Consider the following 81082-nt stretch of genomic DNA (forward strand, 5'->3'; position numbering starts at 1 on the left):
AGTGGGGATAAAAACCGTCAGGCAGGATCCGCTAATCTTATGGACTAAAATGCTGTGGCATCAGAAAGTGTGACGCCGTGCAAATATTCAATGTGGACATTTCTGCCGTACTTATAGACACTTTTGTTAGCCGTTTTTGTCGTTGGCATCGTACAGGTTTTTAACAAAGTGCTTTTCACAAGCGGGGTTGATGGTGCATTGCTGACGTCATAGCGACTTGCAGGGACGGCGGTGATGAAGTCTTACACAATATGGACAAATTGTTTCTTATCAGAACAGAGGGAGTATTGAAATTATGGCTGAACCGCAAAACGATCCCCTGCTGCCTGGGTATTCGTTTAATGCGCATTTGGTGGCGGGTTTAACCCCCATTGAGGCGAACGGATATCTGGATTTTTTTATCGACAGGCCGTTGGGTATGAAAGGTTATATCCTGAACCTCACCATCCGAGGTGAAGGGGTCATCAATAATCAGGGTAAGCAGTTTGTCTGTCGACCTGGTGATATTTTGCTGTTCCCACCCGGCGAAATTCACCATTACGGACGCCATCCTGATGCCAGCGAGTGGTATCACCAGTGGGTCTACTTCCGACCGCGTGCCTATTGGCAGGAGTGGCTGGCCTGGCCGGCAATCTTTGCCCAGACCGGTTTTTTCCGCCCGGACGAAGCGCACCAGCCGCATTTTAACGAACTGTTTGGACAGATCATTCATGCCGGACAGGGGGAAGGGCGCTATTCCGAACTGCTGGCGATAAACCTGCTGGAGCAATTATTGCTCAGACGCATGGACGCGATTAACGAATCGCTGCATCCGCCGATGGATAACCGCGTGCGCGATGCCTGCCAGTACATCAGCGATCATCTGGCGGACAGTAATTTTGATATTGCCAGCGTTGCGCAGCATGTCTGCCTGTCACCGTCCCGGCTGTCACATCTGTTCCGTCAGCAATTGGGCATCAGCGTATTAAGCTGGCGCGAGGATCAGCGTATCAGCCAGGCCAAGTTACTGCTGAGTACCACACGTATGCCTATTGCCACGGTGGGTCGCAATGTTGGCTTTGACGACCAACTTTATTTCTCCCGCGTTTTCAAAAAATGCACCGGTGCCAGTCCGAGCGAGTTTCGCGCTGGATGTGAATAAAAAGTGAATGATGTGTCCTGAAAGTTGTCATAACTCGCAATCTATTCAGACAATTGATGGCTTGACGAAGTTGAGAAGGGTTAGCAGAATCCCTGCTTCGTAAATCTGACGGACACATTATGCAAGCATTGCTGGAACACTTTATTCTCCAGTCCGCCATGTACTCTTTGATAGCTGTGCTTCTGGTGGCTTTTTTAGAGTCTCTGGCGCTGGTTGGCCTGATTCTACCTGGCACCGTGATGATGGCGGGGTTGGGCGCCTTAATTGGCAGTGGTGAACTGAATTTCTGGCATGCCTGGCTTGCGGGCATCGTCGGTTGCTTGTTGGGGGACTGGATCTCTTTCTGGCTGGGCTGGCGCTTTAAAAAACCGTTGCACCGTTGGTCCTTCATGAAAAAGAATAAAGCGTTGCTGGACAAGACCGAACACGCGCTACATCAGCACAGCATGTTTACTATTTTGGTAGGGCGTTTTGTTGGCCCGACACGTCCACTGGTACCGATGGTGGCGGGAATGCTGGATCTGCCCGTCGCCAAATTCATCGTTCCCAATATCATCGGCTGTGTGCTGTGGCCACCGTTCTATTTCCTGCCGGGTATTCTGGCGGGCGCGGCAATTGATATTCCTTCCGATATGCAGAGCGGAGATTTCAAATGGCTGTTGCTGGCGACTGCATTGCTGCTGTGGGTGGGGGGCTGGCTGTGCTGGCGACTGTGGCGCAGTGGCAAAGCCGCTGTCGATCGTTTAACCGCATATTTGCCGCGTGGCCGCCTGCTGTATCTGGCGCCGCTGACGCTTGGGATTGGCGTCGTCGCGCTGGTGGCGTTATTGCGTCATCCACTGATGCCGGTGTATCTCGATATTTTGCGCAAAGTGGTGGGGTACTGACGATTCCTTTGCCGGATGGCGGCTTCGCCTTATCCGGCCCACATAATGTGCGACCTGTAGGCCGGATAAGGCGTTCACGCCGTCATCCGGCAACGCATTATGCTTTAATGCCCAATAGGGCCGAGGCGCTGGCGTTGCCGCTTAACAGATCGTCCGTTTTGCCTTGCCATGCAATGCGCCCATCAGCGACCACAATTGAACGTGGCGCAATGCGTGCCGCATCTTCAACGCTATGGGAGACCATCAGCATCGTCAGTTGTTTGTCACGACAGACCTCGGCAACCAGCGATAACATCTCCTGGCGCAATGCCGGATCGAGTGCAGAAAACGGCTCATCAAGCAGTAATACGGGTTGTTCGCGAACCAGACAACGTGCCAGTGCTACACGTTGCCTTTGTCCGCCGGAAAGCTCGCCGGGGAGCCTGTCCAGCAGGTTATCAAGACCCATTTGTTGGGCGATGTGCTGTAGTTTCTCACGCTGAGACGCGTTCAGTTTTAATCCCGGATTCAGACCCAGGCCGATGTTTTGCTGTACGTTCAGATGGCTGAACAGGTTGTTTTCCTGAAACAGCATGGAAACAGGACGACGAGAGGGCGGTGTGGCGGTGTGATCTTCGCCTTCAATCATCATTATGCCGCTGGCAGGCGTCAGAAATCCGGCAATCAGATTCAATAGCGTGCTTTTCCCGGCGCCGCTTGGCCCGAGCACCGCGACTTGCTCACCGCGCGCTACCGATAATGTGAAACGCATGGGTAAGTGGTGATAAAGCCATGTAATATCAATCAGTTTTAACATTTCGTCCCGGCAATTTCTCAATAACGGTAAACAGCGTAAAACACAGGATCAGCAGCAATAACGCCGTAACCGCGCCATCCTGACTGCGGTAAGATCCAATCTGTTGATACAAATAAAACGGCAGGGTGCGGAAATCTTCATTGCCGAACAGAGCGACTACGCCAAAATCACCAATCGACAGGACACAAGCAAAGGCCATCGCCTGCGCCAGCGGGCGCTTCAGGGCGCGTAGTTCAACCACTTTCAGCCGTGACCATCCTTCAATACCCAAAGACTGACACAACATACTGTAGCGTGCGGTTACATCGCGCATCGGGTTTTCCAGCACCTTCAGTGCGTAAGGGATCGCCATTAGTGCATTGGTGAAAATCACGATGGCGTCAGCCGATTCCGGTAACCCAATGCTGTTATTGAGCAACAAAAAGAACCCGGTAGCCAGTACGATACCCGGCATGGCGAGTATCATCATGCCGCTCAGTTCCAGCGCCTGACCTGCCAATACCTGCTGCCGGGCGCGCAGTTCGCGGCTACTCCACAGCAGCATCATCGTCAGAATGACGCACAATATGCCTGCCGCCAGCGCGATACGCAGTGACGTCTCCAGTGCTTGCCACAGCACTGGTTGCGTAAGCACATCCAGTACATTGCGGTTTAAGCCATCGACAATCACCGCCAGCAACGGTGGAAGCAACAGTAACAGCGCGAGAGCAATCAGAATTATGTCAGCCAGTCGGCTGTGTAGACGATCGTCGGGATCGCGCCAGCCTTGTACTAGCGTCGTGCCGGGTGCGATGGCGCGACTCAGCCGTTGGCTGAGCAGTACCAGCGCTAAACAGCAAACCATCTGGATCAGGGCCAGCATAGCCGCCCGCGCGGGATCGTAATCAAAGCTCAGTGCCTGATAGATAGCCAGCTCAATAGTGGTTGCCTGCGGTCCGCCGCCGAGCGACAGCACGGTGGCGAAGCTGGCGAAACACAGCATAAAGATAAGTGCTGCTACGGGGAGGATCTGACGACGCAGCCACGGCCATTCAACAAAACGGAAGAAATGCCAGCCGCGCATCCCTAACTGCGCCGCGAGCTGGCGTTGCTCGCCGGGGATGTTCTCCAGCGATTGCAGCAGCAAACGACTCGCCATCGGCAGGTTGAAAAAGACATGCGCCAGCAGAATACCCTGTAAGCCGTATGGCGAAAACGTCCACTCCAGCCCGAATGTGTGCCAGAGCGAGGCCAGCCAGCCCTGACGACCATATACGCTAAGGATGCCGAATACGGCGACCAGCACCGGCAAGATCAGCGTCATCGCGCACAGGCGCAGCAGCGCCAGACGTCCTGGAAAACGACGACGATAGAGCGCTCTGGCAAGGAAAATCGCCGGGACAACCGACAGCACAGCGGATAAAAAAGCCTGCCAGAAAGAAAAACGCACCACGTGCCACAGGTAGTCATCTTGCCACAGCGAGAGCCACTCTCCCTGCGGGGCGTTAAACCACAGTGCCAGAAATGCGGCCAGGGCAACGGCCACCATCAGCGTGGCGGCGGTAAGCCCTGGAACCAGCCAGCCGGGGATTAACGGCTGACGGCGCGTTGCCATTCGCTAATCCATGCCTGACGTTGAGCCGCAACCTGCTGCGGCGTAAATTCCAGTGCGTTGACCGGTTTTTCCAGTTGCTCAAATCCTGGCGGCAGGGTGACCTGCGTCACCGGATACATCCAGTTGCCCGTTGGGATCGCATTCTGGAATGCCGGAGATACCATAAATTTCAGGAATTTTTCCGCCAACTCCGGTTGCTTGCTGGCTGCGGTACGTGCGGCAACTTCCACCTGCAGATAGTGACCTTCGCTAAAGTTAGCGGCGGCGTAGTTACCCTTTTTCTCTTCGATGATGTGATAGGCCGGAGAGGTGGTGTAGCTCAACACCAGGTCGCTTTCACCCTTCAGGAACAGGCCGTAGGCTTCACTCCAGCCTTTGGTGACGGTGACGGTTTTGGCTGCCAGTTTCTGCCATGCCTCCGGCGCTTTATCACCATAGACTTTTTGCATCCACAGCAGCAGCCCCAGCCCCGGCGTGCTGGTACGCGGATCCTGGTAGATTACGCGCCATTTCTGATCGCTTTCGACCAGTTCTTTCAGGCTCTTTGGCGGATTCTTCAGCTTGTTTTTGTCATACACGAAGGCGAAGTAGCCGTAATCAAACGGGACAAATGTGTCGTTTTTCCAGCCACCAGGCACGCTGACTGCATTCTCCGGCACGTTGCTTTTAGCGAACAGCCCGGTTTGCGTAGCGGCTGCCAGAAGGTTGTTGTCCAGTCCCAGTACGACGTCAGCTTTGCTGTTTTTTCCTTCCATACGCAGGCGGTTCAGCAGCGATACGCCATCCTCTAACGCGACCAGTTTCAGCTCGCAGTTGCAGTCGGCTTCGAAGGCTTTTTTGATTGTCGGGCCGGGGCCCCAGTCAGCCGCGAACGAGTCGTAGGTATACACGGTCAGCACAGGTTTGGCGAAGGCAGGCGCTGCGCACAGCAGTAAAAGCGGAAGATATTTTTTAAACACTTTGCACCTCATAAAGTAAAACTCTAAATAATTCGAGTTGCAGGAAGGCGGCGACGCAGCACATCCCCAGGAGCGTACAGGTAGTACGTGACTGGGGTGAGCGACAAACCTGCCGGGAGCAGATTTGAACGCTGCTTGCAGCGGCCCTGAAAGGGCGAGGCCCATGGATGGGCCGAGTAATAAAGCCAACGCATCTGCAACTTGAAGTATGACGAGTTAGGTGGCAAAGGACTTGAGCTACAGCCTCAAATCCCTTCGCCGGCATTATCCGGATCAGGTTCGACGGGTATCTCTCAGCCCATACACAGAACGAATGATTTTGTGTATGTTTTTATTTAGCACCCCGTTGAGAACGGCGTTAGTGTAGTTATTTTGTTGCCTGGCAGCAATCAAGAGCTGGCTCTTACGGATCCGGTGGTGCAAACCACGCCGATTTAAAATCAAACCAGCCGAGGGTATTCATGCGCAACCCGCGCATACTGCGCTGTCCCTGAATGATCAACCAGTGGTGGATCAATGGCACAATGGCTTTAGTGGCGAGTAGCTGTTGGCACCACGCAGCCAGACTCATTTCACCGGTTCGCCAGCGGGCCGCATCGTTTTCCCAGTCACGCGAGATACAGTTTTGCAGCAGCGGGACTTCGCAGAGGTGCGCGAATAAGGAGAAGTCCAGTGGGAGGGTAAAGTTGGCGCTGTTAAGCCAGATATCACTGACTATTTCGCCTGCATGCCATTGATCGTAGTCGATCTCCTGAATATTCAGTTGCACCTGATGCTGCGCCAGCAACGTTTTCATGATCTGCGCGATAATCCGGTGTTCGATATGATCGCGATAGTAAGTGAGCGTCAGGGTTTCCAGCCCGGCTGGCTTTTCACCATGGCCGGGTTTGGCGTGGTGCCAGCGGGGGAGTAAACCATAGGCGGGGAACCACAGTCGCTGATACTGTTCGTCGGCGTGACAGATTAAATGGGTTGGCGAGAGTACGCGGCTAGCCCACTCGCGGACCTCCTGATTAGCGCCGCGGCGGGTACGCGTATCAAACAGCAGGTAGTAGCAGCCTTCTTCGAGGCGGCTCTCGATCGCCTTTTCATCCTCCGTGGGACCTTTTAGCGTCAACCCGCCGCCAGGTTCTTCACCGATGTCAGGTAACACCCAAACATTCACTTCGTCGATCAGCGCCCGGTAGCCAAAATAGTCATCAAATGCGTGAATCTTCAGTTGGTTATTGGTATTACGTATCACCGCATACGGGCCAGTCCCAATCGGGTGACTGGAGAAATTGTTTAGCGTTTCCCATTCTCGCGGCAGGATCATGGCGGGGACCTGCCCCAATAGCCAGGGAAGCCAGCGGTCGGGCTGGGACAGATGGATATCCAGCGTCCAGGCCGTGGGAGAGACGATCTGGGTAATATGTGAGTACAGCGGCAACGTATTAATGCGGGTCAGTGAGGCGATCACATCGTCCATTTCCAGCTCACGACCGTGGTGAAAATGAATCCCCGGGCGTAGAAAGAATCGCCAGTGTAAAGGTGATATCTGCTGCCAGTGATGGGCAATATCCGCTTCCAGTTCCCCATTTTCCTCATTTACACGGGTTAAGGCGCTGAAGATTTGCCGGGCGATATGGGTTTCGGAACGACGTAATGCCGTACCGGGCAGCAGGTTGCGCATCGGTCGATAATACAGGACGCGCATGATGTGCCGCCCCTGGCGAAAGCTGCGGCCAAGGTGGGAGACCAGCATTTGTCTGACGGCGGTTTTGTCACCGACCAGCTGTACCAACTGATCGATGCGATCCTGTTCCAGCAGGTCTTCTGCCCGCTGCTGCTGGAGTGCCAGCCCGGTATAGAGAAATGTCAGGCGAGAGCGTTTACCCCGACCGACCTCCGCTTCCCAGGTTAACCAGCCACGTTCCTGCATGGTATTAAGCAGGGTTCGCATATGGCGGCGCGAGCAGCTAAGCAGCTCCGCCAGTTCGTTCAGTGTCGTGTCTTGCGTTTTGCCATCACAGCATTGCCACAGACGGATGAACTGTTGTTGCAAACGACCTGAAGACATAAAAGGGGAACTCCTGCAAAAAACTCAGCAATTTTATTATCCCTATATTAGGCCAATAATAGATTTCGATGAAGCGATGAGACAACGAAGGGGTCATCTATGCGTCAGTTCTATATGAAGTACTTTACCGCGACAGAGAAATCGTCCTGGTTGGCTTGCCTGAGCGCACCGCAGCGCTTAAAGATGCTCGAAGATCTGATGCAGTGGGAGGTGACAGCCTGACTCCTGAATTGGGAATTGCAGACATCATGTGTGACTGAGTATTGGTGTTAATCGCCGCGCCAGCAGGTATTATCTGCTGGCTTTTTTCGTATCAGCCCAGCCAATAGGGATAACAATGCTCTGGATTCTGACCATGGGACGGCGCCTCAACGGCGTTTACGCGGCATTTATGCTGGTCGCTTTTATGATGGGGGTCGCGGGTGCATTACAGGCACCCACGCTGAGCCTGTTCCTGAGCCGTGAAGTCGGGGCGCAGCCATTCTGGGTCGGGTTGTTTTATACCGTCAATGCGATTGCCGGGATCGTGGTTAGCCTCGGGCTTGCAAAACGTTCCGACAGCCAGGGCGATCGGCGCAAACTGATCATGTTTTGCTGCTTGATGGCAATTGGCAATGCGCTGCTGTTTGCCTTTAATCGTCACTATCTCACGTTGATCACCTGCGGTGTGTTGCTGGCCTCGCTGGCCAATACTGCGATGCCGCAGTTGTTTGCGCTGGCGCGGGAGTATGCGGATAACTCAGCGCGTGAAGTGGTGATGTTTAGCTCAGTGATGCGCGCACAGCTTTCGTTGGCGTGGGTGATTGGGCCACCGTTGGCCTTCATGCTGGCACTGAATTACGGTTTCACGGTGATGTTCTCTATTGCGGCTGGCATTTTTGCGATAAGCCTGGTGCTGATTGCGCTGATCCTGCCCTCTGTCGCCCGGGTGGAACAACCTGTTGATCTACCGCTTGAACAAACGGGGGGCTGGCAGGATAAAAATGTGCGCATGCTGTTTATTGCCTCCACGTTAATGTGGACCTGCAACACGATGTACATCATCGATATGCCGCTGTGGATAAGCCTTGAACTGGGCTTACCCGACAAGCTTGCCGGGATTCTGATGGGGACGGCTGCCGGGCTGGAAATTCCGGCGATGATTCTGGCGGGCTATTATGTGAAGCGCTTTGGTAAACGACGAATGATGATTACTGCCGTGGCGGCCGGCGTGCTGTTTTACCTTGGTCTTATTTTCTTTCACAGCCATACGGCGCTGCTTATTTTGCAGCTGTTTAACGCCGTATTCGTCGGTATTGTCGCTGGGATAGGGATGCTGTGGTTTCAGGATCTGATGCCGGGACGCGCGGGTTCTGCAACCACATTATTCACCAACAGCATTTCCACGGGTGTCATTTTGGCAGGGGTGATTCAGGGGGCTGTCGCGCAAAGCTACGGACATTTTGCCGTTTACTGGGTAATCGCGGCGATTTCTGTGGTTACGCTGGTGATGACCGGGCGGGTGAAAGACGTTTAATGATGTTGCCGGATGCGCTGCGCTTATCCGGCCTACAGTTAGAATGCGTTTGTAGGCCGGATAAGCGCAGCGCATCCGGCGTCACAATGACTAGCGCATAAACGCTGGTTGCTTGTGTTCGTACTCGGTAATCGCCGCTTCATGTTGCAGCGTCAGTCCGATGCTGTCGAGACCGTTCAGCATGCAGTGGCGACGGAAAGCGTCAATGTCAAATGGATACGCTTTGTCTCCGGCTTTCACCTCCTGCGCTTCCAGATCAACCTCAAAACGGATGCCCGGATTTGCCTGTACCAGTTTGAACAGCTCATCGACTTCTTCATCGCTTAATTTCACCGGCAGCAGCTGGTTGTTGAAGCTGTTGCCGTAGAAGATGTCGGCGAAGCTCGGCGCAATGACCACTTTGAAACCATAATCGGTCAACGCCCAGGGCGCATGCTCACGTGAAGAGCCGCAGCCAAAGTTTTCCCGCGCCAGCAGAATTGACGCACCTTTATATTCCGGGAAGTTCAACACGAACTCCGGATTAGGCTGTTGCCCCTTTTCGTCCAGGAAACGCCAGTCGTTAAACAGATGAGCGCCAAACCCGGTGCGAGTTACTTTCTGCAAAAACTGTTTGGGAATAATGGCATCGGTATCGACGTTGGCGGCATCCAATGGGACAACCAGGCCGGTATGCTGGGTAAATTTCTCTGCCATGGTAGTTTCCTTATTTGATGCTGCGAATGTCGGCAAAATGACCGGTAACGGCGGCAGCGGCGGCCATTGCCGGGCTGACTAAGTGTGTGCGTCCACCGCGGCCCTGACGACCTTCAAAGTTACGGTTGCTGGTGGATGCGCAACGCTCGCCAGGGTTCAGACGATCGTTGTTCATGGCCAGACACATGGAACAACCGGGTAAACGCCATTCAAAACCGGCTTCAATGAAAATCTTATCCAGACCTTCTGCTTCCGCTTGCGCTTTTACCGGACCTGAACCTGGAACAACCAGCGCCTGAACGCCCGGGGCGACTTTACGGCCTTTGGCAATTTCTGCCGCGGCGCGTAAATCTTCAATACGTGAGTTGGTGCAGGAGCCGATGAACACTTTATCGATAGCGACTTCGGTTAACGGAATACCTGGCTTCAGCCCCATATAAGCCAGTGCTTTTTCTGCTGAAGCGCGTTCCACGGGATCGGTAAATGATGCCGGGTCGGGGATATTATCGTTCACTGAAATGACCTGACCTGGGTTCGTTCCCCATGTCACCTGCGGTGCGATCTCTTCTGCCTGCAAGGTGACGACGGTATCAAACGTTGCGCCATCGTCGGTTTTCAGCGTTTTCCAGTACTCAACCGCATTGGCAAAGTCGTCACCTTTCGGGGCGTGCAAACGGCCCTGCACATAGTTGAACGTGGTTTCATCCGGTGCAACCAGGCCCGCTTTGGCACCCATTTCAATGGCCATGTTGCACAGCGTCATACGGCCTTCCATGCTCAGTGCACGAATGGCTTCGCCGCAAAACTCAACGACATGTCCGGTGCCGCCTGCGCTACCGGTTTTACCGATAATGGCCAGTACGATATCTTTGGCTGTGATGCCGGGAGCGGCTTTACCATTAACTTCGATCTTCATGGTTTTCGCGCGACCCTGTTTCAGGGTCTGAGTGGCCAGGACGTGCTCAACCTCGGAGGTCCCGATTCCAAACGCCAGCGCGCCGAACGCACCGTGGGTGGCGGTATGCGAGTCACCGCAGACGATGGTCATGCCCGGTAAAGTTACGCCTTGTTCTGGCCCCATCACGTGGACGATGCCTTGATATGGGTGGTTCAGATCGTACAGTTCCACGCCAAATTCATTGCAGTTTTTGATCAGCTCCTGCATCTGAATACGCGCCATTTCGCCCGAGGCGTTAATGTCTTTCGTTTGCGTCGAAACGTTGTGGTCCATAGTGGCAAAGGTTTTACCCGGCTGGCGAACCTGGCGGCCATGCGCACGCAAACCATCAAATGCCTGCGGAGAGGTCACCTCATGCACCAGATGTCTGTCGATATATAACAGTGGGGTTTCGTTTTGCGCCTCAAAGACAACGTGCGCATTAAACAATTTTTCGTATAACGTCTTAGCCATGATTACACCCCTTCAGCGACGTAGCGAGCGATGATATCGCCCATCTCATCGGTACTGACTGCGGCAGCGCCACGGGCTAAGTCACCGGTGCGAATACCTTCTTCTAATGCGCGGTTGATGGCGCTCTCAATTGCGGTTGCCGCATCATTGGCATCCAGGCTGTAACGCAACAGCAGGGCCAGTGACAGAATTTGGGCGATCGGGTTTGCAATATTCTTCCCTGCGATATCGGGTGCAGAACCGCCAGCCGGCTCGTACAGGCCAAAGCCCTGCTCATTCAGGCTGGCAGACGGTAACATGCCCATTGAGCCCGTGATCATGGCGCACTCATCAGACAGAATGTCACCAAACAAATTTGAACACAGCAGTACGTCGAACTGGGACGGGTCTTTGATTAATTGCATTGTCGCGTTGTCGATATACATATGCGCCAGTTCAACGTCCGGATATTCATTCGCAATTTCATTGACGATTTCGCGCCACAAGATGGAGGTTTGCAGCACGTTGGCTTTATCAATCGACGTGACTTTACGACGACGCTGGCGCGCAGACTCAAACGCGATACGGGCAATTCGCTCGATCTCGAAACGGTGATAAACCTCAGTATCAAAGGCTTTTTCATGTTGACCGCTGCCTTCGCGACCTTTTGGCTGACCGAAGTAGATCCCGCCGGTCAGTTCACGCACGCACAGGATGTCGAAACCGTTAGCTGCAATGTCGGCGCGCAGCGGGCAAAAGGCTTCCAGCCCCTGGTACAACTTCGCCGGACGCAGGTTACTGAATAATTTGAAGTGCTTACGCAACGGCAGCAGCGCACCACGCTCGGGTTGCTGGTTAGGCGGCAGATGTTCCCATTTCGGACCGCCAACGGAGCCAAACAGAATGGCGTCGGCTTGCTCACAGCCTTCAACCGTCGCTGGCGGCAGCGGTTGACCGTGGTTATCGATAGCGGCACCGCCCACGTCATAGTGGCTGGTGGTAATGCGCATGCCAAAACGGTTGCGAATTGCGTCCAATACTTTCAATGCTTGCGCCATCACTTCCGGGCCAATACCGTCACCCGGCAAAACAGCAATATGATAATTCTTCGACATCACACGGTTTCCTTGTTGTTCTCGTTGTTCTGAGCTTTGCGTTGCAATTCTTTTTCGACTTCTTCAGCACGCCAGATGTTGTTCAGCACATGTACCATCGCTTTGGCGGAAGACTCGACGATATCTGTTGCCAGACCAACGCCGTGGAAGCGGCGACCATTATAGTTGGCGACGATATCCACCTGACCCAGCGCATCTTTACCGTGGCCTTTAGCGGTCAGGCTATATTTGACCAGTTCGACGTTGTATTCCGTCACGCGGTTAATGGCCTGATAAATAGCATCGACCGGGCCGTTACCGTTAGCCGCTTCGGCTTTGACTTCTTCGCCACAGGCCAACTTGACGGAGGCGGTAGCAATGTCATTAGAACCAGACTGCACACTGAAATAGTCCAGACGGAAGTGTTCTGGTTCTTCCTGCTGTTTGTTAATAAAGGCCAGCGCTTCCAGGTCGTAGTCGAACACTTGACCTTTTTTATCTGCCAGCTTCAGGAATGCGTCATACAGATTGTCCAGGCTGTATTCGCTTTCTTTATAGCCCATCTCATCCATACGATGTTTCACCGCAGCGCGTCCTGAACGGGAGGTCAGGTTCAACTGTACCTGGTTCAGGCCGATGGATTCAGGCGTCATGATTTCGTAGTTTTCACGGTTTTTCAGCACGCCGTCCTGATGGATACCGGAGGAGTGAGCAAACGCACCACTACCGACAATCGCTTTGTTGGCCGGAATTGGCATGTTGCAGATTTGGCTGACTAACTGGCTGGTACGCCAGATTTCCTGGTGATTAATACGGGTTTGCACGTTCAGGATATCTTTGCGCACTTTGATCGCCATGATCACTTCTTCCAGCGAGCAGTTACCCGCACGTTCGCCGATACCGTTCATCGCGCCTTCCACCTGACGGGCGCCCGCATGAACAGCCGCCAGTGCGTTACCGACGCCCAGGCCTAAGTCATCATGGGTGTGTACGGAGATGATGGCTTTATCGATATTCGGTACGCGTTCATACAGACCAGAAATGATTGCGCCAAATTCGAAAGGCATGGTGTAACCGACGGTATCGGGAATGTTGATGGTTCTGGCACCGGCATTAATGGCCGCTTCTACCACACGAGCCAGATCGGCGATTGGGGTACGACCTGCGTCTTCGCATGAGAACTCCACGTCATCGGTATAATTACGCGCTCGCTTAACCATGTAGACCGCACGTTCAATCACCTCATCCAACGTACTGCGCAATTTTGTCGCGATGTGCATCGGTGACGTGGCAATGAATGTGTGAATGCGGAAAGCTTCAGCCACTTTCAGAGATTCAGCAGCCACATCGATATCTTTTTCCACACAGCGAGCTAACGCACAAACACGGCTGTTTTTGACCTGACGGGCAATGGTCTGTACTGATTCAAAGTCACCCGGTGAAGAAACAGGAAAACCCACTTCCATCACGTCAACGCCCATACGCTCGAGGGCCAGAGCTATCTGCAGTTTTTCTTTCACACTCAGGCTTGCCTGTAACGCCTGTTCACCATCGCGTAAGGTGGTATCGAAAATAATGACTTGCTGGCTCATGGTTTAGGTCCTTGGTGTTTAGGGCGCCTTGCTTCGAGCATAAAAAAACCCGCGCAATGGCGCGGGTTTTTGTCTTAACTGGAGCTGACTTAATGCTGAATATCGTCCACCAGTCTACCGCGCAATGAGAATGCGTTTAGTAGTAGTAGACCGTTAAAACGAGCAATGTAAGTCATCAATTAAGCTCCAGGCGAATGCGATATGCTTTTAGTGGTACTGGATATGAAGATTGATGTCAACCCCATCCCCCACAAATGCCCCCAGTCGGCGGAAAAAATCTCCTGAACTTTGAGCGAATTGTGCTGAATTTTTATGGTTGTATAAAATAAATCAGCGTGTGGATTACATACTTTTCACGATTTGACATATTTGAGCATATTTGTTTTCAGCTATTGTAACGGCATATTGAAGGGATAACTTGTGTATGGATTTTTTATCTTTATGATTTATCGGTTTTTTATACTAACTTTGAATGGGTTTGAGGTGCCGTGGGAAAAATGATTGATAAATAAATGTTAAGCATCACGGTGTTAATGATATAAAAATTTAATTAAAACTTAAATATACATTCACTTAGTGCATGATTGTATATTCGCCATGGTTATGGTTATATTGTTTTCGACATTTAAACGTATGAATCATCGTGCAGTGACCTCTGCCACACTGCGCTCGTATTGGTTTTTGTTAATTCAGGTCAGGGCCTTTATGTTTTCCTAATTTTAATGCTTTCCCTTTTTCTTATTTTATATGCATGGTAAATCATATTAGCGGAGGTTATTTCTGAGCTCCGTCTGGGAAAAGGGAGTTTAGAGTGACAGTGGAGTTAAATATGCCAGAAGTAAAAATAATAGATAAACCTAATCTTTTAGAGATGGGGAAGCCGCAGCTGCGCATGGTTGACCTTAATTTATTAACCGTTTTTGACGCGGTGATGCAAGAACAGAATATTACTCGCGCAGCGCATTCTCTGGGCATGTCGCAGCCTGCAGTCAGCAACGCAGTCGCACGTCTGAAGGTTATGTTTAATGATGAGCTCTTTGTGCGCTATGGCCGAGGCATCCAGCCAACAGCACGGGCTTTTCAGCTATTTGGCTCTGTTCGTCAGGCACTGCAATTGGTGCAGAATGAACTGCCAGGGTCCGGTTTTGAACCTGCCAGCAGCTCACGAGTATTTAATCTCTGCGTCTGTAGCCCATTGGATAATATCCTCACGTCCTTGATTTACAATCGCGTTGAGCAAGTTGCACCTAATATTCATGTCGTATTTAAATCATCGCTCAACCAAAATACAGAACATCAATTGCGATATCAGGAAACAGAATTCGTTATTAGTTATGAAGAATTCCGCCGTCCTGAATTCACCAGTATTCCGTTATTCAATGATGAGATGGTGTTAGTCGCAAGTAAAAAACACCCGCGCATTAGCGGTCCATTGCTGGAAAGTGATGTCTATAATGAACAGCATGCCGTAGTTTCTCTCGATCGCTTTGCGTCATTCAGTCAGCCCTGGTATGACACTCAGGATAAACAAACCTGCGTTGCTTATCAGGGAATGGCATTAATCAGTGTGCTGAATATTGTATCTCAAACTCATTTGGTTTCTATTGCGCCACGCTGGTTAGCTGAAGAGTTCTCCGAGGCTTTAGAACTGCAAATATTACCGCTACCTTTAAAATTGAATAGCCGGACTTGCTATCTTTCCTGGCATGAAGCCGCTGGTCGGGATAAAGGGCATCAATGGATGGAAGAGCTGTTAGTCTCCATCTGTAAGCAGTGACCTATGGCAGAGTAAATCCGATGAAACATCTGGTTTATTCTGCTTTTTTATTTTTATTTAAAATTTTATGCTGAAATCTGCTTTTGATTTTTTCCTGTGAGGGTGAAAAATTAGAGTAATCGCTGTAAGTGTCCATTTTTAAGCGATTATTTGTCATTTCATTTGCTTATACTGGTTTAATTCTCCGTTTATTCGATTCTTTCCTCCGTTTTATTCTTATCCGCGGTTACACCACCACTTCGGTGTCAATTGCCATGCCTTATCGTCAGCGGTTAATGTGTTGTTAAACCGTTATTCATTATAAGAGTGGAGGCAAGCCATGGAGATGTTGTCTGGAGCCGAGATGGTCGTCCGATCGCTCATCGATCAGGGTGTGAAGCAGGTATTCGGGTATCCCGGGGGCGCAGTCCTCGATATTTATGATGCTTTGCATACGGTCGGTGGTATTGATCATGTGCTGGTCCGCCATGAGCAAGCCGCGGTCCATATGGCCGATGGTCTGGCACGTGCCACGGGGGAAGTGGGCGTTGTGTTGGTCACCTCAGGGCCGGGTGCAACCAATGCGATCACGGGGATCGCAACGGCGTACATGGACTCCATCCCGCTGGTGATCCTCTCCGGGCAGGTGGCTACCTCTCTGATTGGCTACGATGCCTTTCAGGAGTGCGATATGGTGGGGATATCCCGTCCGGTGGTGAAGCACAGCTTTCTGGTCAAGCAAACGGAAGATATACCTCAGGTGCTGAAGAAAGCCTTTTGGCTGGCCGCAAGCGGTCGCCCCGGTCCTGTAGTTGTGGATTTGCCGAAAGATATCCTGAATCCTGCGAAGAAATTGCCTTATAGCTGGCCTGAATCAGTAAGTATGCGCTCGTATAATCCGACGACGACAGGGCACAAGGGACAGATCAAACGGGCGCTGCAAACGCTGGTGGCGGCTAAAAAACCGGTGGTTTATGTTGGTGGTGGTGCAGTGAATGCGGCCTGCCACGAGCAACTGGGCCAGATTGCACAAGCCCTGAACCTACCTGTCGTTTCCTCGTTGATGGGGTTAGGCGCATTTCCGGCAACGCATCGTCAGGCGCTGGGCATGTTGGGCATGCACGGTACTTATGAAGCGAATATGACTATGCATCATTCGGATGTGATATTTGCGGTCGGCGTTCGCTTTGACGATCGTACGACCAATAATCTGGCAAAGTATTGCCCGAATGCGACCGTGTTACATATCGATATCGACCCCACCTCTATTTCAAAAACCGTCACTGCGGATATTCCAATCGTTGGCGATGCTCGCCTGGTGCTTGAGCAGATGTTAGAGCTGCTGGAGCAGGAGAAATCACAGCAACCGCTGGATGATAACCGTGACTGGTGGCAACAGATTGAGCACTGGCGTGCCCGCCAGTGCCTGAAATATGACACCCAAAGTGAGAGCATTAAACCGCAGGCTGTCATTGAAACCATCTGGCGCCTGACGAAAGGCGATGCGTATGTCACTTCGGATGTGGGCCAACATCAGATGTTTGCTGCACTTTACTATCCGTTTGATAAACCTCGTCGTTGGATTAACTCAGGCGGCCTTGGCACCATGGGATTCGGTTTACCTGCCGCGTTAGGGGTGAAGATGGCACTGCCGAATGAAACGGTAGTCTGCGTTACCGGTGATGGCAGTATTCAGATGAATATCCAGGAGCTGTCGACGGCGCTGCAATATGAGCTGCCGGTGCTGGTACTCAACCTTAACAACCGCTATCTCGGTATGGTGAAACAGTGGCAGGACATGATCTATTCCGGGCGTCATTCGCAGTCTTATATGCAGTCGCTACCCGATTTTGTCCGTCTTGCTGAAGCATATGGGCATATTGGTATCCAGATAAATCATCCGGATGAGCTGGAAAGCAAACTGGGTGAAGCACTGGAACATGTGCGCAACCACCGGCTGGTGTTTGTTGATGTCACCGTCGATGGCAGTGAGCATGTCTACCCGATGCAAATTCGGGGTGGTGGTATGGATGAGATGTGGTTAAGCAAAACGGAGAGGACCTGATTATGCGCCGGATATTATCAGTATTACTGGAAAATGAGTCTGGGGCATTATCGCGCGTGATAGGCCTCTTTGCCCAGCGCGGTTACAACATTGAAAGCCTGACCGTCGCGCCGACTGACGATCCGACCTTATCGCGGATGACGATTCAGACCGTGGGCGATGAAAAGGTCCTTGAGCAAATTGAAAAGCAACTGCACAAGCTGGTGGATGTCCTGCGGGTGAGTGAGTTAGGGCAGGGTGCTCACGTTGAACGAGAAATCATGCTGGTGAAGATTCAGGCCAGTGGATATGGCCGGGAAGAGGTGAAACGAAACACGGAAATTTTCCGTGGACAGATTATCGATGTCACGCCGTCTATTTACACGGTGCAGTTGGCGGGAACCAGTGACAAACTGGACGCTTTCCTGGCAACACTGCGTGAAGTCGCCAAGATTGTAGAGGTGGCCCGTTCCGGTGTGGTGGGACTCTCCCGAGGTGATAAAATCATGCGTTAATAGTCGACGGTAGGCCTGATAAGCACAGCGCCATCAGGCATCCTCGTGGAGGTCATGCCGGATGGCGGCGTAAACGCCTTATCCGGCCTACAGGTAACGTACCCGTTTTCGCTGATGCTACCTGTTGCGCTTTTTTTTGCGAAATCAGCAGTAACCAGAGACAAAAGCGGTTGCCGCAGTCATTATTCTGCGCTTAGATGTTAATAAATTTAACCCATGCCATCTTAAAGGTTATGGTTTGTACATTTTACGCAAGGGGCAATTGTGAAACTGGATGAAATCGCTCGGTTGGCCGGCGTTTCGCGAACGACTGCAAGCTACGTTATTAATGGCAAAGCAAAGCAATACCGCGTAAGCGACAAAACGGTCGAAAAAGTCATGGCGGTGGTGCGTGAACATAATTACCACCCCAATGCTGTGGCGGCCGGGCTCCGTGCTGGACGCACACGTTCTATCGGGTTGGTAATCCCGGACCTGGAGAATACGAGTTATACCCGCATTGCAAACTACCTGGAACGTCAGGCGCGTCAGCGTGGGTATCAACTGCTGATTGCCTGCTCTGAAGATCAGCCAGATAACGAAATGCGCTGTATTGAGCATCTTTTACAGCGTCAGGTTGACGCTATTATTGTGTCTACCTCATTACCGCCAGAACATCCGTTCTATCAGCGTTGGGCGAACAGTTCATTCCCGATTGTGGCGCTGGATCGTGCGCTGGATCGTGAACACTTCACCAGTGTTGTCGGCGCAGATCAGGATGATGCCCAAATGCTGGCGGAGGAATTGCGTAAATTCCCTGCTGAAACTGTGCTCTACCTGGGGGCGCTCCCTGAATTATCGGTCAGTTTCCTGCGTGAACAGGGTTTCCGTACTGCGTGGAAAGACGATCCGCGTGAAGTGCACTTCCTGTATGCCAATAGCTATGAACGGGAGGCAGCAGCACAGCTGTTTGATAAATGGCTGGAAACGCATCCGATGCCTCAGGCGCTGTTCACCACCTCATTTGCGCTATTGCAAGGGGTGATGGATGTGACTTTGCGTCGTGATGGGCAACTGCCGTCTGATTTAGCCATTGCGACCTTTGGCGATCATGAACTGCTCGACTTCCTGCAATGCCCGGTGTTGGCAGTAGCACAGCGCCACCGTGATGTGGCTGAACGTGTGTTGGAGATCGTCCTTGCAAGCCTTGATGAACCGCGTAAACCAAAACCAGGATTAACGCGTATCCGGCGTAATCTGTACCGCCGCGGTATCCTTAGCCGTAACTAAGTGGTTGCTATTGATGGCATTGGGGAGAATGCTTCGATGCCATCAAATATTTAATTCTCAGAAATAACCTTATTATATTTAAGAATATTCTTTAGAATTATCTGAAATTCATTCTTTAATTATCCTAATTTAAAAACGCAACTATCCTTTTTTGGGTTATTGATACGTAACGATGCGTTACGTTTGTATTATTTTGTTACATGCTTGTGTGGATTTGCCGAATTAACAAACACTTTGCCGCCGAATTGCGGCAATCTCTCACCTTCCTTGGCCGTACGGGCCGTACAGACCGATGAACTGGTACTGTTATCTCGCCGCATATTGTCCTAAAATGCCGCTCGCGTCGCAAACTGACACTTTATATTTTCCTCGGTTGATATTGAGTTGTTTTAAACAATGATGAGTTGTTGGATTTTTTTCTTACAAATATTCATGACGTTAATTTGCTTCGTTTGCTGTACGGAATTTGCTCAACACTGATATTAGCCGTAAACATTGGGTTTTTTGCTCCGCTGAGCGCCGTGACTTGCTTGACAAGGTTTTCCTCCGCTCCGTAAACTCCTTTAAGTGGGATTTTGTGGGATAAAGTGGTAATTGGGGGTGAGACTGGCATGTTCCGGGGAGCAACGTTAGTTAATCTCGACAGTAAAGGGCGCTTATCGGTGCCTACCCGTTATCGGGATCAACTGCTTGAGAGCGCTACCGGTCAAATGGTTTGTACCATTGACATCCATCACCCGTGCCTGCTGCTGTACCCCCTGCCTGAATGGGAAGTTATCGAGCAGAAGCTATCTCGCCTGTCGAGCATGAATCCAGCTGAGCGTCGCGTACAACGCTTATTGTTGGGGCATGCCAGCGAATGTCAGATGGATAACGCCGGTCGCTTATTGATTGCGCCCATTCTGCGACAACACGCGGGACTGACAAAAGAAGTGATGCTGGTTGGGCAGTTCAATAAGTTTGAGCTGTGGGATGAAACGACCTGGTATCAACAGGTCAAGGAAGATATCGACGCTGAGCAGTCTGTGACCGGCGCGCTGTCGGAACGATTGCAGGACTTGTCTCTATAAGATGATGGAAAATTATAAACACACCACGGTGTTGCTGGATGAAGCTGTAAATGGCCTGAATATTCGTCCAGACGGCATCTACATTGACGGGACATTTGGTCGCGGTGGTCATTCACGTCTGATCCTCTCACAGCTTGGTGAAGAGGGACGTTTACTGGCAATCGATCGCGATCCGCAGGCTATTGCCGTTGCCCAGACGATTACCGATCCCCGTTTCTCCATCATTCATGGACCTTTTTCTGCGCTGGCTGAGTATGTAGCCGAGCGTGGACTTACCGGCAAGATCGATGGAATCCTCCTTGATCTTGGCGTGTCTTCTCCGCAGCTTGATGATGCCGAACGTGGCTTTTCATTCATGCGTGACGGTCCGCTAGATATGCGTATGGACCCTACGCGCGGTCAGTCTGCCGCTGAATGGCTGCAAACCGCCGATGAAGCTGATATCGCTTGGGTGATTAAAACCTTTGGCGAGGAGCGCTTCGGCAAACGTATTGCCCGCGCCATCGTGGAGCGCAACCGCATAGAACCGATGACCCGTACCAAAGAACTGGCGGAAGTCATTGCAGCAGCAATGCCGGTAAAAGACAAATTCAAACATCCCGCGACCCGTACCTTCCAGGCGGTGCGCATTTGGGTAAACAGTGAACTGGAGGAGATAGAGCAGGCGCTAAAAAGCTCGCTCAGCGTGCTGGCACCAGGTGGTCGCCTTTCGATCATTAGTTTCCATTCACTCGAAGATCGCATTGTGAAGCGCTTTATGCGTGAACAAAGCCGCGGTCCTCAGGTTCCGGCTGGAATACCGATGACAGAAGCGCAGATCAAAAAACTGGGCGGTCGTGAGTTGAGAGCACTAGGCAAGTTGATGCCGGGTGAAGAAGAGGTAGCTGAAAATCCTCGTGCCCGTAGTTCAGTTCTGCGTATTGCAGAGAGGACGAACGCATGATCAGCAGAGTGACAGAAGCCCTCAGCAAAGTTAAAGGATCGATAGGAAGCAACGAGCGCCATGCTTTGCCTGGCGTGATCGGTGACGATCTTTTGCGGTTTGGGAAGCTGCCACTCTGCCTGTTCATTTGCATTATTTTGACGGCGGTTACTGTCGTGACAACCGCACACCATACACGGTTACTGACCGCGCAGCGTGAGCAGTTGGTTCTGGAACGAGATGCGCTGGATATCGAATGGCGTAACTTGATCCTTGAGGAGAACGCGCTCGGTGATCATAGCCGTGTTGAACGGATCGCAACGGAAAAGCTGCAAATGCAGCATGTTGATCCCTCACAAGAAAATATCGTAGTACAAAAATAAGGATAAACGCGACGCATGAAAGCAGCGGCAAAAACGCACAAACCAAAACGTCAGGAAGAACAAGCCAACTTTGTCAGTTGGCGTTTTGCGTTACTGTGCGGCTGTATTTTGCTGGCGCTGGGTTTCTTGCTGGGGCGTGTTGCCTGGCTGCAAATCATCGCGCCAGACATGCTGGTGCGCCAGGGCGATATGCGTTCCCTGCGCGTACAGGAAGTTGCCACATCGCGCGGTATGATAACCGATCGTTTAGGTCGTCCGCTGGCGGTGAGTGTTCCCGTTAAGGCGATTTGGGCTGACCCAAAAGAAGTTCATGACGCAGGCGGTGTGAGCGTTGGCGAGCGCTGGAGAGCACTTTCAACCGCGTTGAACCTGCCACTTGACCAGTTGGCCAGCAGAATTAATGCCAACCCGAAAGGGCGCTTTATTTATCTTGCGCGTCAGGTAAACCCTGACATGGCCGACTACATCAAGAAACTGAAGCTGCCAGGTATTCATCTGCGCGAAGAATCCCGCCGTTACTATCCTTCCGGAGAAGTGACCGCTCACCTCATTGGTTTTACCAACGTTGACAGCCAGGGGATTGAAGGCGTTGAAAAAAGCTTCGACAAGTGGCTCACCGGACAACCGGGCGAACGTATTGTACGTAAAGACCGCTATGGCCGCGTCATTGAGGATATTTCCTCTACCGACAGCCAGGCGGCGCATAACCTTGCGCTGAGTATTGATGAGCGTTTACAGGCGCTGGTCTACCGTGAACTGAACAACGCCGTAGCGTTTAACAAGGCGGAGTCAGGTAGTGCGGTTCTGGTGGATGTTAATACCGGTGAAGTGCTGGCGATGGCGAACAGCCCGTCTTACAACCCTAATAATCTTACCGGTACGCCGAAAGACGCAATGCGTAACCGTACCATTACCGACGTCTTCGAGCCGGGTTCTACCGTTAAACCGATGGTGGTGATGACCGCGCTGCAGCGTGGCGTGGTACGTGAAAATACCGTACTTAACACCATTCCTTACCGAATTAATGGTCACGAAATTAAAGACGTGGCGCGTTATAGCGAATTGACCCTTACCGGGGTTTTGCAGAAGTCGAGTAACGTCGGTGTTTCCAAACTGGCGTTAGCGATGCCGTCCTCAGCGTTAGTAGATACTTACTCACGTTTTGGGCTGGGAAAAGCGACCAATTTGGGGTTGGTCGGAGAACGCAGTGGCTTATATCCTCAAAAACAACGGTGGTCTGACATAGAGAGGGCCACCTTCTCTTTCGGCTATGGGCTAATGGTAACCCCGTTACAGTTAGCGCGAGTCTACGCAACTATCGGCAGCTATGGCGTTTATCGCCCACTGTCGATTACTAAAGTTGACCCTCCTGTTCCGGGAGAGCGTATCTTCCCGGAGTCGACCGTACGCACTGTGGTGCACATGATGGAAAGCGTGGCGCTGCCGGGCGGTGGCGGCGTGAAGGCGGCGATTAAAGGCTATCGCATCGCGATTAAAACCGGTACGGCGAAAAAAGTCGGGCCAGATGGCCGCTATATCAATAAATACATTGCTTATACCGCAGGCGTTGCGCCTGCGAGTCAGCCGCGCTTCGCGCTGGTTGTTGTTATCAACGATCCGCAGGCGGGTAAATATTACGGTGGCGCCGTTTCCGCGCCGGTCTTCGGTGCCATCATGGGCGGCGTACTGCGCACCATGAACATCGAGCCGGATGCGCTGACAACGGGCGATAAAAATGAATTTGTGAATAATCAAGGCGAGGCAACAGGTGGCAGATCGTAATTTGCGCGACCTTCTTGCTCCATGGGTGCCGGGTGCACCGGAGCGAGCACTGCGAGAGATGACACTCGACAGCCGTGTGGCTGCATCGGGCGATCTCTTTGTCGCAGTAGTGGGTCATCAGGCGGACGGGCGTCGATATATCCCGCAGGCGATAGCGCAAGGTGTGGCTGCCATTATTGCAGAGGCAAAAGATGAGGCCGCAGACGGCGAAATCCGTGAAATGCACGGCGTTCCGGTCATCTATCTCAGCCAGCTTAACGAGCGCTTATCTGCACTGGCAGGCCGCTTTTACCACGAGCCATCTGAAAATATGCGTCTGGTCGGTGTGACCGGAACGAACGGTAAAACCACCACCACCCAATTGCTTGCACAGTGGAGCCAACTGCTTGGCGAAACCAGTGCGGTAATGGGAACGGTAGGTAATGGCCTGCTGGGTAAAGTGATCCCGACGGAAAATACCACTGGGTCCGCCGTTGACGTTCAGCATGTGCTGGCGGGACTGGTTGAACAGGGCGCGACCTTTGGCGCGATGGAGGTTTCATCGCATGGCCTGGTTCAGCACCGCGTGGCGGCGCTGAAATTTGCGGCCTCAGTATTTACCAACTTAAGCCGTGACCATCTCGATTATCACGGCGATATGGAACACTACGAAGCCGCGAAGTGGTTGCTGTATTCCACGCACCACTGTGGGCAGGCTATCGTCAATGCGGATGACGAAGTGGGTCGCCGCTGGCTGGCGAAGCTGCCGGATGCGGTAGCTGTCTCGATGGAAAACCATATCAATCCCAACTGCCACGGTCGTTGGCTGAAAGCCGTTGAGGTGAACTATCACGATAGCGGCGCAACGATTCGCTTTGCCTCCACCTGGGGAGAAGGGGAAATTGAAAGCCGCCTAATGGGGGCGTTTAACGTCAGCAATTTGCTGCTGGCGCTGGCCACACTGCTGGCGTTGGGGTATCCGTTAACTGATTTACTGAAAACGGCGGCACAGCTGCAGCCGGTCTGCGGGCGCATGGAAGTGTTTAGCGCGCCGGGCAAAACCACCGTTGTGGTTGATTATGCTCATACGCCGGATGCGCTGGAAAAAGCGCTGCAGGCGGCCCGTCTGCATTGCACCGGCAAGCTGTGGTGCGTCTTTGGCTGCGGCGGCGATCGCGACAAAGGCAAACGTCCGTTGATGGGCGCCATTGCGGAGCAGTTTGCCGATGTCGTTGTGGTTACGGATGACAACCCACGCACCGAAGAGCCTCGCGCCATTATCAATGACATTCTGGCGGGTATGCTGGATGCCGGGCAGGCAAAAGTAATGGAAGGCCGTGCTGAAGCGGTCACTAGCGCCATCATGCAGGCAAAAGAAAATGACGTGGTGCTGGTCGCTGGCAAAGGCCATGAAGATTATCAGATTGTCGGCGCCCAGCGTCTCGACTACTCCGATCGCGTGACGGCAGCGCGTCTGCTGGGGGTTATTGCATGATTAGCGTAACGCTCAGTCAACTGGCGGAAATCCTCGGCGGCGAACTGAAAGGGGGCGATCTGACCCTTGATGCGGTCACGACCGATACGCGTAAAGTCACGCCAGGCTGTTTATTTGTGGCATTGAAAGGTGAACGCTTTGATGCCCACGATTTTGCCGATACGGCAAAAGAAAATGGCGCGGGCGCGCTGCTGGTCGGCCGTCTGTTGGACACCGATCTGCCCCAGTTGATCGTTAAAGATACGCGTCAGGCGTTTGGCGAGCTGGCGGCGTGGGTTCGCGCTCAGGTTCCTGCTCGTGTGGTGGCGCTTACCGGCTCGTCCGGTAAAACGTCCGTCAAAGAGATGACGGCATCCATTCTGAGCCAGTGTGGTAACACCCTGTATACCGCGGGCAACCTGAATAACGACATCGGCGTCCCGATGACGCTGCTGCGGTTAAACAACGATTATGACTATGCCGTTATTGAACTTGGCGCGAATCATCAGGGCGAAATCGCCTGGACCGTTGGCCTGACGCGCCCGGAAGCGGCGCTGGTGAACAACCTGGCCGCCGCGCATCTGGAAGGCTTCGGCTCTCTGGCAGGTGTGGCGAAGGCAAAAGGTGAGATTTTTACCGGCCTGTCAGCGAACGGTGTCGCCATTATGAATGCCGACAACAACGACTGGTTGAACTGGCAGAGCATCATCGGCGATCGCAAAGTCTGGCGCTTCTCGCCGAATGCGGCTAACAGCGACTTTTCGGCGGCTAACGTTCATGTGACCTCACACGGCACAGAGTTTTCGCTGCAAACGCCAACCGGAAGCATTGATGTTCTGCTGCCCCTGCCGGGTCGTCACAATATTGCTAACGCCCTGGCGGCGGCAGCGCTATCTATGGCGGTAGGCGCAACGCCAGATGCCGTGAAAGCGGGTCTGAAGGATCTGCAAGCGGTGCCGGGGCGTCTGTTCCCGGTTCAACTGGCAGAAAATCAGCTGCTGCTGGACGACTCCTACAACGCTAACGTCGGCTCAATGACCGCAGCGGTACAGGTGCTGTCCGAAATGCCCGGCTACCGCGTGCTGGTGGTTGGCGATATGGCAGAGCTTGGCGCGGAAAGCGAAGCCTGTCATGTACAGGTGGGTATGGCAGCGAAAGCTGCGGGCATCGACCGTGTGCTGAGTACAGGGAAACTGAGTCAGGCGATCAGCGACACCAGCGGCGTTGGCGAACATTTTGCGGATAAAACCGCGTTGGCCGCGCATCTTAAGACACTGATTGCAGAACATCAGATTATGACGATTTTAGTGAAGGGTTCACGTAGTGCCGCCATGGAAGAGGTAGTACGCGCATTACAGGAGAATGGAACATGTTAGTTTGGCTGGCCGAACATTTGGTCAAATATTATTCCGGCTTCAACGTCTTTTCCTATCTGACGTTTCGCGCCATCGTCAGCCTGCTGACCGCGCTGTTCATCTCTTTGTGGATGGGCCCGCGTATGATCGCCCGCTTGCAAAAAATGTCCTTTGGCCAGGTCGTACGTAACGACGGCCCGGAATCACACTTTAGTAAACGCGGTACGCCGACCATGGGCGGCATCATGATCCTCACTGCGATTGTTATCTCCGTACTGCTGTGGGCCTACCCATCCAACCCGTACGTGTGGTGCGTGCTGGTGGTGCTGGTTGGCTACGGTATTATCGGTTTTGTCGATGACTACCGCAAAGTGGTGCGCAAAGACACCAAGGGCCTGATCGCGCGCTGGAAGTATTTCTGGATGTCGGTCATTGCATTAGGGGTCGCGTTTGCGCTGTATCTGGCAGGAAAAGACACCCCGGCAACTGAACTGGTGGTGCCATTCTTTAAAGATGTCATGCCGCAACTGGGGCTGTTCTACATCCTGCTGGCGTACTTCGTGATTGTCGGCACCGGCAACGCGGTCAACCTGACCGACGGCCTCGATGGCCTGGCGATTATGCCAACCGTGTTTGTGGCCGCCGGTTTTGCACTGGTTGCATGGGCGACCGGTAACATGAACTTCGCCAACTACCTGCACATTCCTTATCTGCGCCACGCCGGCGAACTGGTTATCGTCTGTACGGCGATTGTCGGCGCAGGTTTGGGCTTCCTGTGGTTTAACACTTATCCGGCACAGGTCTTTATGGGCGACGTCGGTTCACTGGCTCTGGGTGGCGCACTGGGCATTATTGCCGTGCTGTTGCGTCAGGAATTCCTGCTGGTGATCATGGGCGGCGTATTTGTGGTGGAAACCCTGTCGGTCATTCTGCAGGTGGGTTCCTTTAAGCTGCGCGGACAGCGTATTTTCCGTATGGCGCCTATTCATCACCACTATGAACTGAAAGGTTGGCCGGAACCGCGTGTGATTGTGCGTTTCTGGATTATTTCGCTGATGCTGGTCCTGATTGGCCTGGCAACGCTGAAGGTACGTTAATCATGGCTGATTACCAGGGTAAAAAAGTCGTCATTATCGGTCTGGGTTTGACCGGATTGTCCTGCGTGGATTTCTTTCTGGCACGTGGCGTCACGCCGCGCGTCATGGATACCCGCGCGACGCCGCCAGGCCTGGATAAATTACCGGAAGCGGTTGAGCATCATGTTGGCAGCCTGAATGATGACTGGCTGTTGGCCGCTGATTTAATCGTCGCCAGCCCTGGTATTGCCCTGGCGCACCCTTCGCTGAGCGCTGCCGCAGATGCAGGAATTGAGATTGTCGGTGACATCGAACTGTTTTGCCGCGAAGCACAGGCCCCCATTGTCGCGATCACCGGTTCAAACGGTAAAAGTACCGTCACGACGCTGGTTGGTGAAATGGCGAAAGCGGCCGGAGTAAACGTCGGTGTAGGCGGTAACATCGGCCTGCCTGCACTGATGTTGCTGGACGCTGAGCGCGAGTTGTATGTTCTGGAATTGTCCAGCTTCCAACTGGAGACGACCTCCAGCTTACGGGCTGTCGCGGCAACCATTTTGAACGTCACTGAAGATCACATGGACCGTTATCCGTTTGGACTGCAGCAGTACCGTGCAGCCAAACTGCGCGTTTATGAGAATGCGAAAGTGTGCGTAGTCAATGCGGATGATGCGTTAACTATGCCGGTTCGCGGTGCCGATGAGCGCTGTGTGAGCTTTGGCATCAATATGGGTGACTATCACCTTAACCGCCAGCAGGGTGAAACTTGGCTGCGGGTGAAGGGTGAAAAAGTATTGAACGTGAAAGAGATGACCCTTTCCGGTCAACATAACTACACCAATGCGCTGGCAGCGTTAGCGCTGGCGGATGCTGCGGGTCTGCCGCGGGCATCCAGCCTGAAAGCATTGACTACCTTTACTGGCCTGGCGCATCGTTTCCAACTGGTACTGAATCATAACGGTGTGCGTTGGATCAACGATTCAAAAGCGACCAATGTCGGCAGCACTGAAGCCGCGCTGAATGGGCTGCACGTTGAGGGTACTCTGCACCTGCTGTTGGGCGGCGATGGGAAATCAGCCGATTTTTCTCCGTTAAGCCGTTACCTGAGTGGCGATCGCATTCGACTGTACTGCTTTGGCCGTGATGGTGCACAGCTTGCCGCGTTGCGACCGGAAGTGGCGGAACAAACAGAAACCATGGAACAGGCGATGCGCCTGCTCGCCCCGCGTGTTAAACCGGGCGACATGGTACTACTGTCTCCCGCCTGTGCCAGTCTCGATCAGTTCAAGAATTTTGAGCAACGTGGCGACGTCTTTACCCACCTGGCGAAGGAGTTGGGTTGATGCGATTATCTCTCCCTCGTCTGAAACTGCCGCGCGTACCGGGACTCGGAATCCTGGCGTGGGTCTTTGCGGCACTTAAAGGCTGGGTGATGGCTTCGCGTGAGAAAGACGCGGACAGCCTGATCATGTACGACCGCATGCTGTTGTGGTTGACGTTTGGTCTGGCAGCGATCGGTTTTATCATGGTGACATCGGCGTCAATGCCCGTTGGGCAGCGTCTGGCAGGCGATCCATTCCTGTTTGCTAAGCGTGACGCACTGTATATTTTTCTGGCGTTCTGTCTGGCGATGATTACCCTGCGCCTGCCGATGGAGTTCTGGCAAAAGTACAGCACCACCATGCTGATCGCGTCGATCATCATGCTGCTGATCGTTCTGGTTGTAGGCAGCTCGGTTAACGGGGCATCGCGCTGGATTGCGCTGGGGCCACTGCGTATTCAGCCTGCGGAGTTTACCAAGCTGTCGTTGTTCTGTTATCTCGCCAACTACCTGGTGCGTAAGGTGGATGAGGTGCGTAACAACCTGCGCGGCTTCTTAAAGCCGATGGGTGTGATTCTGGTTCTGGCCGTGCTGCTGCTGGCGCAGCCTGACCTGGGCACAGTGGTCGTGCTGTTCGTCACGACGCTGGCGATGCTGTTTTTGGCTGGTGCTAAATTGTGGCAGTTCATCGCCATCATCGGGATGGGGATTTCCGCTGTCGTGCTGCTGATCCTCGCCGAACCGTACCGTATTCGCCGTGTGACCTCGTTCTGGAATCCCTGGGAAGATCCGTTTGGCAGCGGCTATCAGCTGACACAGTCTCTGATGGCTTTTGGTCGCGGTGAGGTTTGGGGGCAAGGGTTAGGTAATTCAGTCCAAAAACTGGAGTATTTGCCGGAAGCGCACACCGACTTTATCTTCGCCATTATTGGGGAGGAGCTGGGTTATATCGGTGTGGTACTCGCTCTTTTAATGGTATTCTTCGTCGCTTTTCGCGCGATGTCGATCGGTCGTAAGGCGCTGGAAATTGACCACCGTTTTTCAGGTTTCTTAGCCTGCTCTATCGGGATTTGGTTTAGCTTCCAGGCTCTGGTAAACGTCGGCGCGGCGGCGGGCATGCTGCCAACGAAAGGTCTGACGCTGCCGTTGATCAGTTATGGTGGTTCGAGTTTGTTGATCATGTCGACAGCCATCATGTTTTTGTTACGTATTGATTATGAAACGCGTCTGGAAAAAGCCCAGGCGTTTACACGAGGTGCACGATGAGTGGTCAACCGAAGCGGTTAATGGTGATGGCAGGCGGTACCGGTGGACATGTTTTCCCGGGGCTGGCAGTTGCGCACCATTTAATGGCCCAGGGCTGGCAGGTTCGTTGGCTGGGCACCGCCGATCGTATGGAAGCGGACTTAGTGCCGAAGCATGGCATTGACATTGACTTTATTCGCATCTCCGGTTTGCGCGGAAAGGGCCTCAACGCGTTGCTGGCTGCACCTGTACGTATTTTTAATGCCTGGCGTCAGGCCCGCGCCATCATGAAGCAGTTTAAGCCCGATGTGGTGCTGGGCATGGGCGGCTATGTGTCTGGCCCTGGCGGCCTGGCGGCCTGGTCGTTAGGTATTCCGGTCGTGCTGCATGAGCAGAACGGTATCGCCGGGTTAACGAACAAATGGCTGGCGAAGATCGCGACGAAGGTGATGCAGGCCTTCCCTGGCGCTTTCCCGAATGCGGAAGTGGTGGGGAATCCAGTGCGTACTGATGTCCTTGCACTGCCGTTACCCGAAGAACGTCTGGCTGGTCGTGAAGGTCCGGTGCGGGTGCTGGTTGTCGGTGGTTCGCAGGGCGCACGTGTGCTGAACCAGACGTTGCCGCAGGTCGCCGCAAAACTTGGCGACGCAGTGACTATCTGGCATCAGAGTGGTAAAGGTGCGCAGCAAACCGTGGAACAGGCTTACGCAGACGCGGGGCAACCACAGCATAAGGTCACTGAATTTATTGATGATATGGCAGCAGCTTACGCGTGGGCGGATGTGGTGGTCTGTCGTTCAGGCGCACTGACGGTGAGTGAGATTGCTGCCGCAGGTTTACCCGCGCTGTTCGTGCCGTTTCAACATAAAGACAGACAACAGTACTGGAATGCGCTGCCGCTGGAGAAAGCGGGCGCAGCCAAAATTCTTGAGCAGCCGCAGTTTACTGTGGATGCCGTCGTCAGCACCCTGTCCGGGTGGTCACGAGAAACTTTATTAACCATGGCAGAGCGTGCTCGCGCCGCATCCATACCGGATGCCACTGAGCGGGTTGCAACTGAAGTGAGCCGGGCTGCCCGGGTGTAATTGTGGTGATGCCTTTTGCATCGCATGAACTGAGAAGTTAATGGCTAAAGAATGAATACACAACAACTGGCAAAACTGCGTTCCATCGTGCCCGAAATGCGTCGCGTTCGGCACATCCACTTTGTCGGCATCGGTGGTGCTGGTATGGGCGGTATTGCCGAAGTTTTGGCCAATGAAGGTTATCAGATCAGCGGTTCTGACTTAGCGCCGAATCCGGTTACGCAGCAACTGACGAATCTGGGTGCCACGATTTTTTTCAACCATCGCCCGGAAAACGTTCGTGATGCGAGCGTGGTGGTGGTATCCAGCGCTATTTCTGCGGATAACCCGGAAATTGTTGCGGCCCATGAAGCGCGTATCCCGGTGATCCGCCGTGCGGAGATGCTGGCAGAGTTGATGCGTTTTCGTCACGGCATCGCCATTGCCGGGACCCACGGTAAAACCACGACCACTGCGATGGTCTCCAGTATTTATGCAGAAGCGGGCCTCGATCCGACTTTTGTGAACGGCGGTCTGGTAAAGGCAGCAGGTGTGCATGCACGTCTGGGTCACAGCCGTTATTTGATTGCGGAAGCCGATGAGAGCGATGCGTCGTTCCTGCATTTGCAGCCGATGGTGGCGATTGTCACCAATATCGAAGCTGACCATATGGATACCTACCATGGCGACTTCGAAAATTTAAAGCAGACGTTTATTAATTTCCTGCACAACTTGCCGTTTTATGGGCGTGCGGTGATGTGTGTCGACGATCCGGTAATCCGCGAGTTGTTGCCGCGCGTCGGGCGTCAGACCACCACCTATGGTTTTAGCGATGATGCTGACGTTCGCGTAGAAGATTATCAACAGATTGGCCCACAAGGTCACTTCACGCTGCTGCGTCAGGGGATGGCCGATTTGCGTGTGACGTTGAACGCGCCTGGTCGTCACAATGCCTTGAACGCGGCGGCAGCCGTGGCAGTGGCAACGGAAGAGGGTATTGAAGACGACGCGATTCTGCGCGCGCTGGAAAGTTTCCAGGGTACCGGACGCCGCTTTGACTTCCTGGGTGAATTCCCGCTTGAGCCAGTAAACGGTAAAGCCGGAACGGCGATGCTGGTCGATGACTATGGACATCACCCAACGGAAGTCGATGCCACGATCAAAGCCGCACGCGCAGGTTGGCCGGACAAAAATTTGGTGATGTTGTTCCAGCCGCACCGCTTCACACGTACACGCGATTTGTACGACGACTTTGCCAACGTGCTGACACAGGTTGATGCGTTGCTGATGTTGGACGTGTATGCCGCAGGTGAAGCTGCAATTCCGGGGGCCGATAGCCGTTCGCTGTGCCGTACCATTCGCGGTCGCGGAAAGATCGATCCTATTCTGGTGTCCGATCCGGCCCAGGTAGCGGAAATGCTGGCACCGGTATTAACCGGTAATGATCTGATTTTGGTGCAGGGCGCTGGAAATATCGGCAAAATCGCGCGTTCCTTAGCTGAAATCAAACTGAAGCCGCAAAACCCGGAGGAAGAACAACATGGCTGATAAAATCGCGGTCCTGTTAGGGGGAACCTCCGCAGAGCGAGAAGTGTCGTTGAATTCTGGCGCAGCAGTGCTGGCGGGTTTGCGCGAAGGCGGTGTGGATGCACATCCGGTTGACCCAAAAGAGGTCGACGTTACGCTTCTGAAATCGATGGGTTTTCAGAAAGTGTTTATTGCACTGCACGGCCGAGGTGGTGAAGACGGAACGTTACAGGGCATGCTGGAGCAGATTGGTTTGCCTTATACCGGTAGCGGTGTCATGGCATCGGCTATCTCAATGGACAAACTACGCAGCAAACTGCTGTGGCAGGGGGCAGGATTGCCCGTTGCGCCATGGGTAGCATTGACCCGTGCTGAGTTTGAAAAAGGACTTAGCGATGAAGTGGTTACGAGAATTTCTGCGTTAGGCTTGCCGTTGATTGTGAAGCCAAGCCGTGAAGGTTCCAGCGTAGGGATGTCAAAAGTTGAAGAAGAAAATGCTTTGCAAGCTGCATTAGCATTGGCTTTTCAGCATGATGAAGAAGTACTGATTGAAAAATGGCTCAGTGGACCGGAATTCACAGTTGCGATACTTGGCGAAGAAATTTTACCGTCAATACGTATCCAACCCGCGGGAACCTTCTATGATTATGAGGCGAAGTATCTGTCTGATGAGACACAATATTTCTGTCCTGCAGGTCTGGAAGTTGACCAGGAGGCCGAATTACAGGCATTAGTCCTGAAAGCGTGGAACGCATTGGGCTGTAAAGGTTGGGGCCGTATTGACGTCATGCTGGACAGCGATGGCCAGTTTTATCTGCTGGAAGCGAATACCTCTCCGGGTATGACCAGCCACAGCCTGGTGCCGATGGCGGCGCGTCAGGCGGGGCTGAGCTTCTCGCAGTTGGTGGTACGAATTCTGGAGTTGGCGGACTGATATGTCGCAGGCTGCGCTGAACACGCGAAACGGTGATGAAGACGAGGTAGCCTCCTCACGCCGCAATAATGGAACGCGTCTTGCAGGAATTCTGTTTCTGCTGACAGTGCTGTGCACCGTGTTTGTGAGCGGCTGGGTCGTGTTGGGATGGATGGAAGATGCGCAACGTTTGCCATTGTCGAAGCTGGTATTGACCGGTGAGCGACACTACACGCGCAATGACGATATTCGGCAGTCCATCCTGGCGCTTGGCGCACCGGGAACCTTTATGACCCAGGATGTGAACATCATCCAAAGTCAGATTGAACGTCTCCCCTGGATTAAGCAGGCGAGTGTCAGAAAGCAGTGGCCTGATGAATTGAAGATTCATCTGGTTGAATATGTGCCGATAGCGCGTTGGAATGACCAACATATGGTGGATGCCGATGGAAATACGTTCAGCATACCAACCGGTCGGGCTAACAAGCAGGTATTACCTATGTTGTATGGCCCTGAAGGCAGCGCAAGTGAAGTGTTGCAAGGGTTCCGCGATATGGGGCAGGTGCTGGCTAAGGATAGATTCACCCTGAAGGAAGCGGCGATGACCGCTCGTCGTTCCTGGCAGTTAACGCTTAATAACGATATTAAGCTCAATCTGGGCAGGGGCGATACGATAAAACGTTTGGCTCGCTTTGTGGAACTCTACCCGGTTTTACAGCAGCAGGCGCAAACCGATGGCAAACGGATTAGCTACGTTGATTTGCGTTATGACTCAGGAGCAGCAGTAGGCTGGGTTCCCTTGCCTCCTGAGGAATCTAATCAGCAACAGAATCAGGCACAGGCAGAACAACAATGATCAAGGCGACGGACAGAAAACTGGTAGTTGGACTGGAGATTGGCACCGCGAAGGTAGCCGCTTTAGTAGGGGAAGTTCTGCCCGACGGTATGGTCAATATCATTGGCGTGGGCAGTTGCCCATCGCGAGGTATGGATAAAGGCGGGGTGAATGACCTTGAGTCAGTGGTGAAATGCGTACAGCGCGCCATTGACCAGGCTGAACTGATGGCAGATTGCCAGATTTCCTCGGTGTATCTGGCGCTTTCAGGTAAACATATTAGCTGTCAGAATGAAATTGGTATGGTGCCCATTTCCGAAGAGGAAGTGACCCAGGAAGATGTGGAAAATGTTGTGCATACGGCAAAATCCGTACGTGTGCGCGATGAGCATCGTGTACTGCATGTTATTCCACAGGAATACGCGATTGACTACCAGGAAGGTATTAAAAATCCGGTCGGTCTTTCCGGCGTGCGTATGCAGGCAAAAGTACATCTGATTACCTGCCACAACGACATGGCGAAGAATATCGTCAAAGCCGTTGAACGCTGTGGACTGAAAGTTGACCAACTGATATTTGCCGGGTTGGCAGCCAGTTATTCCGTGTTAACGGAAGACGAACGTGAGCTGGGTGTCTGCGTGGTCGATATTGGTGGTGGTACAATGGACATCGCCGTTTATACTGGCGGGGCGTTGCGCCATACCAAAGTAATCCCTTATGCAGGGAATGTGGTCACCAGCGACATTGCGTATGCCTTTGGTACGCCGCCGAGCGATGCTGAAGCCATTAAAGTTCGTCATGGTTGTGCGCTGGGTTCTATCGTTGGCAAAGATGAGAGCGTTGAAGTGCCAAGCGTCGGTGGTCGTCCGCCACGCAGTCTGCAACGTCAAACTCTGGCTGAGGTCATTGAGCCGCGTTATACCGAGCTGCTTAACCTGGTCAACGAAGAAATTTTGCAATTACAGGAACAACTTCGCCAGCAGGGTGTGAAACATCATCTGGCGGCGGGGATTGTGTTAACCGGTGGTGCTGCGCAAATTGAAGGTCTTGCGGCCTGCGCTCAGCGTGTGTTCCATACGCAGGTGCGTATTGGTGCGCCGCTCAATATTACCGGTCTGACAGATTATGCCCAGGAGCCGTATTATTCAACGGCAGTGGGGTTGCTTCATTACGGGAAAGAATCCCATTTAAGTGGTGAAGCTGAAGTTGAAAAACGTGTAACGGCATCAGTTGGCTCGTGGATTAAACGACTCAATAGCTGGCTGCGAAAAGAGTTTTAATTTTTTATGAGACCGGCATCGATTACGGTCTCAGGCGACAGGCACAACGGAGAGAGAAACTATGTTTGAACCTATGGAACTGACCAATGACGCGGTGATTAAAGTCATCGGCGTCGGCGGCGGCGGCGGTAATGCCGTTGAACACATGGTGCGTGAGCGCATCGAAGGTGTTGAATTCTTTGCGGTGAATACCGACGCTCAGGCGTTGCGTAAAACGGCGGTTGGACAGACCATTCAGATTGGTAGCGGCATCACCAAGGGTCTGGGCGCGGGTGCAAACCCGGAAGTCGGTCGCAATGCGGCAGACGAAGATCGTGAAGCTCTGCGTGCAGCGCTTGACGGCGCAGACATGGTGTTTATCGCAGCAGGCATGGGCGGCGGTACCGGGACCGGTGCAGCGCCAGTGGTTGCTGAAGTGGCAAAAGATTTAGGTATTCTGACCGTTGCTGTCGTGACTAAGCCTTTCAATTTTGAAGGCAAAAAGCGTATGGCATTTGCGGAGCAGGGTATCACCGAGCTGTCCAAACATGTGGACTCTCTGATCACTATCCCGAACGACAAACTGCTGAAAGTGCTGGGTCGCGGTATCTCCCTGCTGGATGCGTTTGGCGCAGCGAACGACGTGCTGAAAGGCGCAGTCCAGGGTATCGCTGAACTGATCACCCGTCCGGGCCTGATGAACGTCGACTTTGCAGACGTGCGCACCGTAATGTCCGAAATGGGCTATGCGATGATGGGTTCTGGCGTGGCAAGTGGTGAAGATCGCGCTGAAGAAGCGGCTGAAATGGCTATCTCTTCGCCTCTGCTGGAAGATATCGATCTGTCTGGTGCGCGTGGCGTGTTGGTAAACATTACTGCGGGCTTCGACCTGCGCCTGGATGAGTTCGAAACCGTAGGTAACACGATTCGTGCATTTGCATCGGATAACGCGACCGTGGTTATCGGTACTTCTCTGGACCCGGATATGAACGACGAACTGCGCGTTACTGTTGTTGCCACTGGAATTGGTATGGACAAGCGTCCTGAAATCACACTGGTGACCAACAAGCAGGTTCAGCAGCCGGTAATGGATCGTTACCAGCAGCACGGTATGGCGCCGTTGACGCAAGAGCAGAAGCCGGTAGCGAAGGTGGTTAACGACAATACGCCGCAGACCACTAAAGAACCGGATTATCTGGATATCCCTGCATTCCTGCGTAAGCAAGCTGATTAAGAATTAGCTGGAATTTGGGAATTGTGGCTCTTTGTGCTAAACTGGCCCACCGAATGTATAGTACACTTCGGTTGGATAGGTAATTTGGCGAGATTATACGATGATCAAACAAAGGACTCTTAAACGTATCGTTCAGGCGACTGGTGTCGGTTTACATACCGGCAAAAAAGTCACCCTGACATTACGCCCTGCGCCGGCCAACACCGGGGTCATCTATCGTCGCACCGACTTGAATCCTCCGGTAGATTTCCCGGCCGATGCCAAATCTGTGCGTGATACCATGCTCTGTACGTGTCTGGTCAACGAGCATGATGTGCGGATTTCAACCGTTGAGCACCTTAATGCTGCTCTGGCGGGCTTAGGTATCGATAACATCGTTATTGAGGTTAATGCCCCGGAAATCCCGATCATGGATGGTAGTGCTGCTCCGTTCGTCTACCTGCTGCTTGACGCAGGTATTGAAGAACTGAACAGTGCGAAGAAATTTGTCCGCATCAAAGAGACTGTTCGCGTCGAAGATGGCGACAAGTGGGCTGAGTTTAAGCCGTATAATGGTTTTACGTTGGATTTCACCATCGACTTTAACCACCCGGCGATCGACTCCAGCACGCAGCGCTATGCGATGAACTTCTCTGCTGATGCGTTCATGCGCCAGATCAGCCGTGCGCGTACTTTCGGCTTCATGCGTGATATCGAATATCTGCAGTCCCGCGGCCTGTGCCTGGGCGGCAGCTTCGATTGTGCCATCGTTGTTGACGATTATCGCGTACTGAACGAAGACGGCCTGCGTTTTGAAGATGAATTCGTTCGTCACAAAATGCTCGACGCGATCGGTGACTTGTTCATGTGTGGTCACAACATTATTGGTGCATTTACCGCGTATAAATCCGGTCATGCATTGAATAACAAACTGTTGCAGGCGGTCCTGGCAAAACAGGAAGCCTGGGAATATGTGACCTTCCAGGACGACGCAGAACTGCCGCTGGCGTTCAAAGCACCTTCGACCGTACTGGCATAATAACTATACACAAAATCATTCAAGTTGCATCAAGGCGGCAACTGAACGAATCCACAGGAGCGTACCCTAGTACGTGACTGGGGTGAGAGAAAGCAGCCAACAAAGAGGCAGCTTGAAAGATGAAGTGTATATCTGTCGCATAAATTCGACTGGTAAATCTGGCACTCTCTCCGGCCAGGTGAGCCAGTCGTTTTTTTTATCCTCCGATAGCTCACCGTCTTTTCCGATGCGACTTTTCCCCCGCTGTCAGATTAAAATACAGCGCGATCGATGCTTTCTTAAGCATATTTAACCGCGACTTGCTGTCATTACTGCTGTGGAGTGCACGCTTTAATGATAAGATTTGTGCGCAAAAATCGTTTTGAATTTAAAACCCCAAATGCAGGGTAGATTAGGTGGCACTAACGTGAGTGGAATACTGACGCGCTGGCGACAGTTAGGCAGACGGTACTTCTGGCCGCATCTCTTATTAGGGATGGTCGCGGCGAGTTTTGGCCTGCCCGCGATCGGTAATGCCGCTGAACCGAATACGCCCGCGAAAGCGACCGCCAGCAACCACGATCAATCCGCTAAGGTTAACTTTAGCCAGCTTGCTTTGCTGGAAGCCACTAACCGTCGCCCGAATTTTACTGTCGATTACTGGCACCAGCATGCCATTCGTACGGTTATACGTCATCTTTCCTTTGCAATGGCTCCTCAGGCACTGCCCGTTGCCGAAGAACCTTTGCCAATCCAGGCGCATCATCTTGCTTTACTGAATACGCTCAGCGCGCTGCTGACGCAGGAAGGCAGACCACCGGCGACTGTCAGTCGCGTGACATATGCCCATTTCACTTCTCAGGCCGCGTTTAGTGTTCCTGTCTGGATAAGCCAGCAGCAGGGGATCCGCGCTGGCCCTCAACGCCTCAGCTAAAAAAGAACCTTCCAACTTATAATTTTTGACTCCGCACCGCGGGGCGTTTGAGATTTTATTATGCTAATCAAATTATTAACGAAAGTATTCGGTAGCCGTAACGAGCGTACGCTGCGTCGTATGCGCAAAGTAGTCAACGTCATTAACGCGATGGAACCGGAGATGGAAAAACTCTCCGATGACGAGCTGAAAGCGAAGACTGCGGAATTCCGCGCGCGTCTGGAAAAAGGCGCCAGCGTTGAAAGCCTGATCCCGGAAGCATTCGCGGTCGTCCGTGAAGCCAGTAAGCGTGTGTTCGGTATGCGTCACTTTGACGTGCAGTTGCTGGGCGGTATGGTCCTCAACGATCGCTGTATCGCTGAAATGCGTACCGGTGAAGGTAAAACACTGACCGCAACGTTGCCGGCCTACCTGAACGCATTAAGCGGGAAAGGTGTACACGTGGTTACCGTGAACGACTATCTGGCTCAGCGTGACGCCGAAAATAACCGCCCACTGTTTGAGTTCCTCGGCATGACCGTAGGTATCAATATGTCAGGTCTGCCAGCACCGGCCAAGCGTGAAGCTTACAACGCTGACATCACTTACGGTACCAACAACGAATACGGCTTTGACTATCTACGCGACAACATGGCGTTTAGCCCGGAAGAGCGCGTTCAGCGTAAACTGCACTATGCGTTGGTGGATGAGGTCGACTCCATCCTGATTGATGAAGCGCGTACTCCACTGATCATTTCCGGCCCGGCTGAAGATAGCTCGGAAATGTACAAGAAAGTGAACAAAATCATTCCAAACCTGATCCGTCAGGAGAAGGAAGATTCTGACACGTTCCAGGGCGAAGGCCACTTCTCTGTCGATGAGAAGGCGCGCCAGGTTAACCTTACCGAACGTGGTCTGGTTCTGATTGAAGAACTGCTGGTGAAAGAAGGCATTATGGATGAAGGCGAGTCGTTGTACTCTCCGGGCAACATCATGCTGATGCATCACGTGACTGCCGCACTGCGCGCACATGTGCTGTTCACCCGTGATGTAGACTACATTGTGAAAGACGGCGAAGTTATCATCGTCGACGAACACACGGGTCGTACCATGCAGGGGCGTCGTTGGTCCGACGGTCTGCACCAGGCTGTTGAAGCCAAAGAAGGCGTAGAAATTCAGAACGAAAACCAGACGCTGGCTTCCATTACCTTCCAGAACTACTTCCGTTTGTACGAAAAACTGGCCGGTATGACTGGTACGGCAGATACTGAAGCGTTCGAATTCAGCTCTATCTACAAACTGGATACCGTAGTGGTGCCAACTAACCGTCCGATGATTCGTAAGGATTTACCGGATCTGGTGTACATGACCGAAGCGGAAAAAATTCAGGCCATTATCGAAGATATTAAAGAGCGTACCGCGAATGGTCAGCCGGTGCTGGTGGGTACGATCTCCATTGAAAAGTCTGAAGTGGTTTCCAACGAGCTGAACAAAGCGGGTATCAAGCACAACGTGCTGAACGCCAAGTTCCACGCTAACGAAGCGGCAATCGTCGCTCAGGCGGGTTACCCGTCAGCTGTCACTATTGCCACAAACATGGCCGGTCGTGGTACTGATATCGTGTTGGGTGGTAGCTGGCAGGCAGAAGTTGCCGAGCTGGAAGATCCGACGCCAGAGCAAATTGCACAGATCAAAGCCGAGTGGCAGGTTCGCCATGACGCGGTGCTGGCTGCCGGTGGTTTACATATCATCGGTACTGAGCGTCATGAATCTCGTCGTATCGATAACCAGTTACGCGGTCGTTCCGGCCGTCAGGGTGATGCGGGTTCCTCTCGTTTCTACCTGTCGATGGAAGATGCGCTGATGCGTATTTTTGCCTCCGACCGTGTCTCAGGCATGATGCGTAAACTGGGTATGAAGCCAGGCGAAGCGATCGAACACCCATGGGTAACGAAAGCTATTGCTAATGCCCAGCGTAAAGTAGAGAGCCGTAACTTCGATATTCGTAAGCAACTGCTGGAATACGATGACGTTGCGAATGACCAGCGCCGCGCTATCTATACCCAGCGTAACGAACTGCTGGACGTGACTGACGTTAGTGAAACCATCAACAGTATTCGCGAAGATGTCTTCAAAGCGACTATTGATGCGTACATTCCGCCTCAGTCTCTGGAAGAGATGTGGGATATTCCGGGTCTGCAGGAACGTTTGAAAAACGACTTCGATCTGGAAATGCCGATTTCAGAGTGGCTGGATAAAGAGCCTGAACTGCATGAAGAGACGCTGCGTGAACGTATTCTCGCCAACGCTGTAGAGGTCTATCATCGCAAGGAAGAAGTCGTAGGCGCAGAAATGATGCGTCACTTTGAAAAAGGTGTGATGCTGCAAACGCTCGATTCCCTGTGGAAAGAGCACCTTGCGGCGATGGATTACCTGCGCCAGGGGATCCACCTGCGTGGTTATGCGCAGAAAGATCCGAAGCAGGAATATAAACGCGAATCCTTCTCCATGTTTGCCTCTATGCTGGAGTCACTGAAATATGAAGTGATCAGCACCCTGAGCAAAGTGCAGGTGCGTATGCCTGAAGAAGTCGAAGCAATGGAGCAGCAGCGTCGCGAAGATGCTGAGCGTTTAGCGCAGATGCAGCAACTGAGCCACAAAGATGATGAGTCTGCTGTTGCAGAAGAGCTGGCTGCACAGACCGGCGATCGTAAAGTGGGACGTAACGATCCGTGCCCTTGCGGTTCCGGTAAAAAATACAAGCAGTGTCATGGCCGTCTGAGCTAAGAAAGTAACTTACTGAAAAGGCGCAGAATTCTGCGCCTTTTTTATGGGCGATAAATATGAAAGTACTGCAAATTGCTGTTGGAATTATTCGTAATAAGCACAACGAGATTTTTATCACTCAGCGTGCCGCCGATGCTCATATGGCAAACAAACTGGAATTTCCCGGCGGTAAAATTGAACCGGGTGAAACACCAGAGCAGGCGTTAAGTCGTGAGTTACAGGAGGAGGTGGGGATTACACCCGTTAATTGCTCACTGTTCGAAAAACTGGAGTACCAGTTCCCCGACAGACATATCACTTTATGGTTCTGGCTGGTTGAAAGCTGGGAAGGTGAACCGTGGGGGAAAGAGGGGCAACCCGCTCAGTGGATTGCGCAAGATGCGCTAAATACGGACGATTTCCCGCCTGCGAATGCACCGGTCATTGAAAAGTTGATTGCTGGCTAATGGTGTTCTTAATTTGTCGTTCGTAGGCAGGATGCGGCAACGCGGTATCCTGCAAATTATGGCGGGGGCGCTACGCTTGCCCGCCCTACGTTTTAGTTCGTAGGCCGGATAAGGCAACGCCGCATCCGGCAAATTATTAATGGGGTGCAATGCTTGTCTGGCCTACCGTATTAGCAGAATTACTTCTGCTCTTCACTCCAGTCGTCGCTTTCTGACAGATCGCCGGAGCTTGGGATTCGCTTCTCTTCCGCGGCCCATTCACCCAGGTCGATTAACTGACAACGTTTGCTGCAGAATGGACGAAACGGACTGACTTCTGCCCACACGACAGCTTTACCGCAGGTTGGGCAGTTTACGATAGTTTGTTCAGACATCTTAACTCCTTAACAGCACGCCAGATCGAAATCGAGGCGTTCAGGTACCTGACCGTTCTCGCTATCCAGCGGCATAAAGCGAATGGCAAAGCGGCTCTTATGACCTGATATTTGCGGATAAAGCTGCGAAGCGAGCGGCAATTGTAGACGCAATAGATCTGCATCATCGCCGTTGTCCTGGTAAAAACCATTCAGGCTGGTTTGCTTACGAAACGGTGCAGAGTTGCGGATCAAATCCAGCACCAGAGACAATGCCTGGTTGAGAGGATTCAGGCTGGCAAGCCAGGTCTCAACCTGCGCGTCACGCTGAGTCTGTGGTAGATGCAGCCAGATATGTAAAGTCGGCAAATCAAAACTGCAGCATCCGCCGGGAATACTTAAACGCTGACGAACAAGGCCAATCAGACGGTCTTCACGCAGGGTTTGTCCGATGCGCGGGGCTGAAATCAGAATGCTGCCCGCACTTTTTAACTGCTGACGTAAAGAGTCGATTCTGCTTTGATCGACGCCGGGAACTTCAACCCAGGCCTGAAGTTTTCGCTGCTGTCTTTCCAGCTCTTTGAGGAGTTCAGTACGGACTTCGCCACGTTCAAATACATCCAGTAAATCCCCCACATTGCGGAAAAAGTGCAGTGCACCTGCGTGATCCACAATGGGCAAATTAATGGAGAGTTGCTGGATCAGAAACTCAATGCGCAGCCATGTACGCATCTTCTCATTGAGAGGGTGTTCAAAAAGGACCTGGGTGTGCATTACGGTTTTTCCTGTGAGACAAACTGCGACGCGAATTGCAAATAGAGCGCGTGCAGGCGGGCGACATCCGAGACGATGGCATCCGGTGCGCCATTATTATCAATAACATCATCTGCCACGGCAAGGCGCGCTTCACGTGTTGCCTGGGCAGCCAAAATTTGTTCAACGTGCTCGCGCGTAACATCATCACGCTGCATGGTTCGCCTGAGTTGAGTCTCAGGGGTGACATCCACGACGAGTACGCGATCGGCTTTTTCATACAGCGCGTTTTCTACCAACAAGGGGACGACCCATAACAGATAAGGGGAGGTCGCTTGCTGAAACTGACGCTGTGTTTCCTGCTGAATAAGTGGGTGGAGTAAGGCATTTAGCCATTTTTTCTCATCAGGATCGGAAAAAATGCGTTCGCGTAAAATTCGCCGTTGTAACGAGCCATCCGCAGCAATAACGTCGGAGCCAAAATGTTCTGCAATTGCCTGTAGGGCAGGCATGCCACGTTCGACCACCTGGCGCGCAATGATATCCGCATCAATCACGTTTATTCCGAGGTCAGCGAATGCATTTGCAACGGTACTTTTACCACTGCCAATGCCGCCGGTTAAGGCTACCGTATACCTCATAGATCCAGATCCTGGAGTTTTGGTTTGATTATCAAACAGTTAAAAATTAAGCATGCAAAGGCGAAGCTGATGCAGGATTAACCTACTAATCGCCAGGTAAATTTATGGGATTGTAGCGTAAAAAAAGAGAATTTCGCAGTCTTGCGCGGCATTGATTAGTGCGTATGATAGCGTCACTGGAGTTGTGAGTTTCGATTTTTCGCCATTAACCCCAGGAATCCGCACATGCGTATCGAAGAAGATCTGAAGTTAGGTTTCAAAGACGTTCTTATCCGCCCTAAGCGTTCTACTCTCAAAAGTCGTTCCGATGTTGAACTGGAACGTCAATTCACCTTTAAACATTCAGGTCAGACCTGGTCCGGCGTGCCGATTATCGCCGCGAACATGGACACCGTCGGGACGTTTGCCATGGCAACGGCACTTGCCTCCTTCGACATCCTGACCGCTGTGCATAAACATTATTCCGTTGAAGACTGGGCCGCTTTCATTGCGGACTCCTCTGCCGATGTACTGAAACACGTGATGGTTTCAACCGGGACTTCGGACACTGATTTCGAAAAAACCAAACAGATACTGGCACTGAATCCAGCGCTGAACTTTATCTGCATTGATGTGGCAAATGGCTACTCAGAGCATTTTGTTCAGTTTGTGTCGAAAGCACGTGCGGCCTGGCCGACAAAAACGATTTGTGCTGGCAACGTGGTCACCGGCGAGATGTGTGAAGAGTTGGTACTTTCCGGTGCTGATATCGTCAAAGTGGGTATTGGCCCAGGTTCTGTATGTACCACCCGCGTAAAAACCGGCGTTGGCTATCCACAGCTTTCTGCCGTCATTGAATGTGCTGATGCAGCGCACGGCCTGGGCGGCATGATTGTCAGCGACGGTGGCTGCACAATGCCTGGTGATGTGGCAAAAGCGTTTGGCGGTGGTGCGGACTTCGTGATGCTCGGCGGCATGCTGGCCGGTCATGAAGAAAGCGGCGGTAAAATCGTTGAAGAGAACGGTGAGAAATTCATGCTGTTCTACGGTATGAGCTCTGAGTCTGCTATGACGCGCCATGTTGGTGGTGTTGCTCAATATCGTGCCGCTGAAGGTAAAACCGTTAAGCTGCCACTGCGTGGCCCAGTTGATAACACCGCTCGTGATATCCTTGGCGGCCTGCGTTCAGCCTGTACTTATGTCGGTGCATCCCGCCTGAAAGAGCTGACCAAACGGACAACCTTTATTCGCGTACAGGAACAAGAAAACCGCGTCTTCAATAGTCTGTAAGAGCTGGTCGTACTGTTAAATGCCTGATGACGCAAAGCTTATCAGGCCTACGCTCATGCTCTGTGTAGGTCTGATGAGGCATTTACGCCGCCATCCGGCATTTGAACTTATCCCACGTGACTCATTGCATCCCCCAGATGAAATATCGGTAAATACATTGCCACAACCAGCGTACCGATAATCAACCCCGTAATGACAAGCAAGGCCGGCTCAAGTAATGCCGCCAAATTTTCGGCCTGGGACAGCGTGTACTCGCTGTGATGTCGGGCGAGATTTTGCAACATTGCATCCAGCGAACCGGAAGCTTCACCTGTTCTCACCAGTTGTAAGCACAGTGGACTAAATTCACCGCTATTTTTAAGTGCCAGCCAGACTGGCTCCCCGGCGCTGATATCGTGATGCACCTGTGCCAAACGTTGGGCCCAGTAAGGGCAGTTAAGGGTTTCAGTGACACTTTCCAGGCCTTGCAGAAAGGGAATGCCCGCGTTTTGTGTTAATGCCAGTACGGTGAAGATCTGTGTGAGTTTTTGCCCCCTGACCATCGGCCCGATGATGGGAAAGTGCAGCAGTATTTTCTGGCGCAGAATAAGCCAGTAGGGTTTCTGCTTTACCAACCCGTATGTTGTTACCAGCACCAGGCAGAGCAACCCTGCCAGCCATCCCCATCGACTGCTGTAGTGTGCCGCGGCCATAATCCACTGAGTGAGCGACGGTAGCGGGGTGTTGAACGTGCGATAGATGGCGGCAAATTCAGGTAACACAAAATGCAGCATCGCCAGCACGACCATTATCGCCATGGCAAGAATGATAATGGGATACCGTAGTGCTTTTTTAACTTTATCCGCCAGTTGCTGCTGGTTTTTTTGCTGACGGGCAAGTTCAAAGCAGCAGTCGTCCAGTTTTCCCGTTAGCTCTCCGGTGCGGATCATTGCCTGGTACAGCGGGGGAAATACGTGTTGCCACCGTGAAAGCGAGGCTGACAGCGCAATGCCTTGTTCCATATCGTAAGCCAGTGTGCGCAGTAATGCCTGCCATTGGTTGCTGGGATGCTGTTCAGCAAGCAGAGTTAACCCAGCGGAAAGCGTCAATCCCGCTTTAAGCAATGTTGCCAACTGGCGTATGGCTTCGGCACTGTTTGTTCTGCTCCAGTGCGAGGTTTTAACGCGCATCCGGTTAATGCGAATCGGTATAATCTGCTGTTGTTCGAGCACAAACAGGAGCGATGGTCGGGTATCAGCCCATAGCATCCCTGCTACAGGCTGGCCTTCGCGCGTTATTCCTTGCCAGCGCCATAGCTGTTTAGCTGACATGGGGCATGCCCAGTACGCGGATCAGTTCTTCAAATGTCGTTAACCCTTGTTCCACAGCCTGACAGCCATCTTCGAAAAGAGTACTCATACCCGCTTGCTGAGCATCTGATTCCACAACGTCTGCGGAGGAGCCATCGGCAATACGTTGTCGTAATGCTGGCGTAATGGGCAGTACTTCAAACAGAGCGGCTCGCCCATAGAATCCGTGATAGCAGTGTTGGCAACCGGGTGCCTGCCAACGCGGTAGTGGCGTGGGCCAAAGTGTTGCCGGGAGTGTTATGGGAGTATCAAGTCGTCGCCGACAATGTGGGCATAATTTTCTGACTAATCGCTGTGCAACAATTAACGTCAGCGCGGAGGCAATCATCCAGCGAGCCACCCCCATTTGCTGCAGCCGTATCAGTGTTTCACTGGTGGAATTGGTATGCAGTGTCGAAAGAACCAGATGACCGGTTTGTGCGGCTTTTAGGGCAATCTCAGCTGTTTCGCCGTCGCGGATTTCGCCCACCATAATAATATCGGGATCCTGGCGTAGCAGTGCACGTAATACACCCTGAAAATTAAGCCCGGCGCGAGGATGGATTTGTGTCTGATTGAGCCCATCAATGGGGATCTCGACCGGGTCTTCTACGCTACAGAGATTCACGTCGGGGGTGTTTCGGGTTTGTAGCGCACTGTACAGGGTAACCGTTTTGCCGCTCCCGGTCGGCCCGGTGACCAGAATCAATCCCTGTGGTTGCTGTAATGCTTGTGAAAACGTAGCCAACTGTGCCTCAGACATGCCCAGTGCGTTGATCTCCAGCGTTTGATTAACCTGGTGAAGCAGGCGTAGCACTACTTTTTCACCCCATCGGCAAGGCAGCGTGGCGATGCGAAACGAAATGGGTTCACCTGAAATCTCCACGGTAAATTGCCCATCTTGCGGGAGTCGGTGCTCGGCAATATCCAGACTGCCTAATACCTTTAATCTTGCGGTGAGAGCTATGCCCATCTCTGTGGTGACGTCCGGCAATGTGTGTAGTACGCCATCCACACGCATCCTGATCCGGTAGTGATTCTCCGCAGGTTCAATATGAATATCAGAAGCCCGTTGTGCCAACGCGGATTGAAAAGCATGGTTCAGCAACCCCGCGGCAGTTGCGCTGCTTTCTGTGATGATGGCCGGGAGCATTTTATGTGGCGTGTGTGTGTGACCCTCCATTTGCTGACGTGTCCAGCACACAATATCGATACGTCTGGTCGTTGCAAAATGCAGTGCATCCAGCAGTTCGTGGGAAGGGGCATCCACAACGGCGATATGCACCACGTCATTGTCTGCATCCAACAATATTCCCTGATAACGTTGGCAAAGTGCCGTCAGTTGTGTGGTATTCATCTCTTTTCCTTAGTTGGCATCAAAGCGAAAAACGTCTTCACAAGCCTGTTGCAGCGCGCTGTCATTCTGGATAGCGCAGTTGCGATTCCAGCCCGTTATGCCGTTGGCGTTGTCCCAACCGGGCGTCATGGTGATGCTTAGCCCATTCAGACTTTCCTGCCCAGTGAGGCTGACGATACCTTTTTCAACGCTCATACCTGAGACATAGCGGGTGGTGGTCGCAGAGGGGATCCCATTTGTCCCAGCATCACAGGTTTCTGTTCCGCCGTGCTCCAGCGCGCAGAGTTCGACGGCAGTACGGTAGGGGACAAAGGTTTGCAGCATGTCCGTCAGCGCGGCTTTGCGCAGATAGTTTTGGTAAGCCGGGATACCGATAGCGCTGAGGATGGCAATGATGCCAATGACCACCATCAGTTCGATTAGCGTGAAACCTCGTTGTTTGTCCATTGTTGATTTGCTCCTTGAGTTAGCTGGCGCTACTTTGGCAAATCGAAGGGATTTTAGGCGAGGGGCAAAAAATAGAACGAGAAAGCCGGTTCAGAGGAATTTTACGAAATTACAGAATCAGACAACGTATTTGCGAAGGCGCTCGAATAAATAGCCAGACCGCGGCGTATAAGGTCTATCTGGCTGGGGGCTGTAGGCCCGATACGCGAAGCGCCATCGGGCAGAATAGTTAGCGATTAGCGAAAACGCATCGAGAGGTCGAGTGCGCGGACATGTTTGGTCAGTGCGCCCACAGAGATGAAATCCACGCCGGTTTCTGCGAATTCGCGTAGCGTTTCATAGGTAACGTTACCCGATACTTCCAGACGCGCCTGGCCGTTGGTACGTTTGACCGCTTCGCGCATTTGGTCGGTTTCGAAGTTGTCCAGCATGATGATGTCCGCTCCGGCTTTCAACGCATCATCCAGTTCATCCAGGCTTTCCACTTCCACTTCAACCGGAACATCCGGGTGTAGCCAGAAGGCTTTCTCCACGGCCTGACGTACCGAACCAGAAGCAATAATATGGTTCTCTTTAATCAGGAAGGCATCAGAAAGCCCCAGGCGATGATTCGCGCCGCCGCCACAGAGCACCGCGTATTTCAGCGCCGTACGCAGCCCTGGCAGCGTTTTACGCGTATCCAGCAGTTGGGTTTTTGTCCCCGCCAGCAGATCGACGTATTTACGCACCTCGCTCGCTACGCCCGAAAGCGTCTGCACAAAGTTGAGTGCGGTACGTTCGCCGGTTAGCAACACGCGGGAAGGGCCGTCCAGCTCAAACAGCGGTTGATTAGCCTTAATGCTGTCGCCATCTTCGACATGCCAGGTGATGTTGACATCATCGCCAGCCAGTTGAATAAAGACCTCTTCCACCCAGCGTTTCCCACAAAAAACACCCTCTTCGCGTGTAATGACAGTGGCATGAGAACGCATATCCTCAGGTAAAAGCTGTGCGGTGATATCGTTATTGGCATCAACTTCTCCGCCTAAATCTTCGCGCAGCGCCTGGGCAACCGCGGCAGGGATATCGAGATTTATGCGTTCCAACAGCGCGTCACGTCGGTAGTCAGGGTTATAGCGGCGAGGCGGCATGATAAAACTCCAAATTGCTAACGAATCATAAGGTAGAAACATGCTACCCTGAACCTGATATGAGCACCACCAATAAGGAGATTCTGCATGTTGTTAGACGAGGGCTGGCTGGCAGAGGCGCGACGCGTTCCCTCTCCTCATTACGATTGCCGCCCGGATGACGAAAGCCCTTCTTTGCTGGTGGTGCATAATATCAGCCTGCCACCCGGTGAATTTGGCGGCCCATGGATAGACGCGTTATTTACTGGAACAATTGATCCCAACGCCCATCCCTTTTTTGCACAAATTGCCCATTTGCGCGTTTCTGCCCATTGTCTGATCCGCCGTGACGGCGAGGTTGTGCAATATGTTCCCTTTGGCAAACGTGCCTGGCATGCAGGCGTCTCCTGCTATCAGGGGCGTGAACGCTGTAATGATTTTTCAATTGGTATTGAGCTTGAAGGTACGGATACGCTGGCTTATACCGATGTTCAGTACCAGCAACTGGCTGCCGTGACGCAGACGCTGATTCAGCGTTATCCGGCGATTGCCAGCAACATGACTGGGCATTGCAATATTGCGCCCGAACGGAAGACCGATCCTGGGCCATCTTTTGACTGGGCAAGGTTTCGCGCCCTGGTCACCCCCTCGTCACACAAGGAGATGACATGACGCTGTTTACAACATTACTGGTGCTGATTGTTGAGCGCTTGTTTAAGCTGGGTGAGCACTGGCAGCTTGATCACCGGATTGAGGCTTTTTTCCGGCGGGTTAAGCATTTCTCTATGGCGCGAACGTTAGGAATGACCATTATTGCGATGGTAGTGACATTCCTGTTACTGCGCGCGCTGCATGGGTTGTTGTTTAATGTTCCGCTGTTGGTGGTGTGGATCTTAATTGGTTTGCTGTGCATCGGTGCTGGCAAGGTGCGCCTTCATTATCATGCCTACCTGAATGCGGCTTCACGTAATGATGCGCACGCCCGTGAGGCGATGGCCAGTGAGCTGACGCTGATTCATGGCGTGCCGCCGGATTGTGATGAACGAGAGTTTCTGCGTGAGCTACAAAATGCGCTGTTATGGAACAACTTCCGCTTTTATCTGGCGCCGCTATTCTGGTTGATCGTCGGTGGTCCGTGGGGACCGGTGACGCTAGTCGGCTATGCTTTTTTACGTGCGTGGCAATCCTGGCTGGCGCGCTACCAGACACCGCATCAGCGTCTGCAGTCAGGCATTGACGCGATCCTGCATGTCCTGGACTGGGTTCCGGTACGTCTGGCGGGTGTGGTCTATGCGCTGTTAGGACACGGTGAGAAGGCGTTGCCCGCCTGGTTTGCATCGCTGGCGGATCTGCATACTTCGCAGTATCAGGTGTTGACCCGTCTGGCGCAGTTCTCGCTGGCGCGTGAGCCGCATACTGATAAGGTCGAAACGCCGAAAGCAGCCGTTGCAATGGCGAAGAAAACGTCGTTTGTCGTGGTTGTGGTGATTGCGCTGCTCACCATTTATGGGGCATTAGTGTAGCGTTGTGCCGGATGGCGCTAACGCTTATCCGGCCTACACCATATGTAAGTGCCGTAGGCCCGGTAAGCGCAGCGCCACCGGGCAAACATTTTAAAGCGTATCGGCAGGTGGCACGCCAAAATCCGGCATGCCGTTCTCATCCCAGCGTACAAGCTTCAGTCGGGTGTGGCGATTCGGGTCATACAGCGGATCCCCCTCGATTTCGGTGTAATTCCTCGCGTGATACACCAGTACATCATCCCCTTCCGGCGTTTGCGTAAAGCTGTTGTGCCCGGGTCCATACTGACGGTTTTCATAGCTGGTGGTGAAGACCGGACGCGGTGATTTGTGCCAGTTTTCCGGGTTTAGCGGATCGGCATGGAGATCAACCCACAGTAACCCCATGCAGTAGTTCTCATCGGTTGCGCTGGCGGAGTAACTGACAAACAGTTTGTCTCCGTGCACCACGACGGCTGGACCTTCGTTGACCCAAAAGCCCCGACATTCCCAGTCATATTCCGGATGGCTGAGCATCACCGGCTGACCTTTGATTGTCCAAGGGTTTTCCATCTCTGCGAGATAAACATTGGAGTTTCCGGCAATATCAGGCGATTTCTGCGCCCACAAATACCACTGTTTCCCCTGATGGTTAAACGTTGTGGCATCAAGCGCGAAGGTATCAAACTGGGTTTCAATTTGCCCCTTCTCAACCCACTTACCGCTTAGCGGATCGGCATCTGCGCACTCCAACGCAAACATGCGATGCTGGAACATACCCAACGTATCAAGCGCCTGGGTGTGCGTGGCCGCAAAGTAGATGTACCACTTACCGGCAATAGCGTGGATCTCCGGTGCCCAGATAAGTTGACTCATTGGACCGCTGTCCGGTTTGCGCCAGACAACAACGGGCTCCGCGGTGCGTAATCCCTCCAGAGAGTCAGCCCGACGCAGCTCCAGTCGGTCATATTCAGGTACTGAAGCAATGAAATAATAGTGGTTACCGTCACGCAGGATAAACGGATCGGCACGCTGTTCGATAAAGGGATTTGGCCACTGATTCATCAGGCTTTCCTTACATGTTCAGTCGATTTAACATCATGGTACTCATTCAATTCACGGTAGTTGGCGCGGCGTTTTTCCAGGTCTGACTGGATTTGCTGCATAAATTCGCGGTCAACTTTCAGCAGACGAACCACGCCTGCGGTAATCAGATAACCGACGCCCGGAATAATAGTGAACAACAGCATAATGCCGTTAATCGCGGAGTCACTTTGCGCTTTCGCGCCTGCGTCGTAACCGTACCAGGAGAGCAGGAAGCCAACCATCGCGCCGGCAATCGCCAGCCCCAGCTTCAGGAAGAACAGGTTGCCCGAGAAGCTGATCCCGGTAATACGTTTACCGGTTTTCCACTCGCCGTAGTCATCCACATCCGCCATCAGCGACCAGTGCAGTGGAGAAGGGATCTGATGCAGGATGTTGAGCAGGAAGTAGAGCACCATAATCATCATGGTGGCTTTCGGATCGAAGAAGTAAAACGCGCCGGAGAACACCGCCAGTACGATGTTGGTCCAGAAGAAGACTTTCAGTTTGCACCAGCGGTCAGTTAATACCTTCGCGAGCATACTGCCGATCATCATGCCGACAACGCCAAGGCTGATAAACAACGTTGCGAACTGCGTGCTTTGTTGCATCACCCACGTAACGTAATACATGGTGGCGGCCATGCGAATAAAGCCCGGGCAGACGTTGCACAGGGTTAACAGCAGGATTTTTACCCACTGATCGTTCTTCCACACGTCTTTTAGATCGGCTTTCAAATCGTCGTTCGTGGGTACCGCAGGGCGTACACGTTCGCGCACGGTTGCGAAACAAAACAGGAACATGCACATACCAATGAAAGCCAGCACGGCCATCGCCATCTGATAGCCTTTGGCTTTATCTTCCCCGCCAAACCACTCTGCCATTGGCAGTAGCGTGAGTGAGAGTAGCAGAGTGGCAATCCCGACCAGCACGAAACGATACGACTGGCAGGCGACGCGTTCTTTCGGATCGTTGGTAATGACGCTACCGAGTGAACAGTAGGGAATGTTGATTGCTGTGTAGGTAATAGAGAGCAGGAAGTAGGTGACAAACGCATAGATAACTTTGCTGTTGTAAGTCCACTCCGGAGTGGTAAACATCAGTACGCTGAATAATGCGTAGGGGAAAGCCATCCACAGAAGCCATGGACGAAACCGACCATATTTACTGCGAGTACGATCGGCCATTGCCCCCATGATAGGGTCGGTAACAGCGTCAATAACGCGTACCGAGAGCAGCAATACGCCGACAAGTGCTGGAGCAAGACCGAAAATATCTGTATAAAAATAGTTAACAAACAGCATGATAGCGCCGAATATGATGTTGCATCCGGCATCGCCCATTCCATAGCCGATCTTTTCTTTCACCGACAGCTTTCTGGTTTCCATCAAGCGCACTCCATTAATGTGATATGGAGAGAATTATTGTCTGGTGCTGGTGTTTTTGCGTTGCAGGATAGCGCCGCTGATATGGACTAAACAGTCATCTGTGGGAAAGTGTGAAGCAGATAACAACCCCCACCTGGTGTAGGTGGGGGGAAGGATTAATGCGCTTTTACGGCGCCGGCCGTTTTCTGTTTGCACAGATAGCCAATGCCAAGAATGGCAATCCATACCGGGATCAGGTACACCGAGATCGCCATGCCCGGCGTCATCAGCATAATCACCAGTACCGCAGCCATGAAAATCAGGCAGATCCAGTTACCTAGCGGGTAGAGCAGTGCCGGGAAGCGAGTGGCGACGCCCTGCTGCTGTTTTGCTTTGCGGAACTTAATATGCGCAAGGCTAATCATTGCCCAGTTGATGACCAATGCGGAAACCACCAGTGCCATCAGCAAGCCAAACGCAGATTCCGGTGCCAGATAGTTAATCAGTACGCACAGTGCGGTAACCAGTGCGGAGACCAGAATGGTGTTAACCGGCACGCCGCGTTTATCCACGTTCATCAGCGCTTTTGGCGCGTTACCCTGCTGAGCCAGGCCGAACAGCATACGGCTGTTACAGTATACACAGCTGTTATAGACAGAAAGGGCTGCGGTCAGCACCACGATGTTCAGGGCGTTGGCAACAAAGGTGTCACCCAGTTCGTGGAAGATAAGGACAAACGGGCTGGTATCTGCTGTTACGCGCGTCCATGGCATCAGGGAAAGCAGTACCGCCAGGGAGCCTACATAGAAAATCAAGATACGGTAGATGACCTGATTAGTCGCTTTTGGAATGCTTTGTTCCGGGTTATCGGCTTCTGCTGCGGTGATCCCGACCAGTTCCAGCCCACCAAAGGAGAACATGATGATAGCCATCATCATTACCAGCCCGCTGAAGCCGTGTGGCAGGAATCCACCCTGGCTCCACAAGTTGCTGACGCTGGCCTGTGGGCCGCCGTTGCCGCTAAACAGCAACCAGCCGCCGAACAGGATCATTGCGACTACGGCAATGACTTTAATAATGGCGAACCAGAACTCCATCTCACCGAACACTTTTACGTTGGTCAGGTTGATGGCGTTGATGATCACAAAAAAGGCTGCTGCCGAAGCCCATGTTGGGATCTCCGGATACCAGAATTGAATGTATTTACCTACGGCGGTTAGCTCAGCCATGGCAACCAAAACGTACAGTACCCAGTAGTTCCAGCCGGAAGAGAAACCGGCAAAGCTCCCCCAGTATTTGTAGGCAAAGTGACTAAAGGAGCCTGCCACCGGCTCTTCAACCACCATTTCACCTAACTGACGCATAATCAGAAAAGCGATAAAGCCGGCAATAGCGTAACCCAGAATAATACCCGGTCCTGCAGACTGGATAACGGATGCGCTACCGAGGAATAACCCGGTACCAATCGCGCCACCCAGCGCGATAAGCTGTATATGGCGGTTTTTAAGGCCGCGCTTTAGCTGATCGCCATGCTGTTGACTTTCCATCATGAAACCTCGTGTGTGGTTTTACTCTTCATCTTTCGAGTACTTATATTTTGAACCACGCAGTGACGCGTGTGTAAGTTTGCAATTCCGTTTGTTGTATTAATTTATTTACAGCAATGAATTATGAAATGTTGCCTAAAGACTTTTGTCTTGATCAGAATAATGTTATGCGAGCGCGAATGCACCTGCTTTATGCGGCGTGAGTGACGAGTTGAATAAAAAGAAACCATTTGTAAGCGCGAGTTTATCTACCACAAAATTTCCAATTTGAATTTTTATTCGAAAATAGTGATTGATAAATCGATAAATAGGCAGGTGAATCGGTTCAGATAATATATTTTTTCGTTTCAATTCGGTTAAAACTACCTCGGGATGGGTAAATTTAACATTTGTGCATAGTTACATGTTTGAAACGTTATTTCTGTAATGTTGTTAAAATATGCCTCCTTTACTGATTTCAATCAAAACCTGTATGGACAGAAGGTGAATACTTTGTTACTTTAGCGTCAAGAACATGAAATTGGTAAGACCAATTGACTCCGGGCAAATGGCTTAAGACAGGAAATCATGGCCTACAGCAAAATCCGCCAACCAAAACTCTCCGATGTGATTGAGCAGCAGCTGGAGTTTTTAATTCTTGAGGGGACACTTCGCCCCGGAGAAAAACTCCCACCGGAACGCGAGCTGGCAAAACAGTTCGACGTTTCCCGCCCCTCCTTACGTGAGGCGATCCAACGCCTCGAAGCGAAGGGCTTACTGCTTCGTCGTCAGGGCGGTGGCACTTTTGTTCAGAGCAGCCTGTGGCAGAGCTTTAGCGACCCACTGGTAGAGCTGCTCTCCGACCATCCTGAATCCCAGTTTGACCTGCTCGAAACGCGCCATGCGTTGGAAGGTATTGCGGCCTATTACGCCGCACTGCGCAGCACGGATGAAGACAAAACGCGTATCCGTGAACTCCATCAGGCGATCGAGCTTGCGCAACAGTCCGGCGATCTTGACGGTGAATCTGATGCCGTACTTCAGTATCAAATTGCTGTCACCGAAGCGGCACATAATGTGGTACTGCTCCATTTGCTAAGGTGTATGGAGCCGATGCTGGCCCAGAATGTCCGTCAAAACTTTGAATTGCTGTATGCGCGTCGCGAGATGCTGCCGCTGGTAAGCAGTCACCGCACCCGTATTTTTGAAGCAATTATCGCCGGGAAGCCGGAGGAGGCGCGTGAAGCGTCGCACCGTCACCTGGCATTTATCGAAGAGATTCTCCTGGACAGAAGCCGTGAGGAAAGTCGTCGTGAACGCGCCTTACGCCGCCTGGAGCAACGAAAGAATTAGTGATTTTTCTGGCAGAACGTTAACCAGAAGATGTTGTAAATCAAGCGCGAACTAAAAGCGCGCGGCAACTAAATGCCAGGCCCATAAGGCTATTTTATTTGCCATTTTGGCCCTGGGCAGTGCTCACAATCCTCACGTACTACGTGTACGCTCCGGTTGTTCCGCGCTGTCCGTGCCCAAACTGGCTGCAACAATGACGCCTGATGGGTCAGGCAATAAACGCAGAACCTGTCTTATTGCGCTTTTAGTTGTTCAAAATAATTCGGGTTGTATCGCGGCGGCAAGCGAGCGAGTCGCCAGGAGCATAGTGAACTATGTGACTGGTGCGAGGAAGCGCAGCCAACAAAGAGACAACCTGAAGTATGAAGAACAAAGAGCGCAATGGGACAGGTTCCAGATAACTCAACGTATTAGATAGATAAGGAATACCCCCATGTCAGAACGTTTCCCAAATGACGTGGATCCGATCGAAACTCGCGACTGGCTACAGGCGATCGAATCGGTCATCCGTGAAGAAGGTGTTGAGCGTGCTCAGTATCTGATCGACCAACTGCTTTCAGAAGCCCGCAAAGGCGGCGTGAAAGTAGCGGCAGGTGCAGGGGCCAGCAATTATGTAAACACTATTGCCGTTGAAGATGAACCGGAATACCCGGGCAATCTGGAGCTGGAACGTCGTATTCGTTCTGCTATCCGCTGGAACGCCATCATGACCGTACTGCGTGCGTCTAAAAAGGATCTTGAGCTGGGTGGCCATATGGCATCCTTCCAGTCCTCCGCAACGGTATATGATGTTTGCTTCAACCACTTCTTCCGTGCACGCAACGAGCAGGACGGTGGCGATCTGGTGTACTTCCAGGGTCACATCTCCCCGGGCATCTACGCGCGCGCATTCCTGGAAGGTCGTCTGACTGAAGAGCAGATGAACAACTTCCGTCAGGAAGTACATGGCAAAGGCCTGTCTTCCTACCCGCACCCGAAACTGATGCCGGAATTCTGGCAGTTCCCGACCGTATCTATGGGTCTGGGTCCAATCGGTGCTATCTACCAGGCTAAATTCCTGAAATATCTGGAACACCGTGGCCTGAAAGATACCTCTAAACAGACCGTTTACGCCTTCCTGGGCGACGGCGAGATGGATGAGCCAGAATCTAAGGGTGCTATCACCATCGCGACCCGTGAAAAACTGGACAACCTGGTCTTCGTTATCAACTGTAACCTGCAGCGTCTTGACGGCCCGGTCACCGGTAACGGCAAGATTGTTAACGAACTGGAAGGCATCTTCGCGGGTGCTGGCTGGAACGTGATTAAAGTCATGTGGGGCGGTCGTTGGGATGAGCTGCTGCGTAAAGACACCAGCGGTAAACTGATCCAACTGATGAACGAAACCGTTGACGGCGACTACCAGACCTTCAAATCCAAAGATGGCGCATACGTACGTGAGCACTTCTTCGGTAAATATCCGGAAACTGCAGCCCTGGTTGCAGACTGGACTGACGAGCAGATTTGGGCGCTGAACCGTGGTGGTCACGATCCGAAGAAAGTCTACGCTGCACTGAAAAAAGCACAGGAAACCAAAGGCAGAGCAACTGTAATCCTCGCCCATACCATCAAAGGTTACGGCATGGGTGACACCGCCGAAGGTAAAAACATCGCTCACCAGGTTAAGAAAATGAACATGGACGGCGTGCGTTACATCCGCGACCGTTTCAACGTTCCTGTGACCGATGAGCAGGTTGAAAACCTGTCTTACATTACCTTCCCGGAAGGTTCTGAAGAGCACACCTATCTGCACGCTCAGCGTCAGAAACTGCATGGCTACCTGCCAGCTCGTCAGCCGAACTTCACCGAGAAACTGGAACTGCCGGCGCTGGAAGACTTCGGTGCGCTGCTGGAAGAGCAGAACAAAGAAATCTCCACCACTATCGCTTTCGTTCGTGCCCTGAACGTGATGCTGAAGAACAAATCGATCAAAGATCGTCTGGTTCCAATCATCGCCGACGAAGCGCGTACTTTCGGTATGGAAGGTCTGTTCCGCCAGATTGGTATCTACAGCCCGAACGGTCAGCAGTACACCCCGCAGGACCGTGAGCAGGTTGCTTACTATAAAGAAGACGAGAAAGGTCAGATCCTGCAGGAAGGTATCAACGAACTGGGTGCAGGCGCATCCTGGCTGGCTGCTGCGACTTCTTACAGCACCAACGATCTGCCGATGATCCCGTTCTACATCTACTACTCCATGTTCGGGTTCCAGCGTATTGGTGACCTGTGCTGGCAGGCAGGCGACCAGCAGGCTCGCGGCTTCCTGATTGGTGGTACTTCCGGTCGTACGACGCTGAACGGCGAAGGTCTGCAGCACGAAGATGGTCACAGCCATATTCAGTCTCTGACTATCCCGAACTGTATCTCTTACGATCCGTCTTACGCGTACGAAGTTGCGGTCATCATGCATGATGGTCTGGAGCGTATGTACGGTGAGAAACAAGAGAACGTCTACTACTACATCACCACGCTGAACGAAAACTACCACATGCCGGCAATGCCAGCAGGTGCCGAGGAAGGTATCCGTAAAGGTATCTACAAACTCGAAACCCTTGAAGGTAAGAAAGGCAAAGTTCAGCTGCTGGGCTCCGGTTCTATCCTGCGTCACGTCCGTGAAGCAGCACAGATCCTGGCGAACGACTACGGTGTAGGTTCTGACGTATACAGCGTAACGTCCTTCACTGAACTGGCGCGTGATGGCCAGGATTGTGAGCGCTGGAACATGCTGCACCCGATGGAAACTCCGCGCGTTCCGTACATCGCTCAGGTGATGAACGACGCTCCGGCAGTAGCATCTACTGACTATATGAAACTGTTTGCCGAACAGGTTCGTACTTATGTACCGGCTGATGATTATCGCGTACTGGGTACTGACGGTTTCGGTCGCTCTGACAGCCGTGAAAACCTGCGTCACCACTTCGAAGTTGATGCTTCCTACGTGGTTGTAGCGGCCCTGGGCGAACTGGCTAAACGTGGCGAAATCGATAAGAAAGTGGTTGCAGATGCAATCATCAAATTCAACATCGATGCAGATAAAGTTAACCCGCGTCTGGCGTAAGAGGTAAAAGAATAATGGCTATCGAAATCAATGTACCGGACATCGGGGCTGATGAAGTTGAAATCACCGAGATCCTGGTCAAAGTGGGCGACAAAGTTGAAGCTGAACAGTCGCTGATCACCGTAGAAGGCGATAAAGCCTCTATGGAAGTTCCGTCTCCTCAGGCTGGTATCGTTAAAGAGATCAAAGTCTCTGTTGGCGACAAAACTGAGACCGGCAAACTGATCATGATTTTCGATTCCGCCGACGGTGCAGCAACTGCTGCACCTGCTCCGGCAGAAGAGAAGAAAGCAGCCGCTCCGGCCGCTGCACCAGCTGCAGCTGCGGCAAAAGACGTACACGTACCAGACATCGGCGGTGACGAAGTTGAAGTTACCGAGATCATGGTTAAAGTGGGCGATACCGTTGCGGCTGAACAGTCTCTGATCACCGTCGAAGGCGACAAAGCGTCTATGGAAGTTCCGGCGCCGTTCGCAGGAACTGTTAAAGAGATCAAAATCAACACCGGCGACAAAGTGTCTACCGGTTCCCTGATTATGGTCTTTGAAGTCGCAGGCGCAGCGCCTGCTGCTGCACCGGCTCAGGCGGCGGCTCCTGCTGCTGCGGCAGCTCCGGCTGCTTCCGGCTCGAAAGAAGTTAACGTACCGGATATCGGCGGTGACGAAGTTGAAGTCACTGAAGTGATGGTTAAAGTGGGCGATAAAATTGCCGCTGAGCAGTCACTGATCACCGTTGAAGGCGATAAAGCTTCAATGGAAGTGCCGGCACCGTTCGCGGGTACCGTAAAAGAAATCAAAATCAGCACCGGCGACAAAGTGAAAACCGGTTCTCTGATTATGGTCTTCGAAGTTGAAGGCGCAGCACCTGCTGCTGCACCGGCACAAGCTGCGGCACCGGCTCCGGCCGCTGCACCTGCACAAGCTGCTCCAGCTCCGGCTGCAAAAGCGGAAAGCAAATCTGACTTCGCAGAAAACGACGCTTACGTCCACGCAACTCCGCTGATCCGTCGCCTGGCGCGCGAATTTGGCGTGAATCTGGCGAAAGTGAAAGGTTCAGGTCGTAAAGGCCGTATCCTGCGTGAAGACGTTCAGGCATACGTGAAAGACGCGGTTAAACGTGCTGAAGCTGCTCCGGCAGCCGCTGCTGGCGGCGGTATCCCGGGCATGCTGCCTTGGCCAAAAGTTGATTTCAGCAAGTTTGGTGAAATCGAAGAAGTGGAACTGGGCCGTATCCAGAAAATCTCTGGTGCTAACCTGAGCCGTAACTGGGTGATGATCCCGCACGTTACCCACTTCGATAAGACCGATATCACCGATCTGGAAGCGTTCCGTAAACAACAGAACGCCGAAGCGGAGAAACGTAAACTGGACGTGAAATTCACCCCAGTGGTCTTCATCATGAAAGCCGTTGCTGCCGCTCTGGAACAGATGCCGCGCTTCAACAGCTCTCTGTCTGAAGACGGTCAGCGTCTGACCCTGAAGAAATACATCAACATCGGTGTTGCGGTAGATACCCCGAATGGTCTGGTTGTTCCGGTCTTCAAAGACGTGAACAAGAAGAGCATTACCGAGCTGTCTCGTGAACTGACCGTGATCTCCAAGAAAGCACGTGATGGCAAGCTGACCGCTGGCGAAATGCAGGGCGGTTGTTTCACCATCTCCAGCATCGGTGGCCTGGGTACTACCCACTTCGCGCCGATTGTGAACGCGCCGGAAGTGGCTATCCTCGGTGTCTCCAAGTCCTCTATGGAGCCAGTGTGGAACGGTAAAGAGTTTATGCCGCGTCTGATGATGCCAATTTCGCTCTCCTTCGACCACCGTGTCATTGACGGTGCAGATGGTGCGCGCTTTATCACCATCATCAACAACATGCTGTCTGACATTCGCCGCCTGGTGATGTAAGCGAAAAAGCCGGCCCGACGGCCGGCTTTTTTCTGGTAATCTCATGAAGTCAGTGAGGTTATTGTGCGAAAGACAAATCGGTTGCCGTTTGTTGTTTCAAAATTGTTAACAATTTTGTAAAATACGGGCGGATAGAACGACCCGGTGGACGACGGGTATAAATTAAGAGGTCATGATGAGCACTGAAATCAAAACTCAGGTCGTGGTACTTGGGGCAGGCCCGGCAGGTTACTCTGCTGCCTTCCGTTGCGCAGATTTAGGTCTGGAGACCGTCATCGTAGAACGTTACAGCACCCTTGGTGGTGTTTGTCTGAACGTCGGCTGTATCCCTTCTAAAGCGCTGCTGCACGTAGCAAAAGTTATCGAAGAAGCCAAAGCACTGGCTGAACACGGTATTGTTTTTGGCGAGCCGAAAACTGATATCGACAAGATTCGTACCTGGAAAGAAAAAGTTATCACTCAACTGACCGGCGGTCTGGCTGGTATGGCCAAAGGCCGTAAAGTGAAAGTGGTTAACGGTCTGGGTAAATTTACCGGGGCGAACACCCTGGAAGTTGAAGGCGAAAACGGTAAAACCGTCATCAACTTCGACAACGCGATCATCGCGGCGGGTTCCCGTCCGATCGAACTGCCATTCATTCCGCATGAAGATCCGCGCGTGTGGGATTCCACCGATGCACTGGAACTGAAAACTGTTCCTAAGCGCCTGCTGGTAATGGGCGGCGGTATCATCGGTCTGGAAATGGGGACCGTGTACCATGCGCTGGGTTCAGAGATTGACGTGGTTGAAATGTTTGACCAGGTTATCCCGGCTGCCGATAAAGACGTGGTGAAAGTCTTCACCAAACGCATCAGCAAGAAATTCAACCTGATGCTGGAAACCAAAGTGACTGCCGTTGAAGCGAAAGAAGACGGTATTTACGTTTCCATGGAAGGCAAAAAAGCGCCTGCTGAAGCACAGCGTTATGATGCCGTACTGGTTGCTATCGGTCGTGTACCGAACGGTAAAAACCTCGATGCGGGCAAAGCTGGCGTTGAAGTTGATGACCGTGGTTTCATCCGCGTTGACAAACAGCTGCGTACCAACGTGCCGCATATCTTTGCTATCGGCGATATCGTCGGTCAGCCGATGCTGGCGCACAAAGGTGTTCACGAAGGTCACGTTGCCGCTGAAGTTATCGCCGGGAAGAAACACTACTTCGACCCGAAAGTTATCCCATCCATTGCGTACACTGAACCAGAAGTTGCATGGGTTGGCCTGACTGAGAAAGAAGCGAAAGAAAAAGGCATCAGCTACGAAACCGCCACCTTCCCGTGGGCTGCTTCTGGCCGTGCTATCGCTTCCGACTGCGCAGACGGTATGACCAAACTGATTTTCGACAAAGAATCTCACCGTGTGATCGGTGGTGCAATTGTCGGTACCAACGGCGGCGAGCTGCTGGGCGAAATTGGTCTGGCGATCGAAATGGGTTGCGACGCTGAAGATATCGCACTGACCATCCACGCACACCCGACTCTGCATGAGTCTGTGGGCCTGGCGGCAGAAGTGTTCGAAGGCAGCATCACCGACCTGCCAAACCCGAAAGCGAAGAAAAAGTAATCTTCTCGCTTTTGTGAAAACGCCTCTTCGGAGGCGTTTTTTTTTGCCTAAAGCTACCCGTTATTTCAGGCAACATGCCGGGTGGCGCTAGCGCTATCCCGGCCTACGGCTTAACCTCGCTTTACGGTGCTACGGGCTGCCAGTTTTTATCCGGATGGAATGTGGTTAACGCCTGTGCTTTTTGCTGAGAATCAACGCCGAGATTGGCCTGATAGACTTTATCATCGCCGCTAATCATAAAGCTCATCACCCCTGTGTGACCGTAGCTAATGGGCCATGCAATCATGGCAAAACCACTGGCGTTGTCCGGCAGTATGCGGAAACGATAACCGTGATAACCCGTGCCGGGCTCTTGTGGGCTGAAGGCGGGTCCCAGAGGGCTTGGCGTTTCGCCAGGTGCGGCTGGCCAGTAAAGCCCATCTTTTTTACCTTCGCTACTGACAATTTTTTGCGCATACGATTTGTTCAGCGCGTAATAGCTTTGCTGCGCGTCAACGTAGGCGTGCAGTGCTTCGATGGCTGAAAGCTCGTTGCGACCGATCGTTCGAGTGAGGATCTCCTCCTGGGCTTCGGTCATATCGAACGCCCAACCTTTGCTGGTTTTCACCATCGGTATGGGTAACTGCCAGTCATCTTGCCCTACGTTGAGATGCGCCATGTTGTCCTGCAGCACAATGTGATGGCTCACCTTCCAGTCGCGATTAAAGCGTGCCACCGCTTCCGGATCGGCCCCTTCTGGTGGTAAAAAATGTCGCCAGTTTTCACCCAGTAGCGCCGTGAGCTGCTTTTCATTTTGCTGCGCCACCGCAGCGGCAAATGCACTGGCCGCTTCTTCGGGGGAGGTGAACGCCTGTTGCGCATAGCTCACCAGCGGCAAGGAGAGCAACAGGGCGCTTAACATAATTTTTTTCATCATCGGCTCCGGTTAACGACGGCGAAATTCGTGGTGCTCAGAAAAATTCTCGCGTGCCGCAGCGCGCTGCCCGCTGTTGAGGTTGCTCGCGCGACGGCTTTCCTGTCCACGCAGTTGCTGGGACTGCCACGACGGTGAGCGGCTGTCATTCCCGCTGAAGACGTTTGAATGTGTATTCTGACGGGAGGCCAGACGTTGTTGCGAGTTGGATGATTCAACGCGTTGGCGAGCGGTTTCCCTTTGCTGCTGTGAAACCGGATGTTGCTCAGCTTTTGACTTCAGTTCTGAGCGGTGCTGCTGTTGCGTAGTGGATTTATTCAGCGTCTTCTGTGCTGCTTCACGACGGCTGTTGTTTTGTGTTTCGTCATAGCCACGATAGTTATTGCGCTGGGCAATTTGATTTAGCTGTGAAGAGGCGGCTTTACGTTGAGCATCCCGCGATGTCTGACCCGACAAGTTTGCCGGAGAGGTCTGGCTACGCTGTTGGAACTGCGTCATTGCGGCCTGACGCTGGCTGTCTCGTGTGGCAGCGGTGGTCGGTGTATGTTGAGTGGCGCTTAAACCCCCGCTAACGTTGGTCTGATGAAAACGTTGTGCGACCGCGTCGTTCTGGTAAGGCACGCCGTTACGGTACGCAGGGTTGTGCTGCCAGGCAATGTTTTGCCCTTTCAGGTTTTGTCCGGAGATATGGTTGAAATTGTTAACATCAATATTGATGTTATCTCCGTTGTGCTGGTAGCCATTACCGCCGTGAGGGCCGTCATGGTCATGGTAGTCATCATCATGGTGATGGTCGTCGTCATCCCAGTCGATGTTACTGAACAGCGCATAGGTCGTCGCAACGCCCAGGCTATAGCCGAAACCTTTGACGAAGCTATCGGCAAATTGCTCTCCCGGAGGGGGCGGCAGATAGACGGGCGGGTAGGCAGTATTAGGCCAGCTGCCGTAAACAACGGTTGGATTGTAGTTCGGCACATATACCACCTGTGGATCGGTCGGCTCAATTTTGATAACCGTCGAGGTGGGGGCGCTGCTGGTCACTTTCGTCGTTGATGATGATGGCGTCTGAACCACGGTTGTTTTCTGGGTGTTCGTGACCGTTTGCTGTGGTGTGGATTTTAGCGAACCTGTTTGCTGAGCTAGCAAACGCAGGCGTTGTACGGCATCCATCACGTCCTGTGGCTGTGCCAGAAACGCATTCCCCAGGTTTTGTACCCAGTCAGGGTTTTCGCCCATCAGAGCCATCAGTTGCGGAAATGCCACCAGCGACTTCACGCTGGGGTCCCATGACTGGCCGGACACTGCCTGAATGGCGGCATCACCTTGCAGTGTCGGGTTATCACGAGACCACTGAACCGCCTGTACCACGTTCGATGGATACGTTGAGGCCATCAACACCTGAGAAAGTAACGGGTCAGGGTAGAGCGCAACAGGGGCGACCCACTGATCAAGTTGAGCAGTGGTATACGTTGTTGCCGCAACCGGGGCGACTGCGGGAGCCGCAGCAACGGGCGGTTGAGGCGCTACTGCCGGGGCTGGCTGCGAGGGGGCTTCTGGTGTGCGGCTGTTTACAAACAGCACGCCCGCACCGACAAATAACCCTGCACTGCACGCCAGAGCAATGATATGGGGCTTAAAGGGCAACGTCATTTTATCTCTCCCGACTCAGTAAGAATCGTCATAGTCATTATGCCTGCCGCCAGTGGGTGCAGTGTTCCGTGAGTATAAAGAGACAATAGTTTAATTTTTGACGAATCTTGGGATCGTTAACGCAAGTTTATTATCAGGGAGCTAAATAATGTGACTAAACATTGCTGGCGAAAATTATCATTCCCCTTCTGCCATTGCGAAGAGCATTAGACCATCCTTAACGATTCAGCCAATTTTTTATGTTGCTTTTTTGTAAACAGATTAACACCCAACGAAAATCCTGTTATTGTGCCTTTTGCGGTACCGGGCATTTACCCTACTAACTGCTGTCTCACAGGAGCGTGAAGAGAATCGCCCATATACAAAAGCGCCGCATTATGACAATGAGAGCGAGGAGATATCGTCGTGCTAGAAGAATACCGTAAGCACGTAGCTGAGCGTGCCGCCCAGGGGATTGTGCCGAAACCCTTAGACGCAACCCAAATGGCTGCACTTGTCGAGCTGCTGAAGACCCCGCCTGTGGGCGAAGAAGAATTCCTGTTAGACCTGTTGATTAACCGCGTTCCCCCTGGCGTAGATGAAGCCGCTTACGTTAAAGCCGGTTTTCTCGCCGCTGTCGCTAAAGGTGACACTACCTCTCCGCTGATCACGCCAGAAAAAGCCATCGAACTGCTGGGTACCATGCAGGGCGGTTATAACATTCATCCGCTGATTGATGCGCTGGACGATGCCAAACTGGCGCCGATTGCCGCCAAAGCGCTCTCTTCAACGCTGCTGATGTTTGATAACTTCTACGATGTAGAAGAAAAAGCCAAAGCTGGCAACGAATATGCTAAGCAAGTGATGCAGTCCTGGGCTGATGCCGAATGGTTCCTGAACCGTCCTGCTCTGGCTGAAAAAATCACCGTTACCGTCTTCAAAGTGACGGGTGAAACCAACACCGATGACCTGTCTCCGGCCCCGGACGCGTGGTCTCGCCCTGATATTCCGTTGCACGCCCTGGCGATGCTGAAAAACGCCCGTGAAGGTATCGAGCCGGATCAGCCGGGTGTTGTTGGCCCGATCAAACAGATCGAAGCATTACAGAAAAAAGGTTACCCGCTGGCCTATGTGGGTGACGTTGTCGGTACCGGTTCTTCGCGTAAATCTGCGACCAACTCCGTGCTGTGGTTTATGGGTGATGATATCCCTCATGTACCGAACAAGCGTGGCGGTGGTTTGTGTCTGGGCGGAAAAATTGCACCGATCTTCTTCAACACCATGGAAGATGCGGGCGCGCTGCCGATTGAAGTGGACGTAAGCAACCTGAACATGGGCGACGTAATTGACGTTTACCCATTCAAGGGCGAAGTGCGTAACCACGAAACCAACGAACTGCTGGCTACCTTCGAACTGAAAACCGATGTGCTGGTTGACGAAGTGCGCGCCGGTGGCCGTATTCCGCTGATTATCGGTCGTGGTCTGACTACCAAAGCGCGTGAAGCTCTGGGCCTGCCGCACAGTGATGTATTCCGTCAGGCGAAAGATGTGGCGGAAAGCAGCCGCGGCTTCTCTCTGGCACAGAAAATGGTTGGCCGCGCATGTGGCGTAACCGGCGTCCGTCCGGGTGCCTACTGTGAACCGAAGATGACTTCCGTCGGCTCTCAGGATACCACCGGCCCAATGACCCGCGACGAACTGAAAGACCTGGCGTGCCTGGGCTTCTCTTCTGACCTGGTGATGCAGTCGTTCTGTCATACCGCTGCGTATCCGAAACCGGTTGACGTGACCACCCACCATACTCTGCCTGACTTCATCATGAACCGTGGCGGCGTGTCGCTGCGTCCGGGTGATGGCGTAATCCACTCCTGGCTGAACCGTATGCTGCTGCCGGATACCGTCGGTACCGGTGGTGACTCCCATACTCGTTTCCCAATCGGTATCTCTTTCCCGGCGGGTTCTGGTCTGGTGGCGTTCGCGGCTGCGACCGGCGTGATGCCGCTGGATATGCCGGAATCTGTTCTGGTGCGTTTCAAAGGCAAAATGCAGCCGGGTATCACCCTGCGTGACCTGGTTCATGCCATCCCGCTGTACGCGATCAAACAAGGTCTGCTGACCGTTGAGAAGAAAGGTAAGAAAAACATCTTCTCTGGCCGCATTCTGGAAATTGAAGGTCTGCCGGATCTGAAAGTTGAGCAGGCATTCGAACTGACCGATGCGTCCGCTGAGCGTTCCGCTGCCGGTTGTACCATCAAGCTGAACAAAGAGCCGATCGTTGAGTACCTCAGCTCCAACATCGTTCTGCTGAAATGGATGATCGCGGAAGGCTACGGCGATCGCCGTACGCTGGAACGTCGTGTACAGGGCATGGAAAAATGGCTGGCGGATCCGCAGCTGCTGGAAGCCGATGCTGACGCCGAATACGCGGCAGTGATCGACATCGATCTGGCGGATATCAAAGAGCCGATCCTGTGTGCACCGAACGATCCGGACGACGCGCGTCTGCTGTCTGACGTGCAGGGCGAGAAGATTGACGAAGTGTTCATCGGTTCCTGCATGACAAACATTGGTCACTTCCGTGCCGCGGGTAAACTGCTGGATGCGCATAAAGGCCAGTTGCCAACGCGTCTGTGGGTTGCTCCACCAACGCGTATGGATGCGGCACAGCTTACCGAGGAAGGCTATTACAGCGTCTTTGGTAAGAGCGGGGCGCGTATCGAGATTCCTGGCTGTTCACTGTGCATGGGTAACCAGGCGCGTGTGGCAGACGGTGCGACAGTCGTTTCTACCTCAACCCGTAACTTCCCGAACCGTTTAGGTACGGGGGCGAACGTCTACCTAGCTTCTGCAGAGCTGGCGGCGGTTGCTGCGCTGATCGGTAAACTGCCGACAGCGGAAGAGTATCAGACCTATGTGGCGCAGGTAGATAAAACGGCCGTGGATACTTACCGGTATCTGAACTTTGACCAGCTCTCTCAGTACACCGAGAAAGCAGATAGCGTGATTTTCCAGACTGCGGTTTAATTCGCGACCACATTTAGCGTAAAAACGCATCAATGCCCGAAGAGGCTGGCTTCTCCGGGCATTTTTATTTCTATTCCTTATACCCGCTACACTTTTTTTCTGCCGCGCTGCTGCGATAATTACAGCAAGGTGCAATGCGGTATTGGCGCATTGCCGGGAGCAGAGGAAGACATTATGGATTACGAATTTCTGCGCGATGTTACCGGGCGGGTTTTAGTGCGTATGTCCATGGGCCATGAAGTCGTGGGGCACTGGTTTAATGAAGAAGTGAAAGAGAACATGGCCTTGCTTGATGAAGTGGAACAGGCAGCGCGTGCGGTAAAAGGCAGTGAACGTTCCTGGCAGCGAGCAGGGCATGAATACACGCTCTGGCTGGATGGCGAAGAGGTTATGGTTCGCGCCAATCAACTGGAGTTCACGGGCGATGAAATGGAAGAAGGAATGAATTACTACGACGAAGAGAGTTTATCTTTGTGCGGCGTTGAAGATTTCTTGCAGGTGGTTGCCGCGTATCGTGAATTTGTGCAACAGCGTTAATTCGCACTCGCCTCTGCCGGGGGCGCTGTGCTACCCGGCCTGGCACAACGATGTTATTCCCTGTTCGTAGGCCCGATAAGCGTAGCGCCATCGGGCAAGGTGCCTTATTTGACGTAAGCCAACAGGCTTAAGGAGTCGCGCGCCAGCGCTTTGCATTTTTTCGCGACCGGAATACCAATACCGCTCAAATCGCGATAGCTGTCTTCACCGAGTGCTTTCATATCGAAGGTATCGTAATTACTGAGGTCCCACTGGTTCTGTTGAGCAAAAAAGACCAGTGCGCGACGTATCTGCCCGTTGGGCAAATTCTGGTAGCCACAGTCATTTTTCAGAAAAACAAAAACCGCCGTTAAATCGGCCATATCTTCGGCTTCGGATTCACTAAGCGCGTAGCTATTTGCGCATACTGCCATCAGGCTGCCGAACAAAACTGTTCTGAAAAACGTCTTCATTGCTTCTACCACTGCATCACGGAAATTAAACGTTAGCATACTGAGAGCGAAGCGACGACCTTTATTATCAGCCGTTCACTTGACCTTCCCGTAAGGGGAGGGCTTATGCTTAAAAGATAGCCTGCTTAAGCTGCTGAATATAAGGAAATGAATATGCAACGTCGTGACTTTTTAAAGTACTCCGTGGCGCTGGGCGTCGCGTCAGCTTTACCTTTGTGGAGCCGCACCGTTTTTGCGGCTGACCGTCCTGCGTTACCCATTCCTGACCTGTTAACTGCGGATGCTTCTAATCGCATACAGCTGATTGTGAAAGCTGGGCAGTCGACGTTTGCGGGGAAAACCGCCACCACCTGGGGATATAACGGTAACGTGCTCGGACCCGCGGTAAAACTGAATAAAGGTCAGGCGGTGAGTGTGGATATCCATAATCAACTGGCCGAAGAGACGACGCTGCACTGGCATGGGCTGGAAATCCCCGGAGAAGTCGATGGCGGGCCGCAAGGCGTTATTCCGGCGGGTGGGAAGCGTTCAGTGACCTTTACCCCTGCGCAACGGGCAGCAACCTGTTGGTTCCATCCACATCAACACGGGAAAACCGGACGTCAGGTTGCGATGGGCCTGGCCGGACTGGTGCTGATTGAAGATGACGAGATCCGCAAACTACTGCTACCGAAGCAGTGGGGTATCGACGATGTGCCGGTGATTATTCAGGACAAACAGTTTTCCGCTGACGGACAAATTAATTACCAGTTGGATATGATGACCGCCGCCGTCGGTTGGTTTGGCGATACGCTGCTAACCAATGGGGCGATTTACCCACAACATGCCGCACCACGCGGCTGGTTGCGCCTGCGTCTGCTGAATGGCTGTAACGCACGCTCGCTTAATATCGCGGCCAGCGATAACCGTCCCCTGTATGTGATTGCCAGTGATGGTGGATTGTTAGCTGAGCCGGTAAAAGTGACCGAACTGCCGATGCTGATGGGTGAGCGTTTTGAAGTATTGGTGGATGTGAGCGACGGAAAAGCCTTTGATTTGGTCACTCTGCCGGTGAGCCAGATGGGGATGGCGATCGCGCCATTTGATAAACCACATCCGGTGATGCGTATTCAACCGCTGCTTATTACCGCTTCCGGGACGCTGCCGGATACGCTGACCACCCTGCCAGCGCTGCCTTCTCTGGATGGACTGACGGTGCGTAAACTGCAATTGTCGATGGACCCGATGCTCGACATGATGGGCATGCAGATGCTGATGCAAAAGTATGGCGATCAGGCGATGGCCGGGATGGATCACGGGCAAATGATGGGCCATATGAACAGCAGCAACATGAGTCACGGTAACATGAGCCACGGCAATATGAATCACGGCAATATGGGCAGCATGAAACAGGGTGATATGAGCAATATGAAACATGGCGGGTCGTTTGATTTCCATAACGCCAATCGGATTAATGGCCTGCCCTTTGATATGAATAAACCGATGTTTGCCGCGGCGAAAGGCCAGCATGAACGCTGGGTCATTTCCGGTCAGGGTGACATGATGCTGCATCCGTTCCATATTCACGGCACGCAGTTCCGCATCCTCTCTGAGAATGGCAAAGCGCCGGCCACGCATCGCGCAGGCTGGAAGGACACCGTGCGTGTTGAAGGTGGCGTCAGTGAGGTGCTGGTGAAGTTTGACCACGACGCGCCGAAAGAACATGCCTATATGGCGCACTGCCATCTGCTGGAGCACGAAGACACCGGCATGATGCTCGGTTTTACGGTTTAAACAACGACGTCTCTTCGCTTACCCGGCCTACAGGATATTTCTTGTCGGCCGGGTATGGCGCATCCCCTGCATATTCTGCCATTGAACATAAAGTAATCGCCTTTGGGGCCGATAATCATCATGTACCCAATGTGAGTTCAATGGATGAAAAAACGTGATTAAAAATATTCGTGTTATTACCGGTATCCTGCTGGTTCTCGCCATTTTCTGTTTACTGCAGGCCGTTACGGGAAGCCTGTTTTATTCTGCGGTAAACAATGATAGGCAGAATTTCCAGAACTCAGGCACCCTCAACGCTCAGCAAGAAAATCTGAGTGACAGCGTCAATACGTTGATTAAAACCCGTGTTACGGTGACACGCGTCGCCATCCGCTTTTTAAAAAATCAGAGCGATCCTGCTTCTTTAGCCGCGATCAACACGCTGCTCAATACCGCCAGTGATTCAATGAAGAAGGCTGAAGGTTATTTCGCCCGGTATCAGGGATTACCACAGGTTACAGGGCAAGATCCGCAGATCGCCAGTGAAATGGAAAAGCAATATCGCCAGATGCACGAAGTGATGAAATTATCGATTGAGTATCTGCGAGCGAATAACTATCAGGCTTATGGCGATCTTGATGCCCAGAAAGCGCAGGATGAAATGGAAGCGAGCTATGACCACTGGCGAAACGAGAATAATGCGCTGCTGCAGCACGCTGCTGCGGAGAATCAGCTCAGTTTTTCCCGTATGCAGTGGACGCTGGGAGGCATCGTTCTGGTTGTGCTGATCGTTCTGGGCATGATCTGGAGCGGGTTGCAACACATCCTGCTGAAGCCGCTGGCGCAGATTATGGAGCATATTCGCGTCATTACCGGTGGAGATTTAACCCATAAGCTTAATGTTGAAGGTCGCAACGAAATGGGCCGACTGGCGATGGGGTTGGAAGAGATGCAACAGTCGCTGATTTCGACAGTCACTGCCGTACGTAATAGCTCGGAGTCAATTCATACCGGGGCCGCTGAAATTTCCTCGGGTAATAACGACCTTTCTTCGCGCACTGAGCAGCAGGCGGCCTCGCTTGAGGAAACTGCCGCCAGCATGGAGCAGTTGACTGCGACAGTGAAGCAGAATACGGACAATGCGAAACAGGCAACCCAATTGGCGAAAAACGCCTCTGATACTGCCGCTCGCGGGGGGCGTGTTGTTGATACCGTTGTTCATACAATGAGTGAAATAGCGGACAGCTCGCAGCAAATCGCGCAGATCACGAACGTTATCGACAGTATTGCATTCCAGACCAACATTCTGGCGCTGAACGCCGCAGTAGAAGCGGCCAGAGCAGGAGAACAGGGGCGCGGATTTGCGGTTGTAGCCGGTGAGGTACGGACTCTGGCAAGCCGTAGTGCCCAGGCAGCAAAAGAGATCAAAGCGCTGATTGATAATTCAACTCACTGTGTCGGCATGGGATCGCAGCAGGTTTCGGATGCCGGTAAAACCATGGCTGAAATTGTCGCGGCGGTGACCCGTGTGACCGATATCATGGGCGAAATTGCGTCTGCTTCTGAAGAGCAGAGTCGGGGGATTGAACAGGTTAGCCTCGCGGTTTCGCAGATGGACAGCGTTACCCAGCAAAACGCCGCGCTGGTGGAGGAGTCTGCGGCGGCGGCGGCCTCACTGGAGCAACAGGCCGAGCAGTTGCGGCAGGCTGTTGCGGTATTTCGCATTACCCGTGAGAAGGCGGTAAGCGGGGCACGAAAACCATCGCAGGACGCTCCGCGCCAGGATCGCGTTGTCTCTACTACCCAGGATCAACATTGGGAAACGTTCTGACCTGAAAAAGTCCGATTTTGTTCACGCTAAAAGCCGGGTTCGTTGCCCGGCTTTTATGTATTTAGAGCGCGTTAAAATGCGTGCGCAGGTTCTCTTACTAACTATCAGAGGAATGCGGTCTCTTTGCTGGTATACTTCACCCACTGAATTGTTTGTATGCTGTCGCAAGTTTTGTGGTTAGTGCGAGCCACCGCCTCTCTGTCGGTGTATCAAGGTAAGCGCTTTCTTTCGATTTGCATGATGTGTTAACTGATAAAAATCAGTGAGTTATTTCTTTTATGAAACATACTGTAGAAGTCATGATCCCGGAAGCGGAGATCAAAGCGCGTATTGCCGAATTGGGGCGTCAGATTAACGAGCGTTACAAGGACAGCGGCAGTGATATGGTGCTGGTAGGCCTGTTACGCGGTTCATTTATGTTTATGGCTGACCTGTGCCGCGAAGTGCATGTCTCCCACGAAGTCGATTTCATGACCGCCTCCAGCTACGGCAGCGGAATGTCCACCACACGTGATGTTAAAATCCTCAAAGACCTGGATGAAGACATTCGTGGCAAAGACGTGCTGATTGTTGAAGACATCATCGACTCCGGCAACACGCTGTCTAAAGTGCGTGAAATCCTGAGTCTGCGTGAACCTAAATCTCTGGCGATTTGTACGTTGCTGGATAAACCTTCTCGCCGTGAAGTGAATGTACCGGTCGAGTTTATCGGTTTCTCCATTCCAGATGAGTTCGTTGTTGGCTACGGCATTGACTATGCACAACGTTATCGCCATCTGCCGTATGTTGGCAAAGTGGTGTTGCTGGACGAGTAATGGACTGGAGCGCCTGATGGCGCTTCGCTTATCAGGCCTACAGCGCTGATTTGTAGGCCTGATAAGGCGTAACTGCCACCCGGCAGTATCGCCTTACTTATGGTTGCTGTGCTTCTGGCTGAGGTTCGACAACCCCTGTCGGTAGCGTTGTTCCAGCGTTTCGCGGCTGGTGGCCGTGACGTCCAGATCGCGCAGAAGACCATCATGAATACCGTAAGCCCATCCGTGAATCGTCACTTTCTGACCGCGTTTCCAGGCTGAACGCATGATTGTCGAATGGCCCAGGTTATAGACCTGCTCCATAACATTCAGTTCGCACAGGGTGTCCATGCGACGTTCCTGCGGCATTTCACCCAGCAGTGAGCTGTGTTTAAACCAGATATCGCGGATATGCAGCAACCAGTTATCAATCAGCCCCTGTTCTTTATTTTCAATGGCTGCCTGGACACCGCCGCATCCATAGTGGCCACAAATAATAATGTGTTCCACTTCCAGCACATCCACCGCATACTGAACCACTGAGAGACAGTTCAGGTCGGTGTGAATAACCAGATTAGCAACATTACGGTGAACAAACAGTTCACCCGGTTCAAGACCGGTTAAACGTTCAGCGGGAACGCGACTGTCGGAACATCCAATCCATAGAAAACGCGGATTTTGTGCATGTGTCAGCGTTTCAAAAAATCCGGGATCCTCTTCTACCAGCATCTTTGACCATAGTGCATTGTTGCTGATAAGTGTATCTATGTCTTTCATGGAGTTGTACAACCCGAAGCCAGATAAATTCGATGGGCTAATATAGGGTAACTCCAGCATTATTTAAACTATATATAAAATGTCAGAACGTAAGGTAAGTAAAAAACCATGACCATTGCTCTGGAACTTCAAAAACTTAAAAAAACCTATCCCGGTGGCGTTCAGGCGTTGCGTGGCATAGATTTGCAAGTCGAAGCGGGTGATTTCTATGCGCTGCTAGGTCCCAATGGCGCGGGAAAGTCCACTACCATCGGCATTATCAGCTCGCTGGTGAATAAAACCTCCGGTCGGGTTAGCGTCTTCGGGTTCGATCTTGATAAAGATACGGTTAATGCCAAGCGCCAGCTTGGGCTGGTGCCGCAGGAGTTCAACTTTAACCCGTTTGAAACCGTGCAACAGATCGTGGTGAATCAGGCGGGTTATTACGGCGTTGAGCATAAAGAGGCGGTTAAGCGCAGTGAAATTTATCTAAAACAGCTCGACCTGTGGGAAAAACGCAACGAGCGTGCGCGTATGCTGTCCGGCGGGATGAAGCGCCGCCTGATGATTGCCCGCGCGCTGATGCATGAGCCAAAGTTGCTTATCCTCGATGAACCTACTGCCGGTGTTGATATTGAATTACGCCGCTCAATGTGGGGCTTTTTGAAGGATTTAAACGATAAAGGTACGACGATTATTCTAACCACCCACTACCTCGAAGAAGCGGAAATGCTGTGTCGGAACATCGGCATTATTCAGCATGGTGAGCTGGTAGAAAATACCTCGATGAAGAATCTGCTCTCCAAGCTCAAATCTGAGACGTTTATTCTCGATCTGGCGGCGAAAAGTCCGCTACCTAAGCTGGAAGGCTATCAATACCGTCTGGTTGATACCTCAACGCTGGAAGTTGAAGTTCTGCGCGAGCAGGGGGTGAACAGCGTGTTCTCGCAGCTGAGCGCTCAGGGTATTCAGGTATTGAGTATGCGGAACAAGGCGAACCGACTGGAAGAGCTGTTTGTTTCTCTGGTTCATGAAAAACAAGGAGATCGCGCATGATGCAGCTCTACTGGGTCGCGCTGAAAAGCATCTGGGCGAAAGAGATCCACCGCTTTATGCGTATCTGGGTGCAAACCCTGGTACCGCCCGTTATCACCATGACGCTCTATTTTATTATCTTTGGTAATTTGATTGGCTCACGGATCGGTGAAATGCACGGCTTTAGCTACATGCAGTTTATCGTGCCGGGGCTTATCATGATGGCGGTGATTACCAACTCGTACGCCAACGTGGCGTCGTCATTTTTTAGCGCCAAGTTTCAGCGCAACATTGAAGAACTGTTGGTTGCACCGGTACCGACGCACGTTATCATCGCCGGTTTTGTCGGCGGTGGTGTGGCTCGCGGTCTGTGTGTGGGCATACTGGTCACAGCTATCTCTCTGTTCTTTGTTCCGTTCCAGGTGCACTCCTGGGTCTTCGTGGCGCTGACGCTGGTGCTAACGGCGGTGCTGTTTTCGCTGGCGGGCTTGCTGAACGCGGTTTTTGCCAAAACCTTTGACGATATCAGTCTGATCCCGACCTTCGTGTTAACGCCGCTGACCTATCTGGGGGGCGTTTTCTATTCGTTAACGCTGCTGCCGCCATTCTGGCAGGGACTGTCGCACCTGAACCCGATTGTCTACATGATTAGCGGATTCCGCTACGGCTTCCTCGGCATTCACGATGTGCCGCTGGTGACGACCTTCGGTGTGCTGGTGGTGTTTATCGCCGCATTTTATTTACTGTGCTGGTATCTGATTCAGCGCGGGCGCGGGCTGCGCAACTAAATGTTAAAAGGCGACGTGAGTCGCCTTTTTTTAGCGAATTTGTACTTCCAGTGTGGCTGTTGCCTGATATTGTCCGGTATGTGGCGTTTTGCCGGTGGTATTTACCGGAGCGGTGGTAAATGTCGAACTGCCACTGCCATCCTGATAATCATCGACGGGCAATTCCGTGCTGCCGTTCGGCACGATGGTATTGTCCTCTTTGTCAGAAATACGAATTCCAATATTCTCATTATCGGTTTGCAAATAGTCGTTGTTATGCGGATCGTTAGTGCCTGCTAATGACAGCGAGAGATTGGTGCCATTGGCAACGTTGCTGCAGGTTAAGTTGACGCGGGTGGTGACATGAGATTCCTGCGGGCTGTCGCCAAGGTTGCGGATATCTTTTCCCTGAATATCCGGTAGTTTCACTTCGATAATCTGTCCGGCGTTTATAGAGCAAGACTGAGGAACGGTGATCGTGCCAGAGAGCGTGACGCGCGCGACCGGCGGCACGCCTGGCGGTACGTTATCGCCGCCGCTGGTAGCGGATTTTGATAGATACAGGTTCACGATGGTGGTTTCTGGGATGATTATCTCACCGACCAACGGATGGGTAATGTAGATCCTGACCCTGCCGCGGTTTCCTGCTGTCATCGCCCTCATATCTGCCCCAGTGCAGCCACCTCCTGTTGCGTCAAGGTTGCTGACGGCGGAAAAAGGCACGGGGACAAATTGCCCGAGTTTGCCAGCAATGTAGGTTTCAGAGCCGATCTCCAGCTTTCCCGCGACCAGTACGTAATAATACATATAGCCGTAGTAGCGGTTCTCACTGTAGGTGCCTTTTTGCGTCAGGTCGCCGGTTGTGGCGGTAAAGTAGTTATAGCCCCGATAATCAGTATTATCGCAATCACATACGGCGTTGTAGGTACCGCTGCCGGACCAATTCGATTCAATAATCGTCCCCCGCTGGTTGTTGTCTGTGCTGTCGATCGTCTGATTGACATCAAACGGATAATTTCGGGTGCCGCTTGTCGATTCGCACCATCCTGTACCGTTGCCAAAGTCTTCGGCCTTGGCGCATCCGGAAAGCGCGACTAACAGTAGTGCACAATACTTCAATTCTTTCAGGTTCATCGTATTCCTTTATTGGCACTGAGCCTGGCTTGTCACAATGCCATTGAGATTTTTTTGCGGGTCGAGGTGGTAGCTGGCGCGGCAGGTTTCATTCGCACTGTTTCCCCATCTCACGACAAGCACGCCTTCCTCTGGCAGCCCGCTCAAGAACACCTGTCCCTTATCAGCGACAATATTGGCCAGACTCTCGTTTTGTTGCGTAAGGCTGACTGTCGCGCCAAAGGGCACCGCGCTTGCGTTCGCGCGCAGAAGCGTGATAAGTGCCCGGTAGCCTTTGCGCGCATCGTAATCAGCACGCACGATGGCATTACGTGTCGGGTAGACGGTCTGGTTATTCATGGGGATATCAACGTTGTCTGCAAAAGTGCTGCTGTCCAGCGCGATATCGTAGCGGTAGTAAGGCGTGACGTTCGGGATCACTGTATATCCGCGGAAGTCGGTCGTAACGCCAGTCTGGTTGACGACCGAGACATTAGACGCGCCGGGCGCTTTGATGAGCACGGCCGCTCCGGTAATCGGTTGGCTCAGCGTTAGCCCATTTTCGTGGGCCAACATGCCGCCGCTAATACCGTAGCTGACTTGCCGGGAGTCGGGAGACTGGCTATAACCGGCGTTCACGTTGGCATACGTTCCTTTATAGCTGGCGCTTAACCCGCCGGAGTCGCCGCCGGTAGTGCTGTGGCTTTGCTGTATGGACCAGTTCAGGTTATCGTCGCGAAGGGCAGTACCGCTCAGGCTGGTGCTGTTAACGGTAGCGTCATGCTTACGGGTGCTGAGCATATAGTTAGCGTACATGCGCGAATCGAGCAGCGCGAAAGGTACGCTTACCGAGAGCGTGAACAGTTGATCGTTTTGATAATACCGATCGTTATCTGTTGCGCTGGACTGATAGGTATTGCGGTTATAGCTGTAACCCAGGGTATAACTCACCGCGCCAAAACGGTTGTTATAGCTTGCGCCCAGTGATTCCATTTTACGTTCACTGCGCCAATAGTTTTCTTTTATCCAGCTCAGTGTGAAGGACCCAAGTTTTCCACCAAGTTGCTGATTTAATGAGCTTTCAAAACGATTATGGCGCTTGCCATAGTAATCGTTGAAGCTCTCGTCTGGGTCCAGCACTTCTTCAAGCGAGTTGTAGTGTTCGCTGGCGTAGCGATACCCGGCAAGTGAAAGCGTGGTCCCTGTACTGACTACCCCTTTGCTATAGCGGACGCGCCAGGATTGACCAGTTTCTTTGTGACCATCATCAAACCGGGCATGTGACCAGGTTCCGTCCAGCGAGATAGCGCCGAGCATCTGCATATTCTGCCCGATCCCCAGTGCGGCAGATTGGTATGTGTTCCCGGCAACCTGTCCGCCGCCATAGAGTGTGATCCCCCAGGGAAGGCCATAGAGCAGGGTTGCCTGGGTGAAGCTATCGCCGGTGTGGTTGTTGCCGTCCCGGTACTTCCCTGCCGTTACGCTATATTTGGCGTGCCCGGTTCGTTGCAGAATAGGCAGTGAAGCGTAGGGGACAATAAAGTGTTGTTCACTGCCGTCGGCTTCCTTGACCGTCACGTCGTAGTCGCCGTTGCTGCCGGTGGGGAACATGTCGTTAATTTCGAACTCGCCAGGCGGGACGGCGGTCTGGTAAGCAACCCGGCCATTTTGTCGCACGGTGACCTGCGCGTTCGAACGGGCAATGCCGCGAATTGTCGGCGCGTAACCACGTAGGCTGTCCGGTTGCATTTGATCGTCTGATGCTAGCTGTATACCGCGAAAGGCAAGGCTGTCGAAGATGTCCGTGGGCGTGTTGCTGTCGCCGAGGGTGAGTTGACTCTTCAGCGCAATAATGTCGCGCTGAAGATAATTGTATACGGTATTCCAGCTCTGCTGCGTGTTGCCATCGCTGGTGTTGGCGTTCCAGTTGGTATAGTTACGAAAACGCCATGGTCCAACATTAATACCCGGCTGAAGTGCCAGATATTGCGAGTCGGTATCCGCCACATCGCGATTTTTTCCGAAGGTCTGATAACCGCTGAAACTGTAGTTGAGCAACAGGGCTGGGATTCCCTCCTGCCACTTTTCCGGCGGCACGTATCCTCGGGCGCTACTGGCAATGTACATTTGCGGGATGCTAATAAACAGTTGCTGTGCCTGAAAATCAAACTGCTGGCTGGCACCTGGGATCAGTGAAAGATCGGCGCATCCCCTGGCGGTGTTCAACGCGGGAAAAAGTTCAGTCTTTACTCCTGCGCTTTTTAATTCCGCTGTGAGTAAACAAGCCTGTAATACCTGGCGGCCATCGGGTAGAGTGACCTGTTGATAATCAACGTTTCGCGAACCCAGTGATGTCTTGTTGATTAAAATATCGGTGTAATAAGTACCCGGTAGCTGGCTTTGGTCAGTGGCAAATACGGAGAGATCTGCCGCTGTGATCTGTTGCGATCCGCGGTTTTCAATAAATGCCGGATCGAAGTAGTCCCTGGCCCAAACCTGATGCGTCAGCGCGCAGTGAAGCGCAACCATAAGAGCACTGCGTGAGAGATAAAACTGCACAGATTGTCCATTCCTCGTGCCCATAAATCATCCTTGGCCGTGTTTTTACTGCTCTTGTTTATGTATTGGTCCGGTCCCCCCAAAGTCATTAATAATTGACCAGGTGATGACACCACTCGCCCCCGACTGCAATGTGTACTGCGCGCTACCAAACGGCGGTGCATAGCGCGGTGCTTTCAGTTTGCTGCCACCGACCGCTATTTCGCCGAAATTCATGTAGTAGGGCGTTGGGTTGCGGACCGTTAATATGCTGCCGCTTCTTGACCACTGCAGCTGGTTGGTCACTTTTTCGGGTGTTTGCTTTAATGACGTGGGGCGGTAAATCAGTTTAAATTCCGCTTTAATCGCAATTTTAAGTTTGTTGCCTTTATCATCCGGATTAGTTCCGGGAATGGACTTGATATCTAACCAATAAAGGGACTCTCTGTCTTCGGGTATATTTCCACCTGTGCGAATAACACGTAAAACATTTCTTTTACCACCATCAAGTCGAAATAGTGGAGGGGTTACCATAAAAGGTGCATCACCTGTTTTACCCGTTTCACTAATTGACTGTACCCACGATTGAATTAAGTATGGGACGTTGTCATTATTGCTTATTGATATTGACTCATCTTTTGCATCGCCGTTAAAAATAACGCGCGTGGCACCAATGTTGATTCCTGCAGCATGAGCAAAAGGACAGGCGAAAAGGCTGACAGCAAGAACTGCCTTCGTCAAAGGATTCATCATGACCTCAACAAACAAAAGGGCCAACCCGCGTTGGCCGCTATGGATTAGTTGTATTGCAGGTAGAAGGTTGCAGTCGCGTCAACGCTACCCGCCGTTACGGTGTCGCTGGTTGAGATAAACTGGGCAGAGAATGGCATGGAAATTTCGGTCTGGCCGCTGGTGAGCGTAGATTTCGTTGACCATGCTGATTCATCATTCAACGCCAGCGCAGTATTGGCACTATCCAGAATTTGCACGCCTACACCGGTTGCATCACCCGTGTTTGCCAGTACGCTGGTGTCATACGGGTCCTGCGTACCTTCAAAACGGGTTTGGATATTTTCGTAGATTGATGAATCGCAGTTTTCCAGATCGATGGTGAAGGCTTCATTACTTTGCGTTTGCCCGGCAGCAGTAAAAACGGAGGCAAACTGGTCTTTCAGCGTGACGTCAATAGAGCTGGTCTTGACAGTACAGGCGTTTTGCAGAATTGTCCCTGTGATGTGGACGGTGCCATCGCTTGCGGTATCGGCTAATGCAGAAGTGGATATCAATAATGAAGCGAAAACCATTGTTTTCATTTTTTTGTTCATGAACTTAATCCTTTAAGATTAATTATTAATAACACAGTGTTAATCA

Annotated in this window: 68 protein-coding genes and 1 riboswitch; of the genes, 41 read left to right on the plus strand and 27 right to left on the minus strand. The window is 52.4% G+C overall.

Going from position 1 to position 81082, the window contains the following annotated elements:
• Window positions 1–295: 295 nt before the first annotated feature.
• Both araC and NNN64_RS03385 read left to right on the plus strand, forming a co-directional pair.
• Entirely contained in the window at window positions 296–1141 is an 846-nt protein-coding gene (araC, locus tag NNN64_RS03380; RefSeq protein ID WP_137383742.1) for an arabinose operon transcriptional regulator AraC, read from the plus strand.
• Window positions 1142–1260: 119 nt separating this feature from the next.
• Window positions 1261–2028, plus strand: coding sequence for a DedA family protein (locus NNN64_RS03385; RefSeq protein ID WP_137383741.1), 768 nt, complete (start codon window positions 1261–1263; stop codon window positions 2026–2028).
• A gap of 97 nt (window positions 2029–2125) precedes the next feature.
• Here the strand turns inward: NNN64_RS03385 and thiQ are convergent, their stop codons facing one another.
• The 4 genes from thiQ to sgrR all read right to left on the minus strand — a co-directional run bounded on the left by thiQ (window position 2126) and on the right by sgrR (window position 7436).
• The gene (gene thiQ, locus NNN64_RS03390; protein ID WP_271440482.1) at window positions 2126–2824 is read right to left on the minus strand and encodes a thiamine ABC transporter ATP-binding protein ThiQ; all 699 of its coding nucleotides are present in this window, start codon (window positions 2822–2824) and stop codon (window positions 2126–2128) included.
• On the minus strand, window positions 2808–4418 hold the full coding sequence (thiP, locus tag NNN64_RS03395; protein WP_271440483.1) for a thiamine/thiamine pyrophosphate ABC transporter permease ThiP: 1611 nt from the start codon (window positions 4416–4418) through the stop codon (window positions 2808–2810). The genes thiQ and thiP overlap by 17 nt, the downstream gene beginning before the upstream one ends.
• A complete protein-coding gene (gene thiB, locus NNN64_RS03400; RefSeq protein WP_271440484.1) occupies window positions 4394–5377 on the minus strand; it encodes a thiamine ABC transporter substrate binding subunit in 984 nt (327 codons plus the stop codon). The genes thiP and thiB overlap by 25 nt, the downstream gene beginning before the upstream one ends.
• A 232-nt stretch (window positions 5378–5609) precedes the next feature.
• A riboswitch (TPP riboswitch) is annotated at window positions 5610–5733 on the minus strand.
• 47 nt (window positions 5734–5780) lie between these two features.
• A complete protein-coding gene (gene sgrR, locus NNN64_RS03405) occupies window positions 5781–7436 on the minus strand; it encodes an HTH-type transcriptional regulator SgrR (protein WP_271440485.1) in 1656 nt (551 codons plus the stop codon).
• Between the two features lie 99 nt (window positions 7437–7535).
• On the opposite strand from sgrR, the gene sgrT reads away from it, so the two are divergent.
• Together sgrT and NNN64_RS03415 are read left to right on the plus strand one after the other, a co-directional pair.
• The gene (sgrT, locus tag NNN64_RS03410) at window positions 7536–7658 is read left to right on the plus strand and encodes a glucose uptake inhibitor SgrT (protein WP_137383736.1); all 123 of its coding nucleotides are present in this window, start codon (window positions 7536–7538) and stop codon (window positions 7656–7658) included.
• A gap of 115 nt (window positions 7659–7773) precedes the next feature.
• Window positions 7774–8952 (plus strand): sugar efflux transporter, encoded by a 1179-nt coding sequence (locus NNN64_RS03415; protein ID WP_271440486.1) that lies wholly within the window; start codon window positions 7774–7776, stop codon window positions 8950–8952.
• Between the two features lie 90 nt (window positions 8953–9042).
• Here the strand turns inward: NNN64_RS03415 and leuD are convergent, their stop codons facing one another.
• The 5 genes from leuD to leuL form a co-directional block, all read right to left on the minus strand.
• The gene (gene leuD, locus NNN64_RS03420) at window positions 9043–9648 is read right to left on the minus strand and encodes a 3-isopropylmalate dehydratase small subunit (protein ID WP_271440487.1); all 606 of its coding nucleotides are present in this window, start codon (window positions 9646–9648) and stop codon (window positions 9043–9045) included.
• Window positions 9649–9658: 10 nt separating this feature from the next.
• On the minus strand, window positions 9659–11059 hold the full coding sequence (leuC, locus tag NNN64_RS03425; RefSeq protein WP_271440488.1) for a 3-isopropylmalate dehydratase large subunit: 1401 nt from the start codon (window positions 11057–11059) through the stop codon (window positions 9659–9661).
• A 2-nt stretch (window positions 11060–11061) separates the two neighbouring features.
• Entirely contained in the window at window positions 11062–12153 is a 1092-nt protein-coding gene (gene leuB, locus NNN64_RS03430; protein WP_271440489.1) for a 3-isopropylmalate dehydrogenase, read from the minus strand.
• Complete coding sequence (gene leuA, locus NNN64_RS03435) at window positions 12153–13724, minus strand: 2-isopropylmalate synthase (protein ID WP_271440490.1); 1572 nt, start codon at window positions 13722–13724, stop codon at window positions 12153–12155. Before leuA ends, leuB begins: the two co-directional genes overlap by 1 nt.
• An 89-nt stretch (window positions 13725–13813) precedes the next feature.
• Window positions 13814–13900 carry a leu operon leader peptide gene (leuL, locus tag NNN64_RS23295; protein WP_075551415.1) on the minus strand — a complete coding sequence of 29 codons (87 nt, stop codon included), beginning with the start codon at window positions 13898–13900 and terminating at the stop codon, window positions 13814–13816.
• Window positions 13901–14553: 653 nt separating this feature from the next.
• Between leuL and leuO the strand changes: the two genes are divergently transcribed.
• The 23 genes from leuO (at window position 14554) to mutT (ending at window position 41887) form a co-directional block, all read left to right on the plus strand.
• Window positions 14554–15501: a transcriptional regulator LeuO gene (leuO, locus tag NNN64_RS03440; RefSeq protein ID WP_271440491.1), complete on the plus strand. Its 948-nt coding sequence runs from the start codon at window positions 14554–14556 to the stop codon at window positions 15499–15501.
• A gap of 319 nt (window positions 15502–15820) precedes the next feature.
• Window positions 15821–17545, plus strand: a complete 1725-nt coding sequence (ilvI, locus tag NNN64_RS03445; RefSeq protein ID WP_271440492.1) for an acetolactate synthase 3 large subunit — start codon at window positions 15821–15823, stop codon at window positions 17543–17545.
• 2 nt (window positions 17546–17547) lie between these two features.
• Window positions 17548–18039, plus strand: a complete 492-nt coding sequence (gene ilvN / locus NNN64_RS03450) for an acetolactate synthase small subunit (RefSeq protein ID WP_003829566.1) — start codon at window positions 17548–17550, stop codon at window positions 18037–18039.
• Window positions 18040–18303: 264 nt separating this feature from the next.
• Window positions 18304–19308 carry a catabolite repressor/activator gene (gene cra, locus NNN64_RS03455; protein WP_016151689.1) on the plus strand — a complete coding sequence of 335 codons (1005 nt, stop codon included), beginning with the start codon at window positions 18304–18306 and terminating at the stop codon, window positions 19306–19308.
• Window positions 19309–19919: 611 nt separating this feature from the next.
• Window positions 19920–20378 (plus strand): division/cell wall cluster transcriptional repressor MraZ, encoded by a 459-nt coding sequence (gene mraZ / locus NNN64_RS03460; protein ID WP_271440493.1) that lies wholly within the window; start codon window positions 19920–19922, stop codon window positions 20376–20378.
• A gap of 1 nt (window position 20379) precedes the next feature.
• Window positions 20380–21321: a 16S rRNA (cytosine(1402)-N(4))-methyltransferase RsmH gene (gene rsmH / locus NNN64_RS03465; protein ID WP_271440494.1), complete on the plus strand. Its 942-nt coding sequence runs from the start codon at window positions 20380–20382 to the stop codon at window positions 21319–21321.
• The gene (gene ftsL / locus NNN64_RS03470) at window positions 21318–21683 is read left to right on the plus strand and encodes a cell division protein FtsL (RefSeq protein ID WP_000625651.1); all 366 of its coding nucleotides are present in this window, start codon (window positions 21318–21320) and stop codon (window positions 21681–21683) included. The genes rsmH and ftsL overlap by 4 nt, the downstream gene beginning before the upstream one ends.
• A 15-nt stretch (window positions 21684–21698) precedes the next feature.
• Window positions 21699–23465, plus strand: coding sequence for a peptidoglycan glycosyltransferase FtsI (gene ftsI, locus NNN64_RS03475; RefSeq protein WP_271440495.1), 1767 nt, complete (start codon window positions 21699–21701; stop codon window positions 23463–23465).
• Complete coding sequence (gene murE / locus NNN64_RS03480) at window positions 23452–24939, plus strand: UDP-N-acetylmuramoyl-L-alanyl-D-glutamate--2,6-diaminopimelate ligase (protein ID WP_271440496.1); 1488 nt, start codon at window positions 23452–23454, stop codon at window positions 24937–24939. Before ftsI ends, murE begins: the two co-directional genes overlap by 14 nt.
• Window positions 24936–26294 carry a UDP-N-acetylmuramoyl-tripeptide--D-alanyl-D-alanine ligase gene (murF, locus tag NNN64_RS03485; RefSeq protein WP_271440497.1) on the plus strand — a complete coding sequence of 453 codons (1359 nt, stop codon included), beginning with the start codon at window positions 24936–24938 and terminating at the stop codon, window positions 26292–26294. The genes murE and murF overlap by 4 nt, the downstream gene beginning before the upstream one ends.
• Window positions 26288–27370 carry a phospho-N-acetylmuramoyl-pentapeptide-transferase gene (mraY, locus tag NNN64_RS03490; RefSeq protein ID WP_137383724.1) on the plus strand — a complete coding sequence of 361 codons (1083 nt, stop codon included), beginning with the start codon at window positions 26288–26290 and terminating at the stop codon, window positions 27368–27370. Before murF ends, mraY begins: the two co-directional genes overlap by 7 nt.
• Before the next feature lie 2 nt (window positions 27371–27372).
• The gene (gene murD / locus NNN64_RS03495; protein WP_271440498.1) at window positions 27373–28689 is read left to right on the plus strand and encodes a UDP-N-acetylmuramoyl-L-alanine--D-glutamate ligase; all 1317 of its coding nucleotides are present in this window, start codon (window positions 27373–27375) and stop codon (window positions 28687–28689) included.
• Complete coding sequence (gene ftsW, locus NNN64_RS03500; RefSeq protein WP_271440499.1) at window positions 28689–29933, plus strand: cell division protein FtsW; 1245 nt, start codon at window positions 28689–28691, stop codon at window positions 29931–29933. Before murD ends, ftsW begins: the two co-directional genes overlap by 1 nt.
• Window positions 29930–30997 carry an undecaprenyldiphospho-muramoylpentapeptide beta-N-acetylglucosaminyltransferase gene (gene murG, locus NNN64_RS03505; RefSeq protein WP_271440500.1) on the plus strand — a complete coding sequence of 356 codons (1068 nt, stop codon included), beginning with the start codon at window positions 29930–29932 and terminating at the stop codon, window positions 30995–30997. Before ftsW ends, murG begins: the two co-directional genes overlap by 4 nt.
• A gap of 51 nt (window positions 30998–31048) precedes the next feature.
• Window positions 31049–32524, plus strand: a complete 1476-nt coding sequence (gene murC / locus NNN64_RS03510) for a UDP-N-acetylmuramate--L-alanine ligase (protein WP_003837436.1) — start codon at window positions 31049–31051, stop codon at window positions 32522–32524.
• Window positions 32517–33437, plus strand: coding sequence for a D-alanine--D-alanine ligase (locus NNN64_RS03515; protein WP_271440501.1), 921 nt, complete (start codon window positions 32517–32519; stop codon window positions 33435–33437). The genes murC and NNN64_RS03515 overlap by 8 nt, the downstream gene beginning before the upstream one ends.
• Before the next feature lies 1 nt (window position 33438).
• Window positions 33439–34272 carry a cell division protein FtsQ gene (gene ftsQ, locus NNN64_RS03520; RefSeq protein WP_271440502.1) on the plus strand — a complete coding sequence of 278 codons (834 nt, stop codon included), beginning with the start codon at window positions 33439–33441 and terminating at the stop codon, window positions 34270–34272.
• Entirely contained in the window at window positions 34269–35531 is a 1263-nt protein-coding gene (ftsA, locus tag NNN64_RS03525) for a cell division protein FtsA (RefSeq protein WP_003018755.1), read from the plus strand. The genes ftsQ and ftsA overlap by 4 nt, the downstream gene beginning before the upstream one ends.
• A gap of 61 nt (window positions 35532–35592) precedes the next feature.
• Entirely contained in the window at window positions 35593–36744 is a 1152-nt protein-coding gene (gene ftsZ / locus NNN64_RS03530; protein ID WP_003018753.1) for a cell division protein FtsZ, read from the plus strand.
• Window positions 36745–36844: 100 nt separating this feature from the next.
• Window positions 36845–37762, plus strand: coding sequence for a UDP-3-O-acyl-N-acetylglucosamine deacetylase (lpxC, locus tag NNN64_RS03535; protein ID WP_048212691.1), 918 nt, complete (start codon window positions 36845–36847; stop codon window positions 37760–37762).
• 406 nt (window positions 37763–38168) lie between these two features.
• Window positions 38169–38675: a secA translation cis-regulator SecM gene (gene secM, locus NNN64_RS03540; protein ID WP_271440503.1), complete on the plus strand. Its 507-nt coding sequence runs from the start codon at window positions 38169–38171 to the stop codon at window positions 38673–38675.
• Between the two features lie 60 nt (window positions 38676–38735).
• Window positions 38736–41441 (plus strand): preprotein translocase subunit SecA, encoded by a 2706-nt coding sequence (secA, locus tag NNN64_RS03545; RefSeq protein WP_271440504.1) that lies wholly within the window; start codon window positions 38736–38738, stop codon window positions 41439–41441.
• Between the two features lie 56 nt (window positions 41442–41497).
• Entirely contained in the window at window positions 41498–41887 is a 390-nt protein-coding gene (gene mutT, locus NNN64_RS03550) for an 8-oxo-dGTP diphosphatase MutT (RefSeq protein WP_271440505.1), read from the plus strand.
• Between the two features lie 179 nt (window positions 41888–42066).
• Here the strand turns inward: mutT and yacG are convergent, their stop codons facing one another.
• The 3 genes from yacG to coaE are packed head-to-tail and all read right to left on the minus strand — an operon-like array spanning window position 42067 to window position 43634.
• Entirely contained in the window at window positions 42067–42261 is a 195-nt protein-coding gene (gene yacG, locus NNN64_RS03555; protein ID WP_005124648.1) for a DNA gyrase inhibitor YacG, read from the minus strand.
• A 9-nt stretch (window positions 42262–42270) separates the two neighbouring features.
• A complete protein-coding gene (gene zapD, locus NNN64_RS03560; RefSeq protein WP_271440506.1) occupies window positions 42271–43014 on the minus strand; it encodes a cell division protein ZapD in 744 nt (247 codons plus the stop codon).
• A complete protein-coding gene (coaE, locus tag NNN64_RS03565; protein ID WP_271440507.1) occupies window positions 43014–43634 on the minus strand; it encodes a dephospho-CoA kinase in 621 nt (206 codons plus the stop codon). Before coaE ends, zapD begins: the two co-directional genes overlap by 1 nt.
• 225 nt (window positions 43635–43859) lie before the next feature.
• Between coaE and NNN64_RS03570 the strand changes: the two genes are divergently transcribed.
• Window positions 43860–44903: a GMP reductase gene (locus tag NNN64_RS03570; protein WP_040229985.1), complete on the plus strand. Its 1044-nt coding sequence runs from the start codon at window positions 43860–43862 to the stop codon at window positions 44901–44903.
• A gap of 107 nt (window positions 44904–45010) precedes the next feature.
• On the opposite strand, the gene hofC is transcribed toward NNN64_RS03570, so the two are convergent.
• The 4 genes from hofC to nadC all read right to left on the minus strand — a co-directional run bounded on the left by hofC (window position 45011) and on the right by nadC (window position 49165).
• On the minus strand, window positions 45011–46213 hold the full coding sequence (gene hofC, locus NNN64_RS03575) for a protein transport protein HofC (RefSeq protein WP_271440508.1): 1203 nt from the start codon (window positions 46211–46213) through the stop codon (window positions 45011–45013).
• The gene (gene gspE, locus NNN64_RS03580) at window positions 46203–47588 is read right to left on the minus strand and encodes a type II secretion system protein GspE (RefSeq protein ID WP_271440509.1); all 1386 of its coding nucleotides are present in this window, start codon (window positions 47586–47588) and stop codon (window positions 46203–46205) included. The genes hofC and gspE overlap by 11 nt, the downstream gene beginning before the upstream one ends.
• A 9-nt stretch (window positions 47589–47597) precedes the next feature.
• Window positions 47598–48035 (minus strand): prepilin peptidase-dependent pilin, encoded by a 438-nt coding sequence (gene ppdD, locus NNN64_RS03585; protein WP_202039489.1) that lies wholly within the window; start codon window positions 48033–48035, stop codon window positions 47598–47600.
• Window positions 48036–48271: 236 nt separating this feature from the next.
• On the minus strand, window positions 48272–49165 hold the full coding sequence (gene nadC / locus NNN64_RS03590; RefSeq protein ID WP_271440510.1) for a carboxylating nicotinate-nucleotide diphosphorylase: 894 nt from the start codon (window positions 49163–49165) through the stop codon (window positions 48272–48274).
• Window positions 49166–49252: 87 nt separating this feature from the next.
• Between nadC and ampD the strand changes: the two genes are divergently transcribed.
• A complete protein-coding gene (gene ampD / locus NNN64_RS03595; RefSeq protein ID WP_271440511.1) occupies window positions 49253–49816 on the plus strand; it encodes a 1,6-anhydro-N-acetylmuramyl-L-alanine amidase AmpD in 564 nt (187 codons plus the stop codon).
• Complete coding sequence (ampE, locus tag NNN64_RS03600; RefSeq protein WP_271440512.1) at window positions 49813–50667, plus strand: beta-lactamase regulator AmpE; 855 nt, start codon at window positions 49813–49815, stop codon at window positions 50665–50667. Before ampD ends, ampE begins: the two co-directional genes overlap by 4 nt.
• Before the next feature lie 90 nt (window positions 50668–50757).
• Here ampE and NNN64_RS03605 read toward each other — a convergent pair whose 3' ends face one another.
• The 3 genes from NNN64_RS03605 to aroP all read right to left on the minus strand — a co-directional run bounded on the left by NNN64_RS03605 (window position 50758) and on the right by aroP (window position 54643).
• Window positions 50758–51708: a glycoside hydrolase family 43 protein gene (locus NNN64_RS03605; RefSeq protein WP_271440513.1), complete on the minus strand. Its 951-nt coding sequence runs from the start codon at window positions 51706–51708 to the stop codon at window positions 50758–50760.
• Window positions 51708–53114 (minus strand): glycoside-pentoside-hexuronide (GPH):cation symporter, encoded by a 1407-nt coding sequence (locus tag NNN64_RS03610; protein ID WP_271440514.1) that lies wholly within the window; start codon window positions 53112–53114, stop codon window positions 51708–51710. The genes NNN64_RS03605 and NNN64_RS03610 overlap by 1 nt, the downstream gene beginning before the upstream one ends.
• Before the next feature lie 155 nt (window positions 53115–53269).
• Window positions 53270–54643, minus strand: a complete 1374-nt coding sequence (aroP, locus tag NNN64_RS03615) for an aromatic amino acid transporter AroP (protein WP_170974398.1) — start codon at window positions 54641–54643, stop codon at window positions 53270–53272.
• Window positions 54644–55207: 564 nt separating this feature from the next.
• On the opposite strand from aroP, the gene pdhR reads away from it, so the two are divergent.
• From pdhR to lpdA, 4 genes are all read left to right on the plus strand, one after another.
• Window positions 55208–55972: a pyruvate dehydrogenase complex transcriptional repressor PdhR gene (pdhR, locus tag NNN64_RS03620; protein WP_137383704.1), complete on the plus strand. Its 765-nt coding sequence runs from the start codon at window positions 55208–55210 to the stop codon at window positions 55970–55972.
• A 433-nt stretch (window positions 55973–56405) separates the two neighbouring features.
• A complete protein-coding gene (gene aceE, locus NNN64_RS03625; RefSeq protein ID WP_048214932.1) occupies window positions 56406–59069 on the plus strand; it encodes a pyruvate dehydrogenase (acetyl-transferring), homodimeric type in 2664 nt (887 codons plus the stop codon).
• Window positions 59070–59083: 14 nt separating this feature from the next.
• Entirely contained in the window at window positions 59084–60970 is a 1887-nt protein-coding gene (gene aceF / locus NNN64_RS03630) for a pyruvate dehydrogenase complex dihydrolipoyllysine-residue acetyltransferase (RefSeq protein WP_271440515.1), read from the plus strand.
• A gap of 175 nt (window positions 60971–61145) precedes the next feature.
• Window positions 61146–62570 (plus strand): dihydrolipoyl dehydrogenase, encoded by a 1425-nt coding sequence (lpdA, locus tag NNN64_RS03635; RefSeq protein ID WP_003018686.1) that lies wholly within the window; start codon window positions 61146–61148, stop codon window positions 62568–62570.
• Between the two features lie 121 nt (window positions 62571–62691).
• Here lpdA and NNN64_RS03640 read toward each other — a convergent pair whose 3' ends face one another.
• Both NNN64_RS03640 and NNN64_RS03645 read right to left on the minus strand, forming a co-directional pair.
• Window positions 62692–63486 (minus strand): DUF2950 family protein, encoded by a 795-nt coding sequence (locus NNN64_RS03640; RefSeq protein WP_271440516.1) that lies wholly within the window; start codon window positions 63484–63486, stop codon window positions 62692–62694.
• Between the two features lie 9 nt (window positions 63487–63495).
• A complete protein-coding gene (locus tag NNN64_RS03645; RefSeq protein ID WP_271440517.1) occupies window positions 63496–65133 on the minus strand; it encodes a DUF3300 domain-containing protein in 1638 nt (545 codons plus the stop codon).
• A 405-nt stretch (window positions 65134–65538) separates the two neighbouring features.
• Between NNN64_RS03645 and acnB the strand changes: the two genes are divergently transcribed.
• Together acnB and yacL are read left to right on the plus strand one after the other, a co-directional pair.
• Window positions 65539–68136, plus strand: coding sequence for a bifunctional aconitate hydratase 2/2-methylisocitrate dehydratase (acnB, locus tag NNN64_RS03650; RefSeq protein WP_271440518.1), 2598 nt, complete (start codon window positions 65539–65541; stop codon window positions 68134–68136).
• 174 nt (window positions 68137–68310) lie between these two features.
• Window positions 68311–68673, plus strand: coding sequence for a protein YacL (gene yacL, locus NNN64_RS03655; protein ID WP_271440519.1), 363 nt, complete (start codon window positions 68311–68313; stop codon window positions 68671–68673).
• A 104-nt stretch (window positions 68674–68777) separates the two neighbouring features.
• On the opposite strand, the gene NNN64_RS03660 is transcribed toward yacL, so the two are convergent.
• Entirely contained in the window at window positions 68778–69125 is a 348-nt protein-coding gene (locus NNN64_RS03660; protein WP_001295568.1) for a YacC family pilotin-like protein, read from the minus strand.
• 153 nt (window positions 69126–69278) lie between these two features.
• Here NNN64_RS03660 and cueO point away from each other — a divergent pair, with 153 nt between their 5' ends.
• The 3 genes from cueO (at window position 69279) to hpt (ending at window position 73523) form a co-directional block, all read left to right on the plus strand.
• The gene (gene cueO / locus NNN64_RS03665; RefSeq protein WP_271440520.1) at window positions 69279–70898 is read left to right on the plus strand and encodes a multicopper oxidase CueO; all 1620 of its coding nucleotides are present in this window, start codon (window positions 69279–69281) and stop codon (window positions 70896–70898) included.
• A gap of 154 nt (window positions 70899–71052) precedes the next feature.
• Entirely contained in the window at window positions 71053–72708 is a 1656-nt protein-coding gene (tcp, locus tag NNN64_RS03670) for a methyl-accepting chemotaxis citrate transducer (RefSeq protein ID WP_271440521.1), read from the plus strand.
• 278 nt (window positions 72709–72986) lie between these two features.
• Window positions 72987–73523, plus strand: coding sequence for a hypoxanthine phosphoribosyltransferase (hpt, locus tag NNN64_RS03675; RefSeq protein ID WP_003018658.1), 537 nt, complete (start codon window positions 72987–72989; stop codon window positions 73521–73523).
• Window positions 73524–73616: 93 nt separating this feature from the next.
• Here hpt and can read toward each other — a convergent pair whose 3' ends face one another.
• Complete coding sequence (can, locus tag NNN64_RS03680) at window positions 73617–74279, minus strand: carbonate dehydratase (RefSeq protein WP_003018654.1); 663 nt, start codon at window positions 74277–74279, stop codon at window positions 73617–73619.
• A 108-nt stretch (window positions 74280–74387) separates the two neighbouring features.
• Between can and NNN64_RS03685 the strand changes: the two genes are divergently transcribed.
• Both NNN64_RS03685 and NNN64_RS03690 read left to right on the plus strand, forming a co-directional pair.
• A complete protein-coding gene (locus tag NNN64_RS03685; RefSeq protein WP_271440522.1) occupies window positions 74388–75314 on the plus strand; it encodes an ABC transporter ATP-binding protein in 927 nt (308 codons plus the stop codon).
• The gene (locus NNN64_RS03690) at window positions 75311–76081 is read left to right on the plus strand and encodes an ABC transporter permease (protein WP_271440523.1); all 771 of its coding nucleotides are present in this window, start codon (window positions 75311–75313) and stop codon (window positions 76079–76081) included. Before NNN64_RS03685 ends, NNN64_RS03690 begins: the two co-directional genes overlap by 4 nt.
• A 30-nt stretch (window positions 76082–76111) precedes the next feature.
• Here the strand turns inward: NNN64_RS03690 and NNN64_RS03695 are convergent, their stop codons facing one another.
• Genes NNN64_RS03695 through NNN64_RS03710 form a run of 4 tightly spaced genes read right to left on the minus strand, consistent with a single transcriptional unit; the run spans window position 76112 to window position 81036 of the window.
• Window positions 76112–77194 (minus strand): fimbrial protein, encoded by a 1083-nt coding sequence (locus tag NNN64_RS03695; protein WP_271440524.1) that lies wholly within the window; start codon window positions 77192–77194, stop codon window positions 76112–76114.
• 9 nt (window positions 77195–77203) lie between these two features.
• Window positions 77204–79756, minus strand: a complete 2553-nt coding sequence (locus NNN64_RS03700) for a fimbrial outer membrane usher protein (RefSeq protein ID WP_271440525.1) — start codon at window positions 79754–79756, stop codon at window positions 77204–77206.
• Window positions 79757–79777: 21 nt separating this feature from the next.
• Entirely contained in the window at window positions 79778–80461 is a 684-nt protein-coding gene (locus NNN64_RS03705) for a fimbria/pilus periplasmic chaperone (protein ID WP_271440527.1), read from the minus strand.
• 47 nt (window positions 80462–80508) lie between these two features.
• Window positions 80509–81036 (minus strand): fimbrial protein, encoded by a 528-nt coding sequence (locus NNN64_RS03710; RefSeq protein WP_271440526.1) that lies wholly within the window; start codon window positions 81034–81036, stop codon window positions 80509–80511.
• Window positions 81037–81082: the final 46 nt, after the last annotated feature.

The sequence above is a fragment of the Citrobacter sp. Igbk 14 genome (assembly GCF_028069825.1).
Taxonomy (GTDB): domain Bacteria; phylum Pseudomonadota; class Gammaproteobacteria; order Enterobacterales; family Enterobacteriaceae; genus Citrobacter.

Coding starts and splice junctions, on each gene's coding strand:
- mraZ (WP_271440493.1), top strand. CDS start 19,920: ATGTTCCGGGGAGCAACGTTAGTTAATCTCGACAGTAAAGGGCGCTTA.
- coaE (WP_271440507.1), bottom strand. CDS start 43,634: ATGAGGTATACGGTAGCCTTAACCGGCGGCATTGGCAGTGGTAAAAGT.
- murC (WP_003837436.1), top strand. CDS start 31,049: ATGAATACACAACAACTGGCAAAACTGCGTTCCATCGTGCCCGAAATG.
- pdhR (WP_137383704.1), top strand. CDS start 55,208: ATGGCCTACAGCAAAATCCGCCAACCAAAACTCTCCGATGTGATTGAG.
- NNN64_RS03515 (WP_271440501.1), top strand. CDS start 32,517: ATGGCTGATAAAATCGCGGTCCTGTTAGGGGGAACCTCCGCAGAGCGA.
- hofC (WP_271440508.1), bottom strand. CDS start 46,213: ATGTCAGCTAAACAGCTATGGCGCTGGCAAGGAATAACGCGCGAAGGC.
- ampE (WP_271440512.1), top strand. CDS start 49,813: ATGACGCTGTTTACAACATTACTGGTGCTGATTGTTGAGCGCTTGTTT.
- can (WP_003018654.1), bottom strand. CDS start 74,279: ATGAAAGACATAGATACACTTATCAGCAACAATGCACTATGGTCAAAG.
- lpxC (WP_048212691.1), top strand. CDS start 36,845: ATGATCAAACAAAGGACTCTTAAACGTATCGTTCAGGCGACTGGTGTC.
- ilvI (WP_271440492.1), top strand. CDS start 15,821: ATGGAGATGTTGTCTGGAGCCGAGATGGTCGTCCGATCGCTCATCGAT.
- NNN64_RS03685 (WP_271440522.1), top strand. CDS start 74,388: ATGACCATTGCTCTGGAACTTCAAAAACTTAAAAAAACCTATCCCGGT.
- araC (WP_137383742.1), top strand. CDS start 296: ATGGCTGAACCGCAAAACGATCCCCTGCTGCCTGGGTATTCGTTTAAT.
- ftsZ (WP_003018753.1), top strand. CDS start 35,593: ATGTTTGAACCTATGGAACTGACCAATGACGCGGTGATTAAAGTCATC.
- NNN64_RS03610 (WP_271440514.1), bottom strand. CDS start 53,114: ATGGAAACCAGAAAGCTGTCGGTGAAAGAAAAGATCGGCTATGGAATG.
- aceE (WP_048214932.1), top strand. CDS start 56,406: ATGTCAGAACGTTTCCCAAATGACGTGGATCCGATCGAAACTCGCGAC.
- NNN64_RS03415 (WP_271440486.1), top strand. CDS start 7,774: ATGCTCTGGATTCTGACCATGGGACGGCGCCTCAACGGCGTTTACGCG.
- hpt (WP_003018658.1), top strand. CDS start 72,987: ATGAAACATACTGTAGAAGTCATGATCCCGGAAGCGGAGATCAAAGCG.
- ftsL (WP_000625651.1), top strand. CDS start 21,318: ATGATCAGCAGAGTGACAGAAGCCCTCAGCAAAGTTAAAGGATCGATA.
- murG (WP_271440500.1), top strand. CDS start 29,930: ATGAGTGGTCAACCGAAGCGGTTAATGGTGATGGCAGGCGGTACCGGT.
- aroP (WP_170974398.1), bottom strand. CDS start 54,643: ATGATGGAAAGTCAACAGCATGGCGATCAGCTAAAGCGCGGCCTTAAA.
- leuA (WP_271440490.1), bottom strand. CDS start 13,724: ATGAGCCAGCAAGTCATTATTTTCGATACCACCTTACGCGATGGTGAA.
- NNN64_RS03640 (WP_271440516.1), bottom strand. CDS start 63,486: ATGATGAAAAAAATTATGTTAAGCGCCCTGTTGCTCTCCTTGCCGCTG.
- leuL (WP_075551415.1), bottom strand. CDS start 13,900: ATGACTTACATTGCTCGTTTTAACGGTCTACTACTACTAAACGCATTC.
- leuB (WP_271440489.1), bottom strand. CDS start 12,153: ATGTCGAAGAATTATCATATTGCTGTTTTGCCGGGTGACGGTATTGGC.
- ftsQ (WP_271440502.1), top strand. CDS start 33,439: ATGTCGCAGGCTGCGCTGAACACGCGAAACGGTGATGAAGACGAGGTA.
- NNN64_RS03660 (WP_001295568.1), bottom strand. CDS start 69,125: ATGAAGACGTTTTTCAGAACAGTTTTGTTCGGCAGCCTGATGGCAGTA.
- NNN64_RS03710 (WP_271440526.1), bottom strand. CDS start 81,036: ATGAACAAAAAAATGAAAACAATGGTTTTCGCTTCATTATTGATATCC.
- aceF (WP_271440515.1), top strand. CDS start 59,084: ATGGCTATCGAAATCAATGTACCGGACATCGGGGCTGATGAAGTTGAA.
- leuD (WP_271440487.1), bottom strand. CDS start 9,648: ATGGCAGAGAAATTTACCCAGCATACCGGCCTGGTTGTCCCATTGGAT.
- secA (WP_271440504.1), top strand. CDS start 38,736: ATGCTAATCAAATTATTAACGAAAGTATTCGGTAGCCGTAACGAGCGT.
- ftsW (WP_271440499.1), top strand. CDS start 28,689: ATGCGATTATCTCTCCCTCGTCTGAAACTGCCGCGCGTACCGGGACTC.
- sgrT (WP_137383736.1), top strand. CDS start 7,536: ATGCGTCAGTTCTATATGAAGTACTTTACCGCGACAGAGAAATCGTCC.
- NNN64_RS03700 (WP_271440525.1), bottom strand. CDS start 79,756: ATGGGCACGAGGAATGGACAATCTGTGCAGTTTTATCTCTCACGCAGT.
- zapD (WP_271440506.1), bottom strand. CDS start 43,014: ATGCACACCCAGGTCCTTTTTGAACACCCTCTCAATGAGAAGATGCGT.
- murD (WP_271440498.1), top strand. CDS start 27,373: ATGGCTGATTACCAGGGTAAAAAAGTCGTCATTATCGGTCTGGGTTTG.
- cueO (WP_271440520.1), top strand. CDS start 69,279: ATGCAACGTCGTGACTTTTTAAAGTACTCCGTGGCGCTGGGCGTCGCG.
- leuO (WP_271440491.1), top strand. CDS start 14,554: ATGCCAGAAGTAAAAATAATAGATAAACCTAATCTTTTAGAGATGGGG.
- NNN64_RS03645 (WP_271440517.1), bottom strand. CDS start 65,133: ATGACGTTGCCCTTTAAGCCCCATATCATTGCTCTGGCGTGCAGTGCA.
- mutT (WP_271440505.1), top strand. CDS start 41,498: ATGAAAGTACTGCAAATTGCTGTTGGAATTATTCGTAATAAGCACAAC.
- yacL (WP_271440519.1), top strand. CDS start 68,311: ATGGATTACGAATTTCTGCGCGATGTTACCGGGCGGGTTTTAGTGCGT.
- ampD (WP_271440511.1), top strand. CDS start 49,253: ATGTTGTTAGACGAGGGCTGGCTGGCAGAGGCGCGACGCGTTCCCTCT.
- thiQ (WP_271440482.1), bottom strand. CDS start 2,824: ATGTTAAAACTGATTGATATTACATGGCTTTATCACCACTTACCCATG.
- thiP (WP_271440483.1), bottom strand. CDS start 4,418: ATGGCAACGCGCCGTCAGCCGTTAATCCCCGGCTGGCTGGTTCCAGGG.
- lpdA (WP_003018686.1), top strand. CDS start 61,146: ATGAGCACTGAAATCAAAACTCAGGTCGTGGTACTTGGGGCAGGCCCG.
- gspE (WP_271440509.1), bottom strand. CDS start 47,588: ATGAATACCACACAACTGACGGCACTTTGCCAACGTTATCAGGGAATA.
- ftsA (WP_003018755.1), top strand. CDS start 34,269: ATGATCAAGGCGACGGACAGAAAACTGGTAGTTGGACTGGAGATTGGC.
- NNN64_RS03690 (WP_271440523.1), top strand. CDS start 75,311: ATGATGCAGCTCTACTGGGTCGCGCTGAAAAGCATCTGGGCGAAAGAG.
- ftsI (WP_271440495.1), top strand. CDS start 21,699: ATGAAAGCAGCGGCAAAAACGCACAAACCAAAACGTCAGGAAGAACAA.
- yacG (WP_005124648.1), bottom strand. CDS start 42,261: ATGTCTGAACAAACTATCGTAAACTGCCCAACCTGCGGTAAAGCTGTC.
- ilvN (WP_003829566.1), top strand. CDS start 17,548: ATGCGCCGGATATTATCAGTATTACTGGAAAATGAGTCTGGGGCATTA.
- mraY (WP_137383724.1), top strand. CDS start 26,288: ATGTTAGTTTGGCTGGCCGAACATTTGGTCAAATATTATTCCGGCTTC.
- NNN64_RS03605 (WP_271440513.1), bottom strand. CDS start 51,708: ATGAATCAGTGGCCAAATCCCTTTATCGAACAGCGTGCCGATCCGTTT.
- murF (WP_271440497.1), top strand. CDS start 24,936: ATGATTAGCGTAACGCTCAGTCAACTGGCGGAAATCCTCGGCGGCGAA.
- nadC (WP_271440510.1), bottom strand. CDS start 49,165: ATGCCGCCTCGCCGCTATAACCCTGACTACCGACGTGACGCGCTGTTG.
- leuC (WP_271440488.1), bottom strand. CDS start 11,059: ATGGCTAAGACGTTATACGAAAAATTGTTTAATGCGCACGTTGTCTTT.
- NNN64_RS03385 (WP_137383741.1), top strand. CDS start 1,261: ATGCAAGCATTGCTGGAACACTTTATTCTCCAGTCCGCCATGTACTCT.
- NNN64_RS03695 (WP_271440524.1), bottom strand. CDS start 77,194: ATGAACCTGAAAGAATTGAAGTATTGTGCACTACTGTTAGTCGCGCTT.
- ppdD (WP_202039489.1), bottom strand. CDS start 48,035: ATGGACAAACAACGAGGTTTCACGCTAATCGAACTGATGGTGGTCATT.
- sgrR (WP_271440485.1), bottom strand. CDS start 7,436: ATGTCTTCAGGTCGTTTGCAACAACAGTTCATCCGTCTGTGGCAATGC.
- NNN64_RS03570 (WP_040229985.1), top strand. CDS start 43,860: ATGCGTATCGAAGAAGATCTGAAGTTAGGTTTCAAAGACGTTCTTATC.
- NNN64_RS03705 (WP_271440527.1), bottom strand. CDS start 80,461: ATGAATCCTTTGACGAAGGCAGTTCTTGCTGTCAGCCTTTTCGCCTGT.
- rsmH (WP_271440494.1), top strand. CDS start 20,380: ATGATGGAAAATTATAAACACACCACGGTGTTGCTGGATGAAGCTGTA.